The following is a 112,699-nucleotide window of genomic DNA, read 5'->3' on the forward strand; positions in this document are numbered from 1 at the left end:
GCCGGACCGGTGTGGTCCTGGTGCCCGTCGCCGCCGTGCTCGCGGCCGTGGTGCTGCCGCTCGGCTTCACCCCGGTGAGCGACCTGGGCGTGGGCGTCGTGTGGTTCAACGCGATGGAGGCGCTGGCCTGGGCGGCGGTGTGGCTGGCGGGCTGGGGGCCGAACTCCGTGCTGTCACTGATCGGCGGGTACCGGTTCCTCGCCCAAGGGCTGGCCTACGAGCTGCCGCACATGCTCGCCATCACCACGGCCGCGCTCGGCGCCGGGTCGCTGCGGGTGGGTGAGGTGGTGGACGCCCAGCGGGGGCTGTGGTTCGGAGTGTGGATGCCGGTGGCCCTCGTGGTCTATCTGGTGAGCGCGCTGGCCATGTCGTTCTGGGGTCCCTTCGACGCGCCGACCGGGCGGGACCTGGCGGGCGGGGCGGCGGCCGAACTGTCCGGGGTGGACCGGCTGGTGCTGCTGGGTGGCCGGTGGGTGCTGCTGGTGGTGACCGCCGCGTTCAGCGTGCCGCTGTTCCTCGGTGGCGGGCACGGTCCGCTGCTGCCCGGCTGGCTGTGGACGCTGCTGAAGACGGCGGCGGTGGTGGGGCTGCTGGTCGCGGGCAGGCGTCTGGTGCCCACGCTGCGGATGGACCGCTATCTGGAGCTGGCGTGGCTGGTGCTCGTCCCGGCGGTGCTGGTGCAGGCGCTCGTGGTCGCCGTCGTCGTACTCGAACAGAGGCCCTGAGAGACCGGAGGTCGCCTCGCATGCTCACGGACGTGGTCTTCTGGGTCCTCGCCGTGGTCGCCGTCGCCGCCGGGGTGCTGGTGTTCCGCGTCGACTCCATGGCGCGGGCGACGTACGCGCTGCTCACCGCCCTGCTCTGCGGGGGCGGTGAAGTGCTGCTGCTGGGCCTGGACTACCTCGGTGTGGTGATCGTGCTGATGATGACGATCGAGATGGCCCTCATGGCCGTGTTCATGGTGATGTTCATGATGAACCCGGCCGGTCTGATGCCGATGTCCATGGTGCACAACACCCGGGGCGCGGCCGTGATCTGCGGGCTGGTCTTCGCCGCGCTGGCCACCGGCATCCTGGTCACCGACTGGCCGGACCGCCGTGGCGCGCCGCCCGCGGATCCCACCAAGGCGCTCGGCATGTCGCTGATGGGTCCGCAGATGCTCACCATGATGACCTTGGGCATGGCCCTGTTCGCCACCATCGTCGGCACCGTGGTGCTGGCGACCCGCCGTGGCCGGTACGACGTCGACCGGCCGGGGGTCAGCCGGTGACGCTGCAACTGCTCCTGCTGCTGGCGGCAGCGCTGTTCAGCGTCGGGCTGTTCGGCGCCCTCACCCAGCAGTCGGTCGTGATGCTGATGATGGGCCTCGAGCTGATGCTGGGCGGACTGATCGTCGCCGCCGCGGCCGTCTGGCACTTCGTCTCCCCCACGGCGGCCGACGGACAGGTGCTGGTCGTCGTCGCCGTCACCGTCATGGCGGTCGAGATGGCCGTCGGCTTCGCCGTCGTCACGGCGCTCTTTCGCACCCGCGAGGTCGACATGACCGACATGGCGGCGGAGTTGAGGGAGTGAGCGGGACGCTGTGGGCGCTGGTCGTCCTGCCGGTGGTGGTCGGTGCGGTGCTGCTGGTCGCGGGGCGGGTCGTCGACCGGGCGGCTCCCGTCGTCGCCGTGGCCACCGCCGTCGCCGGTCTCGGCCTGGCCATCCCGGTGGCCTTCGGTCATCCGGCCGTCCGGGCGCCGCTGCTCGCGGGGCTGCCGTACCGGTTGCGGGTCGACGGGCTGTCGGGGCTGCTCGTGGTCACCGTCGCCGCCGTCACCCTCGCCGTGCTGGTGTTCGGCGTCTGGGACATCGGACCCGGGGAGGCCCGCGCCCGCTTCTTCGGGCTGATGCTGCTGTTCGCCGGGGCGATGCTCGCGACGGTCACCGCGGCCGATCTGCTGGTGCTGCTGATGGCCTGGGAGGTCATGGGCGCCACGTCCTGGGCGTTGATCGGCTACTGGTGGCGGGACCGGGAGCGGGTGCGCGCCGCGGACACCGCGTTCCTGACGACCCGGGCGGCGGATCTCGGCCTGTACCTGGCCGCCGGTGCCGCGCTGGCGGGCGGACGGCCCGGGTCGCTCGCGCTGGACCGGCTGGACGAGGCCACCGGCCCCTGGCTGTCCCTGCTCACGGCGGGGGTGGTCGTGTCGGCGCTCGGCAAGTCGGCGCAGTTGCCCTTCGCCTTCTGGCTCTCCCGCGCCATGTGGGGCCCGGCACCCGTCTCGGCGCTGCTGCACTCAGCGACCATGGTGGTGGCGGGGGCGTATCTGCTGCTGCGGCTCGGGCCGCTGCTCGACGCCTCCGGCTGGGGCGCACCGGCCGTCGCGTGGACCGGGGCGGCGACCTCGGTGCTGCTCGGGCTGGTCGCCGTGGCGCAGCGCGACCTCAAGCAGTTGCTGGCGGCGTCCAGTTGTGCGCAGATCGGGTTCATGGTGCTGGCCGCCGGGGTCCACGGGACCGCCGGGGGCACCCTGCAGCTGATGGCGCACGCCGCCGCCAAGAGCCTGGCCTTCCTCGCCGCCGGTGCCTGGCTGACCCTGCTCGGCACCAAGGCGCTGCCCGCGCTGCGGGGCGCGGCGCGGCGGCACCGCGTGGCCGGGGCCGCCTTCACCGTCGCCGCGCTGACGCTGGCCGGGGTGCCGCCGCTGTCGCTGTGGGCGGCCAAGGACGTCCTGCTGGCCGCCGCGCTGGAGCGGAGCCCGTGGCTGTACGCGGCGGGGCTGGCGGCGGCGGTGGTGTCGGCGGCGTACAGCGTGAAGGCGCTGTGGTTCGTGTGGCGGCCCGACGACGGGCGGGGCGCCCCCGGCACCGGCCGTCGGATGCCCCTTGCCGGAGGGCTGCCGCTGCTCGTGCTCGCCGTCGCCTGCGCGGCGCTGACGGCGCCCGCCTTCCCGCCCGTGTGGGACGCCGTGGTCCGGGTGCTCGGCCCTCAGGCCGCCCCGCACACCGGGGAGTTCGTGCTCTCCGGCGCGCTGGCCGTGGCGGCGTCCGGCGCCGCGTGGGTGTGGGGCGCGCGGGATGTACCCGTGCCGCACGCGCGCGTGCGGGGCTGGTTCGTCGACTGGCTGGGCCTGGAGGCGCTGGCCCGCGCCGTCGTCGTACGGCCGGTCCTCGGGCTGGGCCGTGCGCTGGCCGTGTTCGACGACCGGGTGCTGGACCGGGGGGTGGAGGGCGCCGCGCGGGGCGTCGTCCGGCTGGCGGGGCGGACCGACCGGCGTGCCGAGCGGGGGCTCGTCGACGGGGCCGTGGAGGGGGTGGCGTCGGGCGCCGGGGCGCTGGGGCGCTGGGCGCGGCGCCCGCAGACCGGGCAACTGCACCAGTACCTCGCCCAGGCCGTCGCGGCCTTCACCGTCCTCGCCGTCGTCCTCGCGCTGGTGAGGTGACCGCCGTGCACACCGTCCTCGTCGTCCGCGTCCTCGTGAGGTGACCGCCGTGCACACCATCCTCGTCCTCCGCGTCCTCGTGAGGTGACCGCCCTGCACACCGTCCTCGTCCTCCGCGTCCTCGTGAGGTGACCGCCGTGCTCACCGTCCTGGTTTTGCTGCCGACCGTCGTGGCGGCGCTGCTGCTGTGCGTGCCGCGCGCGGCGCCGCGCGGGCTGTTCCGCTGGGCGTGGACGGCGACCGCGGCCGTCGAACTGGCCCTCGCCGTCACGGTGTGGGCGGGCTACCGGGCCGACGGCGGGACGCAGTACGAGACCCGGGCGCGCTGGATCCCCGGCGCGGGCGTGAGCTACCACGTCGGCGTCGACGGGCTGTCGCTGCCGCTGGTGGCGCTGACCTGCGTGCTGTTCCTGGCCTGCGCGCTGTACGCACTGCGCGGCACCCCCAAGGTCAGGGAGTTCGCAGCGCTGTTCCTCTTCCTCCAGACGACCTGCCTCGGGCTGTTCGTGGCGCTGGACCTGATCCTGTTCTTCCTCTTCTTCGACCTGTCGATCGTGGCCATGTACTTCGTGATCGCCGGTTGGGGGCACCGGGGCGCGGCCCGGGCGGCGCTGAAGTTCTTCCTGTACACGTTCATCGGGTCGCTGGCGCTGCTGCTCGGCTTCATCGGGCTGTACCTCGCGGCCGAGCCGCACACCTTCGACATCGTCGACCTCACCCGGGAGAACCCCTTGGCGGGCCGCTCCGGGTACGGCGCGCTGGTGCTGCTCGCGGTCGGTGTCGGCCTCGCGGTGAAGACGCCGACCGTGCCGTTCCACACCTGGCTGCCGCCCGCCCACACCGAGGCGCCCGCCGCCGGGTCGGCGATCCTGGCCGGGGTGCTGCTGAAGATGGGCACCTACGGGTTCCTGCGGATCGCGATGCCGGTGCTGCCGGAGGCATGGCGTACGTACGCCCCGGTCCTCGTCGTGGTGGGCGTGGTGTCGGTGCTGTACGGGGCGCTGGTCGCGCTCGCGCAGACCGACTTCAAGCGGATGATCGCCTACACCTCGGTCAACCACATGGGGTACATCGTGCTGGCCGTCGGTGCCGCCGGTTCCGTGGGCGGCGGGCGGGAGGAGGCGCGGCAGCTCGCGGTGACCGGGTCGGTGGTGCAGATGGTCAGTCATGGTCTGCTCACCGGCGCGCTGTTCCTGCTCGCGGGCGTCCTGTACGAACGGGGCCGGACCTACGACATGGCCGCCTACTCCGGTGTCGCCGGGCGCGCTCCGGTGCTCGCCGCGTGCACGGGCGTCGCGGCGTTCGCGTCGCTGGGGCTGCCGGGGTTCTCGGGCTTCATCGCGGAGTTCCAGATCCTCGCGGGGAGCCTGGGTCCCCGGCCGGTGGCGACCGCGCTGGCGGTCCTCGGCATTCTGCTCACCGCCGCACTCTTCCTGCGCGCCTTCCAGCAGGTCTTCCTCGGGCCGCTACGACTTCCGGTGGCGGCGCCGGGCGCGGACCGGCCGTTCCCCGACGTCCGGGGCCACGAGGGCGCCGCCGTCGTGCCGCTGCTGGCCCTGGGCGTGGTGATCGGGCTCGCGCCGCGGTTCCTGCTGGACGTCGTCGAGCCCGCGTCCCGACGGCTGCTGGAGCTGTTGGCGCGATGACCTCGCTGACCGCCGCCGCCATGGACGAGAACCCGCTGGAGCTGCTGCCGGAGGTCCTCCTCACCGCCTCCGCAGTGCTGGGGCTGCTGCTCGGCTCCTGGCTGCCGCGCACCCGGCAGTGGCTGGTCGGGGCGCTGGCCGCGGTGGCGTGCGCCGCAGGGATCGTGGCGGCGGCGCTGGCACCGGCGACCACCGCGTTCGACGGGGCGTTCAGCGTCGACCCGGTCACCAACACCGCCCGGATCACCGTTCTCGGCGGCACCCTGCTGGTGCTGGTCCTGAGCGCCGTACCGCTGCGGGCCGATCCGCGCGAGAGCGAGTTCCACGTCCTGCTCCAGCTCGCCGCGCTGGGCGCGCTGATGCTCGCCGGTGCGGCCGATCTGCTGTTGCTGGCGGCGGCGTATCTGCTGGCGAGTGTCCCGTCGTACGTCCTCGCCGGTTTCCGCAAGGACGCGTACGGGACGGAGGCCGCGCTGAAGTTCTACGTCGTCGGGGCGTTCCTCGGTGTGGTGATGCTGGCCGGGGTGACCATCCTGTACGCCGCCGGGCGCGGGACGGCGTACCCGGTGCTGCGGGCCGAACTCCCCATGGCACCGGGCGGGTTGGCGGCGGCCGGTGTCGTGGCGCTGCTCGCCGGGCTGCTGTTCAAGGCCGGGGGTGTGCCGGGGCACTTCTGGGTGCCGGACGCGGTGCAGGGCAGCGCGGCTCCGGTGGCGGCGTTCCTGAGCACGCTGCCGAAGATCGGGGCGCTGGCGGCGCTGTACCGGCTGGGTACGGAGGCCCTGCCGGGCGCGGACGTGTCCTGGGCGGCACTGGTCGCCGTACTGTCCGCGGCGTCGATGACGCTCGGCAATCTGGCGGCCTTCTTCCAGCGGGACGTGCGGCGGCTGCTGGCCTACTCGACGATCAGTCAGGTCGGCTATCTGCTGATGCCGGTCGCCGTGGCGGGCCGTACGGACCTCGCCCAGCAGGCGCTGCTGTTCTATCTGGCCGCCTACGCCCTGACGAACCTCGGCGCCTTCGCCGTGGTCTGCGCCCTGCCCGCGCACCGGGAGACCGAGGACTACCGGGGCCTGGGCCGGGACCGGCCGGGCCTCGCCGCAGCCCTGGCCGTCTGTCTGCTGGGCCTGGTGGGGACGCCGCCGACGGCGGTCTTCCTCGGCAAGCTGGAGGCGTTCAGCGCCGCGTTCGACGGCGGCTACGGCTGGCTCGCGGTGGTGGCCGCCGTCAACACCGTGGCCTCCCTCTTCTACTACCTGCGCTGGCTCGCCCCGGCGGTGTTCCCCGGCCGGGGCGGAGCGCCGTACGACGTGGTCCGCGCCGCGTCCGTCACCGCGTACGGGGCGGCGGGCCTGTCCGTGGTCCTCGGTCTGGCCGGTGGGCCGGTGCTGGCGCTGCTGGGGACCGGCCGGTAGTCCCGTGGCTTCAGGGGAGCGCCCGTCCCATGCGGGCGAGCGGGGACAGAGCCATCACCACCGGCGACAGCAACATGCCCGCGGCCGTCACCAGGAGGCTGGCCCGCAGGCCCCACTCCTGTGCGAGCAGTCCGCCGAGCAGTGAGCCGAGCGGGGTCAGCCCCATGCCGACGAACGTGATCGTCGCGGCCACACGGCCCTGCATGGCGTCCGGAGTGACGGCCTGCCGTACGGCCATGACCATGACGTTCACCAGTTGGCCACCGGTCCCGAAGACGAAGCCGACCGCGAGGAGCGCGGCGACCGTCAGCGCGGAGGAGCCGTGCAGCGCGGGCACGCACAGGAACGCGCCGTCCCCGAGCGCCGCCGCGGACACGAGGACCGTGCCGTAACCGAACCGGTTCGGCAGACGGGCGGCCAGCAGCGAGCCCAGGAGCGCGCCCGGTCCCGCCGCGCCGAGCACCAGCCCGACGGCGGTGCCCGACAGGTGCAGTTCCCTCGGGAGAAAGAGCAGGTAGACCGTCATCAGCGCCGCGAAGGAGAACTGGAAGGCGGCCGAGGCCAGGCACACGCTCCGCAGCACGGTGTCACGGGCGACGAAGCGCAGGCCCTCGTGGATCCGCCGCCAGACCCGGGGAGGGCGCTCCGAGCGCTCCGGGACGGACTCGGTCCGGCGGATGCGCCGTATCGACAGGAACGACAGCGCGAAGAACAGCCCGCTGGAGGCGACGGCAACCGGCGCCGACAGCAGGGACACCAGCGCACCGCCGAGAGCGGGACCGCCGATCTGCGCCGCGGACCGGCTGCCCTCGAGCGCGCTGTTGCCGCGTACCAGTTGGTCGCGTGCCACCAGCCGTACCAGGGAGGCCTGGTAGGCCACGTCGAAGAACACGGACAGGGCCCCGACGACGAAGGCCAGCGCGAGCAGCGCGGGCAGACCGAACCAGCCGAGGAGCGCGGCCACGGCGGCGGCGCCCAGGGCCAGGGCCCGACCGGCGTCCGTGAGCACCATCGTCGTACGGGTCCGCCACCGGTCCACCCACGCGCCGACGAACAGCGACAGCAACAGGATCGGCGCCTGGCCCACCGCGCGCAGGACACCCAGTTGGCCCGCGCTGGCGTGCAGGGTCAGGACGGCGAACAGTGGCAGGACCACCACGGACGCGTGTTCGCCCAGCTGGGAGGCCGTCTGGCCCGTCCACAGCCTGCGGAAGTCGGCGCTTCGCCACAGGCCGGACGGAGCAGGTCGGCCGGGTTCGGGTACACCGGAATCGGACATGGCGGAGGAAGCGAACGGCACGGGAGTCCCTTGTGTTGCCGACAACGAGGCCCGCCACCGAGCGCTCGGGAGGCGCACCGGCGGTTCAGGCGGGGGAAGGCTCGCTGTGCCGCGACATCAAGGGCGGCACGCGATGACAGGCGGTCACGCCTACGACGTCAACGCGCGCCGGGAAGACCGACCATGTCACCGCTCCTCTTGGGTCACTGGACGCACCAGGACCCTAGCCCTCGGCCGCCTGCCGCGAAACAGGGTTTCCGCCGAGACCGGCCCCCGGGTGCCTGTCAGGCACCCGGCCGTTGGTTCCTTCCGGGAATCCGGCCGGTGGCTCCTTCCAGGAATCCGGCCGGTGGCTCCTTCCAGGAATCCGGCCATTGGTTCCTGTCAGGAATCCGGCCGCTGCCCCGTTCAACCCACGGGGGAGCAAGCGAACCACAGGAGCACCACATGAAGCACCACATCGTCGTCCTCGGCGCCGGGTACTCCGGGGCCTACGTGGCGGGGAACTTGGCCCGTCGGCTGTCCCCGGCCGACACCGAGATCACCGTGGTCAACGCCGAGCCGGAGTTCATCCAGCGGCTGCGGATGCACCAGCTCGCGGCCGGTCAGCGGATCGAGACCCGCAAACTCACCGACGTCTTCGCGGGAACAGGCATTCGACTGCACGTGGCACGTGTCACCGCCGTCGACCCCGAGCGCCAGGTCATCGCCGTGTCCGACACCGACGGCGGCAGCGCCGAGCTGGGCTACGACACGCTGTTCTACGCGCTGGGCAGCCACGCCGCCGACCACGGCGTCCCGGGCGTGCTCGAACACGCCTTCAACGTCACCGGCCGACCCGCGGCGCTGCGTCTGCGCGAGCGTCTGGACAGCCTGGACAGGCGGGGCGAGGGCGGGCGCGTGCTGGTCGTCGGCGACGGGCTGACCGGCATCGAGACCGCGACCGAGCTGGCCGAGTCCCGGCCCGGTCTGTCGGTGACGCTGGTGGCCCGCGGTGAGCTGGGCGCCCGGCTCTCCGCCGGAGCCCGCGGCCATCTGCGCCGGGCCTGCGACCGGCTGGGCATCACCGTCGTGGAGCACACCCGCGTCGACGCCGTCGAAGCGACGCGGGTGCTGTGCGCCGACGGCACCGCCCTGGCCTCCGACGCCACCGTGTGGGCGGCCGGGTTCGCGGTCGGCCCCATCGCCGCGGCCAGCGGGCTGAAGGTCGCCGGGAACGGCCGGATCGTCGTCGACCGCACCATGCGGTCCGTCTCGCACCCGAATGTCTACGCCGTCGGCGACAGCGCCCACGCCATCGGCGACAACGGCCTGCCGCTGCCGATGTCCTGCGCTTCGGCGGGCTACACCGGCCGCCAGGCGATCGACGCGTTCATCGGACGCCTGACCGGCGGCAAGGTCCCGCACACCCGTCTGGCCTACCTGGGCAACCACATCAGCCTCGGGCGCCGGGACGGGATCCTGCAGCTGGTCGACGCCCAGGCGCGCGCGAAGCCGTCGTACATGGGCGGCAGGAAGGCCGCGCGGATCAAGTCGAGCATCATCCGGATGTCGCTGTGGGGCACCTCGCACCCGACCTTCTGCCTGCCCACGCGCAGGCGCCGCCTGGCCGCCACGCCGGAGTTGTCCGCCGAGAGGGCGGCCGTGTAGCCGCCTAGGGTGATCCACGTGAACAGCACCACCACCGACCGTTTCGACACCAGTCGGTTCGAGGCCAGCCGGAACCGGCTGGCCTCGCTGGCCTACCGCCTGCTGGGCTCCGCCGCCGACGCGGAGGACGCCGTGCAGGACGCGTTCCTGCTCTGGCAGGGCGCTGACCGGCGGCGGATCAGAGTGCCGGAGGCCTGGCTGACCAAGGTCGTCACCAACCTGTGCCTGGACCGGCTCCGCTCGGCGTACGCCCGCCGCGAGCGCACCGTCGGCGCCTGGCTGCCCGAGCCGCTCCTGGACGGCGATCCGATGCTCGGCCCGGCCGACACCTTCGAGCAGCGCGAGTCGGTCTCCCTGGCGGTGCTCACCCTCATGGAGCGCCTGTCACCCTTCGAACGGGCGGTCTACGTGCTGCGCGAAGCGTTCTCCTACAGCCATGCCGAGATCGCCGAGATCCTCGACATCACCGAGTCCGCGAGCCAGCAGCACCTGCACCGGGCCCGGCAGCGCGTCACCTCCGCGCGCCACCGCGGCGGCGGCGACGAGGTCGACCCGGCGTCCGCCCGCAGGATCGTGGCGGAGTTCCTCGCCGCCGCGACCTCGGGCCGCACCGAACGGCTGGTGGCGCTGCTCACCGACGACGCGACCGCGATCTCCGACGGCGCCGGGCGGACCGACACGCTGCTGCGGTACGACACTCCGCAGCGCGTCGCCACCGTCGCGCGGGCGGGCTTCAAACCCGCCCCGGCCAAGCGGCGCCGTGTCGGTGGCACGCCCGCCATCCACTACGCACTGGTCAACGGCACCCCCGCCGCCCTCGTCGTGGTCGGCGACCAGATCGTCGGCTCCGTGATGTTCGACCTCGCCGACGACAGGATCGCCACCATCCACGGCATCGCCGCCCCCGCCCGCCTCGCCCGCCTCACCGAGGCCTGGCGCCAGCGCGAGCCGGACGCCCCGCTGATCGCCGAGTGGTGACCGCGGACGCGGTGCCGTCCGCCGCAACCAGACCCGTGGCTGGTGCGTCCTGTCTGGTGTTCATGATCTATGGAGGTGCCGTGGAGTCCGACGACGGTTCGTGGTGGGTGATCTTCGTCATCTCGGCCGGGGTGACGGTGGTCCTCGGCGCGATCATCCTCTCCGTCGTCGCCGCGGTCGCCTTCGGCGCCGGTTGGGTCAGACACCGGCGAGGACGCTAGGGCCTGTCCGACGACTTCGGGCGACGACGGGAACTGCCAGACAGGCCCTAGGGGACGAGGACCAGCCGCCCCCGCACCCCGCCCTCCGCGAGCCGCGCGTGCGCCTTGACGGCGTCGTCCAGGGCGTACGTCTCGGCGACCCGCAGGGTCAGCGCCCCCTCGTCCACCAGCCGGACCAGCTCGCCGAGGCGCGCCCCGTCCGCACTGACCTCCACCGCGCCGGTGCGCACTCCGCGCACGGGGGCCGGGTGGGCCTGGGGGATGACACCGACGTACGTGCCGCCGTCCCGCACCCGCTCCAGGGCGGGCGCGCCCAGGACGGCCGCGTCGAGCACGGCGTCGAAGCCGCCCTCGCCCTCGCCGCCGGTGGTGAAGTGGGCGGCGCCCAGCGACCGCACCAGCTCCTCATCGCCCTCCCTGGCCTGCGCGGTCACCGCGATCCCCCGGTGTGCGGCGAGCTGGACGGCGTACCCGCCGACCGCCCCCGCCGCGCCGGTCACCAGCAGCGACCGTCCCGGCGCCAGCTCCAGCAGGTCCAGGGCCTGTACGGCGGTCAGCGCGTTCAACGGCAGCGTCGCCGCGTGTACGGCGTCCACCGAGGTCGGCGCCGTCGCCACGGCGTCGGTGTCCACGACGACGTACTCGGCGTGCGTGCCGAGCGGCTTCACCATGCCGTAGTCCAACGCCACGACCTCGTCCCCGACGCTCCAGGCACTGGCGACGCCCACCGCGTCCACGGTCCCTGCCACGTCCCAGCCGAGCCCGATCTGCTTGCCCGCCCCGCCGAAGACCCCGGACCGCACCCCCGCGTCCACGGGGTTCAGCGTGGCCGCCGCGACCTTGATCCGCACCTGGCGCGCGGCCGGTTCGGGCAGGTCGACGTCCGCGATCCGCACGTTCTCGGGGCCGCCGAACTCGGTCACCACTACTGCACGCATGACAACTCTCCTCGGATAAGGGGTACTTGCGGGGCCTTTGCCGTCTTCCGCCCCGCTGGCCACAACCCTAGGAAGAGTTACTATCCAGGAGGAAGTAGTTACCTGAAGGTGCCTACCTCACCGGGAGGAGAGCCATGCCGACCATGACCGCGGCCCAGCGGCGCGCCCAGGCGCGCGCCGAGTACGACGCCTTCATCCGCGGCTGCCCCACCAACCAGCTCCTCGGCCGCCTCAGCGACAAATGGGTGAGCCTGGTCGTCGCGGCCCTCTCCACCGCCCCCATGCGCTACAGCGACCTCAGCCGCAAGCTCGCGGGCGTGAGCCCCAAGATGCTCACCCAGACCCTGCGCGCACTCGAACGCGACGGCATCCTCACCCGCACGGTCACCCCGTCCGTGCCCGTCCGCGTCGACTACGAACTCACCCCGCTCGGCACCAGCCTCGCCCACCTCCTGACCGCCGTGAAGGACTGGGCGGAGACCCACTTCGACGAGGTCCACGCGGCACGGGAGCGCTACGACGCCGAGAGCGCCGTTTCCTGAAAGCCGAGAGCGCCGTCTCCTGAAAGAAGTTCGCGGCCGGTGACATAGATGCGCGCCTGACCCGACGTCTGAAGGGTGACCAAGTCGATCGGTGGGCCGTGACCGGCTCACCGCCGTTCTCCAGGAGTCACCCCATGAGTGAACACCGCAGCCTGCCCCGTCCCCTCACCCGTCGCCGGGTCGCCCTCGCGTCCGGCGCGGCGGTGGCGCTGCTGCTGACCGCGGTGGGCAGCGCGACCGCCGGGCAGGCCGAGCACGCGTCGAAGCCCTCGGCCGCGTCCGCGCCGCGGTCCGGTGCCGTGGTGCTCGGCGGGCTGGAGGTCAAGGTCGTGGCCCCGTACGAGCCCGTGGACATCAACGCGGACCTCCAGATGGGCCTGCTGCCGACGGGCAGGCAGAACTACGTGATCAGCTCTCCCGACACCTTCGCGGAGGCCGTCGAGGCCGCCAAGGGCTACGTCGGGGACGACATCCGCCCGGACAGCATCAGCCTCGGCGTCGACACCGAGCAGGGCGAGGTCACGCTGATCAGCGGTGCCTGGCGGCTGGCCGGGACGCCGCGCGACATCACCGTGTCGTTCGGGAAGGACATCGACTACGCGGCACAGCTGGTGCGGCTCCCGGGCCGCCCCGGCTGGGGCACCTTCTACCTCGACACCCGCGGCCAGGACCTGCCGGACACCTTCACGGTGACCGCGCGCGACCAGGCCGGGAAGGTCTTCGCCACGCTGAAGCACGAGCCCTGGCCCGCGGGCTGACCCGGCTGACCTCCCATCGACCGCCGCGCCGGGTGAGGGGGCCCCGGCGCGGCCCGGAGACCGACAACCAGGACGCTAGTGAACAAGAGCGCGGAGGACGACTTCCGTTCGTTCGTCGACAGCCGCTGGCCCCGTCTGCTGCGCACGGCCTATCTGCTGACCGGACACCACCAGGACGCGGAGGATCTGGTGCAGGCGGCGCTGGTACGGGCGTACACCCGCTGGGAGCGGGTGCGGAGCGCCCACAACCCGGAGGCGTACGTCTGGCGGATCCTGATCAACACCAACGCCGACCGGCTGCGCCGTCGCAGGTTCGGGGAGTGGCTCACCCACTGGCTCCCGGAGCGTTCCGCGCCCGACTGCACAGACCAGCTCGTCGAGCGCGGCGTCCTGCTGGAGGCGCTGCGCGCCCTGCCCGCCCGGCAGCGCGCCACCGTCGTCCTGCGCTATCTGGAGGACCGCAGCGAGAGCGAGGTGGCCGAGCTGCTGGGGACCAGTGTGGGTACCGTCCGCAGTCAGACCGCCCGCGCGCTGGCCAGGTTGCGCGCCGAAGTACCCCGACTCACAGCGAGCGAACGCGCATGAACAACGACGAGCGAGAGTGTCCGCGGGCCCAGTTGAGCGAGGCGCTGCGGCGGGAGGTCGCGGGGCTGCCGACCAGTCCCGCGCCGGTGGACGCCGTGGTGCGGGCGGGGCGGGCCCGCCGACGGCGCAACCGGGCGGTCGCGGGCGGCGCGGCGGCCCTGGTCGTCCTGGCCGCCGTGGTGGGGCTGCCGTCGCTGTGGGGAGCGTCGTCCCCGGACCGGGTGGAGCCCGCCGTGACCGCGCCCGCGTCGCCGCGCCCGGTCGGCTCAGGCGTGCGGACGGTGCGGCCGTACGAGCCGGTCGCCCTGGCCCCTGGGCTGCGGCTCGGCCTGCTGCCCGAAGGGCGGCAGAACTACGTCGTCACGGAGCCGGAGCGGTTCCCGCAGGCCCTGCGGCAGGCCCGTTCGGGCCAGTTGGGTGACAACCTCGGCCCCAGGAGCGTCAGCGTCGGGTACGGCACCACCGGCCGGGCGGGGGTCGAGCACATCGACGGCGCCTGGCGGCTGCCGGAGCCGCCGCGGCGCATCGTGGTGACCGCGGCGGGCGAGGAGCACCGGGCCGAGCTGTTCACGCTGCCGGGCAGTCCGGGGTGGGGGGCGTACTACCTGGACACCACCGGGCTGCCCCCGTTCACGTCCTTCACGGTCACCGCCTACGACGAGGACGGCCGGGCCTTCGACACCGTGGAGGTCGACGTCTCGCTCCCGGGCTCCGGGGGCGTCGGCTCGTGACCGTCCCGGGGAGCGGGCGCGGCGGGGAGGCGCAGCGTGAAGACGCTGCCGGTGCCGGGGGTGCTGGTGACGTCCACGGTGCCGCCGTGCGCGGCGAGCAGATGGCGCACGATGGGCAGGCCGAGTCCGCTGCCGCCGGTCCGTCGGCTGCGGGACTTCTCCGCGCGCCAGAAGCGGTCGAAGAGGTACGGCAGGTCCTCGGCCGCGATGCCGCTGCCGGTGTCGGCGACCTCCAGCACCACCGCGTCGCCGTCGGGCCGCGCGGACAGGGTGACGGTGCCGCCGGGGGGCGTGTGCCGCAGGGCGTTGGTGACCAGGTTGCCGACGGCCTGCCGCATGCGCACCGGGTCCGCGTCCAGCCAGCGGGCGCCGGGCGCGGTACGGGTGCGCAGGGCGACCCCGGCCGCCTCGGCGGCGACGCGGTGCGCGGCGGCGGTCTGGTCCAGGAGGTCGGCGGCGCGGACCGGTTCGCGGTGCAGCCGTAGCGTTCCGGCGTCGGCGTCGGCGAGATCGCGCAGGTCGTCGATGACGCGCTGGAGGACCAGTGCCTCGTCGTGCAGGGCGGCGAGCAGGTGCGGGTCGGGGTCCACGACGCCGTCGCGGGTGACCTCCAGCCAGCCGCGGATGTTGGTGAGCGGGCTGCGCAGTTCATGGGCGATGTCGCTGACCATCGCCTTGCGTTGGGCTTCCAGCCGGGCCCGGCGGTCGGTGAGGTCGTTGAAGGCCTCGGCGAGGATGCCGGTCTCGTCGCGGGTGCTGACGGGGACCCGTACCTGCCGGTCCGGTGACTGCCGTACCGCTTCCGTCAGCGCGCGCAGCGGCCGGACCAGGCGGGTGGCGACCGCCGCGGTCACGGCGACGGTGACCGCGAGCACCAGCCCGGCCACCCCCACCACCTTGGCCTTGTTGGCGCGGGACATGTCGAAGCGCACCTCGGTGGTGGCCCCGCCGCCGAGGTGGAGCTGCGCCACCGGGGCCACGTACGGGTCGAGTTGGGCGCGGCGCGCGCTGTCGAAGCAGCGCTGTCCCTGCCGGACGAGCTGTTCGCCGCCCGGACCGGTCAGCTCGTCTCCCCTGAGGAAGCTGCTGAACTTCGCCCGGACGCCGTAGCCGTCGGTCAGCAGGACGTCGGCGGCCAGGACGTCCGCGGCGTACAGGTCGACGAGGGTGGCGGCCCGCGGGTCGGCGTCCAGTCCGTGCCGTTCCAGACAGTCGTGGGCGCGGCGGCGCAGGTCCGCGACCGCCTTGTCCTCGGTGGCCGTCAGGGTGTTCAGCTTGCCGTCGGCGCACTCGTCGGGCACCGCGGGGGCGGCTGCCCCGCTGTCGTCGGTGAGGACGGGACGGCCGCTGGGCGCGCGGACGACGGTCGCCCGCACCCCGTTGCGGGCCATGCACCGCTGGCGTTCCCGGGCCAGTTCGTCGAGCCGGGCGCGTTCGTGGGCGGGCAGCAGGTAGGGGCCCACCACGCGCGGGTCGACGCCGCTGCGCTGCGCCCCGGCCTCGGTGTGGGTGTCGGTGCGCAGCGGGTCGACGGTGGCGGCGGCGCGTGGCGCGAGCGGGGTGCCGGGCGGCGCGGAGTCGGCGATGAGGACCCGGTCCGCGGTGGTCAGGGCGATCCGGCGGCCGGTCCGCTCGGACAGGGCCCGCACGACGGGGCCGACCTCGCTCCAGTCGGCGTGCGTGGCGGCGTACCCGCTGAGCCGGGCGAGGATGTCCATGTCGTCGGCGAGCGCCTGGCCCTGCTCCTCCCGCAGGGCCCGGGTGGTGGTCTCCACGACGAGCCAGGCGGTGGCCGCCACCGAGCAGGCGGCGATCAGGACGGAGGCGATCAGCAGCCGTACCAGCAGGCGCTTGCGCAGCGGTACGCCGGTCATCCGCGCCGCGCGCTCAGCTTGTAGCCGACGCCGAACACGGTCAGCAGCCGGGCGGGGCGGCGCGGGTCGTCCTCGATCTTCCGCCGCAGGTTCATGATGTGCACGTCCACGGCCCGTTCCGTGGACGCCCGGTCGATGCCCCGGGTGCTCGCCAGCAACTGCCGCCGGGAGAAGACCCGTTCCGGTTCGGCCGCCATCGCCAGCAGGATCGCGAACTCGGCCGGGGTGCACTCCACCGGCGCCCCGTCGCAGCGCACCTCGTGGCGGACCAGGTCGACCGCGATCGCCCCGGCGCGCACCCAGGGGTCGTCTTCCCGTCCCGCCCGGCCGCCGCGCCGCAGGACGGTGCGGACACGGGCCATCAGCTCGCGCGGGCTGTACGGCTTGGTCATGTAGTCGTCGGCGCCGAGGTCCAGGCCGCGCAGCAGGTCGTCCTCGGTGGCGCGGGCGGTCAGCATCAGTACGGGGATGTCGTCGTCGCGGCGCAGCGCGCGGCACACCTCGAAGCCGTCCAGCACCGGGAGCATCAGGTCCAGCACGACGAGGTCGGGCCGCAGTCGCCGGGCCGCGTCCAGGGCGGCCCGGCCGTCGTGGACCACGGTGACGGTGTGGCCCTCCGACGTCAGGGACCGGCGTATGAGTTCGGCCTGCATCTCGTCGTCCTCGGCGACCAGCACATGTGCGCGCACCTGGCGGATCCTAAGGGGTGTGGTCACGGGTCAGCGGGCGAGGGAGTCGGCGTCCCCCATCACGACGACGGGGTGCAGGTCGGGGTCGAGGGTGACGAGCAGTTCCCTCATGTGCCCCTTCGCGAGGCTGACGCAGCCTTTGGTGGGGCCGTCGTGGTCGACGTGCAGCCATATGCCGCCGCCGCGTTGGGCGCCGAGGGGGCGTGTCCAGTCCTGGGGGGAGGTGCCGGGCTCGCGGTTGTAGTCGATCGCCACCACGTAGTCGAAGGAGCCCGCGAGCGGCTCGCCCTCGAAGCCCGTACCGCTCAGCGAGAAGCCGTCCGACCGGTGGTACGGCAGCCGGGAGCCGGGATCGGGGAGCCGCCCTCCGGCGTCGCTGAGGGTGTACACGCCGATGGGTGAGCGCAGGTCACCGAGGACGTGGTGGTCCGTCCAGCCCTTGAGCGCGTTGTGCGCGGGCCAGGTCGTACCGGCCTGCCAGCCGTCGGCGGTGCGCTCGTACAGGACGACGGTGGAGCGCGCGGAGTCCTTGTCCTCTCCGGTGACGACGAGCGCCTGCCGGGTCGCGTCGGGGACTTGGGCCAGGGTCTTGGGGCCGAGCCCGGGCAGGACGTTCGGGTCGGCGGAGGGCTCGGTGGTGGTCTCCTGGGTGACCTCTGTGGCGGGTGAGGTGGCGGCGCGGACCTGGGCCGGTGCCGTCGGGGTGTGGTCCGCGCAGCCGGTCAGCAGCAGCGCCAGCGTGGCGGCGGGCACACCGGCCCTGCGAAGGTGCGTGATCATGCCGTCGACCCTGACGCAGAGTTGTGAGGAACCTGTCAGCGGCAGCGGGCCTTGTTCAGAGCAGGTCTTGGGTGCCCTGGACGTTCCACCCGATCCCTTCGACGGACACGTAGGTGCCACCCCCGGCCAGGTACGACTTCCGTAGGGTCACCTGGATGCGACGGCGCCGACCCAGCCAGCCCTGCCTGCGCTGCATGACGATGGGTATCTCCCCGGGCCCGGAGACGCTCCGCCAGCCGTACGGCCGCAGTTCCCGCGCCTGCTTGACGGCCTCTCTGACCAGATTGGGGAAGGGAAGCCAGTCGTCGTCCGGCAGTTGCACCTGGTCGAGCCAGTCAGGATCCACCGGTCAAGCAAGCCACAGCCGCACCACGCGGTCAACCGGTCGGGCAGCTCACGCGCCGCCCGCTCGTACGGGTTGGCGCAGGACGGTCCGGCGTCTCGCGGGCTCGGTCCGGCGGTGGTCGCCGAGGTAGATCTCGTGGTGGTGGCCCGACATGCGCAGGCCGTGGGCCGCGAGGAACTCGTCGTGCAGCCTGGCGAGGGCGGGGCCCTCCTCGTCGTAGGTTCCGATGTGCAGGAGCTGGGCGCAGGTGCCCTCGTGCAGCCTCTCGTGGCGCACGTCGGTGATCCTGGCGAGTCCCTTCTTCTTCGCCTGGGCGGCCTGCCTGGCCTCGTCGATGAGGTCCTCGGTGATCCACGCGGGCTGACTGATGAGCATGCGCCACTGCCAGGCGTCCTTGGCGCGGGTGCGGAACAGCTCGGGGTCGTCGGCCCACCACAGCCCTTCGAGCGGGCCGACGACGAAGTCCCGGTCCAGGACCCGCCTGGCGGTGAACTTGATCGTGTACGCGACGGTGTACAGCGCCTCGACGGCGTGCGCGTAGTCGGCGCTGGTGTTGGGGTCGCCGTGACCGTCGACGGCGATGAACTGCTGCGCGGGCACGTCGACCAGCGCCCAGTCGGTGTTCTTCGGCGCGTAGCACTGCCTGAGGTCCCGTTTGACGTCGTAACGGGTGGTCGTCATGGGCGTCTGCTTCCTGGCGGGGGCGGCTGGGTGCCGGGCTCGGGCCATTGTGGCCGGTCGGCGGTCGGCACGGCGCTGCGCAGGCGTCGACGTCCGTGGGCGAGAGCCCGGCGGAAGCGCACGCGACCGCCGGGCCCCGCCGTGTGCCGTGCGGGACGCCGGAGGGTCAGGTCTCGCCGTTGAGCAGGGCGGCGGTCAGGACGGTGCCCGCGACGCCCCATCCTCCGTCGGTGACCTCGTCGACGAGTACGACGGTGGTCGCGCGGGCTCGCTCACCGTAGATCTCCACGTACAGATCCGTGGTGCGCTCGATGATCTTCTTCTTGTCCTCGGCACTGATGGTGCCCGCGGGGACCTTGAAGTTGGCGAAGGGCATGGTGCTTGTCTCTCCTCGGACGGGACTTCGTCAGGTCCCCTACGATGCGCCGCGCTGACCAGCGCAACCAGGGGATGACATCCCCTGGGTACCGCACCCGCCCCAGCGCAGAATGGGGGCATGGCTTCCGTGAAGTACGTCGAGCTGGGCGCGTTCCTGCGGTCGCGGCGTGAACGTATCCGTCCGTCCGACGTCGGACTGCCGACCGGGCCCCGGCGACGGGTGCCCGGGCTGCGCCGCGACGAGGTCGCCCAGCTCGCCGGGGCGTCCGTGGACTACTACAACGAACTCGAGCGCGGTGCGGGGTCCCAGCCCTCCGAGCAGATGATCGCCGCGCTCGCGAGGGCCCTGCGGCTGACCGCCGACGAGCGCGACTACCTCTACCACCTCGCCGCCCGCCCGGTGCCCGTGCACCACGGAGCCACCGCGCACGTGCACCCCGGCATGCTCGACCTGCTCCACCGCCTGACCTCGACCCCGGCCCAGGTCGTGACCGACCTGCACGTCACCCTCGTGCAGAACCGGCTCGCGCTGGCGCTGCTCGGAGACCACTCCGGCCTGCGGGGCGCCCGGGCCAGCTTCGTCTACCGGTGGTTCACCGAACCGGACTCCCGGCGGCTGTACCCGGAAGCCGACCACGAGGGCCAGTCCCGCTCCTTCGTCGCCGATCTCCGCGCGGCCGCCGCCCGGCGTGACGCCAGGGACACCGAAGCCAGCTCGATGGTCAGCGCACTGCTCGACACCTCCGCCGAGTTCGCCGCCCTGTGGGCCGAACACGATGTGGCGTTCCGACGGGACGACCGCAAGCGCCTCGTCCACCCCACGCTCGGTGTCATCGAGGTCAACTGCCTCCACCTGTTCAGCGAGGACGGCCGACAGCGGCTGCTCTGGTTCACCCCGGCACTCGGCACGGACAGCGCGGACCTGCTGAGCCTGCTCGCGGTCATCGGCACGCAGGAGATCACCGGGGGCGGGACCGCCACGCCGTGACCCGTACGGCACTACATGGCACCAGATGGCGCCATGTGGTGCCACTCCGGGCACCGCGCCACCTGATGGCGCCACGATGAACCAAGTCGACACCTTCGCGTTTCAGCAGGTCAGAGCGGCGACTACTACGTCCACTCGCTGCGAGACGCCCATCAGGCTTGCCCTTGGCGCCATAGTGGTGCCATGATGACGTCATGGACCTCACGCCGTATGTCGACACCCTCCGCCGCGAACTCGCGGTGGCCGCCGAAGCAGGCGGGGACGAAGCCCGCGCGCTGGCCGAGCGGCTCACCGCCCCGCTCGAGTCGGCGGCCCGGCTGACCATGCTCCATGTGCTCTCCGCCGCGATGAACGAGATCACCCGCGAGCTGGCTCCGGGCTCGGTCGACGTACGACTGCGCGGACTCGACCCCGATTTCGTGGTGGCGCTGCCCCCCGCCGACGGCGGCCCCGTGGAAGCGGCACCCGCGCACCCCCTCAAGGCGCCCGCGGAGGGCGACGACAGCGGCACCGCCCGGGTCAACCTGCGTCTACCGGCCCACCTCAAGGCACGCGCCGAGGAGGCCGCGAGCCGGGAAGGCCTGTCGGTCAACGCGTGGCTGGTGCGGGCCGTGTCGGCGGCGGTGGACAGCGGTGGCGGCACGCCGCGGACGCCGCAGAAGACCCACTCCATCGGACAGAGCATCACGGGCTGGGTGCGCTAGCCGCACCCCGCTCCCCCACTCCCTCATCTCACGTCCCACCTGCGGGGACGCCCCGACGACCCAAGAGGACGGTACAGCCATGCCTTCTTTCGACACTCCCGCGCCCATCTCCGCCACCGCCCATGTGGAGGCCGGTTCCATCCGGTTCACCGCGGGCGACCGCACCGACACCGTCGTCGAGGTGCGCCCCCGTGACCCGAAGCGCGACCTGGACGCACGGGCCGCCGAGCAGACCGAGGTCACCTACGCCAACGGCGTGCTGACCGTCAGGACGCCCAAGCAGCGCTACCTCGTCGGACGCACCGGCACCGTGGACGTCACCGTCGAACTCCCCACCGGCTCGCGCGTCGACATGACCGGCGCCTGGGCGCAGGTGCTCGGCGAGGGCCGCCTCGGCGAGGTCCGGGTGAAGACCTCCTCCGGCGACGTCCGCCTGGACACGACCGGCCCGCTCCACCTGACCGCCTCCCACGGCTCGATCACCGTCGACCGCGTCGAGGGCACCGCCCAGATCACCACCAGCTCCGGCAGCATGCGGGTCGGCCTCCTCGACGGCTCGGCCGTCCTGAAGAACTCCCACGGCACCACGACCGTCGACGCCGCGACCGGCGACCTGCGGGTGAACGGCGCCAACGGTGACATCGAGATCCGGCGCGCCGAGGCCTCGGTCACGGCCACCACCGCCCACGGCACCCTGCGCGTGGGGGAAGTGGCCCGCGGCAGCGTCCAGTTGGAGACCTCCTACGGCGCCATCGAGGTCGGCATCCGCGAGGGCACCGCCGCCTGGCTCGACGTCAGCTCCGGCTCCGGTCAGGTGCGCAACACGCTGACCGCGTCCGACACCCCGGAGAAGACCGAGGACACCGTCGAGGTCCGCGCCCGCACCCGCTACGGCAACATCGACGTCCTGCGCGCCCGGGTCTGAGCGCCCACCCGTCCCACTCCCCCGTCACCTCAGCCTTCTCCCAGGAGGGCCCCATGCCTTCATCTGTCATGCCCACGTCCAATAACGCTCCCGCCGTCTCCGCCACCGACCTGCGCAAGTCCTACGGCGACAAGGTCGTCCTCGACGGCATCGACCTGCGCATCCCCACCGGCACCGTCTTCGCGCTGCTCGGCCCGAACGGCGCGGGCAAGACCACCGCCGTGAAGATCCTGTCCACGCTCATCACCGCGGACGGCGGGCGGGCCCAGGTCGCGGGCCACGACCTCGCCACCGACCCGCAGGGCGCCCGCGCCGCGATCGGCGTCACCGGACAGTTCTCGGCGGTGGACGGGCTGATCACCGGCGAGGAGAACATGCTGCTCATGGCCGACCTGCACCACCTGCCCAAGCGGGAGGGCCGCAGGGTAGCCGCCGAACTGCTGGAGCGCTTCGACCTCACCGACGCCGCGAAGAAGCCCGCCTCCACCTACTCCGGCGGCATGAAGCGCCGCCTGGACATCGCCATGACGCTGGTCGGCAGCCCGCGGATCATCTTCCTCGACGAGCCGACGACCGGTCTCGACCCGCGCTCCCGGCACAGCATGTGGGGCATCATCCGCGAGCTGGTCAGCGACGGTGTCACCGTCTTCCTCACCACCCAGTACCTGGAGGAGGCCGACCAACTCGCCGACCGCATCGCCGTGCTGAACGACGGCGGGATCGCCGCCGAGGGCACCGCCGAGGAGCTGAAGCGGCTGATCCCGGGCGGACACGTCCGCCTCCGCTTCACCGACCCGGCCGCGTACCGGACCGCCGCGACCACCCTGCGCGAGGTCACCCGCGACGACGAGTCGCTCGCGGTGCAGATCCCCAGCGACGGCAGCCAGCGCGAGCTGCGCGCCATCCTCGACTGGCTCGACGCGGCCGGTGTCGAGGCGGACGAGCTGTCCGTGCACACCCCCGACCTCGACGACGTGTTCTTCGCCCTGACCGGCGGCACCGACGTCCCCCACCAGTCCCAGGAGACCGTCCGATGAGCTTCCTGTCCCTCGCCGTGCGCGACTCCTCCACGATGCTGCGGCGCAACCTGCTGCACGCCCGGCGCTACCCGTCCCTCACCCTGAACCTGCTGCTCACGCCGGTCATGCTGCTGTTGCTGTTCGTCTACGTCTTCGGGGACGTGATGAGCGCGGGCATCGGCGGCGGCAGCGCGGACCGGTCCGCGTACATCGCGTATCTCGTCCCGGGCATCCTGCTGATGACTATCGGCGGCACCGTCGTCGGCACGGCGGTGTCCGTCTCCAACGACATGACCGAGGGCATCATCGCCCGCTTCCGCACCATGGCCATCCACCGCGGGTCCGTGCTCGTCGGGCACGTCGTCGGCAGCGTGCTCCAGTCGGTGCTGAGCGTCGTCCTCGTCGGCGCCGTCGCCGTGGCCATCGGCTTCCGCTCCACCGACGCCACCGTCCTGGAGTGGCTGGCGGCGCTCGGACTGCTCGTCCTCTTCGCCACGGCGCTCACCTGGATCGCCGTCGGCATGGGCCTGATCAGCCCGAACGCCGAGGCCGCCAGCAACAACGCGCTGCCGATGATCCTGCTGCCGCTGCTGTCCAGCGCGTTCGTGCCGCTCGACGCCATGCCCGGCTGGTTCCAGCCGTTCGCCGAGTACCAGCCGTTCACCCCCGCCATCGAGACCCTCCGGGGCCTGCTGCTCGGCAGCGGGATCGGCCACAACGCCTGGCTCGCCGTCGCCTGGTGCCTGGGCCTCGCGGTCCTCGGCTACTTCTGGTCGACCGCCAGGTTCAACCGCGACCCGCGCTAGCCGCGCGGACCGCCCGGGGCGGCGTACGTCGACACCGCGTCGGCGTACGCCGCCCTGTGGTTTCCTAGCGGGCCAGCGCCGCCGCTCCGGCGCGGGCGAACTTCTCGTCCAGGTCGCCGGAGGGCGCACCCGCCACGCCGATACCGGCGACCGGCGCGTTGCGGGCCTCGACCGGGACGCCGCCCGCGAGGAACAGGGTGCCCGGGATGTCCTTCAGGTTCGGGGCCTGCTGCAGGCGCCCGGCCAGCTCGGAGGTGGGCGCGTTCCAGGAGACCGCCGTGAACGCCTTGCGCTCCGCCGACTCGTACGACTGCGGGCCCGCGCGGTCGCCGCGCAGGGTGACCACGGTGTTGCCGTTGCGGTCCACGACGGCGACCGTGACCCGCTGGCCCTCCCGCTCGGCGGCGTCGAGCGCGGCCTGCGCGGCGCGGGTGGCGGCGTCGGTCGTCAGATGGGTGGTGGTCGTGGTCGAGCCCGGGGCGGCGGCGGCCGTGGCGGCCACGACGGGCGCGGAGGCGTTCGCGGAGACCGCGCCGAAGGCCGTGGCGGCGACGGCGGCCAGGACGGCACCGGTGGTGGCGATACGGGCGCGACGGGAGAGCTTCATGCGGTCGGTTCCTTGTCGGTCGTAGTCGGTCTAGGTCGTCGAACTCGGTCGAGGTCGTCGAACTCGGTTCGTTCGTACGGCCTCCAGCCTCGGCCCGGATCCGCCCCCGCGCGGTCGGTGATCCGGCTGGCCCCGGGGAGCGGAACGGGGGACGGCCGGGTCATCCGATCGGTTGACCCCCGTACCCCGGCGCGCCGGTGACAATGGTGGTGTTTGCCCAGTTCGACGCCGTGCGCGAGAGGAAGGGAGGTGGTGCGGGCATGCCGAGGCCGACTGTGCCGTACGGTGCCGACGCCGACAGCCGATGGCTGGGCGTGGTGATGCACGCCGCCTTCTTCCTGCTGCTCGGCGGCGCCCTGGCCCGCTTCCTGCTGCGCCACCCCGGCGAGCCCCGCACCCCGTGGATCGTCGCCCTGTCCGTGACGCTCGCCGTGCTGCATCTCCTCGGTCCCGGGCGGGGTGGCGCGGCCCGGCGTCCGGCCTGGCTGGCGGCGGTCGTCGTGGTGTGGATGGTGCTGGTGGTCCTGGCACCGAGCTTCTCCTGGTGCGCGGTCCCGCTGTTCTACGCCGGTCTGCGCACGCTGCCCGCGCGGGCCGCGCTCGCCCTGGTCACCGTCCTGACGGTCTTCGTCGTCGCCGCGCAGCTCGAACTGGCCGGGCGGTTCGACCCCAACCTGCTGCTCGCCCCGCCCGCCGTCGCCGCGCTGGCGACGGCCGTGTTCCTGCAGATGGAACGGCACACCACCCGCCAGCGCGCCCTGATCGACGATCTGATGCGCACCCGGCGCGAACTCGCCGCGTCCGAGCGCCGCGCGGGCACCCTCGCCGAACGCCAGCGGCTGTCCATGGAGATCCACGACACCCTCGCCCAGGGCCTGTCCAGCCAGCGCATGCTGCTCCAGGCCGCCGACCGGGTGTGGGAGTCGGACCCGGGCAGGGCGCGCGCGCATGTGCGCACCGCCGCGTCCGTCGCCGAGCACAACCTCGCCGAGGCCCGCCGTTTCGTGCACGACCTCGCCCCGGCCGACCTCGCCCGGGGCGGCGGTCTCGACGAGGCGCTGCGGGCCCTCGCCGCGCGGGAGTCCGGCGAGCGCCTCACCGTCCGCGTGACCGTCGACGAGGGCGGCCGGACCCGGCTGCCGCCCCTGCCCGGCCGCGTCGAGTCCGCGCTGCTGCGCGTCGCCCAGGGTGCCCTGGCCAATGTGCGCGAACACGCGGACGCCCGCGGTGCCGCGCTCACCCTGACGGTCCTGGACGACCAGGTCGTCCTGGATGTCACCGACGACGGCCACGGCTTCGACGTGGCCGCGCTGGCCGCCGCCCCGGCCGCCGGGCGCGGGCACGGGCTGCCCGCGATGCGCGCCCGGGTACGGCAGCTCGGCGGCACCCTGACCCTCGAATCGGCGCCCGGCCAGGGCACGGTCCTGTCCGCCGTCGTCCCCCTGGAGGCCCCCGGATGACCGAGCCCAGCGAACCAGCCCACGCGGGCCCCGTGCGCATCCTCGTCTGCGACGACCACGCCGTGGTCCGGGCCGGGCTGCTCGCGCTGCTCGACAGCGCCCCGGACATCGAGGTCGTCGGCGAGGCGGGGACCGGGGAGGAGGCGCTCGCGCTCGCCGCGAGACTGGCGCCGGACGTGGTGCTGATGGACCTGCAACTGGGCGCGGGCCTCGACGGCGTCGCGACCACGCGCCGCCTCACCACCGCGCCCGGCGCCCGCCCGCATGTGCTGGTGCTGACGACGTACGACACCGACGCCGACATCACCCGCGCCATCGAGGCGGGCGCGACCGGCTATCTGCTCAAGGCGGAGCGCCCGGAGGAGCTGTTCGCCGCGATCCACGCCGCCGCGCAGGGCCGTACGGCGCTCTCGCCGCCGGTCGCGAGCCGGGTCATGGCCAGCCTGCGCAGCCCCCACCCCACGCTGACCGCCCGGGAGAGCGACATCCTCGGTCAGCTGGCGCGGGGTCTGGGCAACCGGGACATCGCCCGTGCCCTGTTCATCAGCGAGGCCACGGTCAAGACGCACCTGAGGCGCATCTACGACAAGCTCGGCGTCGACACCCGGGCGGGCGCGGTGGCGGTGGCGAAGGAACGGCGGCTGGTGCCCTGAGCGGGGCCTACCGGCGGGCGTCTACGTGAAGTCGTACACGGCCCAGTCGGTGATCCGGACGTAACCGAGGCGCTGGTAGAGGGCGTTGCTGGTGGGGTTGCCCGGGTCGGTGTACAGCACGACCTCCTTGGCGCCCGCCGCCAGCGCGGCGCGGCTCACCGCGACGGTCACGGCGGCGGCGTAGCCGTGGCCCCGCAGCTGGGCCGGGGTGTAGACGGGGTCCACCCGGACCTGGCCGCCGACCAAGGGGTTGGCGCCCGCCATGGAGACGGGGGTGCCGTCGGGGGTCTCCCAGAAGGTGTAGCGCTTCTCGGCGAAACGCGTCCCCGCCCAGGTGTCGGCGTTGATGACGACCTCCTCCCCGACGTCCGCGGCGAACCCACGGCACCAGCGCATCACGTGCTCGTGTTCGTGCTCGCCGACGAGGCGGCCCCGCCCCGCCGGGAACGGCTCGGGCGGGGTGAGGGTGCCGAGGCGGTAGAGGTGGAGCCGGACGCGGAGCTTGGGTGTCGCGCCGGTGTGCCGCTGCCAGGCCTCGGCGAAGGCGATGGCGGTGGGCTCGTCGGCGGTGACGTAGGGGAGGGAGTGCCCGAGGGCGGACAGGTGGGCCGCGAGGCCGTCGGCCCGTTCGGGGGTGAGGGCGGTGACGCTCAGGCCGCGGGACGGCAGGCGGTAGAAGGCGGCGTGGACGTCGCCCGCCCGCTCCAACCGGCCGTAGAGGACGGGTGCTTGACCGCCGCCGTAGGCCGCCGCGCCCTGGGTGCGTATCTTCTCGGTGACCGTCAGCGGCGTGGTGTGCAGGGCGGGGCGGGAGCGCAGGAAGTCCCCCGCCCCGGCGAGGAAGTCGTCGATGTCTTCGGTGAGGTGCCAGTCGTCCGGACGCATGCTCCATGGTCTCTGACGGGTGGGGCTCACGGGGTGCTGACGCGGGTGACGGCCTCACGGGTCAGGTCGCGGGTGTGCGGGGCGGGGTCGAGGGCGCGGTGCAGGGTCAGGCCCTCGATCAGCGCGTCCAGTTGGCGGGCGGTGTCCGGGTCGAAGTGCCGCTCCAGCAGATGGCGGCTGCGGTGCATCCACTCCTGGCTGAGCAGCCGGTATTCCGGGTGCCGGGCCGCGAGCGTGTACAGCTCCTGGGCGAGGACGAGGTCGCGGCGCGGTCCTTCGGAGAGCGTGTGGATCAGGTCGGTGACGGCTTCGCGGGCCTGCTCGGGCCCGGCCGCCGGGCCGAGGTGCTGTTCGAAGACGGCCACGATGTGGTCGGCGAAGCGGGTGAAGGCCTGGCGCAGCAGGTCGTCGATGCCGGTGAAGTGGTAGGTCATCGAGCCGAGGGGGACGTCGGCACGGGTGGCGATCTTGCGGTGGGAGACGCCCGTGACGCCCTCGTCGGCGATCAGGTCGAGGGTGGCGGTGAGGATCCGGTCGCGGCGCTGGGGGTCGGTGTGTCCGGTGGCCATGGGATGTGCCGTCAGATGGTCCGGACGGCGCGGGCGGGGTTGCCGACGGCGACGACGTTGGCGGGCACGTCCTTGGTGACCACGGCACCCGCGCCGATGACGGAGTTGTCGCCGATGGTCACTCCGGGGCACACGATGGCCCCGCCGCCGAGCCAGACGTTGTCCCCGATGGTGATGGGCCGCGCGGCTTCGAGCTTGTCGCGCCGGGGCCGCGGCTCCACCGGGTGGGTGGGGGTGAGGAGTTGGACGTTCGGTCCGATCTGGCAGTCCTCGCCGATGGTGATGGGGGCGACGTCCAGGGCGGTGAGGTGGTAGTTGACGAAGGTGCGGGCGCCGATGGTGATGTTGCTGCCGTAGTCGACGTACAGCGGTGGCCGCACCTCGACGCCCTCCCCGACCGTGCCGAGCAGCTCGGCCAGGACCGCCCCGGCCGTCTCGCCGTCCTCGAGGTACGTGGCCTGGTACCGGGCGGCCAGCCGCATCGCCCGCCGCTGCCGCCGGGCGATCTCCGGGTCGTCGGCGATGTAGAGGTCGCCCGCGAGCATGCGCTCCAGGTGGGTACGGGGGTCGTCGGTGAAGTAGTCGGTCGACATGCGTACGATCGTACACCCGAGAGTGTACGACCGTACGCTCCAGCTCATTCGATGGTCTGACCGTCGTGGACGCCGCCCTGGCACCGCTTGGTGAACGAGTTCGTACCGTCCGCGTTCGACGAGATGATGATCATGCCGCCTCCCCGGACGCACTCCCCCGCGGAGATGTCGGCCGCGGTCGTGGGGGCGCTTCGGACGGTGGGGGCGGGGGCCGACAGCGCGGCGGCCGGTACGGAACCGGCGGACAGCAGGGAGACGGTCAGTGCCACGGCCAGGGCCGGGGGCGATGTCTTCATGGAGATCACTCCTTCTCGTCTCCTGGGCACTGGTGCACCTACAGCGTCGCCCGTGCGGAGGAGCGCCGCTACCAGGGAGGTGACCGTCGCCGCCGCACCACTTCCCGGGGTCCGGCCCGCTGATCGAAAATCCCGGTTACGTGATCGAACATCTCGACTACGGTTGCCGCCCATGACGGCCCACGCGACGGACATCACCGCGGAACTGGTCCGGGACCTGCTGCGCGAGCAGCACCCCGACCTGGCGGACCGCCCCCTGAGGCTCGGCGCGCTCGGCTGGGACAACCAGGTGTGGCGGCTCGGCGACGACCTCGCGGTCCGGTTGCCCTGGGCCACGGCATCCGCCGACGCGCTGCTGCGCAAGGAACACGCCTGGCTGCCCGGCCTCGCCCCGCGCCTTCCGCTCCCGGTCCCCGTCCCGCAGCGCCTCGGTGAACCCTCCGAACGGTTTCCACGGCCCTGGATCGTCACCACCTGGGTACGGGGCGAGCCCGCCGACCGCGCCCCCGCCACCCGCGCCGCGGACGCGGCCGTCACCCTGGCGGCCTTCCTGACCGCCCTGCACCGCCCGGCCCCCGACGGGGCGCCCGAAGGCCGGGACCGGGGCGGCCCGCTGGCCGACACCGCCGAACACTTCGACCGAGGGCTCTCCTCGGCCACCGAACTGGGGTTGACCGGCGACCCGGACGCCGTCCGCGCGGTCTGGGAGGACGCCGCCGCCGCGCCCGAGTGGGCGGGCCCGCGGCTCTGGCTCCACGGCGATCTGCACCCGGCCAACGTCCTGACCGCGCACGGCTCCTTCTGCGGCGTGATCGACTTCGGCGACCTGTTCGCGGGTGACCCGGCCTACGACCTCGCCGCCGGCTGGGTCCTGCTGCCGGACGGCGCCACCGGCCTCTTCCACAAGGCCTACCAGCCCGCCCCGGACGCCGCGACCCTGCGCCGCGCCCGCGGCTGGGCGGTGCTGCGCGCCCTCGCCGGTGTCCACATCGGCCACGCCGGAGTGCAGGGCCGCCCAGGAGGCAAGCCCACCTGGGGCCCGCCCGCCCACGCCGCGCTCCGACGCCTCACCGCGTCCGCCACCGCTGACAGACCGTCAGTGGCCCTGCCGCGCAACGGGTGAGGAGCGCCGCCGTGTCCACCGACCCCGCGCCCCCCATGGGCCGACGCGCCTGGGCCCTGTTGCTCGTCCTCTGCGGCACGATCTTCCTCGAGGGCAGCGACGTCGCCATGCTGGCCGTCGCCATCCCCACCATCCGCGCCGACCTCGGCCTGACCACCGGCACCGCGGCCTGGGTGATGAGTGGCTATGTGCTCGGCTACGCCGGTTTCACCCTGCTCGGCGGTCGCGCCGCCGATCTGCTGGGCCGACGGCGGATGTTCCTCACCTGGCTGGGTGTCTTCCTGGTCTTCTCCATGCTGGGCGGCTTCGCGACCAACGGCTGGATGCTGGTCGTGGCCCGGTTCGTCACCGGCGTGGCGGCGGCCTTCATGACGCCCGCCGCCATGTCGATCATCACGACCTCGTACCCGGAGGGGCCGCGGCGCGACAAGGCCCTGCTGGTCTTCGCCGGAGTCGGCGCGGGCGGCTTCTCGCTGGGCCTGGTCATCGGCGGGCTGCTGACCGCACTCGGCTGGCGGTGGGTGTTCTTCGCGCCGGTGTTCCTGGCGGGCGCCCTCCTGCTCGCCGCGCTCCGGCTGCTGCCACCCGAGGCCCGCCCCGAGCCCGCGCGGCACGGCTACGACATCCTGGGCGCGGCCAGCGCCGCCGCCGCGATGCTGCTGTTCGCCTACGGCGTCGTCCGCCTCGAGCACGGCGGCGAAGGGCTCGGGCTGACCCTCGCCGCGCTCACGGCCGGGCTGGCGCTGGTCGCGGTGTTCCTCTCGGTCGAACGGCGCGCCAAGGCGCCGCTCGTGCGGCTGGGGATCTTCCGCAAGGCCGCGATGGTGCGGGCCGACGTCGGCGCGCTGCTCTTTCTGGGCGCGTTCTTCGGCTTCCAGTTCGTCGTCACGCTCTACCTCCAGGAGCTGCGCGACTGGTCCTCCCTGCAGACCGCGGTCGCGCTGGTCGTCATGGGCTGTGACGCCGTACTGGCGCCGACCCTCACCCCGCGCCTGGTGCGCCGCTACGGCAACGGCCGGGTGATCTTCGGCGGCTTCCTGCTGGCGGTCGTGGCCTACGGCCTCTTCCTGCCGGTCGGGATGGACTGGTCGTACGGGGCGATGTTCCCGAGCCTGATCATCGCGGGCGTCGCCTTCGCCTTCGCCTACGGTCCGCTCACCATCGCGGCGACCGACAGCGTGGCCCCGGAGGAGCAGGGGCTGGCGGGTGGACTGCTGTACACGTTCACCCAGTTCGGCTCGGCGATCGGCATCTCCGCCGTGACGGCGGTGTACGGGATCGCCGCGGCCGACGCCGACGGCTCACCGGCCGCGGTGCTGGACGCCTACCGCACCGCGCTCGTCGTCCCGGTGGTCATGGTGCTGCTGGGGGCGGTGGTCTCCGCCTTCGGCCTGCGCGGCCGTCGGGGGCGGGGTCAGCCGCCGCGCAGTCGTCGGCGGTAGGACGCGAGCGTGGCGAGGAGGAAGACCGGGGGCGCGCCCACGCCCGTGACGGCGAAGCGGTGGAGGTCGGCTCCGCACCGGCCAGGGGCCCCGCGTCCTGACCCTGCCATGACGTGCCACGGGCGGACGCCCACGCCGAGGCGAACCGGCTAGCGCGGCACGCGGTAGCGGAGGTAGACGCACTGCGAGGCGAAGGTGCGGGTCTCGACGAGTTCGAGATCCACCCGGCGCTCGTCCCGGGCGAAGAACGGAGTGCCACCGCCGACCAGCACCGGGTAGACGATGACCTGGTACTCGTCGATCAGCCCCAACCGGGCCGCCTCGGCGGCGAGGGTCGCGCCGCCGATCGCGATGTCACCCTCCCCCGGCTCGGCCCGCAACCGCTCGATCTCCTCCGCCAGGCTGCCGGAGGCCAGGCGGGCGTGGCCCCGCACCGTCGACAGGGTGGTGGAGAACACCACCTTGGGGAGCGGATTCCACAGGGCGGTCCACTCGCGCCCGGCGTCGTCGAGCGAGGGGTCCTGGTCGGCGGTCTCCCAGTACAGCATCGTCTCGTACAGCCGTCGGCCCAGCAGATGGACGCCGACCCGCCGGATCTCGTCGATCCAGAAGCGGAAGACCTCCTCGTCGGGCGCCGTCCAGTCGAAGCCGCCGTCCGGGCCGACGACGTAGCCGTCCAGTGAGGTGCTCATGGAATAGGTGACGCTGCGCATCGGGGGTCCTCCTCGTGAGGGGTTCGGCGGTCAAGGCCGACTGCCGGGACAGTAGGACGGACTGCCGGACGGCGCGGGACTCATCGCCCTCACCGGGCGAGGCCGCCCTTCGCTTCTATCTCCAACCCGCGTTGTTCCTAGAATGGCCGGGTGAAGGACATCGACGCGATCGCGGCCTTGCAGGATCCGGTACGGCGCCGCCTGTACGAGTACGTGGCGGCCCAGGGCCGCGAGGTCGGCCGCAACGAGGCCGCCGAGGCGACCGGGGTGGCGCGCACGCTCGCCGCGCACCATCTGGACCGGCTGACCGAGGCCGGACTGCTGGAGAGCGGGAGCCGTCGCCTGACGGGCCGCTCGGGGCCGGGGGCGGGCCGCCCCGCCAAGGTGTACACGCGGGCGCGCGCCGAGCGGGCGGTGTCACTGCCCGCCCGCGACTACCGCACCGCCGCCGAGCTGCTCGCCGAGGCCGCCGAGGAGGCCGGGCTGGACGCCGGGCTCTGCGCCGCCGCACGCCGCCGCGGCGAGGCCCTGCGCGGCCCGGCGGCGCCCTGCGGCGACCTGGGGGAGGCCATGGAGACGCTGGCCGCCCGCGGCTACGAACCGCACCGCGAGGACGACGGGGAAGAGGACGTCGTACGCATGCGCAACTGCCCCTTCCACGCCGTCGCCGAACGCTATCCGCCGCTCGTGTGCGGCATGAACCTCGCGCTGCTCGAAGGACTGCTGGGCACGGACGGTCCCGTCCGCGCGCGCATGGACGCCCGGCCGGGAGAGTGCTGCGTGGTGGTGGAGGCTTCCGAGACACCCGAGACACCCGAGACCTCTAAAAACAATTCTCATTGACATAGAAAAGTGGGCCGTGCTGGGATGTGCCCATGACCGCATCGACGCCCGCCGCATCCACGCCCGCCGCGCCCCCGCCCGCCGTCCATCTCGCCCAACTCAACGTCGCCACCCTCCGCTACCCCCTCGACGACCCGCGCACGGCGCCGTTCGTCGAACTGCTCGACCCGGTCAACGCGGCCGCCGACGCGGCACCCGGGTTCGTCTGGCGGCTCGTCGAGGACGGCGCGGGCGACGCCACCGGCCTGCGCCCGGCGGGTGAGGACGTGATCGTCAACCTGACCGTGTGGGAGACCCAGGAAGCCCTGTGGGACTTCACGTACCGCAGCGGGCACCTGGAGGTGATGCGGCGGCGCCGTGAGTGGTTCGAGCGGCACGTCCAGGCGCACCTGGTGCTCTGGTGGGTTCCCGCCGGTCACGTCCCGACCGTCGACGAGGCCCTGGAGCGGCTGGCGGACCTGAACGCGCACGGCCCGTCCCCGCGCGCGTTCACCTTCGCCTCCTCCTACGGCGCCGCCGAGGGCGCCCAGCACCTGCGGACCGCCGAGCCGGTACGGCCCACGGTGTAGCGGCCCGACACCAGCGCCCTTCCGTACCCTTGCGTCATGCGTATGCGCCCCACCCTGAGCTGGACCCCCGCCGAGGACCTGCCGCCGGGCACCACGGACCTGGAGCCGGTCGTCGACGCGCTGGACGCCGGAGGTGTCCTGGTGCTCAGCGGCGCGGGGATCTCCACGGAGTCGGGCATTCCCGACTACCGGGGCGAGGGCGGGAGCCTGAGCCGCCACACGCCGATGACCTACCAGGACTTCACCGCCAGCGCCCACGCCCGGCGCCGGTACTGGGCGCGCAGCCACCTCGGCTGGCGCACCTTCGGCCGGGCACGTCCCAACGCCGGGCACCGGGCCGTGGCCGCGTTCGGGCGGCACGGCCTGCTGTCGGGCGTGATCACCCAGAACGTCGACGGTCTGCACCAGACCGCTGGCAGCGAGGGTGTCGTGGAACTCCACGGCAGCCTGGAGCGGGTCGTCTGTCTCTCCTGCGGCACCCTCAGCCCGCGCCGCGAACTCGCCGAACGGCTGGAGCGGGCCAACGCGGGCTTCGCGCCGGTGGCCGCGGGGCTCAACCCGGACGGTGACGCCGACCTCACCGACGATCAGGTGGGCGACTTCCGCGTGGTTCCCTGCACGGTCTGCGGCGGCATCCTCAAGCCGGACGTGGTGTTCTTCGGCGAGGCCGTTCCACCGCGGCGGGTCGAGCACTGCCGCGAGTCGGTCCGTGGGGCCGCCTCGTTGCTGGTCCTGGGGTCCTCCCTGACGGTGATGTCCGGGCTCCGCTTCGTCCGGCAGGCGGCCCGGGGCGGGACGCCGGTACTCATCGTCAACCTGGCCCCCACCCGGGGCGACCAGCACGCCGTCACCCGGGTCGCGCTCCCGCTGGGGACCGCCCTCACCACCGTGGCCGACCGGTTGGGCATCCCCGTCGAGCGCTAGGGCCTGTCTGACCATTCCCGTCGTCGCCCGAGGGGCGGAGCAGGCGGGAACTGTCAGACCGGCGCCCTAGACGGCCGGATGCCAGCAGCTACGGCTGAAGCGGTCCTGGCCGTGCGTCCTCGTGGTGCCGACGCGCGAGATGGACGGTGATGTCGGCGGTCATCTCGACGCTCTCCGGGAGCACCCGCGCGATCTGGCGGAACACCTGCTCCCGGTCCGCGGTCGGCAGGACGAGGTAGGCCGAGACGGTGGAGAGATGACCCAGGTAGTCACGTGGGCTCATCGTCAAACGCCGTTCACCCATGGCCTGTTGAACGTCGGTGAACCACTCGGACCGTTGCAGCTCCGTGCCCGGCCACTGCATCCCGTCCCCCGGAGGCGTCCCGTCCGGGGACGGAATCCCGTCGCTCCCCAGGAACGGTGCCCGCGCCGCGCGAACCGCCTCCTCCACAGCCGGGTCGGCCAGCCGGAACGGCCCGCCGAACGAGGCGAACACACCGCCCGGCTCCAGCAGCGCGGCCACGCGTGACCAGCGGCCTTCCGGGCTCGTCCAGTGCAGGGCCGCCGCCGCGTAGACCAGCCCGTACCGCTTGCCGGGCCGCAGGTCCTCGAGCGCGGCCCGTACGGTCGTGACGCCCGTCGGCACCTGCTTGCGCAGCTCCGCGAGCATGGAACCGTCGGGGTCGGTCGCCGTGACCGTGACGCCCCGTTGGGCGAACAGCCGGGTGGCCTTTCCGGTCCCGGCGCCGATCTCGAGGGCGGTGTGGAGCGGACGGCCCGCGTAGGCCGTCACCAGGTCGAACAGTTCCGTCGGGTATCCCGGACGGAAGCGTTCGTACGCTTCCGCGACCGCTCCGAAGCTCAGCGCGCGACCAGACATGCCGAGCATCCTGCCACCTCCGCCGCCCCGGCCATCCCCGCCGTCGCCACCGGACCATTAATTCAGGGATCAAGTACGGACTGGACCTGGTGGTCGGCGAGGCCGGTGACGGCGGCTACAACGATTCCCGGCGGGGCCGAGCGCAATCCCTCTGCCCATATGACGCCCCGTCAGCTAGACCGGACGCATGACACACGACGCGACGAACGCAGCCGACACCCGCAGCCACCTGTACGCGGAGCTGGCCGCCGTCGGCCCCTACGGCGCCGACCTCGGGCACGCGCTCATCACCATGGTCGAGCCGCACCCCGGCCACGAACGCCAGTACAACCGCTGGTACGAAGACGACCACTACATCGCCGGTGCGATGGCCATGCCCTGGATGTTCGCGGGCCGCCGCTGGGTGGCCACCAGGGATCTCCAACTGCTCCGCTACCCCCGGGCCTCCGCCGTAGCGCGGCCCGTGACGGCAGGTTGCTACCTGTCCGTCTACTGGATGACCGCTGGCCGCTACGACGACCACATGCGGTGGACCGTCAGCATCAACAAGCGCCTCAACCGCGACCAGCGTGTCTTCCAGGACCGCGAGCACGTCTTCACGGCCTTCCAGGACCACGCGGTGACCGTCTACCGCGACGGCGACCGCGGCCCGCGTGACATCCATGCCCTCGACCACCCCTACGCGGGCCTCGTCCTCCAGGTCGTCGACGCCCACTCCCCCGACAGGCGCGGGGACCTCCTCGCGTGGCTGCGCGACGACCACCTGCCGAAGCGGCTCACGGGCTCGCCCGCGGCGATGGTGACCGTCTTCGCGCCGACGCCGCTGCCCCTGGACCGGATGACCTACGTCAAACAGGTCGAAGGGGTCGGGACCCGGCTGACCCTGCTCTGGTTCCTCGAACACGATCCTCGCGAGCACTGGCGCGACCACTTCACGGACCTGGACACCGCGGTGCTGCCGACCAAGATGGGCGCCGTGCGGTTCGTCGCACCGTTCGTCCCCACGGTTCCCGGGACGGACCGTTACGTGGACGAGCTGCGGTGAGCCCTCCGGGAACCGTCATGTCGTCCGCACCGCCCGGTGTCCGACCCGTCCGGCGGACGCCCGTGCCGGAGGCGGCGCCTACGCCGGTGACGTCACGGATACGTCGGGTGAGTGCGGTCACGTCCACCGCCAGGCCGGTGCCTCAGGGCCGCCTGGCAGGATGGCACGCATGGACGCAGCATTCGCCCGTACCGTCTGGCAGGTCCTGGAACCCCTGCACGCGGTCACGTACTTCGCGCCCGAGAGCCACGAGGCGAACCGCGAGGTCGGCCTGCGCGGGTTCTGGATGGGCTACTTCGCGAGCCGGGCCGCGCCGCTGGGAGCGGTGACGGCCGGTGTGGTGGAGGCGGCCTTCTTCAACTTCCACCCCGCCAAGGTGCGCCGCGCCATCCCCGACGCCTGGGGATTCGCCTCACCCGAGGCCGTGGTCCGCGCCCGCTCCGAGGCGGCCACCGCGGCACTGCGCCGGGTGGCACCGTCGGCGGCGGACGCGGCGGCGCGGCTCGTCCCGCTGCTGGAACGGACGGTCGCCGCGGCGGACGGCGCCGGGCGCCCGTTGTTCGCCGCCAACCGTGGCCTGCCCACGCCTCAGGACCCGGTCGGCGCGCTCTGGCAGGCCAGCACGGCGCTGCGGGAGCACCGCGGTGACGGTCACGTCGCCGTGCTGACCGCCGAGGGCCTGGACGGCTGCGAGGTCCATGTGCTGTTCGCCGCGTGCGCGGGCGTGCCCGCGGCGGTCCTGCGGGACAACCGCGGCTGGTCCGAGGAGGACTGGCAGTCGGCCGCGGACCGCCTCCGCGCCCGGGGACTGCTGGTCAGCGACGGACACCCCACCGCCGAGGGGCGCGGCCTGCGTACCCACGTCGAGGCCCGCACCGACGCCCTCGCCGTCCGGCCCTACGACGCCCTCACCCAGGCCGAGGCGACCCGGCTCCTCGACCTGCTCGGCCCGCTGACCGACCAGGTCCTCGCCTCCGGCATCATCCCCTTCCCCAACCCCATCGGCCTTCCGCCCCGCCCCGCGCACAGGTGACGAGGTGACTCGCGGTCGGCCCCGGCCGACCGCGTCCCGGCCCCGCACACCTCTTGTCCCCCTCGCCCAACCTCCATAGGATCCGCCCAAAGAGCCGGATTGAATCGTTTCAAAGCACCTTGTCGGCAACGACGGGACGAGCAAGGGACGTGACGATGGGTCAGGGATGGAAGCGCAGGGCCTTCTTGCAGGGCACCATGGCGACGGCCGGGGCGGGTCTCAGCGCCCTGGCCGTGGGGACACCGGCGGGGGCCGCGACGCCGTCCGCCACCGGAGAGGGCGGGCCGCGGATCGTACGCACCAGCGTGGAGTACGCCGCGACGTTGCTCGGCACCGACGTCGAACGCCCCCGGCTGTCCTGGGAGTTGGCGGCGCCCGGGCACGGCGCACGGCAGCGGGCGTACCGCGTCCAGGTGGCCGCCGGGCGCGCGGACTTCGACGGGCGGCTGGTGTGGGACTCCGGGAAGGTGACCTCCCCGCGCAGTGTCGGAGTCCCGTACGGCGGACCCGCGCTGGACGCGCGTACCCGCTACTTCTGGCGGGTGCGGGTGTGGGACGGCGCGGGACAGGCGTCCCGGTGGAGTGCGGCCCGCTGGTGGGAGACAACGTTGTCCGCCGAGGACTGGCGGGCCCGCTGGATCGGAGCCGACGCGCCGCCGTCCCCTCCGTCGCTGGCGGGTGCGGCGTGGATCTGGTCGCCGGGCGCGACCGCCTCCGCGGCGCCGGTGGGGCCACGGTGGTTCAGAGGGCGGCTGGCGCTGCCCCCGGGGACCGGGGTGGAGCGGGCCTCCGTGGTCGCCACCGCCGATGACGACTTCACGCTGTACGTGGACGGCGAGCAGGTACTGCACGCGCCGGAGCAGCGGGACGGCTGGCGTACGGGGCGGACGGCGGACGTCACCGCGCAGGTGCGGGCGGCGGCGGGCGGGGGGCGGCAGGTCGTGCTGGCGGCGCTCGCGACCAACCGGGGCGGCGCCTCGGTCAATCCGGGCGGGCTGCTGGTGCGGCTGCTGGTCGAGACGGCCGACGGCACGCGGCACGAGCTGGTCACCGGCGCCGACTGGCGTACGGCCGCAGGCGAGCAACAGGACTGGCAGCTACCGGACTTCGACGACGCAGCCTGGGAGCGGGCGGCGGTCCTCGCGCCGTACGGGCAGGGCCCCTGGGGGTCGGGGGTGTCCGTCGCGGTGCCGGAGCAGCCCGCTCCCCTGCTGCGGCGGGGCTTCACCGTGCCGAAACCGGTCGTCAGGGCGCGCCTGTACATCAGCGGGATGGCGTACTACGAGGCGGAGATCAATGGCCGCCGGGTCGGGCGGCAGGTCCTCGATCCGGGGTTCACCGACTACGACGAGACCGTGCTGTACGCGGTGCACGACGTGACCGGCCTGGTGGAGCGCGGGGAGAACGCCGTCGGTGTCGCCCTCGGCCGTGGCTTCTTCGGCATGACCACACCCAATGTCTGGAACTGGCACCGGCCGCCCTGGCACGGCGAGCCACGGCTGCTCGCCCAGGTGGAGATCGACCACCCGGACGGTTCGCGCACCACGGTCGTCTCCGACGGCGACTGGCGGCTGACCGAGGGCCCGACCCGCTCCAACTCCCTCTACGCCGGGGAGACGTATGACGCGCGCCTGGCGCCCGCCGGATGGACCCGGCCCGGCTTCGACGACAGCGGCTGGCGGGCGGCGGGTGTGCAGCGCGCCCCCGCCGGGACGCTGCGCGCCCAGCCGCACGACCCGATCGAGATCATCGAGACGGTCAGACCCGCGGGAATCAGCGAGCCGCGGCCCGGGGTGTACGTCGTGGACATGGGCCGCACCATGGCGGGCTGGACGCGGCTGACCGTCCGGGGCGCGGCCGAGGGCACGGTGGTGCGGCTGGTGCACGGCGAGAAGCTGACGGCCGACGGCAGTGTGCACGCCGAGACCGGCCATGTGCCGGGCCGCTTCCAGGCCGACGAGTACGTGTGCGCGGGCGGGGACGACGAGGTGTGGGAGCCCTCGTTCTCGTACAAGGGCTTCCGCTACGTACAGGTCAGCGGGCTGCCCGCGCGGCCCTCGCCCGAGCAGGTGCTGGGGCGGGTGGTGCACACCCGGGTGGACGAGGTGAGTTCCTTCGGCTGCTCCGAGCCGTTCTACGAGTGGCTGGACGGCGCCATGCGGCGGACCGTGCTGAACAACCTGCACGGCATCCCGACCGACACCCCGATGTACGAGAAGAACGGCTGGACGGGCGACGCCCAGCTCGGGGCGCCGGTGATGGCGTACGCCTTCGGGGTGCACCGGCTGCTGTCCAAGTGGCTCGGCGATCTGGCGGACAGCCAGACGGAGGCGGGGCAGTTGCCGGTGATCGTGCCGAGCGGGGGCTGGGGTTACGGGGATCTGGGGCCGTCGCCGGAGTGGACGACGGTCTACCCGTTCGTGGTGCGGGAGATGTACCGCGTCTACGGTGACGAGCGGGCCGCGGCGGAGCACTGGGGCCCTCTGGTGCGGTACCTGGACTGGGAGCTGGCCCGGCTCAGGGACGGGCTGGCCGTCACCGCCCTCGGCGACTACCTGCCACCCGGCTACGGCGGCAACCCGCCCGAGGACACCCGGCTGACGGCGACGGCGTACCTGTACCGGGCGCTGCTGCACACCGCGGAACTGGGCGACCTGCTCGGCGAGGAGCAGACCGCGGCCCGCTACCGGGAGGCCGCGGGGCGGTTGAAGTCCGCCTTCAACGCGGCCTTCCTCGGGCCCGAGGGGCACTACCGCACGGCGCGGGACCCCGGCTACCGGCAGACGTCCAACGCCGTTCCGCTGGCCTTCGGCCTGGTGCCGCCCGGTGCGCGCGCCTCCGTCGTCGACAGCCTGGTCCGGGACATCGAGGAACGCGGCCACCACCTCAACACCGGCGCCCTGGGCACCAGCGTGCTGCTGCGGGTGCTGTGCGCGCACGGGCACGCGGACGTGGCGCACGCCGTCGCGACCCAGCGCACCTATCCGAGCTGGGGGTACTGGCACGCCCAGGGCGCCGACACCATGTGGGAGATGTGGCCGCTCGACTCCCGCTCGCGCGACCACTACTTCCAGGGCACGGTGGCCCAGTGGCTGTACGAGAACGTGGCCGGTCTGCGCCCGGGTGACGCCGGTTACGGCGCGTTCGTGGTGCGTCCGGACGCCCGTACGGGGGTGGACTGGGCGCGTACGTCGGTGCGGACGGTGCGCGGCCGTGCGGCGGTGTCCTGGTCCCGGATCGAGGGGCGGCTGCGGCTGTCGGTGGAGGTGCCGGTGGGGTCGACGGCCGAGGTCCATGTGCCGGGCGGGGAGCGGTCACGGGTGACGGCGGCGTCGGGGGCGCGCTTCGTGCGGGTGGAGGCGGGGTTCGTGGTGTTCGAGGTGCCGCACGGGAGGTGGGACTTCGCCGGGGACGCCTGACGGACGGTCCTGACCGGGGCGGGGGAACCCGGCTTCCCCCGCCCACCGGCGCCCGGTGTCACCCGCCCACCGGCGCCCGGCGTCACCCGCCCACCGGCGCCCGGCGTCACCCGTCAGTGCGCGTGCGGTCCCCCGGTCGGCTGCGGCTTCCCCTGGGGTACGACGGCCAGGGCGAGGACCGCGCCGACCGCCGCCGTCGCCGCGCAGAGGGTGAAGGCGTCGGTGAAGCCGCCGACCGCGCCGCCCTCGATGCCGGTGGCGGCGACCGTGGAGACGACGGCCACGCCGATGGAACCGCCCACCTCGTGGAAGGTGTTGACGACCCCGGAGGCGAGGCCCGCCTCCTCGTGGCCCACCATGGCCAGCGCGGTGGTGGTGGCGGTGACGAAGACCGCGCCGATGCCGAGGGAGGCGACGGCGAAGCCGGGCAGCAGGACGGCGTACACACTGCCGGTGTCGGAGAGCCGGGTGAGCGGGGCGCAGCCCGCGGCGGCGATCAGCAGGCCCGCCACGGCGGTGGGGCGGCTGCCGAGCCTGCCGACGAGCCGGGAGCCGAGGTGGGCGCCGAGGCCGGTGGCGACGGCCACGGGCAGGAAGACCAGGCCGGTCTCCAGCGGGCCGAAGCCGCGGGCGTGCTGGAGGTAGACCGAGCCGAGGAAGAAGAAGGCGATGAGCAGCGCGGTGGCCACCAGCATCAGGAACGCGCCCGCCTGCACCGGCCGCCGGGTGAGCATCCGCAGGTCCATCAGCGGGGCCCGGCTCGCGCGTTCCACGGCGGCGAAGCCCGCGTACAGCGCGACGGCGGCGGCGAGCGGCAGGAGGGTGCCGGGGCCGCTCCAGCCGGAGTCACCGGCCTCGACCAGGCCGTAGATCAGCGCGGCCGTGCCCGAGGTGACCAGCAGGGCGCCGGGCACGTCGAGGCGGGCGGGGCGCGGTGGGCGGGCCGGGACCAGGGCGGGGAGCGTGGCCAGCAGGGCGAGGCCGACCGGCACGTTGAGGTAGAAGACCCATCGCCAGCCGGGGCCCTCGGTCAGTACGCCGCCGAGCAGCACCCCGGCCGCCGCGCCGCTGCCGCCGAGGGCGGCCCAGACGCCGAGCGCCTTGGTGCGTTCGGCGCCGTGGAAGGCGGTGGTGACCAGGGCGAGCGCGGCGGGTGAGAGCAGGGCGGCGCCGACGCCCTGGGCGATGCGCCCGCCGAGCAGCACGGGTGCGCCCTGGGCGAGGCCGGTCACCAGGGAGGCCGCGGTGAACACCGCGAGCCCGGCGAGCAGGGTGCGGCGCGCGCCGAGGGCGTCGGCGAGCCGTCCGCCGAGCAGCATCAGCCCGCCGAAGCAGAGCGTGTACGCGGTGACGGCCCAGGTCAGCGTGGTCCGGCCGAGGTCCAGGTCGGCGGCCATGTCGGGCAGCGCGACGTTGATGACGGTGACGTCGAGGATCAGCATGAACTGGGCGACGCAGATCAGCGCGAGGGCGGCCCAGCGGCGGGGGTCGGGGGGCGGGGGTGGTGCGTGCCCTGGCGGGTGGTGGGAGTGGGCGGGGGAAAGGGGGTGGGTCATGGCGGGGTCCTTGCGACGGGATCAGGACGGGACGGGAGCAACCCGCAACGGGATCTCCATCTGAACTGTACGGCACAGTTCAGTTGAACTCAACGGTACAGTTCAGTCGGCTGCTAGCCTCGGGGCATGAGCGTGGACAGCCCCAAACCCCCGCCCAGCGGCCCCCGCGCCGAGCGGAAACGGCGGGCCATCGTCCGGGCCGCCCGGGAGCAGTTCCTGCGGGAGGGGTTCGGTGTCGGCATGGACGCCATCGCCGCGGCGGCGGGCGTGTCCAAGGTGACCGTCTACAACCACTTCGGCAGCAAGGAGGCCCTGTTCTCGGCGGTCATCGCGGGCGCCCTGGACGAGCCCCTCGCCGGGGAGTCGTCGGCCGCACTGGAGAAGCTCGCCGACGCCGAGGACCTGCGCGCCGCCTTCGTCGAGGCCGCCCGCACCTGGGTGGACGCCGTGCGCACCGACGAGGACGTGGCCGCGCTGCACGCCCTGGTCGCCGCCGAGGGCCACCGCTTCCCGGAGATCGCCCGCGCCTGGCGGCACCACGGGCCCGAGGGCCATCACCCCGCCGTGGCCAAGGCCCTGCGCGCCCTCGCCGACCGTGGGCGGCTGGACATCCCCGACCTGGAGGCGGCGATCGTCCAGCTGTACTCGCTGCTGGTCTTCCCGCACATGGTGTTCAGCTCCTACGGCGCCCGGGTCGACGACGGCCTGACCGAGCGGCTCCTCGTCGGTGGCGTGGACATGTTCCTGGGGCATTACGCCCCGCGCCCCGCCTGACCGCCGCCCCGCGAAAACCGGGGGCGGGACGCGCGGCCACCGCAGTACCGTCGGCCTGTGACGACCGAGCAGCAAGACCAACCGACCGACCCGGACGGGTACTTCGGCGAGAGCGTCGCGGCGACGTACGACGCCTCGACGTCGGACATGTTCACCTCCGAGGCCATCGACCCGGCGGTCGACTTCCTGACGGAGCTGGCCGGTGACGGCCCCGCCCTGGAGCTGGGCATCGGCACCGGGCGGATCGCGCTGCCGCTGGCCGGGCGGGGCGTCACGGTGCACGGCATCGACATGTCCCGGGCGATGGTGGCGCGGCTGCGGGCCAAGCCGGGCGGTGACGCGATCGGGGTGACGTTCGGCGACTTCGCGACGGCCAGGGCTCAGGGGGCGGGCACGTTCTCCGTCGCCTACCTGGTCTTCAACACGATCAACAACCTGACGTCCCAGGCGGCCCAGGTCGCCTGCTTCCGCAACGCCGCCGCCCATCTCGCACCCGGCGGCACCTTCGTGATCGAGGTCGGCGTCCCCGACCTGCGGCGACTGCCGCCCGGGCAGACCGTCGTCCCGTTCCACGTCAGCGAGAGCCGCTGCGGCTTCGACGAGTACGACATCGCCACCCAGTCCATGACCTCCCACCACATCAGGGTGGAGGGCGACCGCGGCTCCTCCCTGTCGATCCCCTTCCGCTATGTGTGGCCCGCCGAACTGGACCTGATGGCCGAACTCGCCGGACTCCGGCCGCGCGAACGCTGGGACGGCTGGACCCGCGAGCCGTTCACCAGCGACAGCCGCCAGCATGTGTCGGTGTGGGAGAAGCCCGCGTAGGCGCCTCGGGCGAGCCGGGCACCCCAGCCGCACCCGCCGCACATTGCCGGTTCCCGGCAGCCTTCATTAAGGTCAGCATGCCGGTGGCCGGTACGGCGGCGTCGGCGGCACATTCACTTGACGGGGGCAGGCGTGTCGGAACAGGGCGTACCCGGGGAATACCTGCACGGCTACGCGGACATCCTGAGCGAAGTCTCCGCGACCGGCCGCCGGTTGACCCGGGACGAGATCCAGTCCCGCAGGGCGCTCGGTGAGCGGGCGGCCGAGGCGGGGTTCGGGCTGCGGGCGCTGGTCGGCGCGCATCTAGCGGCCACCCGTGCCGCCTGGCCGGGCACCCCCAACACCGCCGACAGCGTCCTCGCGGCCATGCAGCAGGCCGTGGACGCCTTCGCCGAGGGCTACGAGCGGGCCCAGCGGCTGGCCGTGCGTCAGGAGGAGGCGGCGCGCCGTGAGTTCATCGACGACCTCCTCTACGGCCGCAGCGACCTGGGCAGGCTCGCCGAGCGTGCCGAACGCTTCGGGCTGCGGCTGTCCCACGCCCACGCCGTGGCCGTCGCCGAGGGCCCGGCGGCGTACGACGAGGGCGACCCGGTCCTGCGCCAGGTGGAGCAGGCGCTGATCGGCCGCTTCGGCGACCGCAGCATCCTGCTCACCACCAAGGACGGCCGGATGCTCTGCATCGCTCCCGGCGACCAGGAGCAGGTGCTCACCGCCTTCGCCAAGCAGGCCTATGCCGCCACCGACGGCGGCCGGGTCGCGATCGGCCGCCCGCAGCCCGGTCCCGGCGGGGTCGTGCAGTCGTACGAGGAGGCACTGAACACCCTCGATCTGGCCGGGCGCCTCGGTCTCGACGACCCGGTGCTGCGCGCCGCCGACCTGCTCGTCTACCCGGTGCTCACCCGGGACCGGCAGGCGATGGCCGACCTGGTGCGGGAGGCGCTGGGCCCGCTCGGCGCGGCGCGCGGCGGCGCGGGCCCGCTGCTCGACACCCTCACCGCCTACTTCGACTCCGGCTGCGTCGCCGCCGAGGCCGCCCGCCGCCTGTCGCTGAGCGTGCGCGCGCTGACGTACCGCCTGGAGCGCATCCACAAGCTCACCGGCGCCAATCCGGCCGACCCCGCGCACCGCTACATGCTGCAGACCGCGGTGATCGGCGCCCGGCTGCTCGACTGGCCGAGCCGGGCGCTCTGACGCGGGCTCCCCGACGCCCGCCCCACGCCCCCCGGGCAGCCCTTGACACGTTCCATACGCCCCTCGACCGGCCTTTGACGCCTCCTTGACGGATCGGGTGTCGTGGGCGCCTCAATGGGACGTACTTGCAGGTAAGGTGTGCGGCCGGGATCTTGACGGATCCCTCGCCGAGCCGGGGAGCACGGCGGACCGGACGGCTTGGGAAGGCAGTGATGGCGGGACCGACGACGCGGGCTCGAGCGCGCTCGGCGCTGCTGGCCACGCATCCCGCCCGGGCGGTCGTGGTGGGGTTCGCCTTCGTGGTGCTCGCCGGGTCGGCGCTGCTGTCCCTGCCGTTCGCCACCGAGCAGCGCGCCGCCGCCGGGTTCGTGACCGCGTTGTTCACCGCGACCTCCGCCGTGTGCGTCACCGGTCTGGTGACCGTGGACACCGGCACCTACTGGAGCGGCTTCGGCGAGGGAGTCATCCTCGCCATGATCCAGGTCGGCGGCTTCGGCATCATGACGATGGCGTCCCTGCTGGCGCTGCTCATCTCGGGGCGGCTGCGGCTGCGCATGCAGTTGACCGCGCAGGCGGAGACCAAGAGCCTGGACATCGGGGACGTACGCCGGGTGCTGATCGGTGTCGCGGGGACCACTCTGGCGGTCGAACTCGCGGTCGGCGCCGTCCTCGCGCTGCGGTTCCGCTACGGGTACGGCGAGAGCGTCGGCGACGCCGCGTACTACGGCTACTTCCACGCGGTGTCCGCCTTCAACAACGCCGGGTTCGGGCTGCACGCCGACAGCCTCACCCGGTACTCGCAGGACGGCTGGGTCACCCTCCCGATCGCCGTCGCGGTGATCCTGGGCGGCATCGGCTTCCCCGTCCTCCTGGAGATGCTGCGGCACCGCGGCCGCAAACGCCGCACCGGACGCCGGAGTTGGTCCCTGCACACCAGGCTGACGCTGATCACCACCGCGTTCCTGCTGGTGACCGGGACCGTGCTGACCTGTCTGCTGGAGTGGTCCAACCCGGGCACCCTCGGCGGGCACTCGGTCGCGGGGAAGGTCCTCGACGGGTTCTTCCACTCCGCGATGTCCCGCACCGCCGGTTTCAACGCCGTCGACATCGGCGCGCTGCACGCCTCGACGCTGCTGATGACCTGTGTGCTGATGTTCATCGGCGGCGGCAGCGCCGGTACCGCGGGCGGCATCAAGGTGACGACGTTCGCGGTGCTGGCGGCCGCGATGCTCGCCGAGGTGCGCGGCGAGCCCACCTCCGCGGTGCTGGGCCGTCGGCTCGCCCCGCATGTGCTGCGGCAGTCGCTGACCGTCGCCCTGCTCGGCATCGGCCTGGTCATGGGCTCCACCCTCACCCTGCTGGCCATCACCGACCATGAGTTGGAGACCGTGCTGTTCGAGGTCGTCTCCGCGTTCGGCACGGTGGGCCTGTCCGCCGGGATCACCGCCGATCTGCCGGTCGCCGGGGAACTGCTGCTGATCGTCCTGATGTTCGTCGGCCGTCTCGGTCCGATCACCCTGGTCTCGGCGCTCGCCCTGCGCGAGCGGACCCGCCGCTACGAACTGCCCGAGGAGCGACCCATCATTGGCTAACTACCTGCACTCCCTGCGCCAGCGGCGCCGCAAGCGCCGCTCCGACGCCGCCCGCGGCGGTGGTGACCAGCGCGTCGCCGTGATCGGCCTGGGCCGGTTCGGGTCGTCCCTCGCCAGTGAGCTGATGCGACGCGGCTGGGACGTCCTCGGCATCGACACCGACCAGCGGCTGGTGCAGAAGTACAGCGACGACCTCACCCACGCGGCGGTCGCCGACTGCACCGACTCCGAGGCCCTGCGCCAGCTCGGCGTCAACGAGTTCACCAGCGCCGTCGTCGCCATCGGCACCGACATCGAGGCGAGCATCCTGGTCAGCACCAATCTGCTGGAGGCCGATGTGCCCAACATCTGGGCCAAGGCCATCAGCCGCCAGCACGGCCAGATCCTCGAACGCCTCGGGGTCCACCATGTGGTGCTGCCCGAGCACGAGATGGGCGAACGCGTCGCCCACCTGGTCACCGGGCGGATGCTGGACTTCATCCAGTTCGACGACGACTACGCCCTGGTCAAGACCGTCGCCCCGGAGGTCGCCACCGGCGTACCGCTCGGCCAGAGCCAGGTCCGCAGCAGGTTCGGCGTGACGGTGGTGGGCATCAAGCGCTCCGGCGAGGACTTCACCTACGCCACGGCCGAGACGGTCGTCCAGCGCGGTGACGTGATCATCGTCACCGGCAAGACCCAGGCGGTGGAGGCGTTCGCCGAGCTGAGCTGAGCCGGTGCGGGCCACGTCGGTCCGGCGGGTCAGGACGCCGGGCGGCACCCTCGATCGCCCTGCGGCGGCCGGTCGGCATACCGTGAGCGCACGACGCTTCCGGTCGCGAAGATGACGAGAACGAGAGTGGGGCCGAACCATGCGCGCACGTGACATGGCGGTTGAGTACGAGACGGTGGGCGTCAACAGCGACGCCATCGACGCCGCGCGGCTGCTGGCCGAGCACCGGCTGCCGGGGCTGCTGGTGGTGGACGACAACGGCAGTCCGGCGGCGATCCTCCCCGCCTCCCAGATGATCAAGGTGCTGGTGCCCGGGTACGTCATCGAGGACCCGACGCTGGCCTCGGTGGTCGACGAGCGCCATGCCGACCGGCTGTGCCAGGCCCTGGCCGGGCTCAAGGTGCGCGACTGCCTGTCGAGGACCACCCCGGCCCCGCCCGTCGCGGCGCCGGACGACACCGCGCTGGAGGTCGCCGCGCTGATGGCGGAGGTCCGCAGTCCGCTGGTCGCGGTGGTGGACAAGGCGAAGGACGGCACCCACCTGCTCGGTGTGATCACCGCCTCACATCTGCTGGAGCGGTTGCTCAGCGCCGCAGGTGAGAGCTGATATCAGGACGAGGTAAGGTTCCGCCCGGCTTCGCCATGGTGCCGCCACCACAGCAGAAACAATTCTTCGGAGGACCGTGAACGACTGGCACAGCTGGGCGGCGATCGTCGTCTTCGTAGGCGCGTACGCCCTGATCATCAGCGAGAAGATCCACCGTGTCGCCGTGGCGCTCGGCGGCGCGGGCCTGATGCTCGCGATCGGGGCGACCGACGACGAGTCCGCCTTCTACTCCGAGCACTCGGGCATCGACTGGAACGTCATCTTCCTGCTCCTGGGCATGATGATGATCGTCGGCGTGCTGAAGAAGACCGGCATGTTCGAGTACCTGGCGATCTGGTCGGTGAAACGCGCCAAGGCCAAGCCCTTCCGGGTCATGGCCATGCTCGTCGTGATCACCGCGGTGGCCTCCGCGCTGCTCGACAACGTCACCACCGTGCTGCTGATCGCCCCGGTGACGCTGCTGGTCTGCGAGCGGCTCGCGCTGCCCGCGGTCCCCTTCCTGATCGCCGAGGTCCTCGCCTCGAACATCGGCGGCACCGCCACCCTGGTCGGCGACCCGCCCAACATCATCATCGCCAGCCGCGCGGGCCTGACCTTCAACGACTTCCTGGTCCATCTCGCGCCCCTGGTGGCCGTGCTGGTGGTCGTCCTGCTCGGACTGTGCCGGGTGATGTTCCGCAAGTCCTTCCGCTACGACGAGGAGCGCGCCGCCGAGATCATGGAGCTGGAGGAGCGCGAGGCCATCCACGACCCGCGGCTGCTGATCCAGGGCCTGGTCGTCCTGGCCCTCGTCGTCGCCGGGTTCGTCCTGCACCCCGTACTGCACTACGAGCCCAGCGTCGTCGCCCTGCTCGGCGCGGGGCTCCTCGTCGCGATCTCCAAGGTGCGCACCGGTGACGTCCTGGGGGAGGTGGAGTGGCCCACGCTGGCCTTCTTCGCCGGGCTGTTCATCATGATCGGCGCCCTGATCGAGACCGGCGTGATCGGTGAGGTCTCCACCGCCCTCGCGGACGCCATCGGCGACAACGAACTCGGCGGCTCCATGATCCTCCTGGGCGGCTCCGCCGTACTGTCCGGCATCGTCGACAACATCCCCTACGTCGCCACCATGGCGCCCATCACCTCCGACCTGGTGGAGAACATGGGCGGCGGCAGCGACCACGTGATGTGGTGGGCGCTCGCCATCGGCGCGGACCTCGGCGGCAACGCCACCGCGATCGGCGCCAGCGCCAACGTCGTCGTCCTCGGCATCGCCGAGCGCAACCGCCAGCCGATCTCCTTCTGGCAGTTCACCAAGTACGGCCTGATCGTCACCGCGGTGACGGTGCTGCTGGCGCTCGGCTATGTGTGGCTGAGGTACTTCGCGCTGGCCTGATCCGCGGGCCCCGCCTCACCCCCGCCCCACCGCCCGCAACCGGAACGCCCGCACCACCGCCACCGCGCTCACCGCCACCAGCCCCCCGGCCGTCGCGGCGAGCCCCCGCACCGGACCCCACTCGGCGACGTCGCCGGTCAGGCCCCGGGGCGGCACGCGGCCCTCGGGGTCGTAGACCACCGCGAGCGCGTCTCCGGGGCGGGTGGACGGGCCGCAGCCGCGCCAGATGCGGACGCCGAGGGGTTCGCCGTGGCGGTCGGTGACCGAGCACAGGTAGCGGTCGTCCCCGGCGCCGGTCTGGTCGCCGTGTTCGACCGAGACCACGACGGCGGAGCGCACCTGGCCGCGTTCCGCGAGCACCACACCGGCGGCGACCTGCGGGGTCTGGGCCACGAGGCAGAGACCGAGCACGGCGGCCACGCCGACCAGCGCCCGTCCGGCCCGGAGCGTGGCGAGATACGCGGTGAGTACGGCGACGGCCAGCAGTCCCGCCTCACCACTGCCGAACAGCGGCGCCCCCGTCCAGGCCCCGGCGATCCCGGCGCCGACGACCAGCACCGCGCCGAGCACCCCGGTGGCCAGGCCCTTCACGGCCAGCCGCCGGGGAGGCAGGCCGATGAACTCGGCGGGGCCCCACACCGAGGCGGTGACATGGGCCGCGAGATGCGGTTCCGCCGGGAGCGGTGGCCGACGGGGGCGCCGTATGCGCATCTCCCACCTCCGGCGTTCCTCGGTCTTCGGGTTCCTTTGCCGAATTCCGGCAGTGACGGCCGTGCCGCTCCCCCGCCATCCTTGCATGATGCAAAACCCGCGCGCGCGAACGTGCCGGGCAGCGGCTTCAGAGGCCGTGCCCGAGGACGCCGTCCGTCCAGCCCAGCGGGTGCGGGGGCGCGGGTGCGGGCGGCTCACCACCGGCCGCGGTGAAGGCGGACAGCGCCTCGACGAGGGTGGCGCGCTGGCGCGGGGCGAGCCGCTCGACGATCCGGGCGATCTCCGCGCGGCGCCGGGCGGTGACGTCCTCGACGGTACGGCGTCCCTCGGCCGTGAGCCGTAGCAGCGTCTCGCGGCGGTTGTCCGGGTTGACCTGCCGGTCCGCGAGCCCGGCCGCGATCAGCCGGTCCACCATGCGCATCGCCGTGGACGGCGCCACCCCGAGCAGTTCGGCGAGCACGACCAGCTTGGTGGCCCCACGGCTGGACAGCACCACCAGCATCCGGAACTGCGGCAGGGTGACCCTCTCCTCCACCGCCGCGAGGGAGCGCGCGGAGACGGCGACCAGGAGCCGGGACGCGTTCAGCACCGCGCGCGTCACCGCGTCCACGTCGTCCAGGTCCCCGGTGGGGTGCTCGTGCTCCGGCATGGGTCCTTTCTACCGTGGATACGGCCCCGCGCCGCTGGGTCGGCCGCACGACCGTCACCGGTCCAGCCGTCGCGGGGCGTGGCGCGGGTCGCCGGAGCGCGTGATCGCGGACTCGACCGCGGCGATCCGGTCGGCGAGCAGCCCCAGGGCGGCGATCGCCTGGGTGAGCGGCTCGTCGTCGGGACCGCCGAGGACCCGGGCGCGTACGTGCGCGGCCTTCAGCTCCGCCCACCGCTCGGCCCGCGCCGGGGTGAGGGTGCCGCGCAGCTCGGCCAGTTTGAGCAGGTTGGCCTCGGCGCCGGAGGTGAGGGTCCGGGCCTCGGCCGCGTAGTGGTCGTCGACCACGGCGGCCAGCTCGGCGTCGTTCAGCACCGGCTGGACGCGCTGGGCGATCTTGTTCATGTTGCGGTAGGAGCCCTGGAGCCGGAACGGCGGCTCGGTGCGCGCCTCGTCGGACTGCGCGGCGGAGGCGATGTACGCGGCGTTGACGGCGAGGACCGTCTCGCGGGCGGTGAGCAGATGGCGCAGTACGGCGAGGATCTGCTCCAGCTCGGCGGGCGCGTAGGCGTGCGTGAGCCGGTCGGCGCGGGCCGCCGGGTCGCCCTCGGCCAGCCGGATCAGCAGGTCCAGGTCGGCGCGGTCGCGTCCGGCGAGGGGCGCCAGCACCGGGTTCGCGGTCAGGGCGTTCTCGATGAAGCTGATGGGGAAGGAATCCGCCTTGCCGGTCAGCACCTCGCCCAGGTTCCACACGTCCGCGCGGTTCGCGAGCATGTCCGGCACCCGGAAGCGGCTCCCGGACTCGGTGTAGGGGTTGCCCGCCATGCAGACGGCGAACCGCTTGCCGCGCAGGTCGAAGGTGCGCGGCAAGCCCTCCCACACGCCCTCGATCCGGCGGGTGGCGTCGCACAGCGGGATGAACCTCTGGAGCAGTTCGGGCGAGGTGTGCTGGATGTCGTCGAGGTACAGCAGGGTGTTGTTGCCCGCCGCCAGCGCGAAGTTGATCTTCTCGATCTCCTGGCGGGCGGTGGCGTTGGGGGCCTCGGCGGGGTCCAGGGAGGTGACGGTGTGGCCCAGGGCGGGGCCGCTGACCCTGACCAGGACCAGGCCGAGGCGGTCGGCGACGTACTCCATGAGCGTCGTCTTGCCGTAGCCGGGCGGGGAGAGCAGCAGGAGCAGACCGCCGGTGTCGGTGCGCTTGTCCGCTCCGGTGGTGCCGAGTTGCTTGGCGAGGTTGTCGCCGATCAGCGGCAGGTGCACCTCGTCGACGAGACGGCCGCGGACGAAGGACGACATCACGCGCGGGCGCAGCTCGTCCAGCCGCAGCCGGGCGCGCTCGGCGGCGACCAGTTCACTGCGGCGGCGCTGGTAGGCGCGGAAGGCGGGGGTGTCCCGCTCGCGGAAGGCGCGGGTGCGGGCGAGGAACTCGTCCACGCGCACGGTCAGGGTGCGGCCGGTGAGCCGTGGGTGGCTGCCGAGCAGGTTCGTCACGGTCGCGGTCAGGGGGGCTTCGTGGGTGTGGCGGGGCAGGTCCGGGCAGAGTTCGGCGGCCACGGCCTCGGCGAGGTCGCCGGGGGTGAGGTCGGTGCCGGTGGCCGTGGCGTAGGCGGTGAGCCAGGCCTCGACCACTTGGCGGCGGGCGTCGAGGTCGTCGAGAGAGGTGAGGTCGTCGTCGTAGGCCGGGGCGCCGACCGTGCGGCGGAACTTGTCGAGCAGGGTGCGGGTGGCGGCGCTGAGGACGAAGCCCTCGGGGGCGCCGGTCAGCTCGTCGAAGAGGTAGTCGGCGGCGGGCTCGGGCAGGCCGGGGCCCGGGCCCCAGGCGCCGATCGCGGCGGCCAGTTCGGAGCGGAGGGCGTCGAGGGCGGGCGTCGGGCCGAAGGTGTCGCGGGCGCGGGCGAGCGAGACGGCGCGGCGCCGCCAGTCGGCGCGGGCCTCGGCGCTGGTGCCGTGTGCCCAGAACAGCTGGGCGGCGGCGCGGGCGGCGGGCTCGTGGCGCAGGGGCCCGGCGGTGTCGTACAGCCGGAGCACGGTGGTGAGGATGGCGGTGGCGTCACGGTCGTGGACGCCGCGCTCGTAGCCCTCGTCGTACGCCGTGCGCGCCGCGTCGCCGACCAGGGCGGGCAGGTCGGCGCACTGGGCCAGGGCGTCGGGGCCGTGCTCGGCGAGCAGGCGGGCGGCGAGGTGCTCGGCGCGGTACACCTCCGGGGACTCCGACGGCAGGTGGCGGTTCCAGAAGGGGCGGGTGGCGGCGAGGTCCGGGAACGCCGCCTCGGTGACGGGGGCGCGGTAGTCGGTGCCGGTGAGGGCGAGGGCGAGACCGTCGCCGTGCGGGACCAGGGTGAGGTCGACGGGCTGGGTGTTGACGGCGAAGGTGTGGCGGCCGAGGCGGAGCGTGCGGCCGTCGTCGCCGTAGAGGTCGGTGCGGTCGCGCAGGGCCCGGACGGCCTCCTGCCGGGCGGCCTTGAGGCGGCCGTCCAGTTCCTCGGCCCGCACCTGGTCCCCAGCCGCGCGCAGGTCCCCGGCGATGCGGCCGACCTTGGCGGGCATCGGGTCGGAGGAGAAGTAGGCGGCGACGGCGTCCGCGTCGGGGAGCGTGGCGGCGCGGCGGGCGACGGTCTCGAGGATCCGCGCGGCGGAGGCGGCGAGCTGTTCGGCGCGCCGGGCGCGGGCGTCGGCGAGGGACTGCTTGCGGGCGGAGAACGCCTCGTACACCTCGGCGCGCTGGTCGGCGAGTTCGGCGAGGAAGTCGTCGAACTCCGCGAAGCGGGACTCCAGGTCCTCGATCTGGACGAGCAGCCGCCCCAGTTGGGCGTCGCACTCCTCGGGACCGTCTGCGGCCTGGAGCGCGCCGGTGACGGCCTGCCCGAGCAGCGCGAACTCGGCTCCGAAGGCGGCGCGGCCCTCCTGGTCGACGAGGGTGCGGCGGCGGGCCTCGAGGGTGGCGCGGGCGCGGTTGACGCCGCCGAGGGTCTCGGCGACGCGCTCCAGGACGGTGGTGCGGACGGTCGTGTCGCCGATGTCGAGGCCGCCGACGACCTCGGTCACCGTGCGCAGGGAGTCGGCGAGTCCGTCCAGGCGGGCGGCGAGGGGCGCGGCCTCGGCGACGGTGGTGACCGCCTCGGCGTCCGCGACGAGCTGTTCGATGTCCTGGTGCTGGGCGGCGAAGGCGTCCTCGCGGGTCAGGAAGGCCACCGCGCGACGGCCGAAGGCGGCGAGGTCGGCCTCGGCGGCCCCGGCCAGCTCGTCGATCCGGGCGGTGTCGGCGTACCGCATCTCCTTGCGGGTCAGCAGGTGGCCGAGGGCATGGCGCAGTTCGGTCAGTCCGGTCACCCAGGCCGCGGCCTCGCGGGGCGCCTCACCGCGCAGTCGGCGCACCACGGCGGCGATGCGTGCGTCGGCCTCGTCGAGGGCGTCGGCGGCCTGCCGGGTCAGGGCCTGGACGGTCTCGAACTCGGCCAGCACCTGCTCGGCGGTGTCCCGCAGCGCTGCCAACGGGGTGCGCAGGTCACCGAGTTCGGTGTCGCCCAGCCAGTGGTGGGCGTCGGCCGCGCGGGCGCAGGCGGCGATCAGCGCCTCGTACATCTCGGTGGTCGGGCCGCTGTCCGCGGCGGCGCGGGTCAGGGACAGACAGTCGGAGACGCCGCGCACGAGGTCGGCGTTGCCGATCCGCGCGAGCGGTCCGCTCCCGGTGGGCGTGGCGGCGGCGTGCGTGTCGGAGACGTACGGGGAGCGCCACAGCTGGAGCGGGTGCACCCGCGCGGGCTCGTCTCCCCCGGCGCGCAGCACCATCAGCGTGCCGTCGTCGAACAGCGCCCAGCCGTGGCAGGACAGCGGGGCGGCGACCTCCTTGCGGATCATGTTGTACGGCAGCAGGAGGCTCCGTCCCGCCCCGCGCGCGTGGAACGCGAACAGCACGTCCTCGCCGTTGGGTGAGCGCACCTCGCGCTCGAACTCCAGGCCGTCCGTGTCGAGGTCGTACGTCCTGTGGGCGCCGCTGTCCAGGCAGTAGCCGCCGGGGAAGACGATGCCCTGGTCCTCGGGCAGCCGACGGCAGGCCTGCCCGATGCCGTCGAGGCGGACGACGGTCTTGGTGAGGGTGTTGAAGACCAGGTAGCGGTCCGCGGTCTCCTTGTAGGGGCGGACGCGCAGCAGGATCAGGGCGCCCACGCGCGCGTGCGCGATGTCGGCGTCCGCGAGGGACTGGAGCGGCTCGTCGACGGGTTCGGCGTGGACGCCCTCGCCGGTGTCGGTGTCGTCGTCGGCCTTGACGGTGAGGGTGCCGCCGAGCGTGTCGACGTAGACCTCGCCCTGGACGGCGACATGGGGGTGGCGGCCGAGGACGTGGTCCTCGCGGGTCGCCTCGGTCCACTGGACGTCATGGGCGTCCGGCAGGACGTGGTCGCGCTCGCCACGGGCGTCGAGGAAGGTCACCGAGTCGTCGTCGGCGACCGCCCAGCGCAGGACGCGGATGTCGGCGGCCTTCTCCCCCGTCTGGAAGACGGCCAGCAACCTGCCCTCGACGCGGCGCAGTTGGAGCAGCCTCGCCTGCCGGTAGTAGCGGTGCAGGGCGGCGAACTCACGGCCGAAGGCGGGGTCGTCGAGCAGTCCCGGTACGGCGTCCTCGGGCAGCGGGTCCAGATCGCGGTCGTAGAGCCCGAGCACGTCCGCGACGGCGGGCTCCGCCTTCAGGGCGAGGGAGGCGTTGCGGCCGAACAGGAGCCGGTCGCCGATGGCGACGACGTCCCGGGGCAGGCACGGCTGCTCGGTGCGCAGCCGCCCGGTTCCGGTGAGTTCGAGCCGGGTGGCGCCGAACTCCTCGATCCGGCGGGCGTTGAGCCGCTCGGCACGCCGGGCCAGTTCGCGGGCCTGTGCGGTGAGCCGGTCGCGCAGCACGTCGTAGGAACCGGTGTCCAGAAGGCCGGTGGTCATGCGGGTCCCTCTCAGGAAGTCACGGAAGGCCGGACGGGGCCGGGGCCTTCGGCGGCCGGGGCAGGGGGTGCCGGACGGCCGGGTGGAAGCGGGGGTGTGCCGGGGTCGGCGGAAGCGGGGTGCGCTCAGGCGGCCCGGTGGTGGTGGTCGTGCGGGGTGGGCCGCGAGGGTTCACCGGCTGGTTCGGCGGGGGGTGGTACGGCGCTTCCTGCGGCGGTGTTCGCTGCGGCGGTGTCTGTGCGGGTGCTTCGTACGGCGGTCCCTGTGCCGGTGCTTGGCACGGCGGTCCCTGTGCCGGTGCTTGGCACGACGGTCCCTGTCCCGGTACTTGGCACGACGGTCTCCGTGCCGGTACTTGGCACGACGGTCCCTGTGCCAGTACTTGGCACGGCGGTCCCTGTCCCGGTGCTTGGCACGACCGCCCCCGCACCAGCGCGTCCCTCAGTGGGCCGCGTCCGCCGCGCCAGCCCCCGCGTCGCCCGCCACGCGACGAGCACCGCACCGGCGAAGGTCAGCAGCCGCAGCAGCCCGGCCACCGCACCGGCGGGCACAAGGTCGGCCAGCAGGACGGCCGTTCCGACGGAGAGGCCCCAGGCGATCACGGTCAGCAGCGAGAACGCCACCGCGACCGGTACCCCGCCCAGGCCCCACGCGCCCAGGTCCACGTCCGTGTCGAAGGTGTGGACGGTGGTGAGCCGCAGGGCGACCAGCAGCCAGAAGCACACGACGACGACCAGGGCGGCGGTCAGCAGCAGGGTGGGCAGGCCCGTGGCGGCTGCCAGGAACGTCCGCATGCTCCTCGAGCCCCCTCTCCCGCACTGCCGGTGTACGGCATCGGCGTCGTCCGCCGTGCCTGTCCGATCCCATGCTGGCCGCCGGGACGCCCGCTGCGCATTGCCGGATCCCGGCAGTGTTCGCCGGGTTCTGTATGCCGGTCAGCCGCTAAGAGCGTGTCAGGACGGCTACTTGGAGGGGTCGTCGCCGGGCGCGGCGGTGAGCCTCTCCCGCAGCGCGGCCGGGTCCTCGGCGACGAGCTTCGGCACCTCGTCGTTCCACTGCGCGGCGGCGTCGTCGAGGCCCCGGACTACGGCCCGCCGCAGCCGCGCACCGGCCAGCCGGAGGGCGACGGCCGCGAAGGGACGCAGGACGCCGCGGCCCCGCAGGACGACGGTGACGCGGACCTCCCAACGACCGTCGGCCGCGCGGCGTACCGGCATCGCCCCCACCTCCGCGCGGGCCAGCCGGTGGTCGAGGCGGGCCCGCGCGGGCGGGCCGGACGGTTTGCGGCCACGGTCGAACGCCGTCCACCAGTCCTCCGGCCGCAGCGTGACCCCGCCCCGCGCCCGCAGCAGCGACGGCCAGACGCGGGTGCCCGCCGCCTCGCCCGTCACCTTGATCAGGCGTGGCCGGTCGGGGCCGCGCAGCGCGCCCTCGAGGTGGAGGGTGCCGTCGGGGCTGGTGGCGTCGAGGTCGAGCCCCAGCCCGCGCCGCCGGTCCCACGCGCGGACCGTGACGCGGGCGGCCCCCTCGTCGTCGGCGTACACCGCCCCGGGCCGCAGATGCCGCCCGGTGGTGAGCCGTAGGTCCGGCACGGCGGCGCCGTCCGGCAGGACGACGCGCCCGGCCTCGACGCGGCTGTCCTCGGCCAGTTCGACCAGGAAGGAGAGGGCCGCCATGAACCAGGCACGGGGCACGGCTTCGACGAACACGGTGTGACGCACACGGACCATGACGGCAGCATGCCGACCGGCGCACCCCGCCGTTCAGGCCCCGGCGCGGCAGCACCGCGGGCGGCCACCATGCCGGATCCCGGCAACGAACGTACACCCAGAGTGCACGCCGGTGACCTGTCAATGCCGCGTAAAGACCGTGTAGGGTTCCCAGCGGTGTGCCGGGAAGCCTGGTCGGCGGTCTTGACAGAAGTCTCTTTGCCGATCGGGGGTCCAGGCCATGGTGCTCGTCGTGGTTTTCGGAGTGGCGCTGCTCATCGCGGTGCTGCTGTCAGGTCTGGCCGCGAGGACCGTCCTGTCGACGTCGTTCCTCTTCCTCGTGGGCGGGGCCCTGGTCAGCGACGGGTTCCTCGGTCTGATCCACATCACGCCCGAGAGCGAGATGGTGTCGGTCACGGCGGACCTGGCGCTGTTCGCGGTGCTGTTCACGGACGGTATGCACGTCTCGTTCCCCAAGCTGCGCGAGAACTGGAAGAACCCGGCGCGTGCGCTGGGCCTCGGCATGCCGCTCGCGTTCATCGGCATGACGCTGGTCACGCACTTCCTGGTGGGCCTGGACTGGACGACGTCGTTCCTGGTCGGCGCGGTCCTGGCGCCCACCGACCCGGTGTTCGCCTCGGCGATCGTCGGGCGCAAGGAAGTCCCGGCGAAGCTGCGGCAGTTGCTGAACGTGGAGAGCGGCATCAACGACGGGCTCGCCCTGCCGGTGGTCCTCATCTTCATCGCCGCCGCCGGTCCGACCCGCGGGCACGTGGAGTCCGACCTGTCGATGATCCTGCTGGAGCTGGTGCTCGGCCTGGTCTTCGGTGTCGTGCTGCCGCTGGCCGTCATCGCGCTGGTCCGGTTCCGGCTGCTGGGCGCCGAGCCCAAGCTCCAGCCGCTGCTGCCGCTGGCGATCGGCGTGATCCTGTACGCCACCTGCCACCTGACGCACGCCAACCCCTACCTGGCGGCGTTCTCCGCGGGTGCCGTGCTCACCGCGTACTCGCCGGAGGCGAAGGAGGCGTTCGAGCCGCTCGGCGAGGCGCTGGCGGAGCTGGCGAAGTTCGCGGCGCTGCTGGTGTTCGGCGCGCTGCTCACGCCGTCACTCTTCGGTGACCTGTCCTTCGGCGGCTACGTCGCGGTGGTCCTGGCGATCGTGCTGATCCGCCCGGCGTCGCTGCTGCTGTCGCTGGTCGGCACCCGCTTCACCCGCCAGGAGAAGCTGGTCGCGGCCTGGTTCGGCCCGAAGGGCTTCGCCTCGGTGGTGTACGGGCTGCTGGTCCTCCAGGCCGGTATCCCCCAGGGTGAGGAGGCGTTCACCCTCATCGCCGTGTGCATCGCCTTCTCGATCGTCGCGCACAGCTCCACGGACGTGCCGATCGCCCGCCTCTTCCACGTCGACGACCTGGCCGGAGTCCCCGGCGGCACCCCGGCGCCCCGCACCTCCCCGGAGGGCGAGACCGAGCGGGTCGGCGCCTGACACCCAGGCGCTTCCGCACCAGCCCCGTACGGACGGGCGGTGGCCGATCCGGCCGCCGCCCGACGACACGACACGTCGGAGAATCGTGAACGACTGGCACAGTTGGGCGGCGATCGTCGTCTTCGTAGGCGCGTACGCCCTGATCATCAGCGAGAAGATCCATCGCGTGGCCGCCGCGCTCGGCGGCGCGGCGCTGATGCTGGCCATCGGCGCGACCGACGACAAGTCCGCCTTCTACTCCGAGCACTCGGGCGTCGACTGGAACGTCATCTTCCTGCTCCTGGGCATGATGATGATCGTCGGCGTGCTGAAGAAGACCGGCATGTTCGAGTACCTGGCGATCTGGTCGGTGAAGCGGGCGCGCGCCAAACCCTTCCGGGTCATGGTGATGCTCGTGGTGATCACCGCGTTCGCCTCCGCGCTGCTCGACAACGTCACCACCGTGCTCCTCGTCGCCCCCGTGACCCTGCTGGTCTGTGAGCGGCTCGCGCTGCCCGCGGCCCCCTTCCTGATCGCCGAGGTGCTCGCCTCGAACATCGGCGGCGCGGCCACCCTGGTCGGCGACCCGCCCAACATCATCATCGCCAGCCGCGCGGGCCTGACCTTCAACGACTTCCTGGTGCACATGGCCCCGCTGTCCGCGGTGCTGATCCTGGTCCTGGTCGCCCTGTGCCGCTTCCTGTTCCGCAGCGCGTTCCGCTACGACGAGAAGCGCGCCGCCGAGGTCATGGCGCTGGAGGAGCGCGAGGCCATCCGCGACCCCCGGCTGCTGATCCAGGGCCTGGTCGTCCTGGCCCTCGTCGTCGCCGGGTTCGTCCTGCACCCCGTACTGCACTACGAGCCCAGCGTCGTCGCCCTGCTCGGCGCGGGGCTCCTCGTCGCGGTCTCCACCGTGCAGACCGGTGACGTCCTGCGCGAGGTGGAGTGGCCGACGCTGGCGTTCTTCGCCGGGCTGTTCATCATGATCGGCGGTCTGATCGAGACCGGTGTCATCGGCGAGGTCTCCAACACCCTCGCCGACGCCATCGGCGACAACGAACTGGGCGGCTCGATGCTGCTCCTCGGCGCCTCCGCCGCACTGTCCGGCATCGTCGACAACATCCCCTACGTCGCCACCATGGCCCCGATCACCTCCGACCTGGTGGAGTCCATGGGCGGCGGCGGTGACCACGTGATGTGGTGGGCCCTGGCCATCGGCGCGGACCTCGGCGGCAACGCCACCGCGATCGGCGCCAGCGCCAACGTCGTCGTCCTCGGCATCGCCGAGCGCAACCGCCAGCCGATCTCCTTCTGGCAGTTCACCAAGTACGGCCTGGTCGTCACCGTCGTCACGGTGGGACTCGCGGCCGTGTACGTGTGGCTGCGCTACTTCGCCCTGGCCTGACGCCCGCGGCTGCTGTGCCGGACCACCCGGCGCAGCAGCCCCTCACCCGCTGCCCCTCACCCGGTCTTCCATCCACGGGGGGTGTCGAAGCGCTCCCAGTCCGCCTCCCACTGCGCCATCCGCTGCCGCTCCAGCCCGAGCCGCACCAGCCATACGCCGACCAGGACCACTCCTCCGGCGCCGAGCGCGGTCAGCACTCCGCCCGCGGCCATGTGCAGCTTGACCTCGGCCACGCTGAGCGGCGCGGCGGCGATCTCACCACCCCGGTCGGTCCACACGGTGACCTCTCTGCCCTCCGGACTCTTCGCGGGTACGCGTGCCTCGTCGGTGTGGGTGGCGCCGTCGGGGCCAATCCAGCGGACCGTCGCCCACACCCGGTAGTCGGTCGGCACCCGGGACGGCAACTGGTCCCCCGCGTCCTCGACGAGTTCGGCCGTCACCTGACGGCGCTCCGCCCGCTGCGCGTCGGCCGCCCCCTGCACCGCGTACGCCGCCGCCAGCCCCGCCAGTACGCCGCCCAGCAGGGCGAACACCCAGCCGAGCAGCACGACCCAGGCCTCGATGACGTCGCAGCGCCGCCGCAGCGGACTGCGCCGCCATCGCCACAGCCGCACCCTGGCAGCCCGTGACGCAGGCATCGGCCGACACCCCCTTGTGAGCACCGACGGCACCCTTCCAGTGTGCTCCCGCCCGCCCCGAACGGCACCGTGCGTGCCCCGCGCCAACCAGGGGCGTCACACCCCTGGCCCGAGCGCTCACCGGTGTACGACGCTGAATCCCGACACGTCCCCGGTGCTGAGGAGGGCGCCATGCGTGCCCGTGAGCTGGCGGTCGACTACGAGACGGTGGACGTCCACAGCGACGCCCTGGAGGCGGCCCGGCTGATGGCCGAGCACAGCCTGCCGGGCCTGCTGGTGCTCGACGAGCGCGGGGCGCCGAAGGCGATCCTGCCCGCCGCCGAGATGGTCAAGATGCTGGTGCCGGGCTATGTCGTGGAGGACCCCGCCCTCGCCGCCGTGGTCGACGAGGCGCACGCCGACCTGCTCTGCCGGGCCCTGGTGGGCCGCCGCGTCGGCGACTGCCTGTCCCGCACCGCGGCGCCGCCGCCCATCGCCGACCCCGACGACACCGCGCTGGAGGTGGCCGCGCTGATGGCACGGGTGCACAGCCCGGTGGTGGCGGTGGCGATGCGGACGAAGGACCACACGGAACTGCTCGGCGTGATCACGGCCGCACACCTGCTGCACCGCCTCCTCGCCCACACCGGCACGCGGTGACCCGCCCGGGGGCCCGAACAGCATCAGCGCCGCCCCGGCCAGGACATGACGCCGCGGCAACGAACGAAATGCGCGGTAAACGTTCGTTGAAAGCCGACGGAGGAACCCGCTAGGGTGCGTTGCGCACACGCACCCTCCTTCGCCGCTCACCCCTGGGAGCGCACCAGTGGACTCTGCCCCCACGCTGCGAGTGACGCTCGAGCGTCTCGAGGCGCTGACGGCCGAGCGGGGCATCGAGCGGTCCGAACTGCTCGACCTGAAGGAGCTGGCCGCCCGAACGGCCCTTCCTCACTGGCAGATCCGTGCTCTCCTGCGAGGGGACGAGCCGCCCGACGACACGGTCAACGACCGGGTGCGGGAACGGATCCAGACCCTCGCGAACGCCCATCTGGAGCGCACCGGGCAGCGCATGTCGGACCTCGTCGGCAGCATCTCCCGGCAACTGGGCGTCTCCGCCTACTGGGCACGGCAAGTCTGCTCCGGTCAGAAGGTCCCCAGCGTCGAACTCCTGCACGGTCTGGTGGGCTTCTTCCGTGTCGAAGGGGAAGAGGCGTTCTTCACCGCGCCTGCCGCCGACGCTCTCAACCGCGTTCTGATGCCCCTGGTCACCACGCTGCAGTCGGCATCGGACAGGGCGGGAACCGCGGTCGACCCTCTGGCCGCCGCCCTGCTGACCGGGTACGGCGACGTTCGCGGTGTCGCCCTGCGGAGGGCCGGGCGCCTCCCACCGGAACGATGGAAGGTACTCAACGCCACCTTGGAGGCGTTGCTGGAACTCGACGACAGTGAAGAGGATCAGTGAGTACGGGACCGAGGCAGATGCGGCGGTTCAGCACCCGGCTCATCCGCGCCCTGCGTCTGCCGGCCGACGACCGGGACGTGATTCCCGCGATAGGGCAGGCCCTGGCTCAGGTACGGGGGCGGACCGTCCGATTACAGGCGGCAGCGTTCCCGCCCGCCACAGCCAGCGGCGTGTGGATCGACCGCACCAGCCACGACCTGATCGTCTATGAGAAGAACACCGACCCCGAGCACCAACTCGTGATCATCGGTCACGAGGCATGGCACATGTTCCAGGGGCACGGCCGCAACGGGTCCACCGCGTCCCGTGCCGACACCGGCAAGGCCGCGATGCGGGCCGAACTCCAAGCGGTGCTCTCCGCCATCACCGCGGGAACCGCCGAGTCGGCCACCGGTCGCACGGACCTCGGCCTGCACTTCGCCGCACGTACCGATGACTGCCGACTCGAGGAGGAACTCGAAGCCGAGCGCTTCGGTTTCCGTTTCGCCACCGATGTGCGAGCCGTGCTGAAAGCCCGCGATCCCGTCGGCCCGCGCCATCTCGCCGGGCGCATCCAGGCTTCCATGGCACACCGCTTCCACCAGGACTGACCCCCGCCGCCGCAGAGCGCCCCACCCCCGGCCACCCCACAGAGAGCTGCGACAAGGTGACATCCGGACCGAGCAACCTCGGCTTCTACCTCAGCGGGGGCGTCCTTCTCCTGGTCTGCGCACTGAAGATTCCCGCGCTGGTCCGCAGACGCCACGACACCCTGTTGCGCGCCGCCTGCCTGCTGCTCTTCTCAGCGGCCTGGCTCATGATCCTCGCCGCACCGGATTCCATCGTCGGACTCAACCGGCTCACCGGGATACCGAACATCGCCGCTCCCGTCGTCTACGCGATGACGATCGTGTTCTCCGGAGCGAGCCTCGTACTGATCATCAACTGGCGGTCGGCACCTCCGGAGCAGACCCGGCGCTCCACCCGCCTGTGCATGACCGCCTACGGCCTCACCGCTCTCGCCGTCGTCGCCCTGTTCTGGGCCGGGGAGGCCCCCGTCGAGCAACCCACCCTGTTCGACGCCTACTACGCCACCACGCCGTTCCTACGGGAAATGATCGTCCTCTACCTGGTCGCCCAGGGCGTGACCATGACCATCGCCAGCACCCTGTGCTGGCGATGGTCCGGCGCAGTGGACGGATCACTCCGGGCAGGCCTGCGGATCCTCGCACCCGCCTACCTGATCATCGTCTGCTACGACGTCATCAGGCTGACCGGTGTGACCGCCCGATGGACGGGACACGACCTGGACTACCTGGTGGACCAGGTCTCCCCCCTGCTCGCCGCTCCCGCCTGTCTGCTCGGGGCACTGGGCTTCGCCATCCCGCTCATCGGCCCGCGCGCCGCCGAGACCACCCGGGTCCTACGGCAGTTACGGCAGCTCCAGCCCCTGTGGCGCACCCTGCGGAACGTGCCCACTCCCAGCGCCGTCCGCGTCTCACTGCCGTGGTGGCGAACACCCCCGGCCGTGCTGCTGACCGGCAGGAAGACGACTCTCTACGACGTGTTGCTCGCCCTGGCCCCGTACTACGACCCCGCCATTCGCGAGGCCGCCTACCACTCGGCGCTCCGTAACGGCGAGGCGGACTCCCGTGCCGCGGTCACCGCGGATGCCGCCATGATCCTCGTTGCCCGCGAGCGGCAGCGGTCCACGCCCGGGCACCTGCCGGACGCCACGCATTCCCTGCCGTGGCGGGCGCACGATCTCGTTCTCCTGTCGCAGGCGCTCGCTTCACCCACCGCACGAAACCTCAGTCAGCACTCCGTGCCTTCGCAGAAAGCAGCCCATCATGAGTGAGGCCACCCGCCACCACCCCGCACGTGCGGTCGTCATCGGGGGCAGTATCGCCGGCATGCTCGCCGCGGCCGCCCTCGCACGGCACGTCGGCTCCGTGGAGATCATCGAGGCCCACGAACTGCCCGATGGACCTGAGCCGCGAACCGGTGTGCCCCAGGCCGCGCACATCCATTTCCTGCAGACCGGCGGCGCCGAGGCCATCGAGGCCCTCCTGCCCGGCAGCATCGACCTGCTGCTGGCCGCCGGGGCGAACCGCATACCCGAGACGACCAACATGGTCATCTACTCGCCCGAAGGCTGGTACCGGCGCTGGAAACGCGCCACCCACTACCTGATCACCGCCAGCCGCGACCTGACCGACCACATCATCCGGCAACAGGTACTCAAGGACCCCCGTGTCACCGTCCGCAGCCATACGAAAGCCATCGGGCTCCTCGGCACCCGCCACCGGATCACCGGCGTACGTCTCCGCGATGCCGACAACACGGACTTCGACCTGCGCGCCGACCTCGTCATCGACGCCTCCGGACGGGCCTCCCGCACTCCCCAGTGGCTGGCCCGGCTCGGCATCACCCACCTGGCTTCGGACCACATCGACTCCGGGCTCGTCTACGCCAGCCGCTTCTACCGCGCTCCCGTTCCCACCCGCGGCTGGCCCGTGATCGGTGTGCAGGCCGACCCGAGCCTGCCCCGGCCCGGCAATGCCGGTGGAATCCTGCCCATCGAAGGGGATCGCTGGCACGTGAGCCTGATGGGAGCCCCCGGTGGCCAGCCCACCAGCCAGCCGGACGCCTTCGAACCCTTCGCCCGCACCCTGCGCCACCCCCTCATGGCGGACCTGCTGCGGCATGCCGAACCACTCACCGACGTCCGCGTCACCCACGGCACCGCCAACCGACGCCACTACTACGAACGCCTCACACCGTGGCCGGAGGGGCTGGTGGTGCTGGGAGACTCCGCCGCCGCCTTCAACCCCCTGTACGGACACGGCATGTCGGTGGCCGCGCAGGGCGCCGTCGCCCTGCGCGACGAGCTGGCCACCGGCCTGGTACCCGGCCTCGCCCGTCGTGCCCAGCGTGCCATCGCCCGCCGCGTCGACACCGCGTGGGCGCTCGCGGTGGGACAGGACATCCACTTCCCCACCACCACCGGCAAGCGACCGACGGTCGCCGACCGGCTGTTGCACCGCTACGTCAGTCGCCTGTCCCGCACGGCCACCGGGTCCTTCCACGCGGCGACCTCCCTGACCGACGTACTCGCTCTCCAGGCGGCGCCCACGTCCCTCGTCACACCTCGCGTGCTGCTGACCGCCCTGGTGGGACCTCTGCGTCCACCCCTTGAGGGACCTCAGCTCACCGATGCGGAACGCGTGCTCCTGGACCAGATGCGAGGCGCTGCCCAACGGCCAGCCCTCTGAGGCCCTTCGGCGCGCTGCCGCCCCGCCCGGTCAGCCGCGTGCCCGGGGAAACGTCTCCAGGGCCCGCGCCAGGCCGGTCGCGTCGGTGCCGATCTTGCGGTAGACGGCGGACAGCAGCTGACGTACGCCCTGCTCGGTGAAGTGGAGGTCCTTGGCGACCACGGCCAACGGGTGTCCCAGGGCCGCCATTTCGGCGGCCTTGCGTTCCTGGGTGGTGAGGGTGTCGGTCTGGGGGTAGCGCAGGGGCAGGGGACGGAGTCCGGCCGCGGCCAGTTCGTTCCTCGCCTGCACGGCCAACGACTCGGCGCCGCAGTGGACGGCGGCCTCCAGTCCTTGGTAGAGCCGGTCGGCGGCCTCCTGGACACGGCCGTTGCGGGACAGCGCGGCACCGTGGCCGACCAGGGCCCGGGCCAGGTCGTAGGAGGCCGGTGACTTCAGGAGTTGCTCCACTGCCTCCTCGTAGAGGTCGAGGGCGGCCGGTCCCCTGGTCACCCGGGCCTCGGTGTAGAGGGCCTGGCCGATCACCGAGGCCGCGCCGAAGTCGCGGGCCCGTTGGACGGCGTCCCGGGCCAGGGCGGTCGCCCGCTCCGGTGCGGTCGGGGCGAGTGCGCCCGCCAGGTCGAGTTGCCAGGAGCACCAGCCGGGATTCCGCCAGCCCCGGGCGTCCAGCCGCTCCCCCACCCCCGTCAGCAGCCGCACCGCCTCCTCGCGGCGGCCCTCTGCGATCAGCAACTCCGCGTAGACGGTGCGGGGGTCGGGGTAGATGACGGCGTTCGGGACGATCTCGCCGTACCGGTAGGAGTCCGCGAGCCGACGTGCGTCGGCGGTCCGGCCGCGGGCGAGCAGGGTCTGCACGAGGATGCCGATGGCGAACCACTGGGCGGGGACGGCGCCTTCCACCCGCTGGGCGGTGCGCAGTCCTTCGCGGACCCAGTTCTCGGCCTCGGTCAGGCATCCCCGGCGGTAGCGGATGTACCCGAACAGGGTCTGGCCCACGGCCAGATGGGAGCCGCGCCAGCCCTTGCGCTCGCACTCGGCCATGCCCTTGGTGAACAGTTCCTCGGCGCGGCACGGCTGGTCGCCGTACATGAACAACATGGCGACGGAGACCGGGACCTCGAAGCCGCGGTTCTCCTCGGTCCAGCTCATACCGCCGCGCAGGGCCTCCTCGGCGCAGGCGAGGACGGAGCGCCGGGACTCGCCGCACACCAGGGCGTCCCAGGCCCGTAGCCCCAGGATGTAACGCTCCTCGAGGCCGCGGCCGGTCAGTCGCTCGGCCAGCCGGGTCAGCCTGCGGGAACGGGCGGACGAGTCGGGCTCGTCGGCCCGGAACATGCTCCAGACGAAATGATCGGCCTGCATGCGCAGCTTGACGCGGGGGTTGGACGCCTGCCGGGCCTCCTCGGCGGCCACGGTCGCGGCCTCCTCGATGCGATCGGTGTGGGCCAGCGCCTGGGCCAGCCGGTAGACGATGGAGGCGCGCAGGTCGGGGTCGACGCCCGGTTCCGCCAGCGCCTCCCGCAGCAGCCCGACGGTGGCGGTCGGTTCGATCAGGAAGGTGGAGCAGGCGAGTTCATGGAGGACTTCGGCGCGGTCCTCCGGGCTGGGCGGCTCCTGCAACGCGCGGCTGAGCAGTCGGCGGGCGGCCTCAGGTGCTCCGGCGCGCAGGTATGCGCGCGCCGCCTGCCGCAGACAGGCGACGGCCTCGAAGTTGCCCTCGCAGGGCACCTCCAGCAGATGCCGGGCGGCGGCGGTGGGTCCGAGCCCCGCCGCGCGGACGGCCACCGCGGCGGCGTTGTGCAGACCGATCCGCAGGGAGGGGCGGATCGACCGGTAGATCGTCGTGGCGATCAGCGGGTGCACGAACTCCAGGTCGCCGTGCGGCCCTTGGTCGTCGGACAGGATCCTGGCGGCGCGCAGTCGCTCGACGGCCTCCACGGCCGCTTCGCTGCCGATCACCGCGATGGTGGCGGCGAGTTCCGGTGCGAAGGGCGCGCCGAGCACGGCCGCGGCCTGCGCGAAGCGGACCGTGCTGGTGTCGAGTTGTTCCAGCCGCTCGATGAGTCCCGGGCCCTTGACCGCCGCCGCGAGATGGCGCATCGCGGGCAGCTCGTACGGTGTGCCCCTGACCTTGCGCTCACCGAGCCTGATGGCCAGTTCGACGGCCTCGAACGGGCTGCCGCCGGTGACCGCCCAGCACTCCTCGCAGAACTCGTCCTCCGCCTCCTGACCCACCTCCTCCCTGACGATCCGTGCCACGCCCGCGGAGGAGAGCGGCGCCAGGGAGTACGAGCGGTTGCCGTGCCGCGCGAGCAGCGTACGGAACGGGGACGCCTCGGGTGGCAGTTCGTCGGGCCGGTAGGCGGCGGCGATCAGCAGCGGAAGGTCCTCGGTGCGGGAGGCGAACGAGGTGAGCCAGCCGAGGGACTGGGCATCGGCCCAGTGCAGATCGTCCAGGAGCAGCACGACGGGCGCGTTCATCACCGTCAGCCGGGTCATCACCCAGTCGAGACCGTCGCGCACTCCGGTCGGGTCCGGCATGTTGTCGGGGTCCGTGGCCTCCATCCCGAGCGCCCCGGCGACGACGTCGTACCAGCTCCCCAGGAACGCACGGCACTCCGCCGCGCCCATGCTCGCCAGTGCGGGCTGGACGACCTGGCGCACCACATGGAACGCCAGATCCCGCTCCTTCTCCCCGCCCCGGCCGGAGAGCAGCGTGAAGCCCTGGGCCTGGGCCAGGGCGCGCGCTTCCGCCATGAGCCTCGTCTTGCCCAGCCCGGCCGATCCGGTGAAGGCGAGCAGTCCTCCCCGTGGCGCGTTCGGCCCTTCGTCCGCCGTCCCGCGCAGGGCCGACAAGGCTGCGGCGAGCGCCGTCAGTTCCCGGTCGCGCTCGAGCACCGACCTGGACGGGGTGATCGGTTCTCGCCAAGCCTGCGCCATGTGCGCTACCGCTTCCTGTCGTTGTCGTCGTCAGGCAGCGCCGAGCGTACGCCGGTGCGGCATGCCTGGTGACCCCAATGCCAAACGAGCATGACCAGGAAGGATGAATCGTCCGCAACTCCCGTCTGTCTGTCGCCTCCACGGGTATCGTTGCTCGATTGCCCTGCCTTCAGGACATGGCTGGTTCCGACGCCTCCGCGTAGCGCGGCACGGTCCGCGACCAGAAGTAGCAGCCCCGGATCCAGCCGATCATCCCCTCCACATAACCGAGGCCCTCGGGAGTCAGCGTCGGCCTGATCCCCTCGTAGAGCCGCTCGAACTCGTGGATCGTGCCGTTGATCTGGTGCACGGCGAGCGAGACGGCCACCGGCAGCGGGCAGCGGTGCCTGCGCTGGTGCGCGAGGGCCAGGTTGACCATTCCGCCGGTGCGCTGTTCCTTGACGGCGGAGAAGAGGTCGGCCGTCCACACCGCCGCGTCGACGGAGAGCCGCCTCAGCCGCCGCATGACCGGGCGCTGGAGGCTCTCGGTGGCCAGTTCGCGGGGCTGCGCGGCCTCGTACAGGGGGTAGAAGGGTTCGATGCCCGCGGTGAGTGCGCGTATCGACGTGCACAGCCCGAGCGGCACGGGGACCGAGTGGGCCTGCGCCACCGATTCGTAGAGCAGTCCGTGCACGTACTCACAGCTGTTCCACGCCCACCGCGCGGCCTGCCCCGCCGTACACCGCTCCCGGACCTGTCGGTGCAGGTCGGCCAGGGCCGCGCCCAGGTGGGTCGTGGGCTGTTGGCCGTCGCGCAGGACGGCGACGCTCTCGCAGAGCATGGGCAGCAGATGGCCGGGGTGGCGGCCGACGTCCTCCGCGGTGTCGTCGAAGACGAACTGGTAGGCGATCTGGTTGGCCACGATCTGGAGGATCTCGCCGTCCACGGCGGGGCTGTTGTAGGAGGCGAGCTGGGCCGGGCGGGTCCGGTCGATCATGTCGGCGACGGCGGGGTCGTCGGTCAGGCCCCAGCGGCGCAGCCAGGCGGTGACGCCCGCCTCGGCCTCGGATTCCTGTGGGTGGCTCCGAAAAGGAAAGGGCATGTACAGCTTGTCGTCGATGAGTTCCCTGAGACTGCCGGTGCGTGGTTCCTCGTCTGCCGCGGTCGGTACTTCCTCATGGACCGTGTGCACCGTGGTCACCTTCCTTTCAGGCGGTCAGGACTCCCGTACGGGCCAGCGCGGTTCGCAGATCATCTGCAGGGAGCGGGGGCCCAGCGTCACCGCGGGCCGCGGTGGTGCGGGGCGGCGGGTGGGCGGGCGGCGCAGGCGCCAGTGCGCGGCGACGGCCGCGAGGGCCACGGTGGCCTCGGCCACGGCGAGGGTGTCGCCGACGCATTTGCGGTTGCCCGCGGAGAAGGGCAGCATCGCGCCGCCCGGCACCCCGGCGGCCCGCTCGGGCAGCCAGCGGTCGGGGAGGAACGCGTCGGGGTCGGGGAAGGAGGCGGGGTCGTGGTGCAGGAGGTAGGGGCTGTAGAGGACGATCGTGCCGGGCGGCAGGCGGCGTCCGGCGAGTTCGGTCGCGCGGGTGGTGATACGTGTGAAGATCCAGCCGGGCGGGCGGACGCGCAGGGTCTCGGTGATGACGCGGCGGGTGTGGCCGAGCCGGGGCAGGTCGTCGTGGTCGGGGGTGCGGTGGCCGGTGAGCACCTCGTCGGCCTCGTGGTGCAGTCGGCGTTCGGCCTCCGGGTTCTCCGCGAGGAGGTCGAAGGCGGAGGCCAGGCACATCGCCGTGGTCTCGACCCCGGTCAGCAGGAGGGTGACGAGCTGGTCGCGGATCTCCCGCTCGCCCGGCGGTCCGGCGCCGTCGGTGGCCGCGAGCAGGACGGCCAGGAGGTCGTCGTGGCGGGTGGCGTCCCGGGCGCGTTCGGCGATGATCCCGGCCACGAGCGCGTCCAGGCGGGCCAGCGCGTCGCGGTAGCGCCGGTTGGCGGGGGTGGGCACGCGGAACGGGGCGTCGAAGGGGACGACCGTGCGGACGAACAGGCCCCTGACGACGGGTTCGAGGCACTCCCGGACGGTGGCGGCCCGCTCGGCGTCCAGGGAGCCGGAGAAGAGGACGGCGCTGGTGACCCGGGTGGTCAGGGCCATCATCGCGGCCGTGACGTCGACCTGCTGGCCTGGCCGCCACTCGCGGCACAGAGCCTGTGCCTCCCGGCCCGTCAGCCGCGCGTACTCGGCGATGCGGGCGGCGCGGAAGGCGGGTTGCAGAAGCCTGCGCTGGCGCCGGTGGGTGTCCTGGCGGCAGGTGACGAGACCGTTGCCCATCAGGGCGCGGAGCCGGTCGAAGAGGGGGCCGCCCTTGTCGAAGGTGTGCGGGTCCATGAGGACCTGGTGGGCCACCTGCGGATGACAGGCCATCCAGGCGCGCACGGGTCCCAGCCGTATCGCGACGAGATCGCCGTGCGCGGGAAGGGAATTCAGGAAATCCAGCGGGCGCCGGAACAAGGCGATAGCATGTCCGGCGAACGGGAATATGCCTGGCGCAGTACCCACTGTCCATACTCGCTGTGGCTCGGTCATGGCATCGGTCATCGAATACCCCCTGCCTCAGTCGGCACACGAAAATCGGCGTCCCCCCACCGACGGGCGCTTGAATCTTTGTTCTGCCCAGTCCAACCCGGGTTCGGCTCATTGAATCCTCTTTCCGCGGGGGCGCACGGGTGCACGAAGAAGCACGGGCGAACCCCAGTCAATGGCGCTTCGTACGGAATTCCCATTGACTTCTTTCGGAAAGCGGGCGCGGAATTCGAGCCGCCGCTTCCGTGGGCGGGGATGTCAGCGTGGATCGCGCAACGCCTGCGAGAGAGCGGACGCGGAGAGTGCGGCGCTTTCGTCCAGGGCCGTGTCGATGACCTCGGCGAGCCGCCGGGACAGCGACGGCAACCGGTCCCGCACCGGCACGGGCGGCTCGCGCAGCACCACGGCGACCGGGTCCGCGCCGGGCGGGAAGTCACGCGGGGTGCGGCCCGTCAGCATCCAGTACAGACAGGCCGTGACGGCCCACAGGTCGACGTCCGGCCGCGCGTACTTGTAGTCGATGAGCTGGCGGCGCGGCATGAAGGCCACGCTGCCGCCGATGGCGCCGGTGTGCGTACGTCCGGACAGGCCCGCCTGGTCGAAGGCCTTGGCGAGCCCGAAGTCGCCGATCTTCAGCACCCGTCGCCGGGTGGATCCGGTGAGCAGCAGGTTCTGCGGCTTGATGTCCCGGTGCACCAGCCCGCGCCCGGTCGCCGTAGCCCCGTCGGCGAGCCGCACCGGGACGGGCGCCTGGTGGGCGTGGGCGAGCCCGTCGAGGGCCTGGAGCACCAGCGGCACGGCCTCGTCGACGGGGAGCCGTCCGCCGCGCCGTACCACCAGGTCGGCGACGTTGCCCCCGGCGCAGTACTCGCAGACCAGGCAGAGGGCGCCGTCCGGGGCGGCGCTGCCGTGGAAGCGGACGACGTGCGGGTGCCGTAGCGCCTTCACGCAGTCCATCTCGCGCCGGAAGGCGTCGCGGGCGGCGGGGTCGACACCGCCCTGCGGGGTCAGCGTCTTCACGGCGACGAGCCTGCCGGAGTCCGTGTGCCGGGCCAGTCGCACCACGCCCTGCGCGCCGCTGCCCAGCTCCCGCACGGTCCGCAGGCCTGGGGCGGGTTCGGGGCGGGGCCCGGTGCAAAGGACGACGCGGACGGTCACGCCGCCGAGGCGCAGCTCGTCGCCGTCCGTCAACCGGCGCTCGCCGCCGAGCCGTTCGCCGTTGAGCCGGGTGCCGTTGTGGCTGCCGAGGTCGCGGACGTACGCGTGCGGCGGCCGGACCTCGATCTCGCAGTGCCGACGGGAGACCTTGCGCCGCTCGGCGGGGACGCGGATCCGGCACTCCCGGCCGCGTCCGAGCCGGACGGTGGCGGGGTCCTCGAAGGCGTACTCCTCGGTGATCTCGGCGCCGTCGTCGGCGCGGCCGGTGGTGACCAGCAGCGTCAGGGACCACGGCACGTCAGTCACCCGCGCCGGGCGGGACGTCGTAGTCCCAGGCCAGTTCCCACACCCACACCGTCGAGCCCTGGTCGGCGGTGGCGAGCAGGCTGCCGTCCTCGCTCAGCGCCACCTGGTCGACCGTCGCGTGGTGGCCCTCCAGGGTGCGCAGGAGGCGGCCCGCGCGTACGTCCCACAGGTGGACGAGTCGGTCGTGGCCGCCGGTGACCGCGAAGGCGCCGTCGGCGCTGAGTGCGAAGGACCAAGGTCGGTCGGGCAGTGACAGGGAGTGCACCACCCGGCCGGTGCCGGTGTCCCAGATCCGCAGGTCGCGGTCCTCCGGGGTGGCGGCCAGGCGGCCGTCGGCGGTGAAGGCCACCGCGCTCTGCCCGCCACCGAGCACCGCGCTGTCGCGGAAGGAGCAGAGCAGTTCGCCGGTGGTGACCTCCCAGGCGGTCGCGTACAGGCCGCCGGAGACGAACAGGAGGCGGCCGTCCGGGCTGAAGTCCAGGCGTTCGTCGCGCATGCGGCCCCTGAGCGTCCAGGCGGGGCGGTCCGCGTCGAGCGGCCAGAGGTGGATCTCGTTCTCGTCCGGCGAGCCGTCGAAGTGGTTCGCCCGTGGAGGGGTGCCCGCGTGGGACGCGGCGTAGCGGGCGTCGCGGCTGAGGGCCACGGCGCCGACCTTGCCGCCGTGCGCGGACAGTTCGCGCAGGATCTCGCCCTGGGGGAGGTTCCGCAGCTTCAGGGTGCCGTGCTCGTTGCCGATCAGGATCCGGTCGCCGGACGCGTTGAGAGCGTGGGCGGTGAGGTTTCCGTCGTCGTTGGTGAAGATCCGCCTGATGCCGGTCTCCAGGCTGAGCTGGCGGATCGTGCCCTCGCCGGTCAGGACGGTCAGCAGCCGTCCGCCGAGGGCGAAGCGGATGTCCCGGGCGCTGCCGCCCTCGCCCTGGTCGAAGGTGTGCAGCCGCTCCCCGGCGGCGAGGTCCCAGACGTCCACCTCGCCGGTCCACCGGCCGGTCACCATGTGGGCGCCGTCCCGGCCGACGGCGAGGGTCACCGGCTGGGTCAGCTCGGCGTGCCCGTCGAACTCGTACAGCGGCCAGGCGCCGAGCAGGGTCGAGCGGGTGCCGTGCGGGGCCACCCGCACCCAGGCCCGGCGCAGTTCCGGGTGGCGGGCGAAGCCGGGCACGCGCTGGGCCGCGCGCAGCGCCTCGGCCGCCGCCGCGGGGTCGCCGTGCTCGGTGTGGGCGCGGGCGCGGTCCATCCACTGCACGAACCGCTCCTCGGTGTGCGTGAGTTCCTCGGCGGGCCGGGGCCGGGCGTAGCACCAGGGGGCCACGTAGTCCGCAGCGGGCAGGGGCCGTACGAGGAGGCTGCCGTTGCCCCCGGCGAGCACGGCGACGCGGCCGTCCGCGCTGATCGCGGCCGAGTGCAGCCGCAGCGCGGTGGGCAGGTCGCGGTCGAGGGTGCGCAGACAGCGGCCGGTCGGCACCTGCCACACCTGGGTGGGTTCGCCGAAGCCCCCGGTCAGCAGGGTGGGCCCGGCCGTGGCGACGGCGAGGGCCGCCACCTGGCGCAGCCGGTGCGGCACCTCGCTGAGGACCGTGTTCCGTCGCGCGTCCCACAGGGCGAGCGGGCCGTTCCACCAGACGGCCACCGCGCAGCGGGCGTCCGTGGAGAGGGCCACCTGGTCCAGGTCGAAGGACCGCACCTCCCGGCCGTGCAGGGTTCCCCTGGCCGGTCCGACGAGGGTGTGCGGGACCCGGGCGCCGGAGACGTCCCAGCAGCGGACGGCGCTGTCCCGGTCGGTGGAGGTGGACAGCGCCCGGCGGCCGTCGCGGCTGAGTGCCAGGGCGGTGACCGGTCCTGAGTGGCCGTGGAGTACGGCCGTCAGGGCGTGTTCCCTCGGCTCCCAGACCTCGATGAGGCCGTCCTTCCGGCCGGTCGCCACATAGCGGCCGTCCCCGCTGACCGCCACCGCGCGGACAGCCGGGAACCCGGGTGCGTGCGGCAGCGCGCGCCGGTCGCGGCGGCCCCGGGTCAGGTCCCACACCTCCGGGACGCCGTCGCCGCGCAGGGCCACCCCGAGCGTGCCGCCCGCGTCCATGGCGAGGGCGGTGACCCGTTCCCCGCGCCGGGTCAGGGTGCGCCTGGTCCAGCGGTCGGTGTCCGCCCGCCGCGTCCACAGCAGGAGCCTGCCCGCTCGGTCGCCGGACAGGACCGCGCCGCCGTCCGCGCTCATCGCGACGGCGTGGACGTCCGCGGTGTGCCCTTCGAGGTCGGCGTGGATCCGTGGCGGGCGCCGCTCCCACTCGGCGAGGGCCGCGGCGGCGTCCGGTGAGCCGGGGTCGGCGGTGGCCGCCTCCCGCAGCAGGGCACCGGCCCGCGCGTCCTCGTGCCGCTCCAGTTCCACGCAGCCCAGGAGCAGGGCGCCGAGGCCGGGCGGGGCGCCGGAGTCGGCGGCGCGCGCCGCCTCCAGGTCGGAGACGACCTCCTCGCTGGTGCGCCTGCCCGAGCGCCAGCCGTGCAGGCCGAAGTTGTAGACGGCAGGGAGATGCTGGGGGTCGGCGTGGATCGCGGCCAGCCACAGCTTCTCGGCGTCCTCGGCGCGGCCGAGGTCGAGGAGGGAGAGGGCCTGGTTGGACAGGCCGTCGGAGAGCAGCCGTGCGGCCTTGGGGGCGGGGCGCGGATGCGGGGTGCCGAGCAGCTCGTGGTGCAGGTCGCGCAGGGTCGCCGCCACCTCCGCCAGTCCGGCGGGGCGCCGCGCCGGGTCCTCGGCGAAGCACCGGCGCAGCAGGTCGGCCACCTGCCGCGGCATCGGCGGCACGCGTGCGTCGTCGGGGCCGCCGGCGTGCAGGAACGTCTCCAGCGCCGCCCCGGCCGCCTGGCCGTAGGGGGTGGGCCGACGACCGGCGAACAGCTCCAGGACACTCACCGCCCAGGACCACACGTCCGTCGCGGTGGTGAGCCGTACGTCCCGGCGCCCCGCGGCGGCCGTCGCCTGTTCCGGGGAGCAGTAGGCGCGGGTCATCCCGCCGAAGGTGACCGCCAGCGGCTCCTCCTTTGGGCTCGCGGTGTCCTCCTGGGCCTCGCCGCTCCCCCGTGCCCCGGCCAGGCCGAAGTCGGTGACCTTGGCGGTGCCGTCCGGTTCCAGCATGACGTTCGCCGGTTTGACGTCCTGGTGGACGAGGCCGCTGCGGTGCGCGTGCGCCAGGCCCCACGCCATCTGTACGGCGATGTCGAGGACGCGGGCGAGCGCGGTGTCGTGGCCGCCCGTGTAGAGGCCGCCGCCGCGTACGGCGTCGGACAGGCTGCCGCCGTCGACCCACTCGGCGAACACCCGGGGCAGGCCGTCGACGGTGCGTACGTACACGCAGTTGACGGTGTGCGGATGGAGCCCGAGCCCGACCCAGGTCCCGGCCTCGGTCTCGAAGCGGCGGCGACCCTCGGTGGTGCGCACCTGTTCGGGGCGGGGGGTCTTCACCGCCAGGTCCACCTGCCAGTCGCGGTGCCGGACCCGGTGCACCAGGCCCATGCCGCCGCTGTGCACCACGTCGCGCACCTCGTACAGGCCGAGGACGACCTCGCCCGGCTGCCAGGTGCGGGGGTGCTGGGGCGCCATACGGTCAGTCGGCGAGGGCGACGAAAAGCGGACTGGCGAGCAGCACCGTCATGCCGTCGTGGCCGTCGAGTTCGGGGTAGGGGCTCGGGCCGTGCAGCAGGCGCTTGGCGAGGAACTCCACCTCCTGCTCGGCGCCGCGCAGCGTGCGGTTGGCGAGCTGGACGGAGGCGAGGGCGTCGGGCTGGGGCTCCCCGTCCGTCGTCACCGCCGCCGCGAGCCCGGCCAGCAGGCCCGGTGCCGTGGACGGCGCGAAGGGCAGTTCCTGCTCGGCGGGCGCGGCCCCCGGCACGGGCGCGGGGGCGCCCAGCACATGGCCGCTCGCCCCGCCGAGCCCGACGGTCGTCCGCTCGGTACGGCCGCCGAAGTAGACCAGCGGCGACGGCCCGAGCGGCAACGGCCCCCAGCGCATCGGCAGCCGCCCCCGGACGTACTGGCCGGGTTCGTCGACGGTGCCCACGTCGCCGAAGTCGTCGAGGTACCGCACCACCCGCTCCAGCCGGGCCACCCGGTCCGCCGCGTCCGTCTCCACGCTGCGCCGGGCGCTGACGAACTTCAGGCTGACCACGACCTCGGTGGCGCGGCGGCGGGCGAACCCGGCGTCGACCTGCGGCAGCAGCATGTCGACCTTGGCGTCGCTGATGTAGACGTAGTACCGCAGCGCCACGACGCCCCCTCCGTATGACGCGGTGTATGCCTTCCGCCCACGCCAGGTTACTGGCAGGCGGCCACCCAGGGGGCACTCTGACCTCAACAGATTCTTCGGGCGTAGTGCAACCTTCCCGGCAAGGCGGTTGTCTCACCCAATACCACAACCCTTCGCTTCGTCGGGGGACGAAATGAGAAGAAACCGAATAACTTGGGTGACGCTGGCGCTGATGAGCGCCGCGATGGTGGTCCCGGCCGTTCCCGCGCAGGCCGCCCCCGCCACCTCCGCCGTCACGCAGACCACGTGCCCCACCGGCTGGGGCAGCCTCGACAAGGCCCGTGACGCGAGTGCGACGGCTCCGGTGAGGAACGTCAGGACCGGCCGCCACACCTGCTTCGACCGGATGGTCATCGACGTCCCCGGCGCGGGCACCGGCACCGGCTACTGGGTGCGGTACGTCAAGCAGTTCCAGCAGGACGGCTCGGGCCGGGTCATCCCCGTCGCCGGCGGTGCCGTCATCGAGGTGCGCGTGATGGCGCCCTCCTACGACCCGAACACCGGCGCCCCCACCTATCCGGCCCGGCCGGGCCGCCCGCTGCCCGGCGTGGACCTCACCGGCTACCGGACCTTCCGTGACGCCCGCTTCGGCGGCAGCTTCGAAGGGGACACCCAGATCGGGCTGGGCGTCCGCGCCCGGCTGCCCTTCCGTGTGCTGACGCTCACCGACCGCGTGGTGGTGGACGTGGCGCACTCGTGGACCGGCCGCTGACGGTCCCTCACCGGCCGGGTCGGCCGCGGACGTCGGCCCGGCCGCAGAAACCCGGAACCCCTCACCCGAGTATTGACGCACCCCCTGAAACAAGTCGATAGTTTTTGTAACTTCGACTCATCGAGGGGTGACCGCATGGGCCGCTACCGTCGGCTCCACCGCATCCAGCAGATGGACCCGCCCCAGGACTACGAGCAGATCTTCCGGTGGATCACCCAGTACGAGTTCCCGCGCGACTACCTCAACGGCGTCTCGGCCGCCTTCCTGCGGGACTACGGCGTCCCCCGCATCTCCCAACTCCTCGACCGCACCCAGGAGTTCGAGCGCGCCGGGCAGAAGCGCTACGACGACACGGTGCTGATGGCGTACGAGATGGTCCGCGACGGACTGGACTCCGAGCACGGCCGGGCCACCGTCCGTCACCTCAACCGCATCCACGGCCGCTACCGGATCCCCAACGAGGACTACCTGTACGTCCTGGCCACCACGGTGGTCGGACCCAAGCGCTGGATCGACCGGTACGGCTGGCGCCCGCTGTCCGCGCCGGAGGCCGAGAGCCTCGCCCTCGTGGGACGGCGCATCGGGGAGCTGATGGGCATCTGCGGACTGCCCGCCGACTACGCGGAGTTCGAGCGACTGCACGACGCCTACGAACGGGAGATGTTCACCTACGACCCCGCCAACCGACGCGTCGCGGCGGCGACCCTGCGCGTCATGACCGACTGGTACCCGGCCCCGCTGCGCCCGCTGGCGGCGCGCGCCACGCTCGCCGTGCTCGACGAACCGCTGCTCACCGCGCTCGGGTTCCGCCCGCAGCCGCGCTGGATCCGCGCCGCCGCCCATCGCGCCCTGCGGGCCCGCGCCGCGGTGATACGGCGATTGCCTCCCCGCCCGGAGCGGCTGCCCCGGCGGCCCAAGCCGCGCAGCTACCCGTTCGGCTGGACGCTGGACGACCTCGGCCCGCACTGGGCACGGACCAGGCCCCTCGCACCGCTCCCGGACGAGGCGGCGCCCCCGCGCCGGGACATCATGCACAGCCTCCCCCACCAGGAGCCCCGATGACCGACACGACCCCGGACACCGCGCCCCGGGCCGCGACCTTCACCTCGTACGCGCCCGCGACCGGTGAGCCGATCGCCGAGCACCCCCTGTCCGGGCCGGAGGAGGTCGCCCGCGCGGTGGCCGGGGCCCGGAGCGCGGGGGCCGCCTGGGCCGCCCTGCCGCACGCCCGTCGCCGCGGCCATCTGCTGCGCTTCAAGCGGGCCTTGGCCACCTCCCTCGACGAGGTGGCGCGGACCATCGCCGCCGAGACCGGCAAGCCGCCCGGCGACGCCGAGCTGGAGGTCGTCCTCACCCTGGAGCACCTCTCGTGGGCGGCCCGCAACGCCGGGCGGGTGCTGCGGCGGCGCCGGGTCCCCAGCGGGCTGTTCGCCGCCCATCAGCGCTCCACACTGGTCCACCGGCCGCTCGGGGTCGTCGGCGTGATCGGGCCGTGGAACTACCCCCTCTACACCCCCATGGGCTCCATCGGTTACGCCCTCGCGGCCGGGAACGCCGTGGTGTTCAAGCCGTCCGAACTGACGCCGGGCACGGGCGGGCTGCTCGCCGCGCTGTTCGACGAGGCGGTGCCCGAGCACGCGGGGGTGCTCACCACCGTCACCGGCGCGGCGGCGACCGGTGAGGCGCTGGCCCGGTCCGGGGTCGACAAGGTGGCGTTCACCGGCTCGCCCGGCACCGCGCGCAAGGTGATGGCGGTGTGCGCCGGGTCGCTGACGCCGTTCCTCGCGGAGTGCGGCGGCAAGGACGCGGTGATCGTGGCCGCGGACGCGGACCTGGACGCCGCCGCCGACGCCGTGGTGTGGGGGGCGCTGGGCAACGCGGGGCAGACCTGCGCGGGCGTCGAACGCGTCTACGCGGTACGGGAGGTCTACGACGCCCTGTGCGAGCGGGTGGTGGAACGCGCCCGTGCGGTACGGCCGGGGGCGGCGCCGGACGCGGCCTACGGGCCGATGACGCTGCCGGGGCAGGCCGCGGTGGTGGAGCGGCATGTGAGCGCGGCCCTGGCGGCCGGGGCGCGGGCGCTGCTGGGCGGCCCGGAGTCGGTGGCGGGGCCGTACGTCGGCCCGGTGGTGCTGGCCGGGGTGCCGGAGGACTCGGCGGCGATGACGGAGGAGACCTTCGGTCCGACCGTCGCCGTCAACCCGGTGGCGGACGTGGACGAGGCGGTGGCCCGCGCCAACGCCTCGCGCTACGCCCTCGGGGCGGCGGTGTTCTGCGGTGACCGGCGCACCGGCGCGGCGATCGCGGCGCGGCTGCGGGCGGGGGCCGTGTCGGTGAACTCGGTGCTCGGCTTCGCGGCCGTACCGGCGCTGCCGTTCGGCGGCTCGGGGGACTCCGGGTTCGGGCGGATCCACGGCGCGGAGGGGCTGCGCGCGTTCACGGCCGTGCAGTCGGTGACCGTGCGGCGGTTCGCGCCGCCGGTGAACCTGACGTCCTTCACCGTCCCGGAGGCCACCAGGGAGCGCGCGGTGCGGCTGGCCCGGGGACTGCACCGGCGGCACTGAACGGCCGGTCAGGCGTCGAGCAGCGGGGCCAGGTAGCGGCGGGCGAAGGCGCGCGCCTGGTCGTCGTCCTCCATCTCGATGCAGCTCGCCGGGTTCAGCAGGAAGGAGACGGCGACGCGGACCATGAGTTCGGCTACCGGCCGCGGATCGGAGCCGGGCCTGCCCTCGGCCTGCTGGGCGCGGCGCAGATGGGCCGTCAGATAGTCGACGGTGGCGGTGAGGGAGGGGCCGCCCTGCACCGTCAGATACGGCAGCACCACCTCGGGTTCGAGGCGCAGCAGCCCGCCGAAGAGCGGATGGGCGCGGGTATGGCGCAGCGCCACCACGAAGCCCTCGACGACCCGCTCCTCCATGGTCGGCAGCGCCGCCACCGCGGTGTCCAACTGCTGGAAGAACCGGCTGCCCTCGCGCAGCAGACAGGCCTCGACGAGGTTGTCCTTGTTCTGGAAGCGCCGGTAGACGGTGACCCGGGAGACCCCGGCACGCTTGGCGACGTCGTCCACCGAGGAGCGGCGCAGGCCGAAGGTCGTGAACTGCTCCAGCGCGGCGTCCAGGATGCGCCGCGCCACCTTCTCCTCCGTCTCGGGCTGGGTGAGGGCCCGGGCGAGCAAGGAGTCGTTCGCGGAAGTCTTCATGGTGCTCCTCACGATACCGGCACCCGGCCGGTCGAGAGACCATGAAACATCTACGATAACTTTGTAACCCGCCCGGGGTCGAGGAGTCAGCCCTCGTACAGCGCGGCCAGATCCACCGCGTACTTGTCCCGGATGACCCGGCGCCGCATCTTCAGCGACGGCGTCAGCTCACCGGTCGCCGGACCCCACTCCTGGGCGAGCAGCCGGTACCGCTTGACCTGCTCGGTGCGGTTCAGCCGGGCGTTGGCGGCGGCCACCGCCTTTTCCACCCCCGCCCGGACGGCGGGGTGTTCGGCGAGTTCGGGAAGCCCGGTCCCGGCCGGGATGCCGTGCGCCGCGGCCCAGGCGGGCGCGGCCTCCGCGTCGAGCACCAGCAGGGCGACCAGATAGGAGCGGTTGTCGCCGTGCACCAGGGCCTGTCCGATCAGCGGGTGTTCCTTGAGCGCGTTCTCCACCAGCGCCGGGGAGACGTTCTTGCCCGTGGAGGTGATGATCAACTCCTTCTTGCGGTCGGTGAGCCAGAGATACCCGTCCTCGTCCAGACGGCCGATGTCACCGGTGGCCAGCCAGCCGTCGGCGTCCACCGCGGGCCGTACCGACCCGTCCTCACGCAGATAGCCGGAGAAGACGGAGGGGCCGCGCACCTCTATCTCGCCGTCCGCGGCGGTCCGGATCTCCACCGTCCCCACGGCCCGCCCCACCGACCCCAGCCGGAAGCCGGTCCGCGGACTGTTGGTGGTCGCCACCCCGGTCGTCTCGGTCAGCCCCCAGGCATCCATGATCACGATCCCGAACCCGGCCCAGAACCGCACCACGTCGATCGGCATCGGCGCCGAGGCGCTCGCCGCCCAGGTCACCCGGTCCAGCCCGCCCGCGGCCAGCAGCGGCAACAGCACCTCCGTACGGGCACAGAGGTAGCGCTCCTGCAGTTCCCGCGGCGGCTCCTCGCCCCGCTCGCGGTACTCCACGTGCTCGCGCGCCACCCGCGCCGCGTCGTCGATGACCCGCCGCTGCTCGGACGGCATCAGCGACAGCACGGCCCGTACGGTCGCCGCGAGCTTCTCCCACACCCGCGGCACCCCGAAGAACTGCGCCGGACGCACCTTGCGCACGATGTCGCCGACGCCCGTCGGGTCGGCGCAGAGGTAGACGTGCGCGGCGCGGTGGCAGGGCAGGTAGATGCCCAGCATCCGCTCGGCGATATGGGCGAACGGCAGATAGCAGATGTGCTCGACGTGCGGCGGCAGCTCCACCACCCCGTCCAGCGCGAGCGCGTTGGCCAGCACATGACGGTGGTTCAGTACGACGCCCTTGGGCTCGCCCGTGGTACCTGAGGTGTAGACGACGGTCAGCGGGTCCTCGGGCCGGGCGGCGTCCAGCGCCTTGCCGAACTCCTCGGGTACGGGCTCCCGGTGCAGGGCGGCGTACGAATGGTGAGGGCCTTGGGGGTCCACCGCCTCCGGCTCCACCACGACCAGCCGCTCCAGCGGGGTATCGGGGTCGGCCAGCACCGGCGCCCACACCTCCACCTGCGCCGCCCCCTCCACCACGGCCACCCGGGCCCGGCAGTTGCGGGCGATGTGGGTGATCTGCTCGGGCGCCGAGGTGCCGTAGACGCTCACGGGGACGGCGCCGAGGCGGACCAGCGCCAGGTCGGAGAGCCAGTGCTCGGGCCGGTTGGCCATCATCAGCAGCACGTGGTCGCCGCCGCCGACGTCGAGCGCCGCGTACCCGGCCGCGAGCCGGGTGGTGTGCTCGCGGACCTGTGCCCAGGTGAGCGTGGCCCAGCCGGTGTCGCCGTCCGGGTCCCGCCAGGACAGCGCGGGCAGGTCGGCGTACTGCCGGGCATTGCGGGCCAGCAGCAGCGGCAGGGTCGCCTCGGCCGGTGCCGCGGGCTGTTCCCCAGTGGTGCGCGGGGCTGACGTCATCGGAGCCTCCTTGCGGGTCGGGGTGGAACGTCCGGGAGGGCGGGCGCCCTCAGCCGAGCAGGGACCGGCCGATGATCTCCTTCATGATCTCCGTCGTACCGCCGTAGATGGTCTGGATGCGGCCGTCGACGAACGCCTTGGCGACCCGGTACTCGGTCATGTAGCCGTAGCCGCCGTGCAGTTGCAGACAGCGGTCGGTGATCCGCTTCTGGAGTTCGGTCGCCCACCACTTGGCCATCGAGGCGTGCACGGCGTCGAGTTCGGCGCGGCTGTGCTCGGCGACGCAGCGGTCCAGGAAGGCGCGGGTGACGGCGGCCTCCGTCGCCATCTCGGCGATCTCGAAGCGGATGTGCTGGAGCCGCGCGAGCGGTCTGCCGAAGGCCTCGCGCTCCTTCACGTAGCGCGTGGTGATGTCGAGGATCTCCTCGGCGGCCGCCGCCGCGCCGACGGCGATGGCCAGCCGTTCCTGGGCGAGGTTGGCCATCAGGTAGGCGAAGGCCTGGTTCTCCTCCCCCAGCAGGTTCGCCTTGGGCACGCGCACGTCGTGGAGGAAGAGTTCGGCGGTGTCCTGGGCCTTCTGGCCGATCTTGTCGAGGTTGCGCCCGCGTTCGAAGCCCGCCATGCCGCGCTCGACGACCAGCAGGCTCTGCCCGCCGCTGCCGCCCTCGGGGGTGGTGCGGGCCACCACCACGACCAGGTCGGCGAGGACGCCGTTGGAGATGAAGGTCTTGGCGCCGTTGAGGAGGTAGTGGTCGCCCCGGTCGACGGCGGTGGTGCGGATGCCCTGCAGATCCGACCCCGCGCCGGGTTCCGTCATGGCGATGGCGGTGATGATCTCGCCGGAGCTGAAGCCGGGCAGCCAGCGCCGCCGCTGCTCGTCGTTCGCGAGGCGGGTGAGGTAGGGCCCGACGATGTCGTTGTGCAGGCTGAGGGCCAGCCCCGAGGCACCGGCGCGGGCGAACTCCTCGATGAGGACGGCGCTGTGCCGGAAGTCGGCGGTGCCCCCGCCGCCGTACTCCTCGTCGACGGCGAGCCCCAGCAGGCCCTGCCGCCCCGCGGACCGCCACACCTCGCGGTCCACCACGCCCTCGCGCTCCCAGCGCTCGTGGTGCGGGAGCACCTCCTTGGCGAGGAAGGTCCGCACGGTCTCACGGAAGGCCTCGTGCTCGGGCCCGTACAGGTCGCGCCGCATGGTCACAGCCAGTTCCTCACTCGCTCGACGAGCCGGGCGGGCTCGGGTCCGACGGGGGTGATGTTGAGCATGGTCACGCCCGCCTCACGGAACACCTCGACGCGGTCGCGCACATAGCCCTCGGGACCGGCCAGGCTGACCAGCTCCAGCAGTTCGTCGGGTACGGCGGCCTCCGCGTCCTTCCTGCGGCCCGCGAGGTAGTGCTCCTGGATGGCGGCGGCCTCGGCCTCGTAGCCGTAGGCGCACACCAGGTCGTGGTAGAAGTTGCGGCCCGGCGCGCCCATGCCCCCGACGTAGAGGGCGATGGTGGGGCGCATCAGCTCGCGGACCTGTTCGGCGCCGTCGCCGATGGCGAGGAGTCCCCCGGCTACGACGGACAGCGGGCCGAGCGCCGGATCGCGCCGTGCGGCGCCCTCCGCCAGGGGGTCGCCCCAGACCTTGGCGGCGTGCTCGGGGACGTAGAGGAACGGCAGCCAGCCGTCGGCGAGTTCGGCGGTCATCCGGACGTTGGCGGGGCCGAGCGCGGCGACGTACACCGGGATGGTGTCGCGGACGGGGCGGGTGAGCAGCTTCAGCGGCTTCCCGAGCCCGGTGCCCCGCTCGGGCGGCAGGGGCAGCTCGGTGATGCCGTGATGCTCGATCACCTCCCGCCGCCAGACCCGCCGGGACAGCTCGATCACCTCGCGGGTGCGGCCCAGCGGGCGGTCGTAACGGCGGCCGTGCCAGCCCTCGACGACCTGCGGCCCGGACGCGCCGATGCCGAGGAGGGCCCGGCCGCCGGTGAGGGCGTCGAGCCCGGCCGCGGTCTGGGCGATCAGGGCGGGGGTGCGGGAGTAGACGTTGAGGACGGCCGAGCCGATCCGCAGCCGCTCGGTGCGGGCGGCCAGGTAGCCCATGGTCGTCGGGGAGTCGAAGCCGTAGGCCTCGGCCACCCAGACGGCGTCGAGCCCCGCGGACTCCAGGGCGGCGGCCTGGTCGGCGGCGGTGCGTGGGTCGCCCGCGTACGTCAGGGGCGTGGACAGTTCCATCAGTGGTGGCCTTTCCCCCATACTGAGCGTTCGCTAAGAACGTAGGAGCGCGCGGTGGGCAGGTCAACTCCCTTGCGTGAGGGAGTTTTTGACGCCGATCACGGGGAAGGGACCGGGTCGGCTGAACGATCGGTAAGCTTTGATTGGTTTCGCTACGTCGAGGGAGAGCCGTTGAGCACCGAGCCGGGCCAGGACACCGCACGCCCCGCACAGCACTGGCGCTCGTACGGGCCGCTCGATCTGCACCCCATCCTGCTGCACGCCATGCGTGCCTTCAACGAGCAGGGCTACCACGGGACTTCGGTACGCGACATCGCGAGCCGGGTCGGTGTCACCGTGCCCGCGCTGTACTACCACTACGAGAACAAGCAGGCCCTGCTCACCACGCTCCTGGAGACGTCCATGAAGGACGTCCTGGACCGCTGCCGGGCCGCCGCCGCGGAGGCCGGTGACGACCCGCTGCGCCGCTTCTGCGGCATGGTCGAGTCGATCGTCCTGTACATGGCCCACCGCAAGGGCCTGGCCTTCCTGGACACCGAGATCCGCAGCCTGGAGCCGCAGAACCGGGCCCGCTACGTTGCCCTGCGCGACTACCTCGAACACATGCTCCTCGACACCGTCGAGGCGGGCCGCGCCCAGGGCGTCTTCACCACCCCCATCCCGGCGGACGCGGTCCGCGCGGTCCTCGTCCTGTGCCAGGGCGTCGCCAACTGGTACCGCACCGACGGCCCCCTCACCGCGGAGGAGGTCGCCGACCGGCACGTCCTGCTCAGCCTGGGCACGGTCGGGCATCCCGGGGCGGTCACCGGCGAGCTGGGGCTGCCGGTGGCGGGGCGGGCCGGACGGGGCCGGTAGGCCCGCGTCCGCGGCGTGATCCGGGCGACGGGGCCGGTAGGCCCGCCTCCACGGCGTGATCCCGGCGACGGGGCCGTGAAAGCGGGCGGTCGGCCCTGCCCGTCGCGGGCAAGGAGGACCTTGGTCGTCAGCCCGCCGCGGGACCGGCCCGTCGCCTCGCCCGGCCAGAGCATCCTTCCCGGGCCCCGGCCGCGTGCTGGTGAGCCCGCACGGTCGTGGAGTCGACGCATGCCACGGTCCAGTCGACGCCACCAACGGCGTCGGAGTGCTGTGGGACGTGGGCCAGCAGCCGGTCCCAGGTGCCGTCGGCCGACCGGCGGCGGACGCGTTCGACGAGCAGCCGCCTGCCGTGAACGGTCAGCCGGGCATGACGGTGGGACGCGAAGACCTCCGTGCGGCGCAGTCCTGGACAGCTCCACCACACCGGAGGTCTTCGCCATGACCAAGCCCAGCCGACGTTGGCAACGCTCGTGATCAGTACACCTAGGGCCAGTCGGCCCGCCCGGGGGCCCGCTCAGCCCCTGTGTCGGAGCTGCCGTAGGGCGGACGCTGAAAACGTGGACCCCTGAGGGGTCCGGAAGGCGGGCCCCTGAGGGAGTCCGGAAGGAGTGACATCCAGGGCCGGGTGTGCCGTGATCCGCGACCGGTCGAGGAGGATCAAGCGATGAAGGCCACCAGTATCGGCGCGCTCATGGTCGGTGACGTCGTCACCGCCGACCGCCGCACACCGTTGGAGGACGTGGTACGCGGGCTGCGGAAGCACCACGTCAGCGGCTTGCCGGTGCTCGACGAGGACGACAGGGTCGTCGGTGTGGTCGCCGAGCGGGACCTCGTGCTCCGCCCGCCGGGCGACGGGACGGCCGGTGCGGTGATGACGGCGCCCGCCGTGACCGTACGGGCCGACGCCCTGGTCCCCGAGGCCGCCCGGATCATGGCCGAGCACGGCGTCAAACGGCTCCCCGTCGTGGACGAGGAGGACCGGCTCGTCGGCATCGTCACCCGGCGGGAACTGCTCCAGGTCTTCCTGAGCACCGACGAGGACATCCGCCGCCAGGTACGCCAGAAGGTCTTCGCCGACACGCTCTCCCTGGATCCCCGGGCCGTAGACGTCACCGTACGGGACGGCGTCGTCACGCTCACCGGCCGCCTCGAGCGGCGCAGTGACATCGCCGTCGCGGTCGGCATGACGTCCCGCGTGGCGGGCGTCGCCGCCGTCCTCGACCAGTTGTCGTACCAGGTCGACGACTCCCGCCCGCGCCCCGCCGAGGAGGCGGCCCTGCACGGGGTGACGGAGGACTGGATCGGCGGGCCCTGAACAGCCACTCTCGGGGGCGCCCCGGGGCGCGTCCTGCAGCCGGGGTGAGGACGGGGCGGTCATCGGGGAGCGCCGCCGCAACGCGGCCCGCGCCGGTCTGCCGCTCAAGGGGCTCCGGTTGTGCTGCTGCCTGTGGGGGTCATCACCGCCGTACTGGCGCGGTGGCCGCCGTCGCCGTACTGGGCCCTTGGCTCTCGGACGCGGGCTGCGTCCTGGTGCGGGGGTGTGCGAAGATCCGGTGCCATGCGCGCACTGGCCCCCGACGACCCCTCGCAGATAGGCGCGTACCGGCTGCTCGGGCGGCTCGGGAGTGGGGGGATGGGGCGGGTCTATCTGGGGCGGGCGCCGGGTGGGCGGATCGTCGCGGTCAAGCTGGTCCAGGAGGAGTTGGCGCGCCAGGCGGAGTTCCGGGAGCGGTTCGCACGTGAGGTGGCGGCGGCGCGGAAGGTCGGCGGGCAGTGGACCGCGGCCGTGCTGGACGCCGATACCGGGGCCGAGGTGCCGTGGGTGGCGACCGCGTATGTGCCCGGGCCCTCGCTGGAGTCGGTCGTGGCCGAGGGATACGGGCCGCTGCCGCCCGCGTCCGTGCGCTCCCTCGCCCACCGGCTCGCCCTCGCGCTGGCCTCGATCCACGACGCGGGCCTGGTCCACCGCGACCTGAAGCCGTCCAACGTGCTGCTCACGGCCGACGGGCCGCGCGTCATCGACTTCGGTGTGGCGCGCGCCCTGGACACCGTCACCGGCGGCGGGCTGACCCGGACCGGCGCGGTGATCGGATCGCCCGGGTTCATGTCGCCGGAGCAGATCCGGGGCGAGCGGGTCACCACCGCCTCCGACGTCTTCTCCCTCGGCTCCGTGCTCGCCTACGCGGCGACCGGCCGGATGCCCTTCGGCACCTCCGAGATCGGCCTGCACGCCCTGATGTTCCGTATCGCCCAGGACGAGCCCGACCTGAGCGCACTGCCCGGGGAACTGGTCGACCTCGTCCGCGACTGCCTGGCCAAGGACCCGGGCGACCGCCCCGGGACCACCGAACTCGCCGAGCGTACGCGGCCGTCCGACGCGTCCGAGGCGCCCTGGCTGCCCGCCGAACTCCTCGCCGACCTCGGCAGTCACGCGTCCCGGCTGCTGGACGCCGACGGACCGGAGCCGACGGTCGTCGACTCCCCCGCGCCGCCGGGGGAACCGCCCTCCTCCGGCGCCGGGCCGACGCGGAAGCGGCGCCGTCTGGCCGTGCTCGGTGCCGTGCTGGCGGTGATCGCGGCGGCGGTGGTGTTCGCGGTGCTCCGGCCGGGCGGGGGTTCGGGGGACGGCGGGGAGCAGGGGGCGCAGGGGCCCACCGGTACGACCTCGCCGAAGGCGTCGGCATCGGCATCGGCGTCCGGGGCACCCTCGCCCTCCGCGTCGGCGGCCACCGGCACCGAGCGGATGCCCCAGTCGCTGGTCGGGGCGTGGGAGGGAGAGGTGAAGACCGACGACGGGATGGCCCGTCCACCGCGCGTACGCGTCGAGTTGAAGGCGGGTACGCGAGGCCAGCCCCTCGCGACCTACACCCGGCTCGGCTACCACTCCCTGTGCGAGGCCACCAGTCCGCTCCGCTCCGTCGACGGCGACTCGATCACCCTGGGCGCGGCCCGCTGGGTCACCGAGCAGACGGTCGACAACGAGAGCCGGGAGGAGTGCGGGGCGCCGCCGTCCGCGCAGACGGTGACGCTGAGCGGCGAGGGCGCGGTCGAGTGGACCGGCGGCGACACCGCCCTGGAACTCGTCCGGGCCGCGAGCGGTCAGGCGCCCGTCCCCGAGGAGTACCTCGGCAAGTGGGAGTTCGTCGACCTGGAGAACAAGGGCACCGGCAAGTTCCTCACCATCGAACAGGGCCCGGCGGGTGGCCAGATCATCACCACCGGCGGCTGGGCGCGCTGCGAGTACGACCACACCCTGGCCACCATCAACGGCGGCCTCGGCTACGGCCCGGCCCAACTCGGCTTCGACGACGACAGCGAGGGCACGGACGCCTGCGAGCAGGCGGCGCTGGGCAGCGTGGTCATCGGGCCGTCCGACGACGGGGGCCTGTTGATGTGGCAGATGTACGACCTGGGGAGCGAACCGGGGGCGTTGGTGCGGGCGGTCGGTTGAGCGGGTTGTCGCGCGTCCCGCGTCGGCCGGTTGTCGCACTCCCGTGTCAGCCCCCTGTCGCACGCCCCGCGTCAGCCCCCTGTCGCACGCCCCGCGTCAGCCGTCTCTCTCCCATCCCCCGTCACTCCCTTCCCCTGTCAGCCGTCTCCCTCAACTCCCGTCAGCCGTCGGACAGCCGTGTCTCGGCCGTCGTACTGCTGAACCCGTTCGTCGTCGTGATGCGCAGCCGTACGTCGTCGTCCGGCCGGAACTGGCCGCGGTCCACGTCGACGACGGGCGACTTGAGGCCGACGCCTATGGTCCGCCAGGTGTGGCCGCCGTCCGCGCTGATCTGGGCGGAGAAGGAGTAGTCGGGTTCGGATGCGGCTTCGGTGGCCTGGTCGAACTCCAGGGCCATCCGGAGCATGCCGTCCGCCGCTCCCGCGTGCCGCGCGGCCCGCAGCTCCGGAGGGCTGCCCGCGGGGTGGAAGGTGTCCACCACCTGGCCTTCCAGGACCAGTTGGACGGCCTCGGGGGCGGCTCCGACGGGGGTCACGGCGTCGATGAGACCGGTGCGGTCGGCGCCCGGTTCCGGTTCCGAGTCCAACTTCACCGGTACCTGGACCTCCTGGGCCGGTGCCCCGCCCGACTGGAGAACGCGCAGCACGGCGATCGGGCCCTCGTCCCGCGTCTCGCCCGGGAAGCCACCGGACGTCGCCGGGCCCGGAAGCACGGCCGCGGGCCCCACCGGGTGCACGAACCGTATGCCGCCTTCATGGCGGGTGAGGTTCACCGTCCCCACGACGCTGACGAGTTGCCCGGCTCCGTGGCCGTCCGGCCCGGGACCCGCCGCCCGCGCGTCGGGACCGGTCTCGCGCACGGTGGTGACGGGCCGGGCCGGGTCGCGCTCGTCGGGCCGCCCGGCACCGCTGCCGAACCCGGCCGCGGAGGCCGCCGCCCACAGCGGTGTCGCGGGCATCGGAACCGGCTCCGCCGCCGGACCGCCGCCCGACACCAGCGCGTCCTCGGCCAGCAGACGGCGCCGGACGCCCTCGTAGGTGTACGAGCTGAGCCACTGACGAGCGCAGTACGTCATCACGTCGTGCCAGCGCTCCCCCGGCAGCGCCCGCATGGGCAGTCCCAGGGCCGGGTCGCCCACGTCGAAGCCGACGTAGCCGTGGGTCGCGTCGCCGAGCTGGCCGTTGTCGAAGGGGTAGTTCAGCAGGTCGTCGTGGCTCTCCCCGCAGAAGCCGGGGTGTCTGCGGCCGAGGGTGTGGCCCAGTTCGTGGCCGCCGTACCAGTCGCCGTACACGCCGTCGAAGTCCCAGCCGAAGCTGCCGGGCCCCGTCGGTCCCGAGGCAACCGTGGTGGGGTCGGGGAGCGACGGTATCCCGGCGGCCGAGCCACGCATGTAGAAGCCGCTGTCGGCGACCATCCCGTAGTAGTGGGTGCGCTGGTCGCCCCCCGCGCTCATGTCCAGGACGCGGATCGCGGCGAGTTGGGCGTTGACCTCGTTGGAGGTGAAGTCGGGGGTGGCCGTCGCGTCGACGACCCCGCGCGTGCCGATGACCTCGGCCACGGGGTAGGCGCGCTTCAGCCAGGACAGCAACGCCTGGTAGTCCAGTTCCCTCGGGCTGCGCGCGCTGGGCGGGCTGCCGAACCTGTAGCGCATGCCCAGCACGCGCACCCGTAGCGGCGGCCCCGACGTGAACCAGACCGTCGGACCGGCCGGGCCGGTCAGCGGCAGGGGCAGACCACTGGCCGCGTCGACGACGTGCACCGCGCTGACGCTGAGCGCGCCTTCGGTCGTAAGCCAGCCGGGGAGGACGAAGTTCAGACTGAGACCGGCGTCCCCGCGGCGGGTGGCGAGGTCGTGGGGCTGGGCCGGATCGAGGGTGATCGCGTTGAGCGAGGCGATGGTGGTGGCCGGTTCCGCCGGGGAACGGCGGACGGCGATGGCGCCCCGCACGGAGACCGCGGGCCCGGAGGTACCCCGGAGGTACAACCGGACGACGGTGGTCTTGCCCGCGATCAGGGTCACCGAGTGGTTGAGGTCCTGAACGGCTTGGGTGATCTCCGTTGCGTCCAGAACCGCTTGTGGCTGTGCAGGCATCTCCGGACCCCCAGAGCGGGTGATTCCCCCAGATGGTCTCCCGGGTGGGCCCCGGGTGGCCCCCGGGTGGTCCCCGGGCGGTCCCCCGGATGGCTCCCCTCTCACCACTCTAGTCAGCTCGAAGACATCGGCATCTCCACGCCCGCACGACCGCCCCGGCGGTCAGCACATCAGGACGTCCCCTCGATCAGCCGCCGCAGTGAGGGGAGCAGCGTGTCGAGGTCCTGCCCGCTGCGGAAGGCGACGACGGTGGTGCCGTCGCCCTCCCGGGCGACTGCCTGCCCGGCGGGTGCCGGAAACAGTCCGAGCACCTCCCGCATCGCCTCGTCGACCTCCCGCACCGGGTCCGAGGACTCGTCCCGCAGCCACCGCCGCAGCACGTGGTTGTGGGCCGCGACGACCGCCGCCGCCATCAGTTCCGCCCGCAGCGACGCCGAGGCCGTGGGGCCGCCCATCCAGTCGGCGATGAACTCCCGGAACAGCCTCTGATAGCGCGCCACGCTCGCGATCTCCCGGTCCCGCAGCACGGCCACCTTGCTGGTCAGCGCATACCGGCGGCGGGCGAGATCGCCCTCCTCGACGTAGTGCAGCAGCACCAGCCGCACCGCGTCGGAGACCGCCACCAGGGCCGTACTGTGGCTGGACGTCGCCAGCCTGTCCTTGATCAGGTCCAGCAGCCGGTCGTGGTCGGGGAAGATGACGGCTTCCTTGGACCGGTAGTGCCGGAAGAACGTCGTACGCCCCACTCCCGCCCGCTCGGCGATGTCGTCGACGGTCGTCTGCTCGTAACCCCGCTCGTCGAAGAGGGCGAAGGCGGCATCCGCGAGCCGGATCCGCGCAGGTGGCTTGCTCATGACGGCCCATCCTCCCCTGTCCCGGCGGTCCGGGACCACTTGCCCGGGGTGTGGCGCGGCACACCATGGCCCGCGCCGGAAACCTTCGCGAGGACCGCCCATGGGTGGCTGGGGGTGAGGGAGGGGACGCGGGCAGGGACGGTGCCGGTCTGGTTCGCCGCGCGAAGCAGGCCCCGCTACGCCGCCGCCCGGGCGAGGGTATCGGCCACCGTGGTGCGGGCGAGCCGGGCCACGGAACGCAGTTCGGCGTCGGAGACACCGGCGCGGCTGAGCACGGCCAGCGACTGGTTGATGGCGACGACGTACGTGGCCAGTTCGTCGAGGACTTCGGGGTCGGCCGGTGCCGCCGCCAGCGCCCCGCGGACGCGTTGGCGCTGGGTGTCGAGCAGGGCGCGCACATGGCCGCCGCTCTCCTCGCCGAGGATCGCCGACTGCGCGGCGGACTGGGCGATGAGGCACCCCGCGGGGACCGACGGGTCGGCGATGCGCGTCAGGACGACATCCAGGAACGCCTCGACCGCGCGCACCGGATCGTCGGAGTGCGCGGCGAGCGCCTCCTCGTACTGGACGCCGTAAGTGGCCGCGTAACGGTCGAGGCACTGGCGGAACAGGGCGCCCTTGCCGCCGAACGAGCCGTAGATCGAGCCGCGGCCCAGGCCGGTGGCAGCGCCCAGGGCGTCGAGCGAGGCATCGGTGTACCCGCGCTGCCAGAACACGCGCATCGCCTGGTCCAGGGCGGCGCCGACGTCGAACTGCTTGCGGCCTGACATGCCGTACCTCCCCGGTTCGTGGTCCCGCCGCGATCCTACCCACATCTTGGACTGAACGGTAAAACTATCTTTGACTGTTCAGTCCAAGATGCCATAGCGTGCGAGGCGTCTGCACGAGAAGGGAACACCGTGAACGCACCCCTGCCCGAAGGCCCCGGCTCGGTCACCGGAGCCCCGCATCTGCCGCCCGGCTTCACCGACACCTTCACCAGCCGCTACGTCGACACCGGCGACGTACGCCTGCACGCGGTCACCGGCGGCCGGGGACCCGCGCTGCTGCTCCTGGCGGGCTGGCCGCAGAGCTGGTACGCGTGGCGGCTGCTCATGCCCGCGCTGGCCGCCGACTTCCGGGTCGTCGCGGTCGACCCGCGCGGCGTCGGGCTGTCGGACAAGCCGCGGCACGGCTACGACACGGGCACCCTTGCCGCCGACATGGTGGCGTTGATGGCCGCGCTCGGGCATCAGCGCTTCTCCATGGTCGGTCACGACGTCGGCATGTGGACCGGCTACGCGCTGGCCGCCGACCACCCCGAGCGGCTCGACCGCCTGGCCGTCGCCGAGGCCGCCGTCCCGGGCCTCTCTCCCTCGCCGCCGCTCCTCCCCGACGACGCCCGAGCCAACGACCGGCTCTGGCACTTCACCTTCAACCGCCTCGCCGAACTCAACGAGTTGCTCGTCCAGGGCCGGGAACGCGTCTTCTTCGGGCACCAGTTCGCCACCAAGGCCGTACGCAAACTGCCCGACCACGCCGTCGAACACTACGTCGGCCCGCTCGCGTCCGACCCCGACGCGCTGCGCGCCAGCTTCGCGTTCTATCGCGCGCTGGACACCACCATCGCGCAGAACCAGCGGCGCAGGGCCCGGCGGCTGACCGTTCCCGTCCTGGCGATCGCCGGGGCGGGCAACTCCGGCGACCTGGTCGAGAAGACCATGCGGCTCGCCGCCGACGACGTGGAGAGCGTGGTCATCCCCGGCTGCGGCCACTACCCGGCCGAAGAGGCCCCCGAGGAGATGCTGGCGGCCCTCCAGCCGTTCCTGACGTCCACCGCGAGGTCGGCGCACCGGCCCGTCTGATCCCACGAGAACGCCCGGGGGCCGGTGCTCCCCCTACGCGGATTCCCGCTGAGCGGTGTCCGCGGGGCTGTCGGGCGCGGCACTCAGCGGCAGGAGCTGGGGACGCTTCGCGGTGCGGCCGTCGCCGGAGGACTGACCGCGCAGTCGGCGTCCGAGCCAGGGGCCGAGGAACGCGGCGGCCCAGCGCAGTTCGGCCCCTGCGGCCTGCCATCGCCCGGGGACTGCCTGCGGCGGCAGGGGGAGCGTCCAGGCGTCGTCGCTTCCGGGCAGGTGGACGGCCTGGGCGATGGCCGCGGCGATTCGCTCGTGACCGAGAGGGCTGGCGTGGAGCCGGTCCGCGGTCCACAGCCGCGGGTCGGTGGCGACGGCCTGTCGGCCGGTCTCGGCCACCGTGACCCCGTGCCGGGAGGCCGCGGCCCGGATGCGGGCATTGAGGTCGAACACGCGGGACCTGACGGGCCGGGCGAGGGGCGCGATCCTTCCCACGTCGGGGAAGGTGAGGGTCACCACGTGGGCCCCGGCGGCGGTGAGCGCGGCGAACATCTCCTCCAGGTGCCCGGCCACCTCCGCGGCGTTGAACCGGGGCCGGAGCAGGTCGTTGACCCCGGCGACGACGGTGGCCAGGTCGGGTCGCAGGGCCAGGGCGGGCCCCAGCTGTTCCGTGCGCACCTGGCTGGCGAGGCGTCCCCGGACGGCCAGGTTGGCGTACCGGAGCCCGGGGTCGACGGCCGCGAGGTGCTCGGCGAGCCGGTCGGCGAAACCCCGCAGGCCGACGGTGTCGTCCCCGTCGCCGAGCCCTTCGGTCTGGCTGTCGCCCAGGGCGACGTAGCGCAGGTACTCACCGCTCGGCATGGGTCGACTGCCTCTCCTGGAGAACGGCCGCGATCCGCAGGCACCAGTCCCGGTGCTCCTGCTCGAAGCTCAGGCCACGCAGGCAGGTCAGGTACGGCCCGATCCGCTCGCCTCGGCGCAGGAACTCCTCCTCGTCCGCATCGCCGCGCAACTGCCGCAGCAGCTTGCCGAGAAGCTCGATCTTGGCCTCGGCCGCGGACGCTCGCTCCTCGAGCTGTTCGATCACCGGTGCGGTGCCGATGCGGTCGGCGACCTGGACCTTGACGAGCAGATCGTCGCGGATGAACGAGGGCTTCGACACGGCTGCGGCGAACCTCTCCAGCTCGGCACGACCGGCGTCGGTGACCTGGAACAGACGCTTGTTGGGCCGGGTCTGCTGCACCACCTCCCGACCCTCGACCAGCCCTTCTCTCTCCAGCTTGGTCAGCTCGGCGTACAACTGCTGGGGCAGGGCGTGCCAGAAGTTCGCGACGCCGACGTCGAACGCCTTCGCCAGCTGGTATCCGCTGTACTCGCCGTCCAGCAGCGCCGCCAGCACGGCATGCCGCAAGGCCATCGAAGCAGCCCCTTCCCTTTCCTCGTCCGCCACTGCATCATACTCAAGAAAATGACTAGTCATATCCTTGAGTACCAGGAGACGCCATGGAGACCACCGAACGCTTCCGCGCCGCAGTGGAGAAGGGCGAACTCGCGGCGCTGGACGAGCTGTTCACCGAGGACATCCGCCTATACAGCCCGGTGAAGTTCACCCCCTTCGAGGGCAAGCCCATGGTCCTGGGCCTCTTCGGCGTCCTGCTGCGTACGTTCGACGACTTCCGCTACATCGGACACTTCGACGGCACGGCCGAGACCAGCGCCGACGGCACACCAGCTCCATCGGTGATCCTGCTCTTCCGGGCCACCGTGCACGGCAAGCAGATCCACGGCATCGACCTGCTCCAGTTCGACGAGACGGGCCGCATCAAGGAGTTCACCGTCATGGTTCGCCCCCAGTCCGCCGTACAGACCCTGGGGCAGGCCGTCCTGGCGGGCCTGGTCGCCGACGGCCTCGTCCCCGAGCCGGACGACCATGAGGACCGCCACCAGGCGGGAACAGCGGCCCCGCGCCACGCTCCGTTTCCGGGACGCTCGCGCGGAGCACAGTCCGGCGGCGCAAATACCCGACAGGCTCACCTTGAACCATGACGGGACAGCGCTACTCAGGCAGGTCACGCCCGCGACCGCTCCGCCAGCCCCGGCCCGCGCCACCGGACTGCGGCGGGGCAGGGCTGACAGGCCATCAGGCGGATGCGCTGTGCGCCTGGGCCTCGAATGGGCCACGGGCGCCTGAGAGCACCTCCGCGCCACAGAGGGCCTCGACGATGTGCGACGCATCGGCTCCCGGCGCGGCGGGTTCTCAGTGAAAGGGAGCTGGGGTCGGGCGAGTGTCCGGACGGGGGGCCGGGACCGGGGCGCGGTGGGCGAGACGTTCCTGGAGGCGGGCGTGGCGGAACTGGTAGACGGGGCCGACCTGTCGCAGGACGCCGAGCCGGTGGGCGTCGTCCAGGAACGCCTGGAGGCGCCAGGGGAGCAGGCCGCGGGTGGCGAGCAGCAGGCGGGCGGCGGTGTAGTACGGCCAGGCGCGGGCGGCGAGGGCGAGCACCAGACCGGTGGGTCCCACGCCGAGCAGCAGCCCGACGAACTCCGCCGCCTGCGTCTTGCCCTGCAGCAGCAGGAGGAGACCGCAGGGCATGGCCATGAACAGCGGCGCCGCACAGCAGCTCACCAGGGTGAAGAGGCGGTCGGCGCGGACGGTCGCCGCAGGGTGCACGCGGTCGTCAGCGGTTGTCGTGCCGCGGATGAAGTACAGCAGGGCCTGGCCGGTGCCGAAGAGGACGCCGAAGCCCAGGCCGTATGTCCAGAGTCGGGTGGCGGACTGTGCGGTGGGGGGCACGACAAGGCCGTAGAGCCAGAGGGCGACGGCGGTGAGGAGCGTGGTACCGGCGACGAGGAGCGCGGCCCGCGCGAGCCTGCGGGACCGGTGCGCCGGGGCGAGCGTGCCACGACTCGGCACGGGCGGCGGTGCGGGGAGCCCACACGGATGCAGGACGAGCAGGTAGGAGAAGCCGAAGACGCACACGCAGCCGACCGCGTACCAAAAGGGCCCCACCTCCCGTACCGGGTCGACCGTCATCCCGGGCACCGCGAAGGCGAGGCCTGCCAGCGCGGCGCCGAGGGCCGCGCCCGCGGGACGGGCGGGGATCCACGCGGCGGTCAGGCACACACACCACACCGCTGCGGCAGCGGACTGCGCATACCACTCGGCCACTCCCGGCTCCGGCGGTGGCACCCCCGGCAGAAGCCGTGCGACGGCGCAGCCGAGCAGGGTGAGGAGGACCAGTGCACCCGCCAGCACGGTGGCACGGGACCAGGCACGGGCGACCGTGGGCACGTCGTCGTGCAGCCGCCACCAGGCGAGGTCGTAGGTGCGCCGCCGTGCCATCCCGCGGGCGAGACGGGTGAGGTGGCGGTGGGCTTCCCCGGGTCCGTGACGGCGGCCCGGGTCCCGGCGCCGGGCGCGCTCGTAGGTGACGGGCACCACGGCGTCGAGGAGGTGGTCCTCAACGGCTTCCCGGGTGGCGAGCCCCAGCAGCACCGAGGGATCGCCGGTGCCCTCGGCGTAGACGGTCCGGGCCAGGGCCACGTTGAGGGGGCTGGTGAGGGCCTGCGCGAGGGCGCCGTCGGGGTGGTCCCGCAGGTGGTCGGCCACACGATCCCAGCGCGTGCGGGACGGAGCCGCCGTGGCCAGGCGCAGTTGCTCGAAGGAGTCCGCGGCACGCAGGGCAGCGGGCTCGATCACCGGGGCACCGACGAGCGGGCCCGCCCCGGCCGCGGCGGCGCGGAAGGCCTCGGTCCGGCAGGTCAGGACCAGCGGGGCCGAGGGGTCGAAAGCGTCCTTGAGCGCCAGCAGGGCCGCTTGCCGGGCGGACTCGGGAAGTTCGTCCAGACCGTCGATGACCGGCAGGATGCGATGGCCTTCGAGGAGGTCGTCCAGCGCGCTCGGGCCGTAGGCGTCGGCGTCGGTGAGGGAGGGGTAGTCAGCGGCGACGCGGCGGCGCAGCCAGACGGTGCCGTTCTCCCGGTCGGGGTCGAAGGAGGCCGCGGTGAGGAGGACCGGCACCGGGTCACCCGGGGTGCGGGCGTCGAGCAGGGCCAGCGCCAGCAGCACGGCGAAGGTCGTCTTGCCGGAACCCGCCGGGCCGAGGACCACGAGGCGGCGGGGAAGGGGCGGTGGGCCCAGGACCGCGGCCAGTTCCTCCGGCCTGTCCACCTGGCAGGAGACCGGACCGCCGATCAGCGGGACGTGGCCCCGCGCCTCCTCCCCCGGCGAGTCCGACCAGGTCACGGGGAGCGGCAGCGGGGTGTACAGACCGCGCAGCCGCGCCTCTTCGCGCCACTGCGCCCGCACCAGCCGGGCCAGGGCTTCCTGGGCCCGGGTCAGCTGGTCGTCGTCGGATCGCGCCCGGCCGGGAGAGCGGCGCCGACTCCACACCGAAAGCGCGCCGAACACGGCGATGACCGTGGCGAGGACCGAGGCCGCGGCGGAGGCGGCGTCCGCGTCCGCCGCCACCCACAGCACCGCCAGCACCAGGGACACCGCCGCGCAGACACCCCAGAGGACCTTCCCCTCCCCGTTCCGCATGCCAGCCCCCATCTGCCCACCGGCAAGAACAACGTGCAGCGAGGACAACGAGGTGCGTAGGCAGCGGACACGAGGCTGGTGGTGGCACCGGGGGCGTTCGGAGGCGGACACAACCGCGCTTCACGCCGGGTCGGTACCGACGTGCCCCTACCGCAGGTCCTGGCGCTTGCCGAGGCGGCGGGCGCGGACACCTCCCCTTGCGAGCGTCCCCCTGCGGCACAGCGTTGAGGCTGGTGCGCCCCCGACGGCACGCTCCGTACTGCCAGGCCAGCTCAAGCTGCGACGTCGGCTTCGGGTGGGAGCGCGGGGCCGAGCAGCAGACCCCCGTCCAGGACGAATTCCGAGCCCGTAGCGAAGGATGCGTCCGGGGAGCTGATGAAAAGCAACAGGTGGGTGATCTCAGAGGGTTCGGCGAGGCGGGGGATGGCGAAGGGAGCGGGCGAGTACAGGTCGGCGATGGCCGACTGGCCTGCCACGGTGGGTTCGTTGATCAGCGGTGTGGAGACGACGCCGGGGTGGATGGAGTTGACCCGGATGTTGTCCCGTCCCAGCTCCAGCGCGGCCGTCTTGGTGAGCCCGCGCACCGCCCACTTGCTGGCGGTGTAGGGGGCGTAGAAGGCCGTGCCGCCGTGGGCCATGGTCGAGGCGATGTTGACGATGGTTCCGCCGCCGCCCCTGCGCATTGACGGAGCCACGGCCCTGATGCCGAGGAACTGGCCGGTGACGTTGACGCTGAAGGTGTGCTCCCAGACACGGAGTTCCGTGTGCTCGACAGGAGCCGCCGGGTTCTGGACGCCCGCGTTGTTCACCAGGATGGTGACCGGCCCGAAGTGGCCTTCGACTTCTTGCACCGCCGCGGCCCAGTCGTCCTCGCTGGCGACATCCAGGTGAACGGACAGCGCCCGATGACCGAGCTGAGCCGCGAGGGCGCGGCCCGCGTCGTCGTCGCGGCCGGCTATGACGACGTTGGCCCCCTCGGCGTAGTAGCCCCGCACATGGCTGCTGCCCATGCCCCCGCTGCCGCCCGTGACGATGACGGTGTGGCCCTCAAAGCGTTTCATGCGCGTCCTTCAGTCGGATTTATGGTGAGCCGAGTGACTCACCTTCCCTCCCAACGTAAGAGAGGCCCGGAGGTGAGTCAAGTGACTCACCTCGTAGCGAGGGGCATACTGGACGGCATGACGGCACAGCCTTCGGAGTACCACCGGCGCGTGGCAGCGCAGAAGCGGACGTCCATCATCGAGGCAGCGACGAAGCTGTTCCTCGACTCCGGCTACGACGGCACCTCGCTGGCCCGCATCGCCCAGGCGGCCGGGGTGTCGAGGGCGACTCTGTTCAAGCAGTTCACCACCAAGGCGGCCCTGTTCGAGGCGATCGTCACCGAGTACTGGAAGGTCGACGACGAGGAGGTGCCACTCCCCGAGCCAGGGAACCTCCGCGAAGGGCTCGAGATCATCGGACGCCGGTACGTGGCGCTTCTCACCCAGCCCGGCATGGCCGCCCTCTTCCGCATCGTCATCGCCGAGGTACCGCGCTTCCCGGAGCTCGGCGAGACGCAGTTCAGGCTCGGCAAGATGCCCTACTTCGAGTCGGTCCGCCGCTACCTGGCAGCGGAAGACGCCGCCGGTACGGTCCTGCTCGACGATGCCGAGACGGCAGCGACCCAGTTCCTCGGGATGATCTCCAACTACGTGTTCTGGCCGCGGATGCTGCTCGCCACCTGGGAGCCCGACGACTCCTCCGTCATGAACGCGGTCGATCAAGCGGTGCTGACCATGCTCGCCCGATACGGCACGCCGAAGCCGCACGGCACCTGAGACACCAGCCCCCCACCGCTCCGCGTTACCCACCCGGCGCTTCCCGCACAGGCAGGCCCCCCGCCCCCGGTTGGGGCGCTCCTTGGACTGCCGCCTTCGCGATGAAGGTGCACCCCCGGACACGACGCGTGCCAAGGGATAGGACATGGTCCCCAGCAGGCAGTGCCACCCGACGTCCTGAGCCAGCTACGACGAGGGGGCGCCGACCTGCGCCTTCGAACCCCCATGGAGTGGCTGGACGGCCACGGACCGCCCTCACAACCTGCCCTCTCGTGAGCGCGCCTTGACTCTGGCCGACTGCGGCGGGACACGGAACGTCCGCTCACGCAGGCGCACGGCGGTCCGTCTAGCGTTCGATGTGATCGGCTGTGGTGGCGCGCAGGTCGTCAGGCGGAGGGGCGCCGACGTCGGTCAGCAGGGCCAGGGCCCGGGCGCGGGCGTGCGGGGCGGCGGGGTCGTCAAGAGCGTCCAGGGTTCGACTGCACACGGCCAGGGCGCGGGCTTCGCCCAGGCGATGGCCGGTGCGGCCGTGGACCACCAGCGCGTCGCGGGCGTGGGCGAGCGCCGCGTGGTACGCGCCCTCGGCGGCGGCGATCTCCGCCAGCTCGGTCAGGGCCTGCCCCTCCACGACCCGGAATCCGCTGCGCCGGGCCAGATCGAGCGCCTGGTCGGCGTGTGAACGGGCCTCGGCGCGGTGCTGCTGTCCGCGCAGGACGGCGGAGAGTCCGAGGAGGGAGTCGGCCTGGACACGGGTGTAGCCCGACCGCCGCGCCAGCAGCAGCGCGTGGCGCTGGAGGTGGGCCGCCTGCTGGTCCCGCCCCAGTCCGTGGTGGGCGGCGGCGAGCCCGTTCAGGATGGTGGCCCGGACCGAGAGCCGTCCGGTGTCCTCGACGAGCGCGTGGGCGCGTTCCCCGAGTTCCAGCGCGGTGTGGTGGTGACCGAGGTCGCGGTGGATCATGGCGATGGTCGCCAGGGTCATCGCGTGGCCGACCCGGGAACCGGCCGGTGCCTCGGCGGTCAGCACCTGTTCGAGGGCTTCCAGGCCTTCCCGCAGCATGCCCATCTCCCAGCGGACCAGACCCAGGGCCTGGCGCGGCAGTGTGGGCGGCTCACGGCGCCATTCGAACCGCGGGTTCATGCGCAGCGCCAGCTCCAGTACGTCGGCCGCCTCGGCCAGCATGCCCATGTCCCGGTAGACCTTGCCGATGGCGGCCAGGACAGTCGACTCGGCGGCGGTGTCACGGTGCGTGCGGGTGATGCGCAGCATGACGGTGTAGTGCCGCAGGGCCTCGTCAAGGTGCCCGGTGCTCCAGCTCGCCAGGCCCAGGCCGCCGTGCGCCCAGCCCTGGCCGATCGGCCAGTCGGCTCGTCGGCTCAGTTCGAGCGTACGCGTGTAGTGGTCTCGTGCGTCCTGGTAGCGGGCCATGTCCCAGGACGCCAGGCCGAGTGCGATGTGCATGGCGGCCTGGCCGCGCAGGTCACCTTCCGCGGCAGCGGCGTCCAGGGCGGTGCGCGCGGTGGCCCGCCACACGGACCGGGGCAGGCAGAACCAGAAGTACCGGTACATCGCGTCGGTGAGGTGCCAGGAGACCGCTCGGCAGCCGTGGAGCGCTGCGTGGTCGACGGCGGCGAGCAGGTTCGCGCGCTCGCCTTCCAGCCGCTCCAGGGCTCGCGGCCCTTCCGCCGCCGGGTCGCGCGGCGTCGGCCCGTCCGTGGCCACGGTGCTCGTCGTCTGTTCGTCCGGAGCCCACTCGGACGGTGCTTCGGCCGGGCTGACGAGTTCCGGCGGCACATCGGGGAACAGCCACGGCCCGGCGGCGGCCCGGGCCGTGCGCAGGTACCACGCGGCCAGGCGTTGGAACGCTTCCGTGCGCTCCGCCGACGTCTCTTCCCGCGCGGCCCGTTCACGGGCGTACTCGCGCAGCAGGTCGTGGAAGCGGTAGCGGCCGGAGCCGTGGTTCTCGACCAGGTGGGCGGCGGCCAGGGCTTCCAGCAGCCGCTGGGCCCGCGGGCACGCCACCGCCAGCAGCGCGGCCGCGGCCGGTGCGGTGAAGTCGGGGCCTGGTACGAGGCTCAGTCGGCGGAACAGTTGCCGCGCGCCGTCGTCCAACGCCCGGTAGGACAGGGCGAACGCGGAGCGCGGGGTGCAGGCGGGGTCGTCGTCGAGTTCCAGGGCGGCCAAGCGGTCGCCCGCCGCCAGTTCGGCCACGAGGTCGGCGACGCGGCGGCCGGGAGCGAGCAGGAGGTGGGCCGCGGCCACCCGCAGGGCCAGCGGTAGGCAGCCGCACAGCTGGACCAGTTCCGAGGCCGCGTCCGGCTCGGCGGCGATCCGTCTCCGGCCGAGGAGCGCTTCCAGCAGCGCACCGGCTTCCCCGGGATCGAGGACGTCCAGGACCAACGGGACGGCCCCGTCGCGGGCGATGAGGCCGCCCAGGCGGTTCCGGCTGGTGACGAGGGTGTGACAGGAGGGGCTACCGGGCAACAGGGGACGGACCTGGTCGGCGGAGGCCGCGTTGTCCAGGACCAGGAGCAGCCGTTGGTCCGCCACGCGGGAACGGTAGACGCGTATCAGCTCGTTCAGGTCCGCGGGGATGTCGGCGGGCGCAACGCCGAGGCTGCGCACCATGTGGCCCAGCGCGGTCTGCGGGAGCGTCGGCGCCTGGTCGTGGTCGAAGCCTCGCAGGTCCACATACAGTTGGCCATCGGGGAAGCGCTCGCGCACCCGGTGTGCCCAGTACACCGCCAGGGCGGTCTTGCCGACACCGGCGCTGCCGCCGATCGCGGAGATCACCGTGGCGGGCGCGCAGTGCGCGCGACCGTCCAGCGGCAGAAGGGCGTCCAGCGCGGCGAGTTCGGCGGTCCTGCCGCTGAAACCAGCTACGGCGTGCGGCAGTTCGGCGGGTATGGGCGGGACGGTTTCCGGTTCGGGCAGCGGGCGCGGACGGGCCCGGGCACCGGGCGCATGGGCCTCGGATCTGGACACACGTACCGGGGCGCCGGATGGTGGGCGAGGCCCCGCCGCACGCGTCGGCGCGGTCCGCGACGCGGCGACGCCCTTCGCCCCCGCCGGTCCGGGGTGCCGCCCGCGCTGTCTGAAGGCGTGTTCCACGACGGCGTGGCGGGGCCGCCAGTACTGGTCCACGCCCGTGTGCGGGGACATCTCCGCGATCCGTCCGTGGGCGTGGGCGTACCGCTGGAAGCCGTTGAGCAGCCCGCGCACCACATCCCAGTCCGGCGGCCGCCGGACGTCGCCGCTGAGGATGGCGCCCACCTGGCTCTTGCCCAGTCCCACCTGCGTGCCGAGAACGCGCAGACTCGGTCCGCCCGCCTGGCTCCACAACAAGCGCAGGTCGTGGCAGAAGTCCTCCAGGAGCACGCCGGGTGTGTCCGTTTCCGTCACGCCGCCCTCCCCCTCTTCCGCGGCGCGGCCCCCACCCGCGTCGAGCTGCCGGTCGGCATCGCTCCGAGCATGCGCGGAACGCGCCGAGAATGACGGAAACGAACACGTCAAATTCCTCACCCGACCGCACGGAACACCATGACCTCCCGCGTCCGCGGGCGTTCGGATGTCCGGTGCTGTCCGGCGCACCGGACACCACCGTCTCCCCAGCCAGCGCAGGCCCGTCATCCGTCCGTCGCCGTCCGGTCCCGGGGCCTCCCGGCCGCCGCGTCCCCGACGATCAGCGCGTTCCTTCGCGCATCCCCCTGTTCTGCTCTGTGACGAGGAGGCATGATGACCGATCACCATGCGCGGGCCAGGGGCGGCTCGCGCCGCTCCACGCGCCGCAGATCCCGGGCCGCGGTCGGGGCGGTACTGGCCACCCTGGTATCGACACTGACCGTCGGCACGTCGACGGCCCACGCCAACGACACGAGCTGCCCGAGCGGACTGAACTGGTCCTACTACAGCTGGCCTGAATGGAATCTGAGCTACTGGGGGGCTGATGAGTACGTGGTGAACTCGTCGCAGCCCACGTTCCTGGTCGCCGAGGAGCGCTCGGTCAGCAACCACACCGACAGCGTGGCCACCGCCACCTTCACATCCTCGGTGTCGAGGACTTACGGCCTCACCTTCACCGTCGGCGTCTCCTCCACCCTGTTCCAGAAACTGACCACCAGCGTCAGCGCGAGCATCACGACGAGCACGACAACCACGACCGGCGTCTCGGCCAGCGCGCCCGTCCCCGCGCACGGCCGGGTCATCGGCCAGTACGGCGTCGAGGCGTACAGCGTGAACTACACCCTCAACAGCTACACGTCCTACAGCGACCTTCCTGGCGGAAACTGCTCCCTGTCGCAGTCAACCCAGGGCACGAGCGTCGCCCCAACGGTGTACACCGGCTGGCGAGTGCTGCCCGGCTGACCGGCCGGACATCCCCGCCACCACGCTGGCACCCCCACGGGCAGACCTCGCGGGGGCAACGGGAGCACGCGCCGCCCTCGTGCCGCGAGTCGATCCGCGCTGCCCGGCCGGACGGCTCGCCTGTCCACCCGATCCTCGACAGCACGCACACCACCGTTCCCAAGCGCGTAGTGATCACCAGCAACTGCATGCATAGCGCAACCATCCAGGGCTCCGGGCCCTCAAAAGCGGTGCCGCCCCGCCGACCTGATTGGCTACGGCGTCGGCGGATTTCCTGGTTGGTTCACGGCGCGGCCGATGAGTTTCCGACTCCCGGCCGGTCCAAGCTCGTGACACCCCACGAAAGGACACCGCCATGTCGGAACTCCTCGTCGACTTCATCACCTCCCTCGACGGCTACGCGTCGGGAGAGGGATGGCCCGGGTTCTGGGGCCTCGAGGGCCCGGAGTACCTCGCATGGCTCGGCGAGCAGCCCAAGGCCACCTACCTGATGGGCGCGAACACCTACCGCCTGATGTCGGGCTTCGCCGCGGGCGAGGTCCCAAGCGGCCAAGACGAGTTCAGGCCCGAAGAGGAAGCGTCCGTCGACGAGCTGACGCAAGCGTCCAAGGTGGTGTTCTCCTCCTCCCTCGAGGAGCCACTGACGTGGGCCAACTGCACACTCGTCCGCGACGACGCCGTCGAGACGGTCCGCGCCATGAAGTCGAGCGGCTCGGGCCTCCTCAGCACGATCGGCAGCCTCAGCCTGTCCCGGTCCCTGCTACGAGCCGGACTCGTCGACCGCTTCCGGGTCGTGATGTTCCCGGTGATCACCGGCGCCACGGGCGAGGAACGCATCTACGACGGCTACCCGGACGTCGCCCTCGAGATGACCGACCACCGCACCTTCGACGGCCGCATCCAACTGGTCGAGTACAAGCCCCGCGTGCTCGAACACCCGCCCCTCAGCGTCCCCGCGTGACGCCGCCCCGTCCGCCGGTCTGGACAGGCCTGGCCATCGCGCTGACCTGGGACTTCGACAGCTGGGTGACGCCCAGGGACCCGGCGAGCCGAGTCGGCTCGGCTCGGCCTCTCACGACCTGCCCTGGCACACCTTGGTGGGGTGTCATGAGGAAGCAGGTGGAGTAGACAGGGACGGAGTAGACAGGAGCGGAGTAGACACGAGCGGAGTAGACAGGATCTGCGGGGCCAAGTTCTTGATCATGGTGTTGGTCCAGCGCATCTGCCGCAGGGTCTCGGGGTGGCACGCGGACACCAGGGCGAGCAGCCCGTCGTTCTTCGTGGCCTGCGCGGCCTGGGCGAGCATCTCCCAGTGCAGGGAGTTCTCCGTGGCGGCGAGGTGCAGCTCGCGCAGGTCACGCAGGAGCAGCAGGCCGGGTTCGGGGCGGTGGGCCACCGCTTCGGATGTCCTCTCCGTGAGCGTGGACAGCAGGTGCGGGAGACGCCTGTGTGCGCGCTCGCCGAGGTCCAGGTCGTAGTGACCGGCGGTGTCGGCCAGGCGCTGGACGTGGGTGCGGGACCAGTCGGCGAGGTCCAGGGCGACGTGGTGGACCTCGTGCTCGGCGTGGTGGCGCTCGGCCACGGCCGTCAGGTGCCTGGTCAGGTGCTTCTCGCCATGGTGGAGGACCCTCAGGGTGAGGGTGATGCCGTTCACCGGGCGTCCTTTCGAAGGCCGTCCCATGTGGGGTCGGGCGTCTGGGTCACGTGGGCGGACCGGCCTCCGGCCGTGGCGGGTACGGCCTGGGCGCCGGAGACCGACGCCGGGGCGGACGCGGTGGTCGTCGGGGCGGCAGCGCTGCCGCCGTCACCGCGTTCCACGAGGCGCAGCGCGGCCGCGGCGGTTTTGAACAGGGGTTGTTTGGAGACCGGGTCCCAGTCGGTGATGGTGGTCTCGTTCGCGGCTCGTCCGGGGGCGCCATGGTCGGGGGCGTGTCCGGTTTCGGTGTCCCAGTAGCCGTAGTGGAAGGGTACGAAGATCAGCCCGGGGCGGATGTCGGTGACGCGTAGCCGTCCGCGCAGGGCGCCGCGTGGGGTGCTGACCTCCACCAGGTCGCCTTCGCCGAGTCCGAGCGTGGCCGCGTCGGAGACGGAAGCCTCGACCCACACGTCGGGGGCCGCCGCGTTCAGCTGGGCTGCTCGCGCGGTCTTGGTGCGGGTGTGGAAGTGGTAGATCGTCCGGCCGGTGGTCAACTGGAACGGGTGGTCCTCGTCGGGCGTCTCGTGCGGCGGAACGTAGTCGGCCGCTTTGAGCATGGCCTTGCCGTCGGGGTTGAGGGAGCGGTACTCGACGGCCTCCTGGGCCGCGCCGGTCACCAGGTCCTTGCCGTAGGACTCGCTCACGTCGGGGTGCGCCCAGCTGATGCCGTCGGTGTAGAGGCGCTCGGTGCCGTCGGGGACCTGGTCGTTGCACGGCCATTGGATGCCGCTGCCGCCGCGCAGCTTGCCGTAGGTGAGACCGGTGTAGTCGCAGGGGCGGCCGTCGCTGCACCGTTTCCACGCCTCGAACGCCGACTCGGGGTCGTGCCAGGTGATCAGCGGTCCGCCGTCCTTGTCGCGGAAGTTCATCCGTGCGGCGTAGTCGAGGAAGATGTCCAGGTCCGGCCTGGCCTCGCCGGGCGGTTCGACGGCCTTGTCGGACAGGTGCACCGTGCGGTCGGCGTTGGTGAAGGTCCCGGTCTTCTCACCCCAGGTCGCCGCTGGCAGCACCACGTCGGCCAGTTGCGCGGTCTCGGTCAGGAACAGATCCTGTACGACCGTGAAGAGGCGTTCCTGCTTGAGGACCGAGCGGATCCGGGCCAGCTCGGGCAGGGACACGGCCGGGTTGGTGCCGCTGATCCACAACATGCGGATGGAGCCCTGCTCGGCGTAGCGGAACATCTGCATCGCGTGGGTGGGGGGCGCGTAGTGCGGGATGGTCTTCGGGTCGACGTTCCACACGCGTGCCAGGTCGGCGACGTGGCTGTCGTTCTGCCAGTTGCGGAAGCCGGGCAGGTCGCCGTTGGCTCCGCACTCACGGGTGTTCTGGGCGGTGGGCTGGCCGTTCATCTGGAGGACTCCGGCGCCGGGGCGGCCGAGCATGCCGCGGATCAGGTGGAGGTTGTTGATCTGGACGGCGGCGGCGGTGGCCTGGTGGGACTGGTAGACGCCTTGCAGCACCGTGGAGAGCAGCCGGTCCGCCGTCCCGAGGACCTCTGCGGCCTCACCGATCCGGGCGGCGGGTACGTCACAGATGTCGGCCGCCCATGCCGGGGTGCACTTCTCCACCCGGGCGGCGAGTTCCTCGAAGCCGACCGTGTGGGCCGCGACGTAGTCGTGATCGATCCGGTCGACGCGGATGATCTCGTGCAGGAGGGCGTTGAGCAGGGCGAGGTTCGTACCGAGGCGCGGGGTGAGGTGCACGGCCGCCCTGCGGGCCACCTGGGTGGGGCGCGGGTCGACACATACCAGGCGAGGTGGGTCACCGCCCGCCAGCCGGTCCAGGACACGCATCCACTGCACGGGCTGGGTCTCGGCCAGGTTGTGCCCGAAGAGAGCGATGACGTCGGCGTGGTCGATGTCGTCGTAGCAGCCGGGCTGTCCGTCGCAGCCGAAGGTCTCCTTGAGCGCCTCGGCGGCGGTGGCGGTGCACAGGCGGGTGTTGCCGTCCAGGTGAGGGGTGCCGATCCCGGCGCGGGCCAGGACGGCGAGGGTGTAGTACTCCTCCAGAAAGAGCTGTCCGCTGGTGTAGAAGCCGATCGATCCCGGACCGCGTTCGTCCAGCAGCTTCCGTGAGCGGGTGACGATCTCCCCCATCGCGGTGTTCCAGTCGCACTCCACGAGACGGCCCTCGCGGCGGACGAGCGGCCTGGTGAGACGGTCGGAGGAGGCGTTGGCCTGCCAGGCGAAGAGGTCCTTGGGCCCTAACCGGCCGCGGTTGACCCGGTCCTGGGCCCGGCCGCGCACCCCGGCCATGCGCCCGTCCACGACGGCGACGTCCATGGCGTCCCCGTCCGAGTGGAGGATCGACGCGGTCTGCACCCATCGGTCCACCTGTTCCGGGGCAACGCCTTCTGCCAGGTAGGTGTCCACCCGTGCGGGCCACGGCTCGTGCCGTCCGTAGGGGGTCCGGGCCCCCCAGGGCTGCGCGATCCGGTCCACCGATGAGTCCACGCCCGCCTCCCAGCGTTCAGTGCGGCCCGCGTTACCCGACCCGCCGCGCGACATCGGTACCCCTTGTGTGTGCTGCCTAACGTTTCCGGCGAGGGCTCGGACCGGCGGCCACGTACGGCGCGCGCCCGCTGCCGCCCTGGTGGACCGTGGGCCGACCTACGCCACGCGGCCTCTCACGGTGCGCTCCTCTCACTCTCACTGTGCGCTCCTCTCACGGTGCACTCCTCTCACGGTGCACTCCTCACCCACCGGCCGTCATGTGTCCCGGCTGCGGGCGGGGGCACCCGGTGGCCATGCAGATGCCGACCACGCCCTTGATCGACCGTTCCCTGCCAGCTCTCGTCCGGGGCTACTCCTGGTTGCCCGGTGTGCTGCGGGAACGCACCGACGGCGTGGCCCGCACCCGGGTGCTGGGCAAGCCGACGCTCGTCCTGCGCGGGCCGGAAGCGGTGCGGTTCTTCTACGCCGAAGGGAACGTACGCCGCGGCGGCGCCCTGCCGGGGCCTGTGCTGAGCACCCTGTTCGGTCATGACGCCGTCCACACGCTCGACGGCGAAGCTCACCGCGCCCGCAAGGAGTTCTTCCTTCCGCTGCTGCACCCCGACCGGATCGCCAGCCTCGTCGAACACGTGACGGCCGTGTGGGACGACGAGGTCCGGCAGTGGGGCGGGGCCGGGCAGACCGTGCTGTTCGACGCGGCGAGCGTGGTGCTCACCCGCGGCGTGTGCCGGTGGGCGGGCGTTCCACTCGACGAGGACACCGAAGAGGCGAAGGACCTCGCCCGCGACCTCGTCGCCATGGTCGACGGCTTCGCCACCGCCGGGCCACGGCACTGGCGAGCACGACGTGCCCGGAGCCGCCAGGAGCAGCGCTTCACCCAGCTCGTCGAGGACGTGCGCGCCGGTGAGGCCGTCGCCCCTGACGGATCGGTGCTCGCCGCCGTGTGCGAGCACCGCGAGGCCGACGGCGAACTGCTCCACCCGCACACGGCCGCGGTCGAGCTGCTGAACGTCGTCCGCCCCACCGTCGCGGTCTGCTGGTTCGTCGCCTACGCGGCGCACGCCCTGCATCTGCAGCCCAACCAGCGCGAGCGGCTGCGCGGCGGCGGCACCGCCTACGCCGCCGCGTTCGTGCACGAGGTGCGCCGCTTCTACCCGTTCGTGCCGTTCCTCGGCGGCCTGGCCGTCCGCGATCTGGCCTGGCGGGGAGTCTCGCTGCCAGCCGGTGGGATGGTGCTGCTCGACGTCTTCGGCCAGAACCACGACGAGGAGCTGTGGGGTGACCCGTTCGTCTTCCGCCCCGAGCGGTTCCTCGAGCACCCGGTCGAGCGTGACGAGCTGGTCCCGCAGGGCGGCGGCGAGCCACGCACCGGTCACCGCTGCCCCGGGGAGGGACTGACCATCGGGCTGCTTGAGGCTCTCGCCCTCCGTCTTGCCGATCTCGACTACACCGCCCCCGACCAGGACCTGAGGATCTCCCTGCGGCGCATCCCGGCGCGAGTGCGCAGCGGCTTCGCCGTACGGAACGTGCGGACGACGAGCGAGCGCACGCCGACGCCCGCGTGAGCCGCGCACCGCCGAGCGGCCGAGCCTCCCGTCTGCGGTTCTTCCTCGGACCGGCCCGCGGTACGCCGGTCCGAGCGCCCCGTACCGCAGACGGCGCCCTCCGCACCCGTCAGAGGGTGGTGCGCTCCCGTCGTCGGGCAACGGAGTCCGGGGGCCCGGTGCCGACGGACCAGATACCCCGGACGTGCGCGGCGACGCCCGCCCGCCACCTCAGGACGCCCGCCACCTCAGGACGCCAGCCACTCAGGACGGCTGCTCGGGGGCCTTGCCGGTTCCCGGTTCCGCCAGCCGCCGGTGGGCCGCCGCCTTGACCCCGTCGGGCAGCACCTTCCCCGCCAGCCCCAGTGCCTTGGTCTTCAAGGACCCGGTCACGGCCTTCGTCTCACCCGCCACGATCGCTTCGAACGCCTGCTCGGCCACCTGTGCCGGGGGGTCCTTCTCCATGGTGCCCATCCGGGTGTCGTCCGCCATGCCCGCCCGTTCGAAGAAGGCCGTATCCGTCGGACCCGGCATGAAGGCGGTCACGGTCACGCCGGTGTCCCGCACCTCCTCCGCCAGTGCCTGGGCGAAGGACTGCACGAACGACTTGGAGGCGTTGTAGACGGGCTGGAAGGAGCCGGGCATCGTCGAGGCGACGGACGAGGTGAAGGCGAGCCGACCCGCTCCTCGCGCCGCCATCGCCCGCAGGAGCGGCTTGGCCAGCCGCACGGTCGCGGTGACGTTGAGGTCGATGACCTCCTGATCGTCGGCGAGGTCGGTGTCCACGAAGGCGCCGCCCCGGCCCACACCGGCGTTGAGGACGGCGACGTCGACGGTCAGTCCGTCAAGCGCGTCGAGAAGGCGGAAGCGTCCCTCGCCGGTCCGGAGATCGGCGCGCACGGCGCGGACCTCCGCGCCCGCCTCCCGCAGGTCCTGGGCGGCGGACTCCAACGCCTCGTCCTCGGCGTTCAGCACCAGGTCGTAGCCGTGGTGCGTGAACTGCCGGGCCAGTTCACGGCCGATTCCGCTGGATGCGCCGGTGATCAGGGCGAGTGGCCGTGTGTCAGTCATGACGGACGGGTAACCGCCGCGCCCTGTGTCACGCCTTGGAGGACGGTCGTACGACCGTCACTCGCGGGCTGCGCGCACACGATGATCGGGAAAGGGCCCGTTACCAGCCCTGGCACTCGGCAACACAAGTCGCATCCGTTCAACCGCCGCCCCTCGACCCGCGTGCGGGGGGTGGCACACCGGGAGTCCATGACCAGAACCCCGAGGTCGGCGCCCTGCCGATCCGCGGCACCGACAGCACCAAGGACCGGCTCGCCAAGGCCCTCGGCCGGAACTGACGCCCTCCCCCTCCCTCCCGGGCCTCTTTCAGCTGCGGCGCCTGAAGGCAGGGTCCACGGGAGGGCGCCCGCTGACGCTGGCGACCAACTGGGCGCACACGTCCCGGAGTTTGACATTGCGGTGCTGGGAGGCGGAACGCAGGATGCCGAACGCTTCGTCGGCGGTGCAGCGGCGCTGGCCCATGATGATGCCGAGCGCTTGGTCGATGACGCTGCGCGACCGCATGGCGGTCGCCATCTGGTCGGCCAACTCCTGGGCGTTACTGATCCGCTGAGACAGGGCGATACCCTCGGTCGCCTGAGCGGCCAGGGCACGCAGAGCCGCGAGGTCCGCGTCGGCGAACGCTTCGGGCGGGTCGGCGTAGAGATTGAGCGCGCCCGCGGTGTCGGTGTGCGGAGCGATCGGCAGGGAGAAGGAGGAGCGGACACCGCAGGAGGCGGCATAGGCGGGATAGTCGCCCCACCGGGTCTCGTCCAGCATGTCGCCCACGGTGATCTCTTTGCCGCTGCGCAGGGCCTGCAGGCAGGGGCCGTCGTCCTGACCGTACTGCTTCTCATCGAGTTTGGGCGCCGCGATCCCCGCGCTGACCACCGTGAGGGGGCGGCCGTCCCGCTCCAGCGTCACTCCGATGCCTTCACAGGGGACCAGTTCCAGGGCGGCGTCGGCCAGCGTCTGGAGGAATGCCTCCAAGGACTCGGTTTCCAGCAGCCACTGGGTGATGTGACCGCTGTCGTACGGGCCCTCGGCGTTCATCTGGTTGTCCCTTCGCGGTGATCCGGGCGCCGAATCCCGGTCGCAAGTCGGTCGGTTCGATCTGCCACCAGGGCCGACGGCCTCCAGACCGCAGGGGAACATCTCCGGTGTGGCCACCGACCGGCACGGTTTGCGAGCGGTACGGCATGGCCTTCGAACTCCCACGCTACTCCCCGGTCACCGCCCCCCGCCGCCGGTTGCCGACACACTGGCACCGGGCGGCTGCTCACACGGCGGCGCCCTGGCCCCCAGGACCGTGCCATGCGCAGCACAGGACAGTGGCGTCGTCGTCCAGCACGCCGTCGTGGTAGTCGAGAACCGAGTGGACCAGGCGGCGCAGGGTTTCGGGAAGCGAGACCTCGTCCGCGTGGTGGCGTACGAGGAAGTCGACGAAGCGGTCGAGTCCGAACAGCCGTCCCTTGGCGTCGCGGGCTTCGGTGATGCCGTCGGTGTGGAACAGCAGCCGGTCACCGGGTTCCAGCTGTTCCCGGCAGACGGTGTGGGTCAGGCCGAGATCGGTGCCCAAAGGGTGCGTGGGC

General features: G+C 72.8%; 98 protein-coding genes and 2 pseudogenes (2 of these 100 running past the window's edge). 54 read left to right on the forward strand and 46 right to left on the reverse strand.

Going from position 1 to position 112,699, the window contains the following annotated elements:
* The 6 genes from ACFVQG_RS01115 to ACFVQG_RS01140 all read left to right on the forward strand — a co-directional run.
* Positions 1-725: the 3' portion of an NADH-quinone oxidoreductase subunit H gene (locus tag ACFVQG_RS01115; RefSeq protein ID WP_383375374.1), read on the forward strand. It extends 211 nt beyond the left edge of the window; the window shows 725 of its 936 coding nt (coding positions 212-936); the start codon falls outside the window, past its left edge; its stop codon occupies positions 723-725.
* A 20-nt stretch (positions 726-745) separates the two neighbouring features.
* Positions 746-1,270 carry an NADH-quinone oxidoreductase subunit J gene (locus ACFVQG_RS01120; RefSeq protein ID WP_383375376.1) on the forward strand — a complete coding sequence of 175 codons (525 nt, stop codon included), beginning with the start codon at positions 746-748 and terminating at the stop codon, positions 1,268-1,270.
* On the forward strand, positions 1,267-1,572 hold the full coding sequence (gene nuoK, locus ACFVQG_RS01125; protein WP_383375378.1) for an NADH-quinone oxidoreductase subunit NuoK: 306 nt from the start codon (positions 1,267-1,269) through the stop codon (positions 1,570-1,572). Before ACFVQG_RS01120 ends, nuoK begins: the two co-directional genes overlap by 4 nt.
* Positions 1,569-3,425: an NADH-quinone oxidoreductase subunit L gene (locus tag ACFVQG_RS01130; RefSeq protein ID WP_383375382.1), complete on the forward strand. Its 1,857-nt coding sequence runs from the start codon at positions 1,569-1,571 to the stop codon at positions 3,423-3,425. Before nuoK ends, ACFVQG_RS01130 begins: the two co-directional genes overlap by 4 nt.
* 137 nt (positions 3,426-3,562) lie before the next feature.
* On the forward strand, positions 3,563-5,071 hold the full coding sequence (locus ACFVQG_RS01135) for a NuoM family protein (RefSeq protein ID WP_383375384.1): 1,509 nt from the start codon (positions 3,563-3,565) through the stop codon (positions 5,069-5,071).
* Positions 5,068-6,486 (forward strand): NADH-quinone oxidoreductase subunit N, encoded by a 1,419-nt coding sequence (locus ACFVQG_RS01140; RefSeq protein ID WP_383375386.1) that lies wholly within the window; start codon positions 5,068-5,070, stop codon positions 6,484-6,486. The genes ACFVQG_RS01135 and ACFVQG_RS01140 overlap by 4 nt, the downstream gene beginning before the upstream one ends.
* Positions 6,487-6,496: 10 nt before the next feature.
* Here ACFVQG_RS01140 and ACFVQG_RS01145 read toward each other — a convergent pair whose 3' ends face one another.
* Entirely contained in the window at positions 6,497-7,765 is a 1,269-nt protein-coding gene (locus ACFVQG_RS01145) for an MFS transporter (RefSeq protein ID WP_383375389.1), read from the reverse strand.
* Positions 7,766-8,212: 447 nt separating this feature from the next.
* On the opposite strand from ACFVQG_RS01145, the gene ACFVQG_RS01150 reads away from it, so the two are divergent.
* The 3 genes from ACFVQG_RS01150 to ACFVQG_RS01160 all read left to right on the forward strand — a co-directional run bounded on the left by ACFVQG_RS01150 (position 8,213) and on the right by ACFVQG_RS01160 (position 10,614).
* Positions 8,213-9,415, forward strand: a complete 1,203-nt coding sequence (locus ACFVQG_RS01150; protein ID WP_383375391.1) for an NAD(P)/FAD-dependent oxidoreductase — start codon at positions 8,213-8,215, stop codon at positions 9,413-9,415.
* An 18-nt stretch (positions 9,416-9,433) separates the two neighbouring features.
* Positions 9,434-10,393, forward strand: a complete 960-nt coding sequence (locus ACFVQG_RS01155) for a sigma-70 family RNA polymerase sigma factor (RefSeq protein ID WP_383375393.1) — start codon at positions 9,434-9,436, stop codon at positions 10,391-10,393.
* An 80-nt stretch (positions 10,394-10,473) separates the two neighbouring features.
* Entirely contained in the window at positions 10,474-10,614 is a 141-nt protein-coding gene (locus ACFVQG_RS01160) for a hypothetical protein (RefSeq protein WP_383375395.1), read from the forward strand.
* Positions 10,615-10,661: 47 nt separating this feature from the next.
* Here the strand turns inward: ACFVQG_RS01160 and ACFVQG_RS01165 are convergent, their stop codons facing one another.
* Positions 10,662-11,552: an NADP-dependent oxidoreductase gene (locus tag ACFVQG_RS01165; RefSeq protein WP_383375397.1), complete on the reverse strand. Its 891-nt coding sequence runs from the start codon at positions 11,550-11,552 to the stop codon at positions 10,662-10,664.
* 134 nt (positions 11,553-11,686) lie between these two features.
* On the opposite strand from ACFVQG_RS01165, the gene ACFVQG_RS01170 reads away from it, so the two are divergent.
* The 4 genes from ACFVQG_RS01170 to ACFVQG_RS01185 all read left to right on the forward strand — a co-directional run bounded on the left by ACFVQG_RS01170 (position 11,687) and on the right by ACFVQG_RS01185 (position 14,168).
* Positions 11,687-12,094 (forward strand): winged helix-turn-helix transcriptional regulator, encoded by a 408-nt coding sequence (locus tag ACFVQG_RS01170; RefSeq protein ID WP_383375399.1) that lies wholly within the window; start codon positions 11,687-11,689, stop codon positions 12,092-12,094.
* Between the two features lie 134 nt (positions 12,095-12,228).
* The gene (locus ACFVQG_RS01175; protein ID WP_383375401.1) at positions 12,229-12,852 is read left to right on the forward strand and encodes a hypothetical protein; all 624 of its coding nucleotides are present in this window, start codon (positions 12,229-12,231) and stop codon (positions 12,850-12,852) included.
* A 78-nt stretch (positions 12,853-12,930) separates the two neighbouring features.
* Positions 12,931-13,437 (forward strand): SigE family RNA polymerase sigma factor, encoded by a 507-nt coding sequence (locus ACFVQG_RS01180; RefSeq protein ID WP_383375403.1) that lies wholly within the window; start codon positions 12,931-12,933, stop codon positions 13,435-13,437.
* The gene (locus tag ACFVQG_RS01185) at positions 13,434-14,168 is read left to right on the forward strand and encodes a hypothetical protein (protein ID WP_383375405.1); all 735 of its coding nucleotides are present in this window, start codon (positions 13,434-13,436) and stop codon (positions 14,166-14,168) included. The genes ACFVQG_RS01180 and ACFVQG_RS01185 overlap by 4 nt, the downstream gene beginning before the upstream one ends.
* Here the strand turns inward: ACFVQG_RS01185 and ACFVQG_RS01190 are convergent.
* The 6 genes from ACFVQG_RS01190 to ACFVQG_RS01215 form a co-directional block, all read right to left on the reverse strand.
* Complete coding sequence (locus tag ACFVQG_RS01190; protein WP_383375407.1) at positions 14,090-16,042, reverse strand: sensor histidine kinase; 1,953 nt, start codon at positions 16,040-16,042, stop codon at positions 14,090-14,092. The genes ACFVQG_RS01185 and ACFVQG_RS01190 overlap by 79 nt on opposite strands.
* Positions 16,039-16,719: a response regulator transcription factor gene (locus tag ACFVQG_RS01195; RefSeq protein ID WP_383376486.1), complete on the reverse strand. Its 681-nt coding sequence runs from the start codon at positions 16,717-16,719 to the stop codon at positions 16,039-16,041. The genes ACFVQG_RS01190 and ACFVQG_RS01195 overlap by 4 nt, the downstream gene beginning before the upstream one ends.
* A 42-nt stretch (positions 16,720-16,761) precedes the next feature.
* Positions 16,762-17,511, reverse strand: a complete 750-nt coding sequence (locus ACFVQG_RS01200; RefSeq protein ID WP_383375409.1) for a L,D-transpeptidase family protein — start codon at positions 17,509-17,511, stop codon at positions 16,762-16,764.
* A 55-nt stretch (positions 17,512-17,566) separates the two neighbouring features.
* The gene (locus tag ACFVQG_RS01205) at positions 17,567-17,857 is read right to left on the reverse strand and encodes a hypothetical protein (protein ID WP_383375411.1); all 291 of its coding nucleotides are present in this window, start codon (positions 17,855-17,857) and stop codon (positions 17,567-17,569) included.
* A gap of 48 nt (positions 17,858-17,905) precedes the next feature.
* Positions 17,906-18,538, reverse strand: coding sequence for a GyrI-like domain-containing protein (locus ACFVQG_RS01210; RefSeq protein WP_383375413.1), 633 nt, complete (start codon positions 18,536-18,538; stop codon positions 17,906-17,908).
* 166 nt (positions 18,539-18,704) lie between these two features.
* Positions 18,705-18,914 carry a 4-oxalocrotonate tautomerase family protein gene (locus tag ACFVQG_RS01215; RefSeq protein ID WP_383375415.1) on the reverse strand — a complete coding sequence of 70 codons (210 nt, stop codon included), beginning with the start codon at positions 18,912-18,914 and terminating at the stop codon, positions 18,705-18,707.
* Positions 18,915-19,034: 120 nt separating this feature from the next.
* Here ACFVQG_RS01215 and ACFVQG_RS01220 point away from each other — a divergent pair, with 120 nt between their 5' ends.
* The 5 genes from ACFVQG_RS01220 (at position 19,035) to ACFVQG_RS01240 (ending at position 23,358) form a co-directional block, all read left to right on the forward strand.
* Entirely contained in the window at positions 19,035-19,904 is an 870-nt protein-coding gene (locus ACFVQG_RS01220) for a helix-turn-helix transcriptional regulator (RefSeq protein ID WP_383375417.1), read from the forward strand.
* Positions 19,905-20,098: 194 nt separating this feature from the next.
* Positions 20,099-20,608, forward strand: a complete 510-nt coding sequence (locus tag ACFVQG_RS01225; protein ID WP_383375419.1) for a toxin-antitoxin system HicB family antitoxin — start codon at positions 20,099-20,101, stop codon at positions 20,606-20,608.
* Positions 20,609-20,687: 79 nt separating this feature from the next.
* Positions 20,688-21,533 carry a DUF4097 domain-containing protein gene (locus tag ACFVQG_RS01230; protein ID WP_383375421.1) on the forward strand — a complete coding sequence of 282 codons (846 nt, stop codon included), beginning with the start codon at positions 20,688-20,690 and terminating at the stop codon, positions 21,531-21,533.
* A 53-nt stretch (positions 21,534-21,586) separates the two neighbouring features.
* Positions 21,587-22,570 (forward strand): ATP-binding cassette domain-containing protein, encoded by a 984-nt coding sequence (locus tag ACFVQG_RS01235; RefSeq protein ID WP_383375423.1) that lies wholly within the window; start codon positions 21,587-21,589, stop codon positions 22,568-22,570.
* On the forward strand, positions 22,567-23,358 hold the full coding sequence (locus ACFVQG_RS01240; protein WP_383375425.1) for an ABC transporter permease: 792 nt from the start codon (positions 22,567-22,569) through the stop codon (positions 23,356-23,358). Before ACFVQG_RS01235 ends, ACFVQG_RS01240 begins: the two co-directional genes overlap by 4 nt.
* Before the next feature lie 64 nt (positions 23,359-23,422).
* Here the strand turns inward: ACFVQG_RS01240 and ACFVQG_RS01245 are convergent, their stop codons facing one another.
* The gene (locus ACFVQG_RS01245; RefSeq protein ID WP_383375427.1) at positions 23,423-23,965 is read right to left on the reverse strand and encodes a heme-binding protein; all 543 of its coding nucleotides are present in this window, start codon (positions 23,963-23,965) and stop codon (positions 23,423-23,425) included.
* 260 nt (positions 23,966-24,225) lie between these two features.
* Here ACFVQG_RS01245 and ACFVQG_RS01250 point away from each other — a divergent pair, with 260 nt between their 5' ends.
* Together ACFVQG_RS01250 and ACFVQG_RS01255 are read left to right on the forward strand one after the other, a co-directional pair.
* The gene (locus tag ACFVQG_RS01250; protein ID WP_383375429.1) at positions 24,226-25,425 is read left to right on the forward strand and encodes a sensor histidine kinase; all 1,200 of its coding nucleotides are present in this window, start codon (positions 24,226-24,228) and stop codon (positions 25,423-25,425) included.
* Positions 25,422-26,078 carry a response regulator gene (locus ACFVQG_RS01255; protein ID WP_383375431.1) on the forward strand — a complete coding sequence of 219 codons (657 nt, stop codon included), beginning with the start codon at positions 25,422-25,424 and terminating at the stop codon, positions 26,076-26,078. Before ACFVQG_RS01250 ends, ACFVQG_RS01255 begins: the two co-directional genes overlap by 4 nt.
* 21 nt (positions 26,079-26,099) lie before the next feature.
* Here the strand turns inward: ACFVQG_RS01255 and ACFVQG_RS01260 are convergent, their stop codons facing one another.
* From ACFVQG_RS01260 to ACFVQG_RS01275, 4 genes are read right to left on the reverse strand one after another with little or no spacing between them, the layout of a single operon-like run.
* On the reverse strand, positions 26,100-26,963 hold the full coding sequence (locus ACFVQG_RS01260; protein ID WP_383375433.1) for a GNAT family N-acetyltransferase: 864 nt from the start codon (positions 26,961-26,963) through the stop codon (positions 26,100-26,102).
* 26 nt (positions 26,964-26,989) lie between these two features.
* Entirely contained in the window at positions 26,990-27,532 is a 543-nt protein-coding gene (locus ACFVQG_RS01265) for a TetR/AcrR family transcriptional regulator (protein ID WP_383375435.1), read from the reverse strand.
* Between the two features lie 11 nt (positions 27,533-27,543).
* Complete coding sequence (locus ACFVQG_RS01270) at positions 27,544-28,125, reverse strand: sugar O-acetyltransferase (RefSeq protein WP_383375437.1); 582 nt, start codon at positions 28,123-28,125, stop codon at positions 27,544-27,546.
* 44 nt (positions 28,126-28,169) lie between these two features.
* On the reverse strand, positions 28,170-28,421 hold the full coding sequence (locus tag ACFVQG_RS01275; RefSeq protein WP_383375439.1) for a hypothetical protein: 252 nt from the start codon (positions 28,419-28,421) through the stop codon (positions 28,170-28,172).
* Positions 28,422-28,593: 172 nt separating this feature from the next.
* Here ACFVQG_RS01275 and ACFVQG_RS01280 point away from each other — a divergent pair, with 172 nt between their 5' ends.
* Together ACFVQG_RS01280 and ACFVQG_RS01285 are read left to right on the forward strand one after the other, a co-directional pair.
* Positions 28,594-29,544, forward strand: a complete 951-nt coding sequence (locus ACFVQG_RS01280) for an aminoglycoside phosphotransferase family protein (protein WP_383375441.1) — start codon at positions 28,594-28,596, stop codon at positions 29,542-29,544.
* A gap of 35 nt (positions 29,545-29,579) precedes the next feature.
* Positions 29,580-30,986, forward strand: a complete 1,407-nt coding sequence (locus ACFVQG_RS01285) for an MFS transporter (RefSeq protein WP_383376488.1) — start codon at positions 29,580-29,582, stop codon at positions 30,984-30,986.
* 149 nt (positions 30,987-31,135) lie between these two features.
* On the opposite strand, the gene ACFVQG_RS01290 is transcribed toward ACFVQG_RS01285, so the two are convergent.
* Complete coding sequence (locus ACFVQG_RS01290; protein WP_383375443.1) at positions 31,136-31,699, reverse strand: dihydrofolate reductase family protein; 564 nt, start codon at positions 31,697-31,699, stop codon at positions 31,136-31,138.
* A gap of 150 nt (positions 31,700-31,849) precedes the next feature.
* Here ACFVQG_RS01290 and ACFVQG_RS01295 point away from each other — a divergent pair, with 150 nt between their 5' ends.
* The 3 genes from ACFVQG_RS01295 to ACFVQG_RS01305 are packed head-to-tail and all read left to right on the forward strand — an operon-like array spanning position 31,850 to position 34,035.
* Positions 31,850-32,542, forward strand: a complete 693-nt coding sequence (locus ACFVQG_RS01295; RefSeq protein WP_383375445.1) for a helix-turn-helix transcriptional regulator — start codon at positions 31,850-31,852, stop codon at positions 32,540-32,542.
* Positions 32,543-32,574: 32 nt separating this feature from the next.
* Positions 32,575-33,111 carry a DUF3291 domain-containing protein gene (locus tag ACFVQG_RS01300; RefSeq protein ID WP_383375447.1) on the forward strand — a complete coding sequence of 179 codons (537 nt, stop codon included), beginning with the start codon at positions 32,575-32,577 and terminating at the stop codon, positions 33,109-33,111.
* Positions 33,112-33,147: 36 nt separating this feature from the next.
* Positions 33,148-34,035 (forward strand): NAD-dependent protein deacetylase, encoded by an 888-nt coding sequence (locus ACFVQG_RS01305; RefSeq protein ID WP_383375449.1) that lies wholly within the window; start codon positions 33,148-33,150, stop codon positions 34,033-34,035.
* An 88-nt stretch (positions 34,036-34,123) separates the two neighbouring features.
* Here the strand turns inward: ACFVQG_RS01305 and ACFVQG_RS01310 are convergent, their stop codons facing one another.
* Positions 34,124-34,915, reverse strand: coding sequence for a class I SAM-dependent methyltransferase (locus ACFVQG_RS01310; protein ID WP_383375451.1), 792 nt, complete (start codon positions 34,913-34,915; stop codon positions 34,124-34,126).
* 187 nt (positions 34,916-35,102) lie between these two features.
* On the opposite strand from ACFVQG_RS01310, the gene ACFVQG_RS01315 reads away from it, so the two are divergent.
* The 3 genes from ACFVQG_RS01315 to ACFVQG_RS01325 all read left to right on the forward strand — a co-directional run bounded on the left by ACFVQG_RS01315 (position 35,103) and on the right by ACFVQG_RS01325 (position 40,412).
* Positions 35,103-35,960, forward strand: coding sequence for a hypothetical protein (locus tag ACFVQG_RS01315; RefSeq protein ID WP_383375453.1), 858 nt, complete (start codon positions 35,103-35,105; stop codon positions 35,958-35,960).
* 169 nt (positions 35,961-36,129) lie between these two features.
* Positions 36,130-36,993, forward strand: coding sequence for a hypothetical protein (locus tag ACFVQG_RS01320; RefSeq protein ID WP_383375455.1), 864 nt, complete (start codon positions 36,130-36,132; stop codon positions 36,991-36,993).
* Between the two features lie 155 nt (positions 36,994-37,148).
* A complete protein-coding gene (locus ACFVQG_RS01325) occupies positions 37,149-40,412 on the forward strand; it encodes a family 78 glycoside hydrolase catalytic domain (protein ID WP_383375457.1) in 3,264 nt (1,087 codons plus the stop codon).
* A 113-nt stretch (positions 40,413-40,525) separates the two neighbouring features.
* Here ACFVQG_RS01325 and ACFVQG_RS01330 read toward each other — a convergent pair whose 3' ends face one another.
* Positions 40,526-41,968 carry an MFS transporter gene (locus ACFVQG_RS01330; protein ID WP_383375459.1) on the reverse strand — a complete coding sequence of 481 codons (1,443 nt, stop codon included), beginning with the start codon at positions 41,966-41,968 and terminating at the stop codon, positions 40,526-40,528.
* 126 nt (positions 41,969-42,094) lie between these two features.
* Between ACFVQG_RS01330 and ACFVQG_RS01335 the strand changes: the two genes are divergently transcribed.
* From ACFVQG_RS01335 to ACFVQG_RS01365, 7 genes are all read left to right on the forward strand, one after another.
* On the forward strand, positions 42,095-42,742 hold the full coding sequence (locus ACFVQG_RS01335; RefSeq protein WP_383375461.1) for a TetR/AcrR family transcriptional regulator: 648 nt from the start codon (positions 42,095-42,097) through the stop codon (positions 42,740-42,742).
* A 57-nt stretch (positions 42,743-42,799) separates the two neighbouring features.
* Positions 42,800-43,567 carry a class I SAM-dependent DNA methyltransferase gene (locus ACFVQG_RS01340; protein WP_383375463.1) on the forward strand — a complete coding sequence of 256 codons (768 nt, stop codon included), beginning with the start codon at positions 42,800-42,802 and terminating at the stop codon, positions 43,565-43,567.
* A 132-nt stretch (positions 43,568-43,699) separates the two neighbouring features.
* On the forward strand, positions 43,700-44,758 hold the full coding sequence (locus ACFVQG_RS01345; protein WP_383375465.1) for a PucR family transcriptional regulator: 1,059 nt from the start codon (positions 43,700-43,702) through the stop codon (positions 44,756-44,758).
* 212 nt (positions 44,759-44,970) lie between these two features.
* On the forward strand, positions 44,971-46,350 hold the full coding sequence (locus ACFVQG_RS01350) for a TrkH family potassium uptake protein (RefSeq protein ID WP_383375467.1): 1,380 nt from the start codon (positions 44,971-44,973) through the stop codon (positions 46,348-46,350).
* Positions 46,343-47,062, forward strand: a complete 720-nt coding sequence (locus tag ACFVQG_RS01355; RefSeq protein WP_383375469.1) for a potassium channel family protein — start codon at positions 46,343-46,345, stop codon at positions 47,060-47,062. The genes ACFVQG_RS01350 and ACFVQG_RS01355 overlap by 8 nt, the downstream gene beginning before the upstream one ends.
* 139 nt (positions 47,063-47,201) lie before the next feature.
* Entirely contained in the window at positions 47,202-47,669 is a 468-nt protein-coding gene (locus ACFVQG_RS01360) for a CBS domain-containing protein (RefSeq protein WP_383375471.1), read from the forward strand.
* Positions 47,670-47,745: 76 nt separating this feature from the next.
* Positions 47,746-49,044: an SLC13 family permease gene (locus ACFVQG_RS01365; protein ID WP_383375473.1), complete on the forward strand. Its 1,299-nt coding sequence runs from the start codon at positions 47,746-47,748 to the stop codon at positions 49,042-49,044.
* A gap of 15 nt (positions 49,045-49,059) precedes the next feature.
* Here ACFVQG_RS01365 and ACFVQG_RS01370 read toward each other — a convergent pair whose 3' ends face one another.
* The 5 genes from ACFVQG_RS01370 to ACFVQG_RS01390 all read right to left on the reverse strand — a co-directional run bounded on the left by ACFVQG_RS01370 (position 49,060) and on the right by ACFVQG_RS01390 (position 57,060).
* Entirely contained in the window at positions 49,060-49,755 is a 696-nt protein-coding gene (locus ACFVQG_RS01370; RefSeq protein WP_383375475.1) for a hypothetical protein, read from the reverse strand.
* A gap of 127 nt (positions 49,756-49,882) precedes the next feature.
* Entirely contained in the window at positions 49,883-50,404 is a 522-nt protein-coding gene (locus ACFVQG_RS01375; RefSeq protein WP_383375477.1) for a MarR family winged helix-turn-helix transcriptional regulator, read from the reverse strand.
* A 54-nt stretch (positions 50,405-50,458) separates the two neighbouring features.
* Complete coding sequence (locus tag ACFVQG_RS01380) at positions 50,459-55,330, reverse strand: DNA repair ATPase (protein ID WP_383375479.1); 4,872 nt, start codon at positions 55,328-55,330, stop codon at positions 50,459-50,461.
* A gap of 125 nt (positions 55,331-55,455) precedes the next feature.
* Positions 55,456-56,124, reverse strand: a complete 669-nt coding sequence (locus tag ACFVQG_RS01385) for a hypothetical protein (RefSeq protein ID WP_383375481.1) — start codon at positions 56,122-56,124, stop codon at positions 55,456-55,458.
* Positions 56,125-56,292: 168 nt separating this feature from the next.
* Positions 56,293-57,060, reverse strand: coding sequence for a hypothetical protein (locus ACFVQG_RS01390; protein WP_383375483.1), 768 nt, complete (start codon positions 57,058-57,060; stop codon positions 56,293-56,295).
* A 220-nt stretch (positions 57,061-57,280) separates the two neighbouring features.
* On the opposite strand from ACFVQG_RS01390, the gene ACFVQG_RS01395 reads away from it, so the two are divergent.
* The gene (locus ACFVQG_RS01395) at positions 57,281-58,522 is read left to right on the forward strand and encodes a cation:proton antiporter (protein ID WP_383375485.1); all 1,242 of its coding nucleotides are present in this window, start codon (positions 57,281-57,283) and stop codon (positions 58,520-58,522) included.
* 85 nt (positions 58,523-58,607) lie between these two features.
* The gene (locus ACFVQG_RS01400) at positions 58,608-59,906 is read left to right on the forward strand and encodes an ArsB/NhaD family transporter (RefSeq protein WP_383375487.1); all 1,299 of its coding nucleotides are present in this window, start codon (positions 58,608-58,610) and stop codon (positions 59,904-59,906) included.
* Positions 59,907-59,962: 56 nt separating this feature from the next.
* On the opposite strand, the gene ACFVQG_RS01405 is transcribed toward ACFVQG_RS01400, so the two are convergent.
* Complete coding sequence (locus tag ACFVQG_RS01405; protein ID WP_383375489.1) at positions 59,963-60,544, reverse strand: hypothetical protein; 582 nt, start codon at positions 60,542-60,544, stop codon at positions 59,963-59,965.
* A 171-nt stretch (positions 60,545-60,715) separates the two neighbouring features.
* Here ACFVQG_RS01405 and ACFVQG_RS01410 point away from each other — a divergent pair, with 171 nt between their 5' ends.
* The 5 genes from ACFVQG_RS01410 (at position 60,716) to ACFVQG_RS01430 (ending at position 65,239) form a co-directional block, all read left to right on the forward strand.
* The gene (locus ACFVQG_RS01410; protein ID WP_383375490.1) at positions 60,716-61,183 is read left to right on the forward strand and encodes a CBS domain-containing protein; all 468 of its coding nucleotides are present in this window, start codon (positions 60,716-60,718) and stop codon (positions 61,181-61,183) included.
* 166 nt (positions 61,184-61,349) lie between these two features.
* Complete coding sequence (locus ACFVQG_RS01415) at positions 61,350-61,985, forward strand: hypothetical protein (protein ID WP_383375491.1); 636 nt, start codon at positions 61,350-61,352, stop codon at positions 61,983-61,985.
* Positions 61,982-62,575, forward strand: a complete 594-nt coding sequence (locus tag ACFVQG_RS01420) for a toxin-antitoxin system, toxin component (RefSeq protein ID WP_383375493.1) — start codon at positions 61,982-61,984, stop codon at positions 62,573-62,575. Before ACFVQG_RS01415 ends, ACFVQG_RS01420 begins: the two co-directional genes overlap by 4 nt.
* 56 nt (positions 62,576-62,631) lie before the next feature.
* On the forward strand, positions 62,632-63,822 hold the full coding sequence (locus ACFVQG_RS01425) for an MAB_1171c family putative transporter (RefSeq protein WP_383375495.1): 1,191 nt from the start codon (positions 62,632-62,634) through the stop codon (positions 63,820-63,822).
* Entirely contained in the window at positions 63,815-65,239 is a 1,425-nt protein-coding gene (locus tag ACFVQG_RS01430; protein ID WP_383375497.1) for an NAD(P)/FAD-dependent oxidoreductase, read from the forward strand. The genes ACFVQG_RS01425 and ACFVQG_RS01430 overlap by 8 nt, the downstream gene beginning before the upstream one ends.
* 30 nt (positions 65,240-65,269) lie before the next feature.
* On the opposite strand, the gene ACFVQG_RS01435 is transcribed toward ACFVQG_RS01430, so the two are convergent.
* The 6 genes from ACFVQG_RS01435 to ACFVQG_RS01460 all read right to left on the reverse strand — a co-directional run bounded on the left by ACFVQG_RS01435 (position 65,270) and on the right by ACFVQG_RS01460 (position 76,456).
* Positions 65,270-68,179 carry an ATP-binding protein gene (locus ACFVQG_RS01435; protein WP_383375499.1) on the reverse strand — a complete coding sequence of 970 codons (2,910 nt, stop codon included), beginning with the start codon at positions 68,177-68,179 and terminating at the stop codon, positions 65,270-65,272.
* A 169-nt stretch (positions 68,180-68,348) separates the two neighbouring features.
* Positions 68,349-69,350, reverse strand: coding sequence for a (-)-alpha-amorphene synthase (locus tag ACFVQG_RS01440; RefSeq protein ID WP_383375502.1), 1,002 nt, complete (start codon positions 69,348-69,350; stop codon positions 68,349-68,351).
* A gap of 24 nt (positions 69,351-69,374) precedes the next feature.
* The gene (locus ACFVQG_RS01445) at positions 69,375-70,751 is read right to left on the reverse strand and encodes a cytochrome P450 (protein WP_383375504.1); all 1,377 of its coding nucleotides are present in this window, start codon (positions 70,749-70,751) and stop codon (positions 69,375-69,377) included.
* 243 nt (positions 70,752-70,994) lie between these two features.
* A complete protein-coding gene (locus ACFVQG_RS01450) occupies positions 70,995-72,191 on the reverse strand; it encodes a protein kinase (RefSeq protein ID WP_383375506.1) in 1,197 nt (398 codons plus the stop codon).
* Between the two features lies 1 nt (position 72,192).
* Complete coding sequence (locus ACFVQG_RS01455) at positions 72,193-75,792, reverse strand: protein kinase (RefSeq protein ID WP_383375508.1); 3,600 nt, start codon at positions 75,790-75,792, stop codon at positions 72,193-72,195.
* A gap of 4 nt (positions 75,793-75,796) precedes the next feature.
* Positions 75,797-76,456, reverse strand: a complete 660-nt coding sequence (locus tag ACFVQG_RS01460; protein WP_383375509.1) for a DUF7019 family protein — start codon at positions 76,454-76,456, stop codon at positions 75,797-75,799.
* 172 nt (positions 76,457-76,628) lie between these two features.
* Here ACFVQG_RS01460 and ACFVQG_RS01465 point away from each other — a divergent pair, with 172 nt between their 5' ends.
* The 3 genes from ACFVQG_RS01465 to ACFVQG_RS01475 all read left to right on the forward strand — a co-directional run bounded on the left by ACFVQG_RS01465 (position 76,629) and on the right by ACFVQG_RS01475 (position 79,771).
* Positions 76,629-77,207, forward strand: a complete 579-nt coding sequence (locus ACFVQG_RS01465) for a hypothetical protein (RefSeq protein WP_383375511.1) — start codon at positions 76,629-76,631, stop codon at positions 77,205-77,207.
* 135 nt (positions 77,208-77,342) lie between these two features.
* Positions 77,343-78,269 carry an oxygenase MpaB family protein gene (locus tag ACFVQG_RS01470; RefSeq protein ID WP_383375513.1) on the forward strand — a complete coding sequence of 309 codons (927 nt, stop codon included), beginning with the start codon at positions 77,343-77,345 and terminating at the stop codon, positions 78,267-78,269.
* On the forward strand, positions 78,266-79,771 hold the full coding sequence (locus tag ACFVQG_RS01475) for an aldehyde dehydrogenase family protein (protein WP_383375515.1): 1,506 nt from the start codon (positions 78,266-78,268) through the stop codon (positions 79,769-79,771). Before ACFVQG_RS01470 ends, ACFVQG_RS01475 begins: the two co-directional genes overlap by 4 nt.
* Before the next feature lie 8 nt (positions 79,772-79,779).
* On the opposite strand, the gene ACFVQG_RS01480 is transcribed toward ACFVQG_RS01475, so the two are convergent.
* From ACFVQG_RS01480 to ACFVQG_RS01495, 4 genes are all read right to left on the reverse strand, one after another.
* The gene (locus ACFVQG_RS01480) at positions 79,780-80,406 is read right to left on the reverse strand and encodes a TetR/AcrR family transcriptional regulator (protein ID WP_383375517.1); all 627 of its coding nucleotides are present in this window, start codon (positions 80,404-80,406) and stop codon (positions 79,780-79,782) included.
* An 86-nt stretch (positions 80,407-80,492) separates the two neighbouring features.
* Positions 80,493-82,334 (reverse strand): AMP-dependent synthetase/ligase, encoded by a 1,842-nt coding sequence (locus tag ACFVQG_RS01485; RefSeq protein WP_383375519.1) that lies wholly within the window; start codon positions 82,332-82,334, stop codon positions 80,493-80,495.
* 49 nt (positions 82,335-82,383) lie between these two features.
* On the reverse strand, positions 82,384-83,526 hold the full coding sequence (locus ACFVQG_RS01490; protein ID WP_383376490.1) for an acyl-CoA dehydrogenase family protein: 1,143 nt from the start codon (positions 83,524-83,526) through the stop codon (positions 82,384-82,386).
* A gap of 2 nt (positions 83,527-83,528) precedes the next feature.
* On the reverse strand, positions 83,529-84,554 hold the full coding sequence (locus ACFVQG_RS01495; RefSeq protein WP_383375521.1) for an LLM class F420-dependent oxidoreductase: 1,026 nt from the start codon (positions 84,552-84,554) through the stop codon (positions 83,529-83,531).
* 171 nt (positions 84,555-84,725) lie between these two features.
* Here ACFVQG_RS01495 and ACFVQG_RS01500 point away from each other — a divergent pair, with 171 nt between their 5' ends.
* Positions 84,726-85,409, forward strand: coding sequence for a TetR/AcrR family transcriptional regulator (locus ACFVQG_RS01500; RefSeq protein ID WP_383375523.1), 684 nt, complete (start codon positions 84,726-84,728; stop codon positions 85,407-85,409).
* 70 nt (positions 85,410-85,479) lie between these two features.
* Here ACFVQG_RS01500 and ACFVQG_RS01505 read toward each other — a convergent pair.
* Positions 85,480-85,740, reverse strand: a pseudogene (locus ACFVQG_RS01505) (IS5/IS1182 family transposase); the annotation flags it as partial.
* 333 nt (positions 85,741-86,073) lie between these two features.
* On the opposite strand from ACFVQG_RS01505, the gene ACFVQG_RS01510 reads away from it, so the two are divergent.
* Together ACFVQG_RS01510 and ACFVQG_RS01515 are read left to right on the forward strand one after the other, a co-directional pair.
* Entirely contained in the window at positions 86,074-86,724 is a 651-nt protein-coding gene (locus ACFVQG_RS01510) for a CBS domain-containing protein (RefSeq protein WP_383375525.1), read from the forward strand.
* 243 nt (positions 86,725-86,967) lie between these two features.
* The gene (locus tag ACFVQG_RS01515) at positions 86,968-88,860 is read left to right on the forward strand and encodes a serine/threonine-protein kinase (RefSeq protein ID WP_383375527.1); all 1,893 of its coding nucleotides are present in this window, start codon (positions 86,968-86,970) and stop codon (positions 88,858-88,860) included.
* A gap of 160 nt (positions 88,861-89,020) precedes the next feature.
* Here the strand turns inward: ACFVQG_RS01515 and ACFVQG_RS01520 are convergent, their stop codons facing one another.
* The 3 genes from ACFVQG_RS01520 to ACFVQG_RS01530 all read right to left on the reverse strand — a co-directional run bounded on the left by ACFVQG_RS01520 (position 89,021) and on the right by ACFVQG_RS01530 (position 92,576).
* Positions 89,021-90,952: a hypothetical protein gene (locus tag ACFVQG_RS01520; protein WP_383375529.1), complete on the reverse strand. Its 1,932-nt coding sequence runs from the start codon at positions 90,950-90,952 to the stop codon at positions 89,021-89,023.
* A 170-nt stretch (positions 90,953-91,122) separates the two neighbouring features.
* The gene (locus tag ACFVQG_RS01525) at positions 91,123-91,806 is read right to left on the reverse strand and encodes a TetR/AcrR family transcriptional regulator (RefSeq protein WP_383375531.1); all 684 of its coding nucleotides are present in this window, start codon (positions 91,804-91,806) and stop codon (positions 91,123-91,125) included.
* A gap of 176 nt (positions 91,807-91,982) precedes the next feature.
* Entirely contained in the window at positions 91,983-92,576 is a 594-nt protein-coding gene (locus ACFVQG_RS01530) for a TetR/AcrR family transcriptional regulator (RefSeq protein WP_383375533.1), read from the reverse strand.
* A 129-nt stretch (positions 92,577-92,705) separates the two neighbouring features.
* Here ACFVQG_RS01530 and ACFVQG_RS01535 point away from each other — a divergent pair, with 129 nt between their 5' ends.
* On the forward strand, positions 92,706-93,650 hold the full coding sequence (locus ACFVQG_RS01535) for an alpha/beta fold hydrolase (protein ID WP_383375535.1): 945 nt from the start codon (positions 92,706-92,708) through the stop codon (positions 93,648-93,650).
* 33 nt (positions 93,651-93,683) lie between these two features.
* Here ACFVQG_RS01535 and ACFVQG_RS01540 read toward each other — a convergent pair whose 3' ends face one another.
* Both ACFVQG_RS01540 and ACFVQG_RS01545 read right to left on the reverse strand, forming a co-directional pair.
* On the reverse strand, positions 93,684-94,502 hold the full coding sequence (locus ACFVQG_RS01540) for an SGNH/GDSL hydrolase family protein (protein WP_383375537.1): 819 nt from the start codon (positions 94,500-94,502) through the stop codon (positions 93,684-93,686).
* Positions 94,489-95,058 carry a PadR family transcriptional regulator gene (locus ACFVQG_RS01545; protein ID WP_383375540.1) on the reverse strand — a complete coding sequence of 190 codons (570 nt, stop codon included), beginning with the start codon at positions 95,056-95,058 and terminating at the stop codon, positions 94,489-94,491. The genes ACFVQG_RS01540 and ACFVQG_RS01545 overlap by 14 nt, the downstream gene beginning before the upstream one ends.
* Before the next feature lie 86 nt (positions 95,059-95,144).
* Between ACFVQG_RS01545 and ACFVQG_RS01550 the strand changes: the two are divergent.
* Positions 95,145-95,564: pseudogene (locus ACFVQG_RS01550) on the forward strand (nuclear transport factor 2 family protein); the annotation flags it as partial.
* A 334-nt stretch (positions 95,565-95,898) separates the two neighbouring features.
* Here the strand turns inward: ACFVQG_RS01550 and ACFVQG_RS01555 are convergent.
* The gene (locus ACFVQG_RS01555; RefSeq protein WP_383375542.1) at positions 95,899-98,184 is read right to left on the reverse strand and encodes an NACHT domain-containing protein; all 2,286 of its coding nucleotides are present in this window, start codon (positions 98,182-98,184) and stop codon (positions 95,899-95,901) included.
* A gap of 272 nt (positions 98,185-98,456) precedes the next feature.
* The gene (locus ACFVQG_RS01560; RefSeq protein ID WP_383375544.1) at positions 98,457-99,245 is read right to left on the reverse strand and encodes an SDR family oxidoreductase; all 789 of its coding nucleotides are present in this window, start codon (positions 99,243-99,245) and stop codon (positions 98,457-98,459) included.
* A 117-nt stretch (positions 99,246-99,362) separates the two neighbouring features.
* Between ACFVQG_RS01560 and ACFVQG_RS01565 the strand changes: the two genes are divergently transcribed.
* A complete protein-coding gene (locus tag ACFVQG_RS01565) occupies positions 99,363-100,001 on the forward strand; it encodes a TetR/AcrR family transcriptional regulator (RefSeq protein ID WP_383375547.1) in 639 nt (212 codons plus the stop codon).
* Between the two features lie 346 nt (positions 100,002-100,347).
* Here the strand turns inward: ACFVQG_RS01565 and ACFVQG_RS01570 are convergent, their stop codons facing one another.
* A complete protein-coding gene (locus ACFVQG_RS01570; protein ID WP_383375549.1) occupies positions 100,348-103,401 on the reverse strand; it encodes an ATP-binding protein in 3,054 nt (1,017 codons plus the stop codon).
* 330 nt (positions 103,402-103,731) lie between these two features.
* Between ACFVQG_RS01570 and ACFVQG_RS01575 the strand changes: the two genes are divergently transcribed.
* Positions 103,732-104,364, forward strand: a complete 633-nt coding sequence (locus tag ACFVQG_RS01575) for a hypothetical protein (RefSeq protein ID WP_383375551.1) — start codon at positions 103,732-103,734, stop codon at positions 104,362-104,364.
* Between the two features lie 355 nt (positions 104,365-104,719).
* The gene (locus ACFVQG_RS01580; protein ID WP_383375553.1) at positions 104,720-105,325 is read left to right on the forward strand and encodes a dihydrofolate reductase family protein; all 606 of its coding nucleotides are present in this window, start codon (positions 104,720-104,722) and stop codon (positions 105,323-105,325) included.
* Between the two features lie 144 nt (positions 105,326-105,469).
* Here ACFVQG_RS01580 and ACFVQG_RS01585 read toward each other — a convergent pair whose 3' ends face one another.
* Positions 105,470-106,018: a hypothetical protein gene (locus tag ACFVQG_RS01585; RefSeq protein WP_383375556.1), complete on the reverse strand. Its 549-nt coding sequence runs from the start codon at positions 106,016-106,018 to the stop codon at positions 105,470-105,472.
* On the reverse strand, positions 106,015-108,513 hold the full coding sequence (locus tag ACFVQG_RS01590; RefSeq protein ID WP_383375560.1) for a molybdopterin oxidoreductase family protein: 2,499 nt from the start codon (positions 108,511-108,513) through the stop codon (positions 106,015-106,017). Before ACFVQG_RS01590 ends, ACFVQG_RS01585 begins: the two co-directional genes overlap by 4 nt.
* A gap of 293 nt (positions 108,514-108,806) precedes the next feature.
* On the opposite strand from ACFVQG_RS01590, the gene ACFVQG_RS01595 reads away from it, so the two are divergent.
* Complete coding sequence (locus tag ACFVQG_RS01595) at positions 108,807-110,078, forward strand: cytochrome P450 (RefSeq protein WP_383375563.1); 1,272 nt, start codon at positions 108,807-108,809, stop codon at positions 110,076-110,078.
* A 243-nt stretch (positions 110,079-110,321) separates the two neighbouring features.
* Here the strand turns inward: ACFVQG_RS01595 and ACFVQG_RS01600 are convergent, their stop codons facing one another.
* The 3 genes from ACFVQG_RS01600 to ACFVQG_RS01610 form a co-directional block, all read right to left on the reverse strand.
* Positions 110,322-111,128: an SDR family NAD(P)-dependent oxidoreductase gene (locus tag ACFVQG_RS01600; RefSeq protein WP_383375565.1), complete on the reverse strand. Its 807-nt coding sequence runs from the start codon at positions 111,126-111,128 to the stop codon at positions 110,322-110,324.
* Positions 111,129-111,434: 306 nt separating this feature from the next.
* Positions 111,435-112,160: an ANTAR domain-containing protein gene (locus ACFVQG_RS01605; RefSeq protein WP_383375570.1), complete on the reverse strand. Its 726-nt coding sequence runs from the start codon at positions 112,158-112,160 to the stop codon at positions 111,435-111,437.
* A gap of 226 nt (positions 112,161-112,386) precedes the next feature.
* Positions 112,387-112,699: the 3' portion of a PP2C family protein-serine/threonine phosphatase gene (locus ACFVQG_RS01610; protein WP_383375572.1), read on the reverse strand. 893 nt of this gene lie beyond the right edge of the window; the window shows 313 of its 1,206 coding nt (coding positions 894-1,206); the start codon falls outside the window, past its right edge; its stop codon occupies positions 112,387-112,389.

This window comes from Streptomyces sp. NPDC057877 (genome assembly GCF_042796855.1).
In the GTDB taxonomy this organism is placed as follows: domain Bacteria; phylum Actinomycetota; class Actinomycetes; order Streptomycetales; family Streptomycetaceae; genus Streptomyces.

Bases quoted from the DNA above. Each gene is read 5' to 3' on its own strand.
- ACFVQG_RS01120 (WP_383375376.1), top strand. From the start codon at position 746: ATGCTCACGGACGTGGTCTTCTGGGTCCTCGCCGTGGTCGCCGTCGCC.
- ACFVQG_RS01140 (WP_383375386.1), top strand. From the start codon at position 5,068: ATGACCTCGCTGACCGCCGCCGCCATGGACGAGAACCCGCTGGAGCTG.
- ACFVQG_RS01145 (WP_383375389.1), bottom strand. From the start codon at position 7,765: ATGTCCGATTCCGGTGTACCCGAACCCGGCCGACCTGCTCCGTCCGGC.
- ACFVQG_RS01150 (WP_383375391.1), top strand. From the start codon at position 8,213: ATGAAGCACCACATCGTCGTCCTCGGCGCCGGGTACTCCGGGGCCTAC.
- ACFVQG_RS01165 (WP_383375397.1), bottom strand. From the start codon at position 11,552: ATGCGTGCAGTAGTGGTGACCGAGTTCGGCGGCCCCGAGAACGTGCGG.
- ACFVQG_RS01170 (WP_383375399.1), top strand. From the start codon at position 11,687: ATGCCGACCATGACCGCGGCCCAGCGGCGCGCCCAGGCGCGCGCCGAG.
- ACFVQG_RS01175 (WP_383375401.1), top strand. From the start codon at position 12,229: ATGAGTGAACACCGCAGCCTGCCCCGTCCCCTCACCCGTCGCCGGGTC.
- ACFVQG_RS01185 (WP_383375405.1), top strand. From the start codon at position 13,434: ATGAACAACGACGAGCGAGAGTGTCCGCGGGCCCAGTTGAGCGAGGCG.
- ACFVQG_RS01190 (WP_383375407.1), bottom strand. From the start codon at position 16,042: ATGACCGGCGTACCGCTGCGCAAGCGCCTGCTGGTACGGCTGCTGATC.
- ACFVQG_RS01200 (WP_383375409.1), bottom strand. From the start codon at position 17,511: ATGATCACGCACCTTCGCAGGGCCGGTGTGCCCGCCGCCACGCTGGCG.
- ACFVQG_RS01210 (WP_383375413.1), bottom strand. From the start codon at position 18,538: ATGACGACCACCCGTTACGACGTCAAACGGGACCTCAGGCAGTGCTAC.
- ACFVQG_RS01215 (WP_383375415.1), bottom strand. From the start codon at position 18,914: ATGCCCTTCGCCAACTTCAAGGTCCCCGCGGGCACCATCAGTGCCGAG.
- ACFVQG_RS01220 (WP_383375417.1), top strand. From the start codon at position 19,035: ATGGCTTCCGTGAAGTACGTCGAGCTGGGCGCGTTCCTGCGGTCGCGG.
- ACFVQG_RS01225 (WP_383375419.1), top strand. From the start codon at position 20,099: ATGGACCTCACGCCGTATGTCGACACCCTCCGCCGCGAACTCGCGGTG.
- ACFVQG_RS01230 (WP_383375421.1), top strand. From the start codon at position 20,688: ATGCCTTCTTTCGACACTCCCGCGCCCATCTCCGCCACCGCCCATGTG.
- ACFVQG_RS01235 (WP_383375423.1), top strand. From the start codon at position 21,587: ATGCCTTCATCTGTCATGCCCACGTCCAATAACGCTCCCGCCGTCTCC.
- ACFVQG_RS01240 (WP_383375425.1), top strand. From the start codon at position 22,567: ATGAGCTTCCTGTCCCTCGCCGTGCGCGACTCCTCCACGATGCTGCGG.
- ACFVQG_RS01245 (WP_383375427.1), bottom strand. From the start codon at position 23,965: ATGAAGCTCTCCCGTCGCGCCCGTATCGCCACCACCGGTGCCGTCCTG.
- ACFVQG_RS01250 (WP_383375429.1), top strand. From the start codon at position 24,226: ATGCCGAGGCCGACTGTGCCGTACGGTGCCGACGCCGACAGCCGATGG.
- ACFVQG_RS01255 (WP_383375431.1), top strand. From the start codon at position 25,422: ATGACCGAGCCCAGCGAACCAGCCCACGCGGGCCCCGTGCGCATCCTC.
- ACFVQG_RS01260 (WP_383375433.1), bottom strand. From the start codon at position 26,963: ATGCGTCCGGACGACTGGCACCTCACCGAAGACATCGACGACTTCCTC.
- ACFVQG_RS01265 (WP_383375435.1), bottom strand. From the start codon at position 27,532: ATGGCCACCGGACACACCGACCCCCAGCGCCGCGACCGGATCCTCACC.
- ACFVQG_RS01270 (WP_383375437.1), bottom strand. From the start codon at position 28,125: ATGTCGACCGACTACTTCACCGACGACCCCCGTACCCACCTGGAGCGC.
- ACFVQG_RS01275 (WP_383375439.1), bottom strand. From the start codon at position 28,421: ATGAAGACATCGCCCCCGGCCCTGGCCGTGGCACTGACCGTCTCCCTG.
- ACFVQG_RS01280 (WP_383375441.1), top strand. From the start codon at position 28,594: ATGACGGCCCACGCGACGGACATCACCGCGGAACTGGTCCGGGACCTG.
- ACFVQG_RS01285 (WP_383376488.1), top strand. From the start codon at position 29,580: ATGGGCCGACGCGCCTGGGCCCTGTTGCTCGTCCTCTGCGGCACGATC.
- ACFVQG_RS01290 (WP_383375443.1), bottom strand. From the start codon at position 31,699: ATGCGCAGCGTCACCTATTCCATGAGCACCTCACTGGACGGCTACGTC.
- ACFVQG_RS01300 (WP_383375447.1), top strand. From the start codon at position 32,575: ATGACCGCATCGACGCCCGCCGCATCCACGCCCGCCGCGCCCCCGCCC.
- ACFVQG_RS01305 (WP_383375449.1), top strand. From the start codon at position 33,148: ATGCGTATGCGCCCCACCCTGAGCTGGACCCCCGCCGAGGACCTGCCG.
- ACFVQG_RS01310 (WP_383375451.1), bottom strand. From the start codon at position 34,915: ATGTCTGGTCGCGCGCTGAGCTTCGGAGCGGTCGCGGAAGCGTACGAA.
- ACFVQG_RS01315 (WP_383375453.1), top strand. From the start codon at position 35,103: ATGACACACGACGCGACGAACGCAGCCGACACCCGCAGCCACCTGTAC.
- ACFVQG_RS01320 (WP_383375455.1), top strand. From the start codon at position 36,130: ATGGACGCAGCATTCGCCCGTACCGTCTGGCAGGTCCTGGAACCCCTG.
- ACFVQG_RS01325 (WP_383375457.1), top strand. From the start codon at position 37,149: ATGGGTCAGGGATGGAAGCGCAGGGCCTTCTTGCAGGGCACCATGGCG.
- ACFVQG_RS01330 (WP_383375459.1), bottom strand. From the start codon at position 41,968: ATGACCCACCCCCTTTCCCCCGCCCACTCCCACCACCCGCCAGGGCAC.
- ACFVQG_RS01335 (WP_383375461.1), top strand. From the start codon at position 42,095: ATGAGCGTGGACAGCCCCAAACCCCCGCCCAGCGGCCCCCGCGCCGAG.
- ACFVQG_RS01350 (WP_383375467.1), top strand. From the start codon at position 44,971: ATGGCGGGACCGACGACGCGGGCTCGAGCGCGCTCGGCGCTGCTGGCC.
- ACFVQG_RS01360 (WP_383375471.1), top strand. From the start codon at position 47,202: ATGCGCGCACGTGACATGGCGGTTGAGTACGAGACGGTGGGCGTCAAC.
- ACFVQG_RS01370 (WP_383375475.1), bottom strand. From the start codon at position 49,755: ATGCGCATACGGCGCCCCCGTCGGCCACCGCTCCCGGCGGAACCGCAT.
- ACFVQG_RS01375 (WP_383375477.1), bottom strand. From the start codon at position 50,404: ATGCCGGAGCACGAGCACCCCACCGGGGACCTGGACGACGTGGACGCG.
- ACFVQG_RS01380 (WP_383375479.1), bottom strand. From the start codon at position 55,330: ATGACCACCGGCCTTCTGGACACCGGTTCCTACGACGTGCTGCGCGAC.
- ACFVQG_RS01385 (WP_383375481.1), bottom strand. From the start codon at position 56,124: ATGCGGACGTTCCTGGCAGCCGCCACGGGCCTGCCCACCCTGCTGCTG.
- ACFVQG_RS01390 (WP_383375483.1), bottom strand. From the start codon at position 57,060: ATGGTCCGTGTGCGTCACACCGTGTTCGTCGAAGCCGTGCCCCGTGCC.
- ACFVQG_RS01395 (WP_383375485.1), top strand. From the start codon at position 57,281: ATGGTGCTCGTCGTGGTTTTCGGAGTGGCGCTGCTCATCGCGGTGCTG.
- ACFVQG_RS01405 (WP_383375489.1), bottom strand. From the start codon at position 60,544: ATGCCTGCGTCACGGGCTGCCAGGGTGCGGCTGTGGCGATGGCGGCGC.
- ACFVQG_RS01410 (WP_383375490.1), top strand. From the start codon at position 60,716: ATGCGTGCCCGTGAGCTGGCGGTCGACTACGAGACGGTGGACGTCCAC.
- ACFVQG_RS01430 (WP_383375497.1), top strand. From the start codon at position 63,815: ATGAGTGAGGCCACCCGCCACCACCCCGCACGTGCGGTCGTCATCGGG.
- ACFVQG_RS01435 (WP_383375499.1), bottom strand. From the start codon at position 68,179: ATGGCGCAGGCTTGGCGAGAACCGATCACCCCGTCCAGGTCGGTGCTC.
- ACFVQG_RS01445 (WP_383375504.1), bottom strand. From the start codon at position 70,751: ATGACCGATGCCATGACCGAGCCACAGCGAGTATGGACAGTGGGTACT.
- ACFVQG_RS01455 (WP_383375508.1), bottom strand. From the start codon at position 75,792: ATGGCGCCCCAGCACCCCCGCACCTGGCAGCCGGGCGAGGTCGTCCTC.
- ACFVQG_RS01465 (WP_383375511.1), top strand. From the start codon at position 76,629: ATGAGAAGAAACCGAATAACTTGGGTGACGCTGGCGCTGATGAGCGCC.
- ACFVQG_RS01470 (WP_383375513.1), top strand. From the start codon at position 77,343: ATGGGCCGCTACCGTCGGCTCCACCGCATCCAGCAGATGGACCCGCCC.
- ACFVQG_RS01475 (WP_383375515.1), top strand. From the start codon at position 78,266: ATGACCGACACGACCCCGGACACCGCGCCCCGGGCCGCGACCTTCACC.
- ACFVQG_RS01480 (WP_383375517.1), bottom strand. From the start codon at position 80,406: ATGAAGACTTCCGCGAACGACTCCTTGCTCGCCCGGGCCCTCACCCAG.
- ACFVQG_RS01485 (WP_383375519.1), bottom strand. From the start codon at position 82,334: ATGACGTCAGCCCCGCGCACCACTGGGGAACAGCCCGCGGCACCGGCC.
- ACFVQG_RS01490 (WP_383376490.1), bottom strand. From the start codon at position 83,526: ATGCGGCGCGACCTGTACGGGCCCGAGCACGAGGCCTTCCGTGAGACC.
- ACFVQG_RS01495 (WP_383375521.1), bottom strand. From the start codon at position 84,554: ATGGAACTGTCCACGCCCCTGACGTACGCGGGCGACCCACGCACCGCC.
- ACFVQG_RS01510 (WP_383375525.1), top strand. From the start codon at position 86,074: ATGAAGGCCACCAGTATCGGCGCGCTCATGGTCGGTGACGTCGTCACC.
- ACFVQG_RS01515 (WP_383375527.1), top strand. From the start codon at position 86,968: ATGCGCGCACTGGCCCCCGACGACCCCTCGCAGATAGGCGCGTACCGG.
- ACFVQG_RS01520 (WP_383375529.1), bottom strand. From the start codon at position 90,952: ATGCCTGCACAGCCACAAGCGGTTCTGGACGCAACGGAGATCACCCAA.
- ACFVQG_RS01525 (WP_383375531.1), bottom strand. From the start codon at position 91,806: ATGAGCAAGCCACCTGCGCGGATCCGGCTCGCGGATGCCGCCTTCGCC.
- ACFVQG_RS01530 (WP_383375533.1), bottom strand. From the start codon at position 92,576: ATGTCAGGCCGCAAGCAGTTCGACGTCGGCGCCGCCCTGGACCAGGCG.
- ACFVQG_RS01540 (WP_383375537.1), bottom strand. From the start codon at position 94,502: ATGCCGAGCGGTGAGTACCTGCGCTACGTCGCCCTGGGCGACAGCCAG.
- ACFVQG_RS01545 (WP_383375540.1), bottom strand. From the start codon at position 95,058: ATGGCCTTGCGGCATGCCGTGCTGGCGGCGCTGCTGGACGGCGAGTAC.
- ACFVQG_RS01555 (WP_383375542.1), bottom strand. From the start codon at position 98,184: ATGCGGAACGGGGAGGGGAAGGTCCTCTGGGGTGTCTGCGCGGCGGTG.
- ACFVQG_RS01560 (WP_383375544.1), bottom strand. From the start codon at position 99,245: ATGAAACGCTTTGAGGGCCACACCGTCATCGTCACGGGCGGCAGCGGG.
- ACFVQG_RS01565 (WP_383375547.1), top strand. From the start codon at position 99,363: ATGACGGCACAGCCTTCGGAGTACCACCGGCGCGTGGCAGCGCAGAAG.
- ACFVQG_RS01575 (WP_383375551.1), top strand. From the start codon at position 103,732: ATGATGACCGATCACCATGCGCGGGCCAGGGGCGGCTCGCGCCGCTCC.
- ACFVQG_RS01580 (WP_383375553.1), top strand. From the start codon at position 104,720: ATGTCGGAACTCCTCGTCGACTTCATCACCTCCCTCGACGGCTACGCG.
- ACFVQG_RS01595 (WP_383375563.1), top strand. From the start codon at position 108,807: ATGCAGATGCCGACCACGCCCTTGATCGACCGTTCCCTGCCAGCTCTC.
- ACFVQG_RS01600 (WP_383375565.1), bottom strand. From the start codon at position 111,128: ATGACTGACACACGGCCACTCGCCCTGATCACCGGCGCATCCAGCGGA.
- ACFVQG_RS01605 (WP_383375570.1), bottom strand. From the start codon at position 112,160: ATGAACGCCGAGGGCCCGTACGACAGCGGTCACATCACCCAGTGGCTG.